A 110,649-nucleotide genomic window follows, 5' to 3' on the forward strand; every position below is an offset into this window, starting at 1 on the left:
GCGGCGACCGTCTATTGCCCAAGAGAATGGCTTGACGAGCGTGGCTACGTCGATGCCGCACTCGCACGCAGACATCCCCGACCCTGGAGCATCTGACCATGAACCACGTTCATTTTACCGTCGGGAACCAGCTGTCATGAGCAGGAAATCCGTTCTGTCGCGGCACGCGAGCAGTTTGGTCGAGGCCGAACTTCCGTTGCGGAGTTATTTTCTCTCGGTCGGGGGAGCGTTGCTGTTGCTGCTGCTGGCAGCGGATTGGGTACTTCCCGCGCCACTGCCCGGCAGGTTCGCAGAATCGGACCCGGTCCTCCCGCCGATCCGCATCCATTCCGATGCGAAGCAACCAGAAGCGGTCATTATCGACACCAACCAGCCCGTCGCGGTGTTCGCGGACAACGCAATCGCCGCGGCTCTCTCGCAGACCCCGGGCGCGGCTGTGGTCGATGCCGCCCAGCCGCCGGGTCTGCCCGGGCACACCGATGTCGCCGACAGTAGTCGCGCCACGGCACCGACTAACTTACGCCTCCGCGAAAGCATGGCGGAGCTGAGACCGCCTGCTACCCATCCGACGGGTCCAGACAGGAGGCGCGGCGAGCTCAGCTCGGCAGCAGAGCACAAGCCCACTCAGTCACGGAAAGGGAAGCCGCGACGATCCGTTCGTGGTCCGAAGTTGGATAGCGCTGTCGGCTGGTGCCATTGGAGCCGCGAGCGCGGTTCTTGCCTCAATGCCTTCTCGTCCCCTCACGTCAATTAACTCGTCACCGTTAGTGGCTGAAACCAAGGACTTACCAATGCCGAAGAAGCTCCTATTCGCCGTCCTGCTAATGTCTGCCACGCTCGCCGCGACCGGCGCGGCCGCCGAGGTTAACCACGCGCCTGTGGACGCCGAAAGTCGAGGCGCAGTCGCTCAGAGCGAGAGCGAGGAGAAGGCGATTCGTCGCGTGCTCGAGCAATTTCGGGCGACGCAGGTGCCACTCAGCCAGGCGATTGCGATCGCCGAGCACCTGCATGAGGGCTCGAAGACCGCGGACGTCAGCTTCGAGACATCCGGTCCATCCGTCTATCGCGTGCGCACAGTGAAGAATGAGCGGGTCTGGGAAAACGTCATAGATGCGAACACCGGAAGCGTGACAAATAAGGAAGTTGCTTCGTCGTTGAAGGAGCTGGATCGAGAAGACCTCTCCAACATCATCGCCTTGAAGTGGATCAAGCATGAGCTGTCGGATGCCGTGAGGGTCGCCGAAAAGGCCGCCGAAGGCAACGCGCTGGCCGGAGGACTGATAAAGCAGGACGGCAAACTGAACTTCGTGATCGTCGTCGCCAGCGGCGATCGCCTGAAGGAGGTCATGCTCGAGCCGCCCAAAGTCGGAAAGCAGGCGTCGCCCCAGCTCGAACGGTGACACGACCGACCAACGCACGACCTTGTGAGTTGCTTTAGCACCCTATCGGACTAATAAATAAACTATACGGTATATTTTCTTTCTGAGGTCAACCTGTGTCCGTCGTTCGAAATCTGGCCGGTCGGTTGAGACCGGAGCCGCGGCTCGCATGCCTGAGCTTCGCCCTGGTCGCCACGCTTGCATGCGCGAGCTTGCTTCCAGATGCGCCACCGGGCCATCCGCTGCCCGATTCGGCAACTGACCACCCGCGCCACGGCAAATCTGCCTGCACTGCTGTCGGCCGGCCACCTCTGCATATCGGCGCGAAGCCCCAAACTGACGGCAAACAGCCACATGAGGTGGAGTCGCCAGCAGCAGTGACGCGCGCGAAACCACTCAGGGAGTGGTCGCTTTAGTTATCTCCTGCTCAGCACCTCAGACGATCTTCTCGTATCCGATCAGCCGACATCATCGGCCTCGCGCCATTGCAAACTCAAGAGCACGCCCGTCATGAACTTCCAACCTCGGCCTCACCTCACACCCGCTCAGCGGCGGTTACCCTTTGATTGCATCGCTCTGCTCTTGCAGGGCGGCGGCGCCCTCGGAGCATATCAGGCCGGCGTCTACGACGCCCTGGCCGAAGCCGATATCCACCCCGATTGGGTTGCCGGCATTTCGATCGGAGCCATCAATGCTGCCATCATTGCCGGCAATCCGCCCGAAGCCCGGGTCGAGCGACTGCGTGAGTTCTGGGCGCAGGTGACGTCGACGGGCCCGTGGAACTGGTCCGGCGGACCCCTCCTCGATTGGACGCGAAGCGACAATACGCGCAATCTCATCAACCAGATGAGCGCGGGCTTTGCCGCGGCATGCGGCGCAACCGGATTTTTCTCCGCGCGCCCCCTTCTACCCTGGCTTCACGCCGATGGAACGAGCGATGCCACCAGCTTTTACGACACTGGTGCGCTCAAGACCACGCTGGAACGACTAATCGATTTCGATCGCATCAACGCAGGAACGACGCGCTTTAGCGCGGGTGCGGTGAACGTGCGAACTGGCAACTTCGTCTATTTCGACAACACGACACATACGATCCGGCCGGAGCACATCGTGGCGAGCGGCGCGCTGCCGCCCGGCTTTCCAGCGGTGGAGATCGAGGGCGAGCATTATTGGGACGGAGGTCTCGTTTCCAATACGCCGTTGCAGTGGGTGATCGATTGGGGCGCCGCGCAGGACATGCTTGCGTTCCAGGTCGATCTCTGGAGCGCGCGCGGTCAAATTCCCCGCAACATGGCCGAAGTCGTCACTCGCCACAAGGAGATCCAGTATTCGAGCCGTACGCGCGCCAGCACCGACCAGTTCAAGCGTGCGCAGCGCCTGCGTCGCGCGCTTACTGATCTTTTAGGCCGCCTTCCCGAAGATCTCAGCGAACACGAGGACGTGAAGCTCCTCAGCACGGCCGTCTCCCAGAATGTCTACAACATCGTTCACCTGATCTATCGCGCGCGGAACCACGAGGGCCACTCCAAGGACTACGAATTTTCCCGCCTCTCGATGCAGGACCACTGGCGCGCTGGCTATCACGACGCGCTGCGCACGCTGCGTCATCCCGAGGTGCTTGCTCGTCCTTCCAGCCCCGACGGCGTCTTCACCTTTGATCTTGAGCATGATGGCCGCGAGTAGCTGGGCGGACCAACCTTTTGGGAGAATGCGAATGCGTGAAACTGATGTCAAACAACGGGCTTTTGCGATGCCGCTCACCAACCCGGCCTATCCGCCGGGGCCTTACCGGTTCACCGATCGCGAGTACCTGATCATCACCTATCGCACCGATGCGACAAAGCTGCGCGCAGTCGTGCCCGAACCGCTCGAAATCGACGGCCGCGAGGCACTCGTCAAATACGAGTTCATTCGTATGCCGGACTCCAATGGCTTCGGCGATTACACGGAAAGCGGCCAGGTCATCCCCGTCTCTTTCCGCGGGCGCAAGGGCGGCTACACGCATTGCATGTTTCTCAACGACGAGGGGCCCATTGCAGGTGGACGCGAGCTCTGGGGTTTTCCGAAGAAGCTCGCGCAGCCGACCTTACGTACCGAAATCGACACGCTGATCGGCACGCTGGATTACGGTCCAGTCCGGATCGCAACGGGCACAATGGGCTACAAGCACCGTGAGGCCGAGCTGGCGAAGGTCAACGCCGCTCTCAACGAGCCGAACTTCCTGCTCAAGATCATTCCTCACGTCGATGGCAGTCCGCGCATCTGCGAACTCGTCGAATACCACCTCGAGGACATCGTGCTGAAAGGAGCCTGGGCTGGGCCGGCAGCTCTCGCCTTGACGCCCCACGCTCTGGCACCCGTTGCCGAGTTGCCGGTCCTGGAGATCGTCTCCGCCGTTCACATCCGAGCAGACCTCACGCTCGGTCTTGGGAAAGTGGTCCACGACTATCTGCAACAACCGGTTCGACGCTCACTTCGGGCCGAGGAAAAAGCTCTGGTCTTCTAAGTAGAACGTCGCGGGAAGCCGGAAGGACGTTCCGGCTGGCAAAATCTTCGATTTTTTTTGCGAGCCACAGATAAGGTAAACGAGATGGGAATTCTGAAGGGTAAAACGGCCGTCGTAACCGGCTCAACCAGCGGCATAGGTCTTGCGTGCGCCCGTGCATTCGCGGGCGCCGGTGCCAATATCGTGCTCAACGGGATGGGTGCGCCGGCCGACGTCGAGAAGGAGCGCGCTGCAGTCGAACACGATTTTGCGGTAAAGGCAATCTATTCGCCCGCGGACATGGCGAAGCCGAAAGAGATCGCCGATCTCGTCTCCGTTGCTGAGAAGACGCTTGTAGCGTCGACGTCCTCGTCAACAATGCCGGTATCCAGCACGTCTCTCCAATCGAGGAGTTTCCGGTCGAGAAGTGGGACGCGGTCATCGCGATCAACCTCTCCGCCGCCTTCCATGCCATCCGCGCTGCCGTGCCCGGCATGAAGAAGCGCGGTTGGGGCCGCATCATCACCACGGCGTCGGCGCATTCGCTGGTCGCCTCGCCGTTCAAGTCGGCCTATGTCGCGGCCAAGCACGGCATCACCGGTCTCACCAAGACGGTCGCATTGGAGCTCGCCAGATCGAAGATCACCTGCAACTGCATCAGCCCTGGCTACGTCTGGACACCGCTCGTGGAAAAGCAAATCCCGAATACGATGGAGGCACGGCGTATGAAGAGGGATGAGGTGATTAACGACGTCCTGCTCGCAGCGCAGCCCACCAAGGAATTCGTCACCGTTGAGCAGGTGGCCTCGCTCGCGTTGTTCCTGTGCAGCGACGACGCTGCCCAGATCACCGGCGCAAATCTGGCCGTCGATGGCGGCTGGACAGCCGCGTAAAGCGGTACAATTCGGCTTCAGAAGCGCGCGACGGCACGTTAATGCCGTCGAGGGCTCGCAACCCGGACGTCAACACTATGTCTCCCACCGTAAGCAGCAACCAGACCGATGAATCCAACGGCAGCGAGGTCTTGCACCGGCGTAACCGTTCGGAGCGCAATGTTGCGAGAGGCACGCTTCTCGCACTCGCCGAAGATGAGAACCTGACCAAGGCCTTGCGCCTGCGCGAGGACGCCTTTAACGAGGACGTGCTGCCCGCCGGGGCAGAGCTGAAGGCTCCGCGGGATTTCTACGCTGCGATCGAGGCGGAGCGCGTGATGCGAAGCCAGCAGCAGCCATCACCCGAGCAAATTGCCCGCCACAAAGGACAATGTCCTTTCCTCATCTGGCAGCTTGAGGGCCAAGTTGATTGGCGCACAGCAGCTTGCAAGCAGAGACATGGTTGACGCAGGTCAACGCGAGCGAAGCCAAGCTCAGGGATCATTTCACTTCAGCAAGTCAACGGAGACGGCAATGTCACAGCAGAGCAGCATGCATTTTTATCTGAACTGGGCCAAGGAGCGGATCGACGAGATGGATGCCGCACTGGCTTCGTTCGAGATCAAAGCCGGCGAGGCCAAGGCCGAGTCCAAGGTCAAAGCCGATCAGATCGTCGCCGATCTGAAGGAGCGCCGCGACGAATTCCAGGCGCAGTTGAAGACGCAAGCGCAAGCCGGCGAAGCTGCCTGGGCGCGCGCCAAGACGGACCTTGAGAAGCAGTGGAACGGGTTCGAGGCGCAGATGAAGACTTACTTCGAAAGCGCCGGCAAACAGATCGAGCAGCAGCAGGCCACGTTCAAGCAGGTCGCCGCCGCGCAGGCAAAGGCCTGGGGCGAAGCAGTGGACAAGTTCCGGGAGACGGCCGGAAAAGTGGCCGCGGCCCACACCGGCGACTTCGACGCAGCTCTCAAGCAGATGAAGGCCGACGCGTCCGAGGCGGAAGCGCGTGTGCAGCAGCTAAGGCAGGCGGGCACTGAGTCCTGGTCGGTGCTGAGCGCGGCGCTCGCGGAATCCCGCAAGGCGTTCGACCAGGCCAACCAGGCCGCATGGAATGCCTTGAAGGGCTCGGCACCCAAAGGCTAACACGATCTCCAGGGGATGTTGATATCACGCAACATTCCCTGGCTTTCCCAAGGAGGGTGATCCGAACTCGGCAATTATTCCTGCGCGATCACCGCATCGAGCCACGCGCAGTTTAACGGCTGCACGCTGGGATCCGGCACGCGCACCCCGCGCGATGCCGCCGCCAGACGCATCTCGCGCAGACGCTTGCGCTGCTCCTCCGGCATGTACAACCGCTCATGCCCCCACAACGAGGGCCCGTCAAAGGTCTCGTGGGGCTGCCAGCTCGTGGGATCAATGACCCGTCCGCCCCAGCCATACTCGATGAAGAAAGCCGCAAGGCGTGTTGACGTAGAGCGAGGTCATGTGGTCGTTGGTGTGGCGCCCCAACGTATAGCCAATGCGCCCTTCTTCTAACTGAGCAACGTCATAGCCTTGGCCGACGTCATCCAGGCTACCGACCTCGACCATGAAATGATGCATCGCCTTCTTGCCCGAGCCGACCATGGCGAAGCTGTGATGGCGGCCGTTGACGTGGAAGAAATAGAGTCCATAGGGCTTCAGGCCGAAGTCCGACACCTTGAATCCAAGCACGTCGCGGTAGAACGGCAGCAGCGCCTCGACATCCTCGACATTGAGCACGGCATGGCCCATCCCCAGCGCGCCGGTGCGAAAGCCCGAAATCGGCCGTCCCGGCCGGAACGGCTGGGAGGCAAGGTCGGGCTTGCAGAATGCTTCGAGCGGATTGCCGGCGGGATCGCTGAACGAGATCAACTCGCCGACGTGGCGCTCATCAGCGAGCGCGCGCAAACCGTGCCTGACCTTGACGCCGGCGTCCTCCAGGCGGGCAGCAAGGCGGTCGAGGTCCGCACTGGTCGGTACTTCCCAGCCCATCACACCGAGGCCGGCGTCGCTGCTGCCGTCCACGATCAGCCGCTGCTTGCGGTCATCCATGCGGAACGCGCGGATCGCGCGGCCGCGGTCGACCTGCTGCATGCCAAGCAGGCGGGTCGCTATCTGGCTCCAGTCGTCGAGCTGCCGCGATTTCCAAGAGCTCACGGCGATGGGCTGGCATCTCAGCTATCGCTTTCACCAGCCCGATCTCGAATACATTCTGATCAACGGCCTGCGGCGCTGGCCCAACGTAGAGCTCCGCAACTGCTGCGACGTGTTCGCGCTCGATCAGGACGACCGCGGCGTGCGCGTGCGTTATGAGAATCTCACAAATCGGCAAATTTCGGAGGTCCGCGCGGCATTCGTGGTCGGTTGCGACGGAGCCCGTTCGCTGGTGCGGCGCTTCATCGGGTCCGGCATGGACGATCTCGGCTTTCACGAGCGCTGGCTGGTGATCGACGCTCTGCTAGAGCGCGAGCGGCCCGATCTCGGCAACCACAGCATCCAGCATTGCGATTCCCGCCGGCCAGCGACTTACATCCGCGGCACAGGAAAGCGCCGGCGCTGGGAGATCACCGTGCATCCGGACGAGGATGCTCAGACGATCACGCAGCCCGCGAAGGTTTGGGAGCTGCTGTCCCGCTGGATCTCGCCGGACGACGCCGAGATCGATCGCGCCGCCGTCTATACCTTCCATTCGGCCATCGCCAAGCGATGGCGCTACAGACGCCTCCTGCTCGCCGGCGACTCCGCACACCAGACGCCGCCGTTCCTGGGCCAAGGCATGTGCGCCGGCATCCGCGACGTCGCGAACCTCGCCTGGAAGCTTGGCGAGGTCATTGCCGAGCGTGCCAATCCGAGACTCCTCGACAGCTATCAGAGCGAGCGTTCGCCCCATGTCCGCGAGTTCATCGAGCTCGCGATCCGCCTCGGCAGCGTGATCAACACCAAGGCCATGGATGCCGGTCTGTCGCCTGGCCAAGCGCGCGAGAATGCGCCGCTCAAGCTGGAGGTGCGCAAGCCCTTGCTCGGGCCTGGCCTCGCGATTGACGCGCTTCCGCTCGCCGGAGAGCTTGCCCCGCAATTTATGCTGACCGATGGCCGCCGCAGCGACGATCGAACCGGCTACGCCCCTGTCCTGCTGATCGAGAGACCCGCCGCGCTCTCCGCGCGCGCCTGTGCGGCGCTCACGCAGGCCGGAATGGACGTGCTGAGCAGTGAGGTCGCAGCAGATATTCCGCACTGGCTCCGAGAGCACAACGTGCACGCCGCGCTGATCCGTCCCGACCGCTATGTGAGCGGTGCGGCGCGAACCGATCCCGAACTCGACCTGCTGGTCGCAACAGCGTGCGCCTCTGCTGATGTGCCGAGTGCGGCCTGACCCACTTCGGAATGTTGAAGGATTAGTTATGATACTGCTTTCTTTTACAGTGGACGACCGATCGAGCTACGGCGGTCTCAAGGACGATGGCGTCGTGGACCTTGGCGCTCGCCTCGCGCGCGAAGGCTGCCCAACCCTGCGCAAGCTGCTCGAAGCGGATCGGCTGGCGGATGCGGCACAGATCGTGGCGTTGAGCCGTCCCGATCATCCCCTGAACAAGATCTCCTTTGCGCCCGTCATTCCCGATCCTGACAAGATCATCTGCGTCGGGCTCAACTATCGCGATCATGTAGCCGAGGTGGGCCGCGCGGTGACCGAAAAGCCGGCGCTCTTCGCTCGCTTTGCATCCAGCCAGGTCGGACATGAGCAGCCGCTGGTGAAGCCGAAGGTCAGTGACAATTTTGACTATGAGGGTGAACTAGCTGTGATCATCGGCAAGACCGGCCGGCACATCCCGGCAAGCCGCGCACTCCAGCATGTCGCAGGCTATGCCTGCTACAACGAGGGCAGCGTCCGAGACTGGCAACGCCACACCAGCCAATTTCTTGCCGGCAAGACCTTTGCCGAGAGCGGCAGCTTTGGGCCCTGGTTTGTGACCACGGACGAGATCCCGGATCCATCCGAGCTGACGCTGCAGACCAGGCTCAACGGTAACGTCGTGCAGAACACGACCACGGATCGCATGATCACCGCGGTCCCTGAGCTGATCGCCTACGTCTCGACAATCTGTCCGCTCATCCCCGGCGACGTGATCGTCGCGGGCACCCCCGGCGGCGTCGGCCTGAAGCGCACGCCGCCGTTGTGGATGCGCGCAGGGGACACGGTGGAAGTCGAAATTTCCGGCATTGGGACACTGCGCAATCCGGTGATCACCGAGCCCGCATAGCGGCCTCTCGGAACAACGTCGCGACCGACGACGGGAAAAATTCTCACAACAACAGATCGAGGAAACGACATGGCCGGCCACCTCACACAATCCACGCTTGCGTTGCTACTCGCTCTCATTCTCACCGGCTCAGTTGCCCACGCCGAGATCAAGGGCGAGGCCATTCGCATCGGCGTACTCACGGACATGAACGGCATCTTTGCAACCGCCATGAGACCAGGTTCAGTTGAAGCGGCGCGGATGGCTGCGGACGAATTCGGCGGCAGGATCAATGGCAAGCCGATCGAGATCTTGCAGGCCGACCATCAGAACAAGCCGGACGTTGCGGGCTTCGCTCGCGCGCAAATGGTTCAACGACCGCGTCCAGGCGATTGCGGATGGCGGCAGCTCCGGTGCGGCACTCGCAGTACAGGAGCTCGTGCGCGCGAACGCCCACGTTTTTCTGATCTCCGGCGCGGGCGCCAACCAGCTCACCGATGAAGCTTGCGCGCCGACCAGCGTGCAATGGACGCACGACGCCTACTCCACCGCGACCGCGCTCGTCTCGGGCATCATGCAGTCAAGCAAGGAGCCGTGGTTCTTCATCACCGGCGACTATGCGTTCGGACATTCCGTCGAGGCGACGGCGCGGGCACGGATTGCGGAACTCGGAGGAATGGTCGCCGGCAGCGTCAAGGCGCAGCTCGGGACGCCCGACTACAGCTCATTCCTGCTGCAGGCGCAGTCATTCGGCGCCAAGATCCTGGCCCTCAATGTCGCCGGCGACAATGCCACGGCCATCAAGCAGGCCGAAGAATTCGGGCTGGCCGCCCAAGGCATGAAGATCGTGCCCATGTCATTTCAGAATGTCGACATTCACGCGGTCGGCTTAAAGGCCACACGCGGCGATCTCATCCTGACCAGCTTCTTCGAGGACGCCTCGCCGGCCGCTCGCCGCTTCTCCGACGCTTTTTATGCTCTGCGGAACGCCATGCCATCGCAGATCCAGGCGGGTGTCTATTCGGCCGTGCGACATTATCTCCAGGCCGTCAAGGACGCCGATTCAGATGACGGTCCGACCGTCATGGCGAAGATGAGGGTTACTCCCGTTGTGGATGCCTATACGCAAAACGGCCGCATCCGACGACGACCAGCGGATGGTACGCGATCTCTATCTGGTTCAGGTGAAGACGCCCGAGGAATCCAAGGGCCCGTGGGATTTGGTCAAGCTCGTCGCGACTGTCCCACCGGACACACCGGTCCCCCTCACCAAACAGGCATGGACTTTGCGGCCTGCGTTTCAACGCTGCAAACCGAATAAGTGTGCTTTTTCAAGGGAGGTCGGACCAACGCGGATATTGGTGCTGGCACATGACTTTTAATCACGGGGTCCTGGGTTCGAGCCCCAGCGCGCTCACCAAAATAACGCAATAGACACTGATATTTACGGCTTATTCCGAACGAGCCGCCCCGCGCAAAACGTCCTACTAAATTCGATTTGGGTCCATTTTTGGGTCCATCACTGTTCATTGAAAAAACGCAGCGGCTTCAGCGTCCGCGAGCCGAACTGCGGCCCGCCCATGCGCTTTCGCCCCCGCCTCCTCCCGCCTCGAAATAAGTACCACGGGCGCGCGCTGCGAATCCGACGGGCCATTGCCATTGGCAGACGGGACCACGTTGCCCGTCCATGGAACGCATGGTTCGGGTACTGCCGATCGCGAATGCCAACCGCTAGGTTCGCTACTCGAGAATTTCCCTGCCGTTTGTGCCGGAGCGCTTCAACGGCACGAAATATTTCCGGGACATGCCGCCGGCTCGCGGCGTCGATCAGCGTCCCTTGTACAGGCCGCGGCTCGGCGATGAGCGCCACCTCCATATCGCGCGCATCGAGTGGAAGCAATTCGCGCCGCGACGTCGATGAACCCGCCTGTAGAACGTCGTCCGTGTCAGTGTCGCCGGCATCAAACAACTATTTCGAAACCGGCTCGAAGGCCCCGTGCTCCGCTAGGCCTGTGGAAGCGCAACACCGGTCAGCTCGCCCAACTTAGAGCCGGTCTTGAAATTCTGGATCAGTTGCCTCATCGGTCGGCCGCTCCTGCTGGAGGTGATGCCAGTAACGACCGCCGACCAAGGCGACCGGTTCAGCACTTACGCCAGCCAGGTCTGAGTCCGTTGTCCGGTATCGAAGTCTGCTGGCGCTCCTAGGCCGCCGATGGCCGTGCCCAATCGATTGTTGATCGCGAGCGACCGCAAGTCGGCGCGCTCCTCGGGCAAAGCGCTATCGTCCGCCAGATCCAGGCAGAGCCGTTCGAACTTTTTGAGCTCGTCGATGACGTGCTGATGCCGCCCCATGGCCGCGGATCAATTCCGGCCGGCGCCACGCCGTCAAGAGTCCAGCGGTGCGTGGTTGGTGCTCGGCCGCGCCGCTAGCGAACCCATAGGGCCACAAGGGCACACGCGAAGCCTACCGCTAGGATGGCCGCAGCCGTTGCCGTGACCAGGTCAATTGACCAGCGGTGTCGTTTTCCACCGATCAAGTCGAAGTGCCTTGAGTGGCGGTCGTCCCTGAATGTCTGAAGGTGCATGACACGCACTCCCTTGTGCGCGCGTTGGACGATCATTTATACAGCAGCGACCCCACTTTGCCGGGAGCTCCGTAGGGCCGCCTGGTCTCCCGGAGCCAAGGCTGGAGGGGCGTTAGCCCGGGAGGCAAAGCAATTCTACGCCTTCTAGCAGGGCCCAAACATTAACACTTGAGAATCCTAATTCGCCAAAACCAGTACCCAAAGATCTGTGGTAGGCGCGGGCCATCCTCCAGGGAACATCTTCCCAAGCCCTAGGGCTGGCTCATGAAGCTCACCGCCGAACGTCAAACCCGCCGCGGTTCGAGCTTCTTTCGTTCGCGACGACACAACCTGAATGTGCGCGCACGGTTGTAAAAGAACAGAACGTGTTCACTTCGCGGTCTTCTGCCCGAATAAGAGCGGCCCCAGACTGCCAGATGCTGAGGCCGCCATTGCTGTTGTCATTGCGCTCCGAGAGGACTTGGGGAGACCTAAATCGGAGCAATTCCAGAACGGCCTAAGCTCCGGCGCGTTCCTCGATTCGCAAAATAATCAGCAAATCCCTATCTCCGGCTTATGCGTATGGCGCACGAGCTCTGCTTGGCGACCGCCGGCAAACAGGTCCCCGACGGGGCGGATTGGATCCATGAAGTGAAGCACGGCCGGATGCTGGTCATGCACGTCTCGCGGCAGGCCGCCCGAATCGTGCGATCATGCAACTGATCAGCGAGCACGGTTAGCGAGCTTCCCCATGTCTCATTTCATGATGGATTGTTATTTTCCCGACGTCAGGAAGCCCGGCGGTCTCGCTTGCGATTCCTTGCCGATTAAGGCCCTCAACGAGGGTGATGCAATTGCGGAAGCTAAACGGATTGCGATCTGGAAGAAGCCCGTCCGGTTCGATGTGCGATCCGTCAGCAATGGCGGAGACAAAATGATATTCGCTTCATAGCTCGGTGATCAACGGAGAGGCCGGCAACTGATGCGGCATTACAATTGAGATATTAAAAGAGTAACGCCCGCGATCAGCGTTGCCGTACTGAGGGCCACAACGACGAGCGCTTGTTCACTACGGGCTTCCAGCTCTTTGTCATCCATGAGGCTCAACGTCCGTTCGCATTCCCGGTTTCATGTCGGCGGTCTTAGACCTCGCGAATTAAGCCACTTGTCGATATGAGCGACCATTTCGTCTAACCTGGCTTTGCGAAGCAGAGCCTCCCGATCGACACCGGGGGGAAGCAACTTGGCCTTCTCGCGAAGCCGTTTTGCCTCGGTGACGAGGCGTTCGTGAGTGAAACGGAGACGCTTCATTTCCGCTTCTCCATTCCGTTCGAGGAGGCGGGAGCGCAGATAGGCGCTTTCATCACCGATAAATGCCAGAGGCCGCGCGGTGATAATTCTTAACGCCCTTCCCGGAGGTTTCGTTCAGAACAGGACAGCGAGCCTCACCCAGTCGAAGGCCCGCCAGCGTGAACCGTCGGTCGAGAGCGTGGGGCCAAGCCCCCGCGCTAGTCGGCATCCGATGGCTCGAGAAAGCTCAATGAACTGGAGGGCATTGCCCCATTCATCCAGGATATAAATCTGAAACCGCATAGGCAAAAAATAGGCCCCAGCGCAGATCGCGCTAGGGCCTTGTGTGTGTGTGTTCACCGCCTCAGTCGGCGTGCGTGCACTGCCAGCCGCTGGCGGTTGCGCTTTCTGTGCGATCGTCAGGAATTTGCGCAGGTAAATGCGCCCGGCCTGCACCCGTGACACTTTATGACGAGTAAGAATGTGGGGGGTGATTTGGCCCTGCACTTTACTCGCGTTGATACCTCACGGGACGAGCTCGAAATATGGATGGCGAGCAGCGACGGATTTTCGTTCGTGATCAGCAATGAAAGCCGTACCGGTCCCGGGCTTCACGGACAGCCCGGCTTCATTGCCTCGTGGCGGCCCATCCACCTGAACAGGCCGGCAATCAAAATTGCTGGGTCTCCCTTCAAGACCTTCGCCGAAGCCAAAAATGCGTGCGAGGCTTTCCTGGTACACCTGACGCAGTAACGAATGGACCTAACTGCGACCGAGCGAGATTTCCTGAGACGGCTGGCTTCCGAATCATGGATCAGCCCGCCACTCTTCGACCATGAACTCGTCACCCGGCTAGTCGATCTCGGGCTTGTCGAGGGTGACCCGCTTGATTCAGGTGAAGTTGAGTACAGTATCACTGCCGCCGGCCGTGCCGCCCTGTCCTGATCCTGCGCCCCTTGCGCTCGCCCTCCGGTTGCAAGAAAAAGGGCAGCTAATGATTCGAAGGCGGGCTGCGCAATGGTCAGAATAGCCGTTTGGTTTTTGGCTGCATGCTGGACGACAGGAGCGCAGGCAGAAAGTTGCAAAACCATCCTAGATGCTGCGCGTCGCCTCGACTGTTACGATGACGCTTTCAAGGTTGACCACCTTCTCGTCGACATACTCAACAACCCGCAAGCGGTCGCCGCAATCCTAGCTGCGATCTTCGCTTTGATCAGCGGTGTCGGCGGCCCGCTGGTTGCGTTGCGCATCGGCAAAAGGCAGGCGGCAGCGAGTCAGACCTCAGCGGATGCCGCAATGTTGACCGCGAAGACCGCAGGGTTTCGAGAAATCGCGAAGCTACGGATATCTTGGATGGACAACCTGCGGAATACGCTCGCCGAGTATCATGCCATCCTGATGAATTTACAGGACGATGAAGCTCTCGCGGCCATTGCCGATGTCGAGGAGAGGAAGGTGCGCCGCAGTGCCAATGAGGAGGAGCTAGAAAAGATCGTTTTGCTGGGCACTCAACTCGATCTTCTGCTCAATAAGGATGACGAAGTTCAGAAGAAGCTCTGGGACATCACTGATGAGATCTATCATCTCGAGAAGAGCGCAGATCGCCAATCCTTGAACGAGCCACTGATGGACGCTGGACGCGCAGTCTTGAAAGGCGAGTGGGAGAAGGTGAAGCGCGAGATGCGCAGCGCCGAATTCCAACCCGGCGAATAGCCGGCGGCCTATCCGGCACAAAATCGATGTGATGGCAGTAACGCCCCCGGTAATGGACGGATGTTGTGGCGGGGCGACATTTGCTGGAAATTAGCAGGCGCGGGTTTAGATTCGCACAAAATACAGGCGGGTGCCTGTTCGTAACTCACCCGGTGCCGACGTAGAGCGTTGCGCCGAGAAGGCACCCGGGTGTCCAATGATCGTCATGTGCTCACGCTGATTCGAGACGGGCGTCAAGGAACGCTGCGGCAACTGCTCTCGTCTCAGTTTGTGTACGTAAAAGCCGAAGGGCGGCCCCGCGCCAACGGGTACCGCCCTTCAAATTTGAAACCCAAGCCACGAAGCTGTGGCAACGGCCTCCCCTTAACAAGGGCTGTTGTACAGCGGCAGGACTGAATGTCCAGCGATTCGTGGCGCATCACACAGGAGATGCGTCGTGCAGCAGCACTTCGATCTGATCCCGCATCCAGTTCAAGGGGGGATCATCTACCAACGCCCGAAAGACGGCTACATCAACGCCACAGCCATGTGCCAGGCGGCCGGTAAACAATGGTTCGATTATCGCCGGCTCTCGGCTACGACCGCCTTCGTTGAGGCATTAGCCGCCGAAACGGGAATTCCCGGTTCGGAGATGATCCAGTCCATGAAAGGCGGTGATATTCGCTATCAGGGCACCTGGGTCCACCCTCAGGTCGCCATTCATCTGGCGCAGTGGCTCTCGGCCAAGTTCGCCGTGCAGGTGTCGCAGTGGGTCTACGACTGGATGTCGGGAACTGCGCCGACTTCCCGGATCGAGGTCCCGTACCACCTCCGCCGGTATGTCGCTAATCACCAGAACGTTCCCGTGGGCCACTTCTCGATCTTGACCGAGATGACGCAGATGCTCATCGCCCCCATGGAGATGATGGGTTACACCCTGCCCGAGGATATGGTCCCCGATATCTCGCATGGGCGAATGTACTGCAAATGGCTGCGGGACGAACACGGTATCGATACCGACGCCTTGCCAACCTATCCCCATGTCTACGAGGACGGCAGGCGCGTGCAAGCCAAGGCATATCCCGAAGCTCTCCTGCCAAGCTTCAGGAAGCACTTCCGCGAAGAATGGCTCCCGAACCGGGCTATCGACTATTTCCGCGGGCGCGACAGCGAGGCGCTGCAATACCTGCCGAAGCTGATCGCCAACAAGCCCAAGAAGATGAATTAGACCGGGGGAAAGAGGGCTCCAGCGAGCACCCGCTGGAGCCCTTCTCCGTGCACGCTCGGTTATCCACACGCGACAGGCAGTAGCTCGCCGCAGCGCCGACCCACGACGAATCGATAATTTGCGACGTGCCTACGTCCGCGCTTTGATCGCGGCATGAAGCCTAGTCGCCGCGAGGACCGCACACCGCCCGGTCACCGCCCTATCAAGATCACCATCGGCCAGATGCGCGAGATGGGCGTGCGCGGCGTCCTGATCTGTTGCGCCGACTACCGTTGCGGCCATTGGACGGCCCTGAGCGCCGATTGCTGGCCGGATGAGGTGCGCCTGTCCGATATTGAGGAGCGCTTCATCTGCAAGGCCTGCGGCAGGCGCGGCGCGTGCGGCCGGACTTCAACTGGACCGGAAGCCGGTCGGCATGGGCTATCGCTGACCGCTCGGCTTCTATCCGCGAGCAGGCCGAACGGCGCGGCGGCCAACTGTTGCAGGAGATGGCAGAACGCGGTGAGCGCGACACCGGCAAGGGCAACCGCAATCCGGTTTTGAAGTCGCAGGCTGCTACGCCCGCCGACCTCGGCATCACCAAAACGCAGTCGTCACGCTGGCGGCCCAACTGTCCGCAAACGAGCATTGTTCGAACAGTTGCTTTGCTGGCGGCGGGGAAAGCTCAATAAAATCGCAACGCAGGCTTGGGTCGGGCGCCGGCCATCGAAAATCGAACTGTTGCATCAAAGCGGGCTCAGCCGCCGGACAAACCGCGCAGCCGAGCCCGGTGAGTTCGCAAATTTCCTCGCAATCAGTTACGCGGACTGCTCGCCCTCGGCCGGCGGCTCGCCCACGGGCTCGGCTGGGGCCTCGACCGGCTCCGCAGAGACGACGGGCTCCTGCTCGGGCTCGGCCACGGCCGGGGCCTCGACCGGCTCCGCAGAGACGGCGGGCTCCTGCTCGGGCGCGACCTCGATGGCCGGGCTAGGCGTCGGCTCGGCGGTTGGCTCCACGCTCGGGGTGGTCTGATCGGGTTCGTCTGGTGCCATAGGTATTCCCTCCCTCAAGGGGTGACTTTGTTAGACATTTGGATTTGGAAGAGTGGTCGCGTTGCCTGCTCGCGCAGGCAAGTCCGCAACGTGTTTATTTAACGCACAACGCGAACCTTCCCGCAATATCGTAGGTTCAGTCGCGCTTTGATTTTTTTGCGCAACACGCCAGTGAATTCGCCAGTGCCAGCAAACAGCCGTCGCTACTTCACTCTGACCGCGATCGGCGGAATGATGGGCGATGTCCGACCGCCCGACCAAAGTTCGCTTCGGCGAAATGCGCGCGAGGAACGAGGCCGGTCGCTCAGACGTTGCTGGTGACCGACACGCTTTCTCCAGTCGGTAATCTGCCGCCCCGGTCTGAATCACCCCGTTCATTCCAGGCGGGGGCTTCTTTTTCGCGGTGTCAGTCGCGGGCGGCTCTGGATGCGAACTTGGCAGAGACGTTGCTGTGATCCGCATCGGTCTCGAGGGGCTCGTTTCCAAGCATCGCGATCGGCCTTACCGGGGTGGTCGGCAGAAGCACTGGATCAAAGTGAAGAACCGCAGCTATCCTGCGATGGAGCGGGAGCTCTGACGCGCGCCCGCTAGTTCAGTTTCCCGCCGCCCTCCTAGGCGCTAGGAACACTGAAAGGTTGCTCGGGTTGGGTCGCGGTGGAGAGGTGCTGTGATCCGCTACTTTTTCGACATCAGGGACGGAGCCGAGCTTTACCCGGACGAAGAAGGTCTAGAACTGGCAAATGAAGGGCCGCTGAGATGGAGGCTGCAAATACTTTGGCTTCCATGTTGAGCGATGCGCCTGGTTTAGGCGATCGGCAGGATATCGCTGTCGAGGTCCGAACGGAGGTTGGCCCGGTTTTTCAAATTGCCCTCATGTTCGAGGCCAACCGGTTGAAGAACCGCCAGTGGGAACCGGCCAGCCCCTTGCGTCACTTCATTAGACAATTGGTCCGGCACTGTAGCACCTCGGTTACAGCATTTGCCGATCGGCGTTGCCAAGCTATTCGCGGTCAGCGGAGGGCCCCAGCATGCCAACCGATCTCGCTCAGAATCCCGAATTGGACGAGGACCGCACAAAGGCCGATCCAGATCATCCCCGATTAACTTATCCGTCTGGCTTGAACGTCGTGGAAGCGGCTAATTCGGCGGTTGAGCCTGTTGATCGTTACTTGCCCGGCAAATGGAGCTGGGGACCGCCGAGGTCTTCGCTTTATTGGTAGAGCACCCGTGAAGTTTTTGCTGTCGCGTCGTTGCGGAGAGTTGCTGAAGCATAATGGGGGCGCCCCTACTTTTGCAGCTAGACGGCGATCGGGAAAAAGTGGAAGGTCCCCGCGCGCTCTTTGTGTTTCAAAGAGGCATACTGTGGAAGGCCTCGGCCGGTCAGCCCCGGGCTGGGGTCTTTTCCATTTCCACCAAATAAATACGCCGCCCGCTTGAAATGTCGCGCAGGCGGCGGTTTCTCCAGCCCCGGGTGGGAATGCAAATCCCCGGCATAAGTTAGTCTGGTTGAACTAGGCTACGGTTCAACCCATTGCCATTTTTTCCCGTTTTCGCATTTGCGAACACTCGAGATCGGAGAAGGCGAAGAGATAGCCCGCTAATGCCGTCGCGAACGCTCAGCATTCGCGTTACCACCTTTTCCCTATTCGTTGATCTGGCTCAACTGCCGCCCGGCAAAACGGAGCGCGTCCTGTTCTGAAGCAGGAGATCCTCGAAGGGGAGCAATATGCGGACCCCGCCGTCATGGATATTTCACCTGTTGGCTTGGTCGTTAGCGGCCATCGGCCTGATAGCAATTGCCTCGATGATCCCTCGGCCTGGAATTGAATGAGAGAGCCGGGCCTTTGAAGCAGCCGTCCTGAAACCATTTTGATCGCCCCAAGAAGAATTTCAGCAACATTTCGGGGGTAAGCCTTTTCCCAGCCGACGTGCCGAGCAGAAGTTGCTGTCAAAACAGCTTTCTGAGGCGGGCAGCTACTTAGCCGCCTTAGCCAAGTCTCCGCAGTTGTCCTCCCAACCGCGCTAAACTTGGGTGTTTATGAAGCACGAAATATTGTGGCTCATTGTACCGGCTATCACCGTCACTATTACGTTGGCAACAATAGTCCTGCTCATTGGGCGGTAAGCGGCAAATCCGACTGCCTAATCGCACACGGGAAGATGCCGATGCGCGGCAGTGTGGATGCTCGGCAGCTAAGTGGATTGAAGAAAGCCCGCGCAAACGCGGGCTGAGTTGGGGGACTGAACGTCAGACCTAGGAGTCATGACGCAATTATTAGTTTTGCGAAGAGTGGCGAGGGTTCAGTCGCCTAGCCGATCAGCGGCCTATTAGTGCTCGCCGACAACGCAAAGGCGGCTGGCCCCTTTGTTGTCGCGTTGTCCGCGGGCTCATCCCCCGGTAGTTTTCCGGATAAGATCCAGCATGGAACTCGGGTCGCTTCGGGGCGTCTATTCGTCGGTCCAGGAAATGCCGAGCTCCTGAGCGACTTCCTTCAAGCTCCGCCTGAAGCTCGCTTCGATCTTCGCGCCGCTCTCGGCTTCGTATCTTGCGAGTTCACGATCATTGAGCGCCTGCGCAATGGCCTCAGCGTCCTCCTGCGAACCGAGAAAGCCGGATAGCCTTTCGACCTTGCCGTCAACAATGGCCGAGACCATCCAGCGGCCGTCCTTGGTCGGCACCGCTATGTGGAAGATCGGATACTCGACGCCGGTCGGTCCCTTGCTCATCATTCTGCTCGTTCAAATAGGTGGACCCCCGGGTGACGCCCGGATGTTTCGACGCGGCGACATTTGCTGGAAATTAGCAAGCGATGGTTTAGATTCGCTAAGCGAGTTAAAATCCACGCAGAGACCCGAGGACGATCTAAGACCATCCGGGTTGCGGCAAAGGGCGCCGAAGCCTTGGAGCCGCTGGCACCGGGCGTCGCACCCCGAGTTTCCCAGCGGTCCTTTGGGTTAAACGTGGAGGTCGCGCGCTTCAGCAACCATCCCTACGGAAGAGCGTCGAATGTTCGCTTCTCGACAGTCATGGACAGTATCCCAACTATGTGCGGCAGCTATGGCGAATGCTCGCCATCAGTTGATCGAGGAGTCCGGTTGCGCAGCGCTTCCAAGGCAAGGCGAGCGTAGTGCGCTGCCTTGAGGTCGCCGGTCTTTTCGATGTCCTCTAGACCCACATCAAGTACTGCATAGCGGAGACGGCGTGAGGATCCGGGCGAATGGTCATTGCGCATTCTATCCGCGAAGTCGGCCTCGCCGATTCGCAACCAATCGGCCGGACGGATGTTGGCCGGCATGTCGTCGACCACTCGTCATGAGACCAGTGCTGGAGCCCTCCTCATCTGCAGCGCGGCGGTGCTGGCGCTGCTTCTGCTGATGCAGAGCTTGCACTGACGCCTTCCGCGGGAGAGGCTGCGCCCGACCTTCTTCCGACTAACACCAACCTTTTTGACCGCCTTCGGCTGGCTCGAGTTGCACGAGAGCGGGACTTACGTCCGATTGTTGAGCCACGGAGCATTGAGTAGACCGGTCGGCCCCGTGCCGCTGGAGGTCCGCACCGAATCCGCAGCACAGGGCCGAAGGGTCCGCTCAGGCCAGCCCCGAGGCAGACGCGCCATGATGCGCGACGAAGCCGGCGTGCGCACTAAGACAAAAGATGAACCAAATAGGAGGCCCCCCGGTCGGCTTGAGAGGGCGTAGGGCCAGGTCGAGGTAAGGGGTCCAGTTCGCGGCCCGCGCACAAGATAGGTCTGGCCAGAGAAGCGGCCCCGGCAGGGGCTTGCAAGCGCCGGAGCAGCTCCATCCTCTTGAAGCACGGCCCGCCGAGCGCAAGCCAAGCATACCGTAGATATCGAAGGGGTAAGCGTTTGTCGGCGCGGCAGCCTGACGCACCGGATAATTGACCTAAGTCAAGTTCGGCTCTGGCGGCGGAAGCCAGCCACCGTCAACCGGCCACTTTGGTCAAGGCTCCTGAGATTTCAGTTGTCCACAGGCAACAGTTAGTCCGGTTCGTTAAGCGACAGGCCGATTTCATTTGCGCCGCCAAAACCTCGGGGCGTAGCTTCATTGGCGCCGGGGCTGGTCCATATTTCACCTATTTTTTTGACCCGGCGGGGCCGCAGCGGCATTTGACGCTGCGGCCTTTTTGCAGACTGCCAACAACCGGCGGGCCATGTTCTTGTGCTGCGGTTATGCACCGTTTATCCACAAGCAAGGATGAACGGATCACGCCTGACCTTCTGCGGGCGGCGTGTGCCGCCAACCGTTCCGGTTGGGCTCTCTTTGCGATCGGCGCCGGGCGCTTCATGCGGCACCGTCCATCATCATCTGATCCATACCTTGTCGATGTATTCGCGGCGCAGAGACACGTGGCCGTTCGCGTCCTTAACCTTCATCACTTACGTAAATTTCGGATTCGCGTTGTCGCGCAACTGCAATTCCAGGAACGTCTCTCGCAGCCGAGCGGGATGGTCTGATGCTCGACCTGCGTACCCGCACGGTTAGGGGCCGACCGTCGAGAGATGGCTGCCCCGCCGGGGCCGGAGGTTTGATCTGTGACCGATCGAGGCTGGGGGCGGCCTTTCGAAGATCCAATCAAGGAGGACGGCCGCAAGCTCGTCACCTTGCGCGATGCCGGCAAATACATTGCCGCATTGCCCAAGAAAGTGCACGCCGCGCCGGAATGGCAAGCGGCTATGGAGGCGCTAATCCTTGTGGCCGAGCAAGGTGGTCCTACGATGTTCGCTCGGATCTGGATCATGCGCGCGCTCAACCACGGGAAGTCCGATCCGGAGGTGCAGCCGCGCCGGAAGCCCCTCAACTAAAGACCCCCCACATGCGGCGAGAGGGCTAGGCCTCCAAGGAACCACCACGGTCAACCGCAGAACGCGTGCCGCTGCAAATATCTTTCTGGTAGGGCAGATTAACTCGCCGCAAGCTGATCTTCCCCCGAAAAAATGGACAGGGTTAAGCTGCTTTTAGCTCCATCTCGATCGGGCTGAGATATCCGATGGCCGAGTGGCGACGTGTTCGATTGTAGAAGCCCTCGATGTAAGCAAAGATATCACGTGTGGCTTCCTCACGTGTTGCATAATGCTGGTGATGGACGAGTTCGGTTTTGAGCGTGTGGAAGAAACTCTCCATCGGAGCGTTGTCATAGCAATCGGCCCTGCGGCTCATCGAGGCTCGGAAGCCGGCGGACTGCATCATCTTGCGATACTCCGCGGAGGCGTATTGAACGCCGCGATCTGAATGGTGGATCAGGCCGGCGCCAGGCCGCTGTGTCGCAATGGCCATCGCTAAGGCCGCCAATGGCAGTTCGGCGCGCAAATGATCCGCCATCGCCCAGCCGACGATCTTGCGGCTGTAGAGGTCCATGACCGTGGCCAGATAAAGCCAGCCCTGATCAGTCTCGACGTACGTGATGTCGGCGAGCCAGATCCGGTTCGGCGCTGCGGCGATGAAGTTGCGCTCGAGCAGATTCGCGGCGATCGGGAAGTCGTGACGGCTGTCGGTGGTGCGCACCCGTCGTGGCCGCGCCATGATGGCCCTGATACCGTGGCGGCGCATCAATCGCTCGATGCGACCGCGGCTCGCCCCGCGGCCCTGAGCCCTCAACTCGGCATGGATGCGCGGGCTGCCATAGCGGCCATTGGTGTCGCGGTGAACCCGCTTGATATCGCCGACGAGCTCACGATTGGCGGCGGCTCGCGCGCTCTCCGGGCGCGCCCGCCAGGCATAATAGCCAGCAGGCGAGACGCCGAGCACGTCGCACATGATCATCACCGGATAGTCGGCACGGCGATCTTCAATGAAGCGGAATCTCATTTCTGAACTCCAGCAAAGATCGCGATCGATTTTTTTAAAATGTCGCGCTCCATGCGCAGCCGCTCGTTCTCTCGCTGCAAACGGGCGATCTCCGCCGCGTGGTCCGCCGACGGCAGCGCCGCCTGCGTCGTGGGGCGCCGCGACGCCGCCGTCGGCTCCCGCCTGGCCCCACGTTGCTCTACCCACCGCCGCAACACGGAATCGCGCAGGCCAAGTTCCTTGGCCACCGATCCGATCGAGCGGCCACTCGATGCGACCAGATCAATCGCTTGCCGCTTGTAGTCGTCCGTAAACGACCGACGTTGACGTCCTTCCATCCGACACCTCCTGGCTCTTCGAGCCTACTACAGGTGTCCATCAGTTCGGAGGAGGTTCAAGCTTCAACCGTTTGGGGTCCGCGCACGCTGCGGCCTTGCCGCCGCCGCTGCGGCCGGGTCGGTCGTCCCTGCTGCGGCAGCAGTCCGGCCTTCCTGCGGCCCTCTCCTGCCCCGCCGGCTTAGCGCCCGGAAGCTTAAATACCGCTCTCGAATTCACATGTGATAGCGCAGCGCCCAATCACGGCTGCCAAGATGTCGGCATGGGCAGGATGGATGGCATAGAACGCGCGTTCGTGTCGTTGGCGGCGCTGGGCTTCCTTGTGCTTGTGGCGAGCGTGGTTGCGTTCGCGATCTTTTAGCCGGTCCTCTTGCGCGTCGTCCCGCCACTGCAAGCGCTCGCGGCACCCGCCGCAGGTCAAGCCGCGATAGGTGCTCCAACCCGCCAGCCGCTCGGCTGCATCGGCGACCTCAGCTGGCGCGCTAACGCCTAAGTTGGTGAGCGAGCACGCTGTTCTGAGATTTGCTTCGCGGTGCCACCAAGTCACTAGGCAATCTGAGCATCCGTTTTCCATGCGCCTCAGGAGTTGCTTCTCGCATGGACTGAGCGGCCGGTTCCTCATCGCCATTTGCTGGATCGAGGCCCGCACAGTATGTCGCGCCAGCGCCCGGCGCAAACTGCACGTCGCGCCATGCCCCAATGGCCCCGCCCTCCCGGCGCGCTGTTTCCTCCGGCCTTGTCCCCTGACGCCATATGCCTCACGCGCCGCCGCTCCCGGCGCGCTGACGATGGATGCGGACATCATGACGTGTTGCGATGCCGCGCGCGCGTCGTGCTCTATTCCGTTGCCGCGTAGTCGATGCCTGCCGGTGCCTGAACGGTGGTGTGGTGACCGAGCTTTATCTCCTTCACAACCAGACCAAGCACAATAGCTGCCATCACTACAGCGAGCGGTCGAAGTTCTTCTCGACAAAGCATGAGGGATCAACGTGCGCTGCTTTGGTTCAGTTCCCCTAGTCCGGCTCGCGCGGCCAACCTTGCCTTAACGAAATTCGGTCTTCCCGTCGAAAACACTGATGCGCTTCGATCGGTACTAGAGATCGTAACTGTGGGCGCCCGTGCCGCACGATACTCCATGTAAAGCTGACCAGTGACCAGCATCACGCCAGCCCAGACCAGAGCAAGCATCGCAAGTACTAACTGATGGGTGTCGTTCATGAGCGCCACAAGTCCCCTGCGTCACTCAAGGTGAGCGCGGTCCCGCTCTTGGGGGCAATGGGACGAAAAGCGCGGGACCGCGCGAGGCCCGAAGGTCCTACTTGGACAATCAATACGTGTATCGACCGTTCCCTTGGTGACGATAGGAAAAATAGGCATAGGGACGGGTTCCGCCTTTTCTCAGGCGTCGCCCATGCGGGACTGACGTCACTGCGTTTCCGCTGTTGTGCTAGCGCGGGTCTGTCCGGTAGGCCCCGCGCTCCCGACCCGGGGCGCGAGAAGGTTGCAGATCACTCGATAGATGAATGAGCGCGCCTTGGTGGTCGGGTCGCCTCACTACGGCCAATCCTTGCAGAGCGTGATGCCGATCATGATCAGCGAGCCGATTGCGACCGCCACCGGGCAGACAAAAGGCAACTCTTCCAGCACGCTGATAAAGACCGCGCGGAAGCGGAGAGTTCTCTTCATATGCGCAAAGCGCCAGCCTGCCACACCCATCGGACATCTTGGCTTGGCCCCCAGCAGCGGCGGTCTCACTCTTCAGCGCGAAGCGATCTCCGGCTATAGCCCATTCGGATGTATCCCTGGATCAAGGTGAAGGAACCCTTGCAAGTTCATAGGGGCGTTGCCAAGGCAGGCTCCGGGTCATTTGGGAGTGCCGCCGCCAGCGATATGTACTACCTCGTGCACAACGCATTGCGCGCGATGTAACCCGATGCGGAGTGCGCCAGCCTTGGCGTGACAGCTTCATGACATCCGGGATGCCCCAGATGATGGCTGGTCCTCCTACTCGACATGGCAAGAGGCGAAAGATCGATGCTAAGCGACCCGCGTGGAGAAGGGCACCTTTTGCTGCGCCAGCAGTTCCGCGCGGCAATTGCATCGATAAGGCGAGGCACTTTACTCTCTTCCTTTACTGACCGCGCGCCATCAAGCCGCGATCCTCCCTCACGTTAGTCCGTTCCTACCAAGAGGACCAAACATTGAGCCAACGCACCGTTGGAATGCCGGAATTTATTGAATTGATCGATATGGCGCGGTTGCTAGTGAACTTATGGGAAGCCGCGCAACGGCTGCCTGAAGGATCAGAGCGGCGGGAAGCATTCAGACAGATCAGAGGCTTTCAGACGCGGGTGGCGGCATTAGTTACACGCGCATACGCTAGGTGCTAGGCGCGCCACGCCTTTGGCTAGCCATGCAACTCGCACGGGACGCGGTCGCAACCGGCTTCGGTCAGCGCGTGACTACTTGCTCTGCTGCTTTAGCGCCTACAGCCGGTAGGCTTCCTCGATGTACGAGGTCCGGCTCTGTCGGCCCCGGTATCAACTTGGCGCCTTGCTTGCGGAAGTGATCGAGGCCATGGCCGAGCTTGCGGCTTGCGATCGTGTGCTGGTCGAGCGACCAACCTAGGATCGCTGGCGCGTACTGCGCGCCAGGGAAGTGACAGCCGGCGCGGAACTTTGGCGACCGGCACATGATGCGGATCGCATTGTCCACCATCGACCGGGCTTCGCCGACGCTCTTGCTGTAGCGCTCCCAAGCGATGCCGCGACTAAGGGGAATACGTGTGGTGCTGCCAACGTGTCGAATTCTTCATGGCAGATGACGTCGAGCCGATTGCAGACCATCGTTTGGAAGGCTTTGGACGACCATCAAGAGACGATCGAACAGGCGGAGGCGATAGCAAAGATGGCCCGGCAGGCGAAAGCGCCTCACGAAAAACAAATCCCCAGGGTGGAAAACCCACCCTACTGCTCCAGCGTATTTTTCCCACCTACCTCTATATCTCGGGGAAGTGCCATAGGGGACGACTTGTGTATCAGTCGACCTTCTGAGCGCTGGCTCCCCTGCCGCGAAGCTTCATCATCAGGTGGGTCGAAAGCGACTTCCGCATCGTGGGCCTGCGCATTTTCAGGTGAAGAGGTTCGGATAGAACCGTCCCGGCGCGCCTGTAGAGCAATCCCGGCAAATACCCACGCGATGATCCAGCAAATCGACCACAGCAGAAAGCCGAAACCCTTCCCGGCCAGTAAGCCGGCTAAAAGCGAAAATGCGTACGAGAGGAATGGCCATTTGCGGGGCCGTCCAGCCGAGAGCACTGCTCCAATCGAGACCAAAAACGGGGCGAAGGAGACGGCTATGACCCCGATCAGTTCGGGCGTGTCCATGCTGTGAGTACTCCCTGATAGGAGTTTTTCCTCAGCGTAGTATTGAGCCGGACGTGAGCGAAGTTGGATCGCGAGTTAACGTTGATACGCGCAATGCGAGTTAATCTTGAACAGCGTGCGTTCCGGCCATGTACCGTCTGTCCGAGACTGGCGACGCGTGAGTTAGCGCGCGGCGTGGCAGCCTGGCTAAGCTATTTGAATTTGGCCGTAAACAGTTGCTCCGGGCTCGCCCTTTCCTTCCGGGACGGGTCGGTGCAGCACATACAACACGCTCATTTCCGCATATGCCGTGCCCCTATGCACCTCTATTCGATCACCCGGCGCGGGCAGTTGTAAGAAGCTCAGCGTACCCCAAGATTGGGTGTCACCCTCATCACGTACTTCTTCCAACTTGGCCGTAATCGGCATCTTCAGCACCTCCAAATCCAATATCGAAATTACTCGAACACCTGAACCTTAGCACCGCTCCGCTGCAAACCGGCCGTAACACACGCGCCGCTGCCAGATAAAAATCCTCTCCTCCGCCCGCGAATGCCTAGCGCTGGCTATGCTCTGGATATCGAACCGCTCGAGTCGCTCGATCGGGCAGCGGCTGAGATCTCGGCGGCTGGCATAAAAATGTTCCCCCTTTGATGTATATTTGATGCGCGATTGAAACGCGCACCGCCGCTCGTTGGTTGGAGGGTAATCGAAACTGCTCTCGGAGATCCCCATGAGCGACGAGGATATGCTCGTCCTGGCCGGATTGGCCGGCTTCGCCTGGTGGACATACGTTTTTCTGCCTCTGGTCTATTTCTATATCTGAGGTCGTTCCAGGCCTTCCCCCTCTGCTCGCGCAACCGCCTCCGCCGCCCGCTTGCGAAAGCTATCGGTGGGCGGTGTGTGCGTGAAAGTATATCGTTGCCGCTCGCCGCCCGCCTGCCGGACGCGCAGAAACCACGTATCGCCGAGCGCGGCGCTGCCTACGTCGGTCCGCCTCATCTGCGTCGGTACCGAGCTTAATCATCCTGCCGATTAACATCCCCAGCGGGAGCTGAAGCGCGAACCAGGTGATGATGATGGTCCACGTCCACGTCATGGACTGACAACGCGGGTCGGCACGGCCGAGGTCCCGTCGGAACCGCTGGTTCAAACCAGACAATCCTGAGCCTCCATAGGGGCGGCATGGGAGAGATAACCTGAGTTAAAGAAAACAAGAACAAGCGTGAAACTCCAGTGTGTATTCATTTTTGATACGGCTGATCAAACAGGGTACAGGCCCGCCCATCGTGAAGATTGAATGTTAGGAACGTCCAGCTGACGGCTCCATTGGTTCAAATTCGGAAAACCATGGAGCCTAGAATGCGGAAGACAATTATTACGGTCCTAACAGCAGTGGTACTCGCAGGGGCCGCTAGCGTTGCATATGCCCAATCTAGCGGATCCGGTAGTGCAGGCGCTGGGGTCGGCACCGGCGGATCGACGGGCATGGGCGGCTCGTCGTCGAGTGCAGGAGGCGCCGGGACTACTAGTTCTGGAGCCGGGGCTGGTAGCACAACTGGCTCGGCTGGCGGATTGCAAAAGGGCGCCATTCACCCCGGCAGCCCAGACGATTCGACTCGTCGCCGGAGGCGATACTGAAAGACCGGCGGGCTCGACCTCGGTTGCGACTGTCCAGCGCTCCCCGATTCTGTCGCCGTCGATAAGTTAGCCGCCAATTCCTGTTAGGAGCCGCCACTAGGGCCTCTTTCGGTTACTGCTTTAGGAACGAAGACTTCGGGAGCAGGTTGCCAACTCGGTGCTTGACCCTGACAAACAGGCACCATCTCTGCGTGATGAAGGCCCCAGCTCGTCCCTCCCTGAGCTGGGGCCTATTCTTTGCCGTCCACCAATTCACGCAGTTGAGAAACGACATTTCTGTAAGAGTGAGGCCTCAGCTAATTCTGCTGCGCTGTTATGATTTCCCCGCACCGGGAATTTAACTTTGATGCTTCATCCGTGCAGTCACATAGCCGTTTTCGCGATGTTCGATCTCACGCACCTTGCGGGCATATGTCAGGTATTTGTTGATTAGATCATAGTCGTTGGGATTAAACCGGATTTGCTTTTCCATTGCGGCGAGATCTTCGCGCAGCGCGGCAGCGTCCAACATCGTAGTCCCTCCTTCGCAATGTACACACGACGCCAATGGGAGCGGAGATCGGTCTGGGGCCGCCCATTTGACGGTACTATTCGCCGGAGTGCCCTAGTCGTTGCGCGGCGATTTCAGCCACCCGGGAAAGTTAGTAGTTTCCTTCTGGCGGTCCTTCCCAAGCAGACTGTCTCGCTTGTGCCCTGGTGGAAAGGATTTGGCCTCATCGCTCAACTGCCGCGCTTCTAGGTCGAGCCGGGCCTTCAGCGAAGCCTTACGTATGAACCGGTGTCGCTTCATGGACACAACTCCATTCGCGAAAATGCTCTGTAGTTAACTCGGCTCAATTGCATTGGTTCTTGTGTTCAACACATCGGACTGCCAGTCGCCGCGAGCGCCGTTGGTGAATGCTCGGTGAACGATCCATTTAATCGCCGTTCAAGAGGAAGGACGTTTTGCCATCGCGTTAAACCGGTGAAGCGTGTGACTGCATCAGCGGTCACGGATTGAAAGCAATCCCATTCGCCGGCTAGCCCGTCAGTTGAGCGGGGCTGGCTCGAGCTGCACGAGAGCGGCACGTACGTGCCGCTCTTGAAGGCTGAAGCCGCCAACTGAAGCAGCCTTACTCTGGCGGTCGTAATCCGGGCGATCGCAGCCACCCGCTCATATGCGAACCGGTCTCGGCTTGCCGAGCTCTCCGCAGCAAGTTCTCCCGCTCGATACCCGGGGGGACATCCTTCGCTTCGTCTCGCAGGCGAATGGCCTCTGCCGCCAGACGATCTTCGAGAGACTTTGCTTGTTTGAAACGGTGCCGCTTTTGCATGGCCCAGCTCCCTGTTTGAGGCGCGAGCGCGGCGTTCTCATCACCGAGCATGCTGAGCACCGCGCAGTGATAACGAAATCTGCGGCCCAAAAGGCGCGAGCGCCGATTCAAAAGATAGCCCTTCCTATGCGGAACGAGTGCGGGACTAACATAGGATCAGGATTAACATAAGATATTGTCGTCGGATGACTTCGTGTCGCGCGGGGCGACCGAATGTCTGCATGGGGTTCGCGACCGGATTGAGCCAGCGGCAAGTCCCGGCATGGTCCGCTATGCCCGGTTGCGACCAACTTCCGCATGGCCACGAAATGACGCGATTGGGCACGAGCAGACCTCGTCATCTTCCAGCACGCGGTTAGGATGGACGATGCTCTCGCCGTCGCGCAGCCAGAAACAGCGGCACCGATGCAAGCTGTGCGGCGACCACGAAGACGATCAGCGCAGTCTGTGAGCGATCATAGAGCAGGCCCATTGCAATGCTGCCGATCAGCCAGCCGATGCCATAGCCGACATAGAACAGGCCGAAAGCGGTGTTGCGTTGTCCTTCCGGCAACACGCCCGCTATCAATGCCTTAAGCAGCGTGTCCTGAGTGGCATAGGCTAGGCCAAGGAGCGGCAGAGCCACCAGTAGAGCTACAAAATTGCCCGCGAAGGCCAGTGGAGTGAACAGTGCCGACAATAGAACGGCGCCAATCACGACGCTGATACCAACGCGATCATAAAGACGGCCAATCACGAGACTTGCGATCACGCCGCAAAAGGTCGCGAACGCCAAAAGCACCGGGATCATCCATGGCTCGGAAAGCACCTTCATCTGCTGTACATGAAAGGATACGAGCTCATAGCTCATCAGCCCTGCGGCGAAAAACGCGCCTGCCAACATATAGAGCCAATAGGCGCTGCCAAATCCAGCTTTCTGCGCTGTCTTGCCCTGCTCTAGGCGCGCTGGCAGGGGAAAATTGATCCGCGCGATAACGAGCGAGCCCAGCGTCAGCAGCGCTGAGACGAGCAGCAACGAATAGGCGAAGCGGTAGCTGCCACCGCCGAAAAGCACCAATGCCACGACCAGCGGCCCCAATGTTGCGCCAGCTTCGTCGAGAGCGGTGTTCAGACCATAGACCCAGCCCTTGCCCAGCGCACCTGTCGTATAAGACAACATCGCTTCGACGGTCGGCTTGCGGATGGCGCGTCCTGTACGCTCCAACAGCACGAACACGACCGCGAGTTGCCAGCTCGTGGCGAGCGCCATCGCAGGCACGGCGAGTGCATTGACGACGTAACCGACGAAGGTGACCAACCAATAGCGCCCCGTCTTGTCGGCGATATATCCCGCGACCGAGCGCAGGGCATAACCCAGAAATTCAGCGCCGCCTGCGGCGATGCTGATGATGGCCGCTGTGGCGCCGAGCGAGCCGAGATATTGGCCATTGATACTGCCGCCGCCTTCATAGGTGAGGTCGCCAAAAAAATTGACGGCGCCCATGATTAAAACAAAGGCAAAGACGGATGATTTGTTCATAAGGTTCCCGCACTAGGCCCGCAGTCCGCAAACAAGCGTGGGCGACAAGCGTTCCTGATCACAAAACCCGGAGCCTGCAGCCATCCGAGCCTTGCCCAGTTGTCGATCCGGTTCCCCGCCGCCCCCGAAAGTGGAAATGAGGTATCCTGCCGCGACGCCACTGGAGCGAACAGGATGATGGAGACACATGATCGCCCGCCCGTCGCCGAGCTAGTCGCTCGACTGCGATCCTGAACCGTGAGCGTGTCGGCGTTGGCCGTGCACCTCGACTGCAGCCGGACGTATATCGGCAAGCTCGAAGCCGAACGCGGGATCCAGCGGCAAGGCGACGGCTTCTCGCTCGACCAATGCCGCGTCGCCTACCTGCGATACTTGCGGCGCGAGCACGCGCTCACCGCGCACGGAAGCCGACGCTGATCACGTCAAGGCCGAGACCAAACTGCTGCAGATCAAGATCGAGGAAAAGAAGCGCACCTTGGTGCGGCGTGACGCGGCCGATGAACTAATCGACCAGATCGCGGGCACCGTCCTGACGCATCTGTCCAGCATGGCGGCGCGATGCTCGCGGGACCTGGCGGTTCGGCCCAACATCGGCGCGGTCGTGGATCAGGTCCGGCGCGAGATGGCCAACATCTTCCTGCAGCTGGCCGACGGGTACGGCGAGCCGCCGCTTAGCGAGCAAGGCTGACGACGAAAGCATCGATGAACAGGGAAAAGGCGGCATGACGGAACGCGAGAACTCACCGGCCTATGCGGCGCTGAACCTTCGCCAACCCGCCGGAGCCGAAGCCGATGAAGCCGCCGAAGCCCATGACGGTCACTCGACCACGCGTGCAGCAGCCGATAGGCTTCGTCCTTGGAAATAGCTGGTGACACTCGCTGGGCTCATCATTGCAATCTTTGGAGTGGCCTTCGTGTTTGGGGGGCATCCCGTTATTGCCGGGATGCTTCTGCTTCTGGCTTGGGTGCTGATGATACTGGACGAAGACATGAAGTCTGGTTGAGCGAGTAGCGCGGTTGAAGGGCTGGTGCCGAGAGGTGCCGCGTCACCTCCATTGTACCCGGCGCGTTATCCACCGCAATCTGTAGGGCTTGCCGACGTTCTACCTCCGGGCGATGCTCGCGGGATGGGCACCAAGTCACGCGAGACGATCTGCGGCGCGTCGGTCCGGCCAGCAGCGGAGCGGGCGCGGAAGCACGCAAGGAAGCGACCGGCTTGCCTGCGAGGCGTGGAATAAGCGCATGCTCGCCTTCAAGGGACGGGCTCAGCCGTCGCCGACGTTGGGTGATGCGCTCAACGCGGATTACCTTTACCTTGAAGTCTGATGTCTCGGTGCGACATCAATCAGGCCGTCGCCCTCGACATCCTGCGGCGACCGAAGTCAACGCCGGTTCATGAGCTGGAACGCTACGTGCGGTGCAAGGATTGCTCGGAGGTACGCAGCTATCTGTACAAAGCGGAGCCATCTCATCGCGCTGCGCTCGAAGACAATTTCCGCAAGCGATCCCTCGTCAACACCGCAAACAAAAAAGTCGCGCCGACAGGAATGGGTACGACCTTTCTCGAATTTGCCAAATTCGACTAGGAATGAGGCCGTCGATTACTTCTCTTTGATAACGGTCGTGCTCCTACTGCTACCAACTGTGCCTTCCTCGCAGACTTTGGTCTGCTTGATGCGGTCTTCAGCTTCCACGCGTGTCTTGAAGGCCAGGGGACCGATCTGCGTCACGACTTCCTTGTCCGCCGGGCGTGTGGTGGTAATCGTGCATTGATGGCTCGGACCTTGTACGACGCAGTACTCATCGGCCAGTGCTGGGGCGGCGCATCCGATGATTAATGCGCCAGCAAGCAGAAGTGGTGCTTTCATTGTCGCCTCTCTATTCAAGTACTGCCGAACAGAGGACGAGCGAGATCAAGAGAGATGCCGCGTGCTATTGCGCACACGACCGCTCATCCTTTAATTCTCTCGGCGGTACTGTAACTTGTCCGCGCGTTCAGAGATCCCCGATTTCTGGTGCATGCAAGCCGGCACCCAACCTGCTGAGTGGTTGGCCGCGATGGCAACACGATCGAAAATGGACTGTCCTCATGTCCAAGCGCTGCGAGGCCGATTTCTAGGCGTGGCAACAAAAGCGCGATTAGACGGCGCGGAGGTATGCCGCATGGGCGCGTGGCGAAAGAGCGATGGCCCGATGACGAGCGCGATTTGTGGAGATGCGCGCGCCCTGGGATGAAGCGAAAGCGCAGCAACGGCCGGTTGCCGGATGATGTGTCGTGATGCGCGGAACGGAGAAGGAAGATCGGGCGGCCGCATAGCTGAGGTCGGGAACTACTCTCCTAAGCCCGAATTGGCCCTCTGGGCCACAAGTAAGATTGATGCGAGGTCCCCACCCCTTTTTGCCTGCTGCCCAAGGCGGGACCTGCGCTCTGGGAGAACTCATCATGGCTCACCCAACAGAAGAGCAGATACGGAAACGCGCGTTCGAACTGTGGGAGCAGGCAGGCAAACCCGAAGGGCGCGAAGACGAGTTTTGGCAACGAGCGCAGAAGGACTTGCAGGACGCAGAAGAGAACGATGATCCAAACAAAGGTGCCGACATTTAACTCCGCGTCCCTCGGTAGCGGCGCAAGAGAATAAGGGGCTAAAAGGCCGGCGATGTGCTGGGCATGTGGTGGCTTGCCGCTTCCGTCTAGCCCGACAAGCAGACTGTTTAGTGGCCCGTCCAGAATTCGCATTCGGGCCAACGGGTGACCTAGCAGGATGAGGAGCACGAGAGAGGCCGCCAATCGAGGCGGCCTTACTCACTCTAAATTTCCGCGACTTTCCGATCTGAATCCATAGCTCGACGTCGTACCCGTCAGCCAAGGATCTGGGGCGCTTTTTGGCTTCGGTCTCGTTCTTGCATCGAGGCCCACGATATATGCGCAATACTCTTGCATCAGCTGACCCCTTGCACAGAAGCCACCAACTGAGGCGGCCTCATTCTTCAGGGGGTTGCAGGCCCGGCGACGTCAGCCACCCGTCTATAGCAGAAGCGGATTCGAGCTGGCGCAGTTTGCTTTCCAGAAGATCACGCTGCGGTCCTGGCTGTGTGTTTTCCAGTTCCGCTATGATGCTGGCTCTCTCCGCGTTCAGATTCTCGTTAAATATGTGGGGTTGTGGGCGTCGTCTCATGGCACTCTCCTTTCCCGACGTGAATTGGGCGGGAGCGCAACCGGCGTTCTCATCACCGACCGAAGCAACGGTGCCGTACGGTGATGGAACCAATATGCATCCGGGATAGGAGCGACGCCAGAAGCGTTTGGCCGCCCTCGATACGTTCCCCTCTGACCCCATTGTCCCCGCGCTTAATCGCAGTCCTGCCCCACCTTCTACTGGGACGGTGCTTGCTCGGCCTCACCGGCCGTCATTTTCTTTGACTGTTCGACGGGCGCGGGACGGGTCTGCTCGACCGTGCCTGCCGTCCGATCCGGTGACTGCGAGGAGGGTGCGGGCTCCATCTTCTTTGATTGCTCGGCAGCGGTAGGCTCGCTCTGCATCTGGCGTTGAGCGTCCTGCGACGATGTTGCGAGGTTCTCTGAGGCTTTGTTCATCGAAGCTGTCGGCGGATGCTGGCTGGAATCAGTTGCTGTGGAACCAGTGGTTTGTCCGGTATAGCCCGGGACGTTCCCTGATCCTGCATCGCGGCTGGCCGTATTGCAGGGACCGGCATGCACAGAGGTGGCGCTAAAGGCGAGCACCGTGCCCAAGACCATAAGTCTGTTAGTCATCATAGCCCTTCTCCTTAGTTGGACTCTGGAGGATTGAACAAAAGTCTGGGGCCTTCTGTTCCGGGCGTGTGAGAGGAGCGACCGAGCACTCACACCGCGAGGGCCGCTGTCGATTGTGTGGTACTCAGATCTCCGATTGGCCAGAGCGAGGAGCTGGCGGTGCATCGTTCGGAATGATCAGCAAGCGCCGCATCGGCCAAGTGCTCCCAATACTCAGCATCGGCGAGCAGTTTCCAACTTCGATCAGGATGATGCGGCGGTTTGACGGCACAGCAATGCCATCGCACGCATGCGGCGCACGGTTTCCATTCCCGGCCTCTCGTGTTTTTCAACGCTACGGAGACTGCGTTTGCATCTTCCGGCGTTTTGGACCCAGCACCATACGCTTAAAAAAGATCTCTGCCGCCGGATGATCGGCACCATCTTGCAATCGCGCGTCGATACGCGCACTAACATGCGGCATACTGCATCGCAGTATTAACGTCCCTCAGGGACTTACCCAGCAGCTGTATTGCGCCCTGGCGCGCGGCGGGAGTTAGCCTAAGCGCTCTTCGAGCATGCTCTTCGCTCAAGGAGGACCGTCGCCAGCTTCGTTTCCTCGCTCAGGAAATTAACACGGTGGGACAGACCAACCGCGAGGCCAGCGAACCTCGACCTGCCGAAAGTGTCATCCGCGTTGCGGCAAATCAATAGCCTGCAAATCCGCCTGCGCTATACTTGTAGCCAAGCGACCTGACCGCTGGCTGTTGGGCGCTATGATGAGGCCCAGCCTCCTAGGCACCCCAGGATATCACCCCCAATGGATTGGGGTTTGTGCAATGGACCAAAACATCGTCCGGCAGCATCTCGTAGAAACAGAGCGGCACATCGCTCGGGGGGTAGTTCACCTCGCGCGGCAAGAGGCGCTGATCGCTGAGCTGGAGCAGGACGGTCACGATGCGGAAGCCGCCCGAGCGATCCTCGCCACGTTCAGGCAAACCCAGGCGCTTCACCAGCAAGACCACGAACGTCTTGTACAAGAAGCTCGGATGGCGTCGGCACTGGAGGATCGCACAACAATCAAGTAGCCCAAGATTTGCCGGCCCGCCAATATCAGAAAAGAGGATGCTAAGCGAGCAGCGCGCTTGAGGGAGATGGAACAGCGAGCAGTTGAGCTGCTAAAGCAGCCGCCTCCCGATACGTTTTTGGGTCGGCGGTTCCACGAATTCGTGCAGCCGTAGGTCACTTGCATGCCCCGGCTGCGTCTATATCGAGCTGATCAACTACCCGATGCTGTTCAAGCTCAAGGCGTCTGTCGCCGAGTACAAGGCCGCTCTCGACCTCGCAATTTAACGCGGGTGGCTCGAACTACACGAGAGCGAGGCCTATGTCCGGCTGTTGAAGACAGAGGCCGCCAACTGAGATGATCTTACTCTGGCGGCAGTAAGCCGGGGGAATTGGCCCATTCTTCCAAATGGCACGCCGTGTCGGCCTGACGGGCCTTACGGAGCATGTTATCCACCGCGCAAGCAAACAATTCCGCGCTGGTTAGTCTCTCGAATGCGTCGGCGGCGGGGACGCGTAGTTTTGCAAACCAGCGGGATGACCATCAGCAGAAATGATTGGCCGGTCAAAGCGCACGGCCCAGTTTAATCGCGTTCGTCACGCCGTAACGACTACCATTGCGCGTCAGTCGAGACCGTAGTTGCTGGAGCGGCAATCGTCTCCCCTCGAGTGTCACTCGCGCCTGTGAATGGCTGAGGCTGTGCTCTCTCATTCGAGCAAGCGGCATTACATTGCTGAAAGTAGGAAGACAGTGCTCAAGGTCAGCTAGGTGCTCCCAGTATTCTGCATCGGCGAGGAGTTTCCATTTGTTCATGCTGTTGTACGCGGCCTGTTGACGGCACAGCGAGCTCATCGCGCGCAAGCGTCGCACCTTCTCCATCGCGAACCTCCCTTCGGCAAGTTTTTCACAAGCATTAGTTTCTGTGATGCTCTCACGATCGGGAATGTCGTCCTACGAACTTCCGATTCCCGAAAGGAACGACAAAGCGCCGTCACGGTTGCCTCCTTGAGGAGGCATGTCATGGACAATCTGACCAAGAAAGACCGACCCGACCGCTCGAAGACCAACATGCACGAGGGCTGTGAGGTCAAATACTGGACTCATGAACTCGATGTATCGCGGGAGCGCCTTCAACAGCTGGTCGAAAAGGTCGGGAATTCGGCCGCGGCCGTGCGCAAGGAGCTTGGGATCATGGGCTCCCGTCATTGATCGCAGCGAAGCCGATAGGAAGCCTCTCCATGGCGCTCCTCACCATCCGGCCAACCAGGGCCGACACGAAAATCGCCAACAGCATCGCGTCTCGCACGACACCGCAACTCGAGATGGCGGCAGAGCTGTTGACGTGGGGTGCCGATGAGAAGGTGCTGCTTGCACTCGCGATCGGCGGCTGGCTGTACGCCGGGCGCCGTCCTGCGCTCCGGCCGGTCGCGGATCATGTGCTGGCCGTCTCCGTGCTGTCATCGATCCTGCCGCATCTGCTCAAGATCGCTGTTGACCAGACCCGTCCCGACCGTCTTACGGTGCGGGGCCATTGGCGCGGCGTTCCCCTCTCCGGCCGCCCTCGCGATGCCTTTCCTTCCGGACATGCGCTGCACATGGGCGCCCTCGCCTCGGCGGCGGAACTCTTCCCCTCGCCCGAGCGGCAAGTGACGCGCGGACTGGCGGCGATCCTTTCTGCCACGCGCATTCTGCTGCTGGCGCATTGGACGAGCGATGTCCTTGCGGGCTTTGCGGCCGGCGCGCTGCTGGAACGACTGATCCGGCCACTCACGCTCGGACAAGGAAAACCACCTCACAGGGGAGACGCGGGATGGAATATCTGGCGCGCTTCCTGATCGGCGGCCTTGCCGTTTCGGCCTTCGCGCTGCTGGGCGACATGCTGCGCCCGAAAACCGTTGCCGGCCTGTTCGGGGCCGCCCCATCCGTTGCGCTGGCGACACTTGGAATTGCAGTGCTGCAGCAAGGGACGGGTTACGCCGCCACTGAAGGCTACGCCATGACATGGGGCGCCGTTGCGCTCTTCGTTTACAGCCTGGTCGTATGTCAGCTCCTGGTTCGCTTTCGCTGGAGCGCGCTTCCCGCAACCATTGCCGCGCTCGTCATCTGGCTCCTCGTCGGCCTGGGCCTGCATGTTCTGATGGGATCAAGCGCATGATTGTGAAGGTCTCATCGTCGTCGCTCAGGAATGGGCGATGGTATGAATACCTCGTTCGCTTCGTGTTGGGCGGCGCCGCAACCGTATTCACCGGACTCATCGGCAGCCGCTTCGGGCCTTCGATCGGAGGTCTGTTTCTCGCGCTGCCGGCCATCTTCTGTGCCAGTGCAACCCTGATTGAAAAGCACGAAATACGGCGCAAGCGTAAAGCCGGTACCAGCGGGCAGACGCGCGGTCGGCAGGCTGCTGCCCTCGACGCCGCCGGAGCGGCCATCGGAAGCATCGGCATGCTGGTCTTCGCGCTGATCTTTTGGCTCCTCGTAGAGCGATATGCGACGACCGCCTTCGTTCTCGCCTTGTCCGCATGGGGCGGGATGTCAGTCCTGATGTGGTGGATTTGGCGGCACTTTCGCGTGTCGACGCACGCATCGCGCGCGTCCAAACCCGCGAATGCCAACTCGCCGGCATGCAACTGTAGAATGTGTCCGCGCTAGCTCGCCTTCACGAGGAAGCTTTCATTGTTTGCCACCGCCCTCGAAGATTTGCCTGTGTAACCGGTACCGGTACCTTGGTCGCCTCAATCCCGGCTGAACGCTCCCGGGTCCCCCACCCCCTCCCGCGATAGCTGTCCACCGCGAGGGCAGCCAGGGCCGTTGGGGCGGATTTGCTTTGTAGCCTGGTTTGAACCACCTCAGTTCAGTTGGCCCCTCCGCATCTTTGTCCCAAACGAACCAGGCATAGGCAGTTGTCCCACCGCCTTTCGGATCGACACCGCTTGGTTAAAAGGTAATGCGCTCGCTGAAAACCCAGACGCGAGCGGGTGGCGTCTTGGAAAAGATCGTGTTCGCTCTGTTCGCGCCCTCTAAGAAGGCCAAACGCAGGAGAAGGCCGAACTTTCGCGTCGCCAGCTTGACGCCGCTAGCGACAAAACCCTCGGCGCAATTATAGGGCGGATTGGTGACGATGTTGTCGGACGTCTGCTCTGCACGGAGAAAGTCAACACCGACTTCTCCATATCCACGATCATACAAGTCCGAACTGCGAACAGGTTGGCCCGTCTGCTCCAGCACGCGGGACATGCTGCCATCACCGCACGCGCACTCCCAGATTTCGCCGTTGAACTTTTCATTATCGATCAATGCGAACGTTGCCCAAGCCGGCGTCTGGAAAAAGTCCGGTCCGCTGAGGTCAGCGAACCTCTTCGCTGTCGGCTTGAAGCCGCCGTTCAGATTGTAAGTGAGATCGGTCATGCGAGATCTCCCTGCTGGAATAGCCAGAGTATCAGACTCGCTGATGTCGCATTTCCGCAAAGAGCTTTGGTGAGTCAAATTGACTCACCCTTCCCTATCAATCACCTGCTGGGCTCTTGGTCGCATTATCCAAATGCTCATCGAAACAGGAAATCTGCTGGGGCGTGTACTCATTACCCGCAGATGTCCGATTTTGAGGGCTAAGCGGAAATATTCCGCTCGGTCAGAGTATTACCGGTTTTGACCCGAATGTATGGTCCGGCCGCGCGTTGCAAGAAGATTTCGACGACTTGGCGGTGAGCGGTCTTGCATCAATGTATCCGGCCTCTGTTTGGAGCGTTGCTCCGGACCATCATGGATATCAGCGCGCATGCGATCTGATTAGCGGTCAGGCCTCGACCGGGCCATTCGGGTCACCAGTGTTCGCATGCGCCGGGAAGACCGATCCTCCATACTCGTCTTATCTTCTCGCAGACCTCGGCGGGTAAGATTACATCGTCGATGGGTCTCTCCTCATTTCATGGCTGTTCCTTTGTTCGTGCCTGGCGGTCGTTCCTTCGTCCCGGCCTGGGCGTGCAGAACGGGCCGCGCGGAAGGGGCCGTCAAGGCTGGCCGTCGCACAGGCTTACCTCTTGCTTCCATGCTGCCAGGCCACGTCTTGACGGCCCCGAGCACGGCGCGAGCATCAGGCTGGGCGGTACGCCATCGCATCGGTCTTGTCGCATGCGAAGGCGCGCCCCTTGTTGAGAACCGCCCATGCGATGCGGGCGAGCTTGTTGGCCAGCGCAATGGCAAGCACGTTGTGGTGTAGTCGCTTCTTCGCCGCTTCAATCCAAGATTTGAGGCCATAGCGTTCCCAATGCTTTGGCCCAACCTTGACCAGCACGACCCAAGCCGCCTGAACGAACAGGCTGCGCAAATAGCGATTGCCGCGCCTTGATATGCTGCCAAGGATTGTCCGGTCTCCCGTCGAGATCTGTTTCGGTACCAGCCCGAGCCAGGCGCCGAAGTCGCGGCCTTTGGAGAACACGTCTCCGGTGCCGATCGCGGCCACCATCGCGCTCGAGATGATGGGGCCAATGCCGGGGACCGTCATCAGCCGCTCGCAGTGCTGATCTTGACGGGCGAGCGTTTCAATCTCGCCGGAGAGACCTTCGATGCGCGCATCCAGGCGGCGCCAATCTGCTGACAGGTCTTCGATGATGCGCACCATGCGGAGCGACAGGACATCGGTTCGCGTCGCCAGAACGCCCGGCAGCTCGGCGCGCAGGAAACGCAACCCTTGCCGGACCGCAACGTCCCGCTCGAGCAGGAAGGCGCGGATCTGATTGATGATGCCGGTACGCTGGCTAACCAGCCGCTCGCGCACGCGGTGCAGGGCCTGCAAGTCAAGTTGGTCGGCAGTCTTGGTTGCAACGAACTTCATGGTCGGGCGTTGCACCGCCTCGGCGATCGCCTCCGCATCGCGGAAGTCGTTCTTCTGTCCCTTGCTATACGGCCGCACGTATTTGGCTGGCATCAGCCGGGCATTGTGGCCGAGTCCCTGTAGCTTGCGGCTGAGATGATGCGCGCCGACGCAAGCCTCCATCCCGATCAGGCACGGCGCCAGGTTGGCAAGTCGCGCCTCGACCTGGCCACGCGACCATTTTTGCCGGAGTACGATCGCACCACGCCGATCGTGCCCTACGACGTGAAACGAGTTCTTGCCGATATCGATACCAACCACGGCAATTGCGCTGCTAGATTTCTGAGACATGGCATGCTCCTTTTCGGTGCCCCGAACCAGCTTCGATCACTGGCGGGGCTGGAGCACGGCCGGACCATGCCATTAGCAATGAATATCCTCGGGATCAGGCCGCTGATCGCCGCGATCGCGGCCTGAGGCCGGCCCAGTTTTGGCTTCAAGACTGACGGCCCTATAAGGCTGTTTTTACACGGCCAAGACCCGAAGCGGTCCTTCAAAGCACCTCACATCCCCACGACAAAGTGCTAGGCTCTCGCTCCCACAGGCGTGGTCCTTGAAGGGAGGGGCACGTGCGACGGCGGGACCTTCTTGCAGGTTTGTTGGCCACCACAACGGCAAGCGCGCTGCGGGCCGCTGAGCCGAACAAGGTCTACCGGCTTGCGATTGTGTCAACGGTTGCCGACCTAAGCGAGAGCGGTCTGTACAAACCGTTGTTTGTCGAGTTGCGGCGACTTGGTTACGTCGAAGGAGAGAACCTCGTTGTGCTGCGCTTCTCGGCAGAGGGAGATACCTCGCGGTACGACACAACGGTTCGCGACGCTGTCAGCTCGTCCCCGGACCTCATTTGGGTTTCAGGGACTAGCCATCTACTTCTTCGAGTAAAAGCGCTTGTACGCTCCATTCCCGTCGTCGGGGGGATGAACGATCCCGTTGCACTCGGGATCGTCAGCAATCTTGCTCGACCGGAAGGAAATATAACCGGGATCAGCGTCGATGCCGGCATCGAAATTCTAGGCAAGCGGCTCGAGATACTTCTAGAGGTTGTTCCGACAGCTAGTCGTATGGGATTTCTTGGTACAGAAGTGTTCTGGAATAGCGCCGGTGGTGACGCGATGCGCGCGGCAGCTCGCAATTTTTCAGTCAAAGTTGTGGGTTCGCCTTTGCAGGGGGCAGCTCAAGAAGCCGAGTATCTACGCGTTCTAGATCTTCTCCAACGTGAACACGCTGATGGCCTGCTTGTCACCGATGGGCCACAACACTTGGCCCACCGAGATGTTATTGTGGAATTTGCAGAAAGGGCTCGGCTCCCAGCGATCTATCCTTACCGGGAGTATGTCGAAATCGGAGGATTGATGGCCTATGCCATCGATAGACAAAAACTATACCGTCAACACGCGCATTACATTGATATGATTTTTAAAGGCGCCAAACCCAGCGAACTACCGATCTATCAGGTGGACAAGTACACGACCATCATCAACCTCAAGGCTGCCACGACACAGGGCACCACGATCCCCGCGTCACTGGTCCTTCGCGCCGACGAGGTGATCGAATGAGGGCGCGCTCTTTTGGTGCGGTGCATGAGTCCGGAACTGGCCCTTCGCGTCTTTCGGGTGCGCGCAACAATTAGGTCGCTTTCAGGTCATTGCGGACATCGAACGGCAGGCAGGACCGGCTGGCTCAGTCGAGAATGACCCCAAGCCGACATAAGCGGGTAGATTTCGCTGCCACGCACAAGCATGGCGTACTTCATCGCCCAACAAAAAGCCCGCTGCCAATTCGCAGCGGGCTCTCGTCGTTCGAGATTTAGAAGTGAATCCTTATCCGACCTTCGGCACGTAGATCGGGGGGTGCTGGTAGATGTCCGCGGCGCTTGGACCGGGGGGGCGCTTCGTTCCGTCCGGGTCTTGGTTAATCATGCCGCCAGCGACCCCGTCGAGTTCGGCTTCGATCAGTTCACGCATTTCAATTTCACGCATTTCAATCATCACTTCCTCCTCGGTTGTTGCACGTGAACAACATCGCCGGATGGTGTTTTTCTGTCTGTGACAAAAATCATGGTAGCGCCGCGCTCATCCGGCTTGATGAAGCCAAGGCCGCGCTGATGATTGAAGAAGCGCCCTCGCTACGGCGCGGGACCTCGCAAAGGCAGTACGCTGCGAAGATCCTGTTGGACGATCCCGAGCAGTCGAAGTTTCCCATCGGGGCGCAAGGCATCGCGGCGATCTACACAAGCGGTGAGACTGGCGTGAGCCGCATCGCGCAAGGTCTCCATTCGCGCCCTGGGGTAACTGGCTCTATCCCATCAATTTCTGATCAGTTCCGAAGGCTCAAGCCGCGCATTCTTTTTGCAGCGATTGCTCAGGTCCGATTCTGGCCCTTTTGAGAAGTCCCGTGATGTCCGCTGTCCGGTCGCTATCGGGGGATGAGCGGACACAGCGCGGACATGGCAAAATCGACGTGAATGACCCGAAGGCGACATCCGCTGCGCCTTGCGATATTCAAAAAGCCAGGGGGTCTGACCATGCAGCTTGCAAAGCCCCTACTCGCGGCATTTGCCTTGGGCAAGCATGGTTGCGCTGCCGGCGCATGCGGAGCTCGACGTCGCGAGCCGGACGCAATCGATCGAGACTTCCTTCGAGAGCGAATATCCAAAACTCGATGCGCTCTACATGGACGTCCACGCCTATCCCAATAAAGCGCGTTAGAAATGAAAGAGGCCGCCAACTGAGGCGGCCTCAAGTGGCTGAGCGCACGCTTGTTTCAGACGAAACCGGGATTATCTGCTGCCACCTTGGCAATTTCGGCTGCCGTCACGATTTTCCCCGGGATTTTGAATCGTCCGCCACTTACTGAGTCCAGCTCATCGATCGTCAATTCCTCGCTTCTCAATTCGCGATTTTCGCTACCCGGTTCGCTATTCAGATCCGTCATGGCATTTCCCACCTGTTTCAGGACGGGACCATTCCCGCCTCGATCGATAAGGCTAGGACGGTTCCTAATTAGTTGCTGTGCTTAATGTCACACAAGCAACCAGCAAATTAGGACACCGCCGGATTCAACCTAGTATTCGTGCTCTGGCGTCCCCGCTAAGTCACGCTTACGCGTGAGAACGAAGGCACTTCCATTTTGGTTAGCGCAAACGAGGTGATCGAATAGCGTTTGCTTTGCTGCGATGCATGAGTCCGGAAATGGCCCTTCTGCGACCTCGGGCAATGTCCGCTCTTCCGCCGCTGTTGGGGGTTGAGCGGACATCAGTCCGGCCAAGCCGCTTAGTGAGTACACGCTAGTGCTCAAGTGTCTCGCGGAAAATGATGTAGAAGACGTGCTACAGTAACCGGTACCGGTACCCTGGTCGCTTCAATCCCGGCTGAACGCCCCCGGGTCTCCCACCCCCTACCGCGATAGCTGTCCACGTGAAGGATTGCGCGCTGTGCCCGCCCGTGGCACGCCGGGATGTGCCAATCTTGATCAAGCGACGGTCGGGCGTCCACTGATCGACGAAGCTGCCGCAGTATGTCCCCGCTGCTGAACAATGATGTCCCGTACCTTGGCACGTCCGTCGCTGATAATTCGGTGCAATGATCGTGCTTGCGCTTGTGTCAAGAACTCCTCTTGTTCTCCTTGGTACCACCAGCCATAAATGCCATGTTGGTCCGGTTGTCGCACAACGCCGATAAGATGCTTATGAAAATCTATACAACGCTCCCGAACGCTCTCTTCCCGCTCATCACAAACGCTAGGGTCGCGCGATGGCTTAAGCCGATAGTTATGGATGAGTGAGGCTCGATTGAGAACCAGAAGCCCCCCGCAATATTCCTCTCCCCTCAACGTGGTGTCGGCCCAATGTGCCGCAATCTCAGGCGACCTTGTGAGGAAGACGGCACGATCCCCAATTCTTGGCAACAGCAATTTCTCCATGCTCAGCACGAGAGGTAAGTGACGGGTACCATGGTAGATTGCGTTGTGACCGCGGCCGATCTTTCGAGCCAAATGCGCCATTACAAATATAGGAACGGTCCACATTATGTTTTCTCTTAGGTGGGCCATTGCGATCATCCTATTGACTGATAGGCAGCACTCACGCCGGAACACTCCTGCGTCTTTCAACGCTCCGCTGCGCTCGACGGGCTTCTTCATTGTTGGCTTGAACGCGCCGTTTAGATCGCATGTTGGATCCGCCATGCGAAACTCTTGTGGAAGAAGTCAGAGCATCAGACGCATTGAATGGCAACTCCACAAGGAGTTTCGGTGAGTCAAAATGACTCACCCTCATCAATCATTACGCTCTTCCGATTGCGACCAGCCGGGCTTCGCCATATCGAGTGTCTCGCGGAAGACGTTGAAGAAGACACGCCACAATAACCGGTACCGGTACCTTGGTCGTTTCAATCCCGGCCGAGCGCCCCGGGGGAGCCGACCCCCTCGGCGGCGGCTGTCCACCGCGAGGGCCGCCAAAGCCGTTGGGCGGAGCGTGTGCTTACGCGATCCACCCGACGTAATGGGTGCGCTGCCCGACCAGTCCGGCTACGACCAGTAACGCACCGCGCTGAGACCACCGATATCGTATTCCTCCATCAGCAGGCCGCCCAGCTCGCTGCCGCGACGGATGCCTTCCATCTGGCGCTCGATCATCTTGTACTCGGCGCTGCCCTCGCGAGCATCCTCAAGCCGATAAGCCAGCTCGCGGATGATGTCTTCCAGCTCGACCTCTTCGGCGGTCTTCGGAATGTCAGGAGAGTAAACGGTGCTAGTCATCGGCCCCCTCGCGAGAGTGTGCGGCAGACGACCGTCCTTCCACAGCAACCCACTTTCGTCGCAGGCATAGGGATCGCTACCGCACCGAATTATTCTACCCTAGCTGAGAGGAAGCAACCACGGCGCAAAGTGCTACGCGCAACACACTCTGATAAGGCAAAAATGAATCGCTTCGATTCCGAGAACGCGGATCGTACAGATTCTAAACGGTGGTATTGTCAAATACAGCGGTTTTCATAGAGGTATCCCGTGAATCCCGAGCGGCCCCTTGTGACCTACCTGCGGGTTTCTACTTCGAAGCAAGGTCGTTCAGGTCTCGGGCTCGACGCGCAACGTGCTGCGTTGATTCACTTTGCCCAGACCGAGCGCTTCCACATCGTGCATGAATTTGTCGAGATTGACTCTGGCAAGGGCCACGATGCCCTAGACCGCCGTCCCCAGCTCAGAGCCGCGCTGGCGCACGCCAAGAAGCACAAGTGTCACCTCGGGGTCGCTAAGCTGGATCGCCTCAGCCGCGACGTACACTTCATCAGCGGCCTCATGGTGCATCGGGTGCCGTTCCTGGTCGCCGAACTGGGGGCCGATGTCAATCCGTTTGTGCTGCACCTCTTCGCCGCCCTCGCGGAAAAGGAACGTACGAGCATTGTTCGAACAGTTGCTTGCGTGTTGTCGTCGCGCGCAAAAAAAATCACAGCGCGGCTGAACCTACGATATTGCGGGAAGGTTCGCGTTGTGCGTTAAATGAACACGTTGCGGACTTGCCTGCTCGCGCAGGCAACGCAACCACTCTTCCAAATCCAAATGTCCTAACAAAGTCACCCCTTGAGGGAGGGAATACCTATGGCACCAGACGAACCCGATCAGACCACCCCGAGCGTGGAGCCAACCGCCGAGCCGACGCCTAGCCCGGCCATCGAGGTCGCGCCCGAGCAGGAGCCCGCCGTCTCTGCGGAGCCGGTCGAGGCCGTGGCCGAGCCCGAGCAGGAGCCCGTCATCTCTGCGGAGCCGGTCGAGGCCCCAGCCGAGCCCGTGGGCGAGCCGCCGGCCGAGGGCGAGCAGTCCGCGTGACTGATTGCGAGGAAATTTGCGAACTCACCGGGCTCGGCTTGCGCGGTTTGTCCGGCGGCTGAGCCCGCTTTGATGCAACAGTTCGATTTTCGATGGCCGGCGCGACCAGCCTGCGTTGCGATTTTATTGAGCTTTCCCCGCCGCCAGCCGCGCTTCACCTGCACCGCCTGCGGGCGGCGCGGCGCCGACGTCCGGCCGGACTTCAACTGGAATAAGCCGGTGGTCCCGGCGATAGGATACCGATGAACCTCGGAGGCTAGATCATCCGAGAAGCCCTCGGACCAGCCGGCCCCGGCGGTGGCTTAATCGGTGTGGGCCGGCGGTCCATAGGCCAGCGCACGGTGCATCGTGAGAGGTCGACACAAGGCAGATTAAATTTCATGGCCAGAAGCGGTACCCCGAAAGAGGTACTTACGGATCGCGGTTTCAGATTCGCTTTTGTCATTTCCTGAAGTGGGCATATGTCGAATGATCTACGCTGCCGGGGCTGGCTAAGCGATTGCAGTTTCGGAGTTCCTATTGCAACCCGGTGAAAGGGCCGCCGCTCCAAAGCGGCGGCCTTTACTCTGAGACTCCGTTGATTTTCAAAGACCAATATCCGAAATAGTAAAAGGGCGAATCTTCTATTTCCGATAAGAAGCTCGCGCGTTCGGCGGAGGGTGGACGGCTCCGGCTCGCCTCGAGCCAGCCCCGCGGCTGGAGCCGTTCTCTTTTATCACTTCGCGCTGTCGCGTCGGTGCCACACTCACGATGTTGCGTTTCCTGCGGCCTTTTATCTTCTGTACAAAACCGAGGGGCCGAGCCTTCCGCCGCAAAATGGCCCCAGCGGTTGGCTGCGGCGGCGGCAAGCAGAAGCATTGGATCAAGATGCTATGGGGCGGGGCGGACGGCGAGGGTTTGTGGCACTCTCGGCGCTCTGTCCAAAGACACCAAAGGAGCGCCACATGTCGCAACCTTTTGAGGCGAGCAGGTCCCTCACCGCCCTCGAGCAGGATAGCACGATCATCGCCGTAATCGAGATGGCTCAATCGAAGTGGTTGGTAGCCGCGGTTGTTCCTGGCATCAAACGCCAGCCGCTCAAAAAGCTCGATGCGGATGCGGAGTCGCTGTTGAAGCTCTTGCATCGTTGGCGCAAGGAGGCTGACCAGGCCGGGCATCCGATAAGGCGCGTCGTTGTCGCCTATGAGGCCGGACGCGATGGATTTTGGCTGGCCCGCTCGCTGCGCATGCGCAGTGTTGAGGCTTACGTGATCCACCCTAATAGCATTGCGGTGCCACGCGAACATCGACGCGCAAAGACAGATCGCCTCGATACGGAACTGCTGCTGCGCGCCTTACTTGGATGGCTGCGTGGAGAGAAGCGTCACTGCAGCATGGTCGCGATCCCAACGATCGAAGAGGAGGATGCCAAACGGCCGAACCGTGAGCGAGACAGCCTCGTCACCGAGCAGACGCGGATCGGAAACCAAATCAAGGCGATCCTCACCCGCTTTGGCATTCGTAGGTTTCGGCTGAAATTGCGCAAAGCCGAGCAACAACTCAAAGAGCTGCACTCGGCGGAAGGATCACTTTTGCCGGAAAACACCCGTGCAGAGCTGTTTCGTCACCTCGCACGTCTCCACATGGTGCGTGAGCAAATCCGAGCGATCGAGAAAGCACGCCTGCAGAAGCTCGAAGCTGACCGCGATAAACAGAAACGCCCACACGCGATGGTCCAGCTTATCGCGCGGGTCGTCGGCATCGGCGTTGAGACCGCAGACATGCTGGTTAACGAGGTCTTCTCGCGTCAGTTCCGCGACCGTAAGGCGGTCGCTCGCTACGCCGGCCTTACCGGCTCCCCGGACGAGAGCGGCAAACGCCGGCGTGAGAAGGGTCTTGCCCGCGCCGGTAACGCTCGCGTCCGCACCGGCATGATCCGATTGGCGTGGCGTTGTCTGAGGTTCCAAGAGGGCAGCGCCCTGGCTCAATGGTTTCAAACCCGAACGGCCGACGGGCGCGGTAACACGCGCAAGACCATGATCGTTGCGTTGGCGCGCAAGCTGCTCATTGCACTCTGGCGTCTCGTTACAACAGGCGAAATGTCGGACGGCATTGTCCTGCGTCCTGCGTCATAACCGATAACTTCGAAGGGGAAAGGAGATCAGATAACAGCACGACAGTTTTGGCGGGCCGTGGAGGTGTGGTCTGCCGATGACGATCCGAGGCGGTGGTGATTCGCTTTTCACAATGGCTTTCAAGCCGCGATCAAGGATGGACCCGCCGCCCCGGAGCTCGCCGCCGATGCGCATGATTGCATCATGGTGCGATCCTCGAAGGATCGACCGAATACAAGGCTGCGGCGCGATCAGCGCCTGATAGCGGGCTCGCCTCGGATTTTGTCGCCGTGCCAATGCCGCTGTACACGTGACGTCATGCTCACGGGTGAGACGACCAACGGCGTGTGAAGATGAAGATCGTAAACTTCGCCGCCAGGCCACTCTTGGAATGGCGCATTATCGCTCGGCACGCGCTTTCGCTGTCAATCCCGCGCGCCAAAAGGCGCGCCCCTTGCGGGCTGCAGGGATTGACCGCTCAGCGCGGCCAAGCAAAGGGGGCCCTTCATGCCGAGAATGGAAGAAAGCGCCTCGCTGACACCGAACCAATCGTCGGACTCGACAAGTGGATAGAGAGCAGCGTGTGGGGAAGTTTACCCTTGACAAGGAAAGCCCCATACAAGGTGAAGAACCGCCGACATCAGGCAACAGTGACGCAAGGGCATTTCCTTGAGCTGAATGGTCAAACGAGCAAATTATTATGCGACACCACATACGCGGTTCTAAACGATCAGCAGCTGCTGAATTGGTTATTCGGTATCGCATCGAGCGCATGTCAAAATGGATCGGTCGAATTAGCGCCGTGGCCTTTCCTCTTATTATAGTTTTCTCAGCCCTGCTTTGGCGGCGTCCATGACACCATGAAAGCGCTGCTCACCACCAAGCAAAAATCATTGGCACCCGCGCTCTAGCCAGCACATCAGGTCATTCGCCCAGTACCCCCAGGCGACGCCAAGCACGACGACAACGGACCAGCGCAACAAGCTGAGGATCTGATCCTTCATGGCGAGATTCCATATTGGACGCGCGATGTGGGCATCGGATCCCGGCGCAAACACGGCAAAAGGGTGCGTCAAAGCGTCCAAAAAGCACTTATTGTGGCGGCCGACAGAAACACTGGATTAAGGTCAAGAACCGCAGTCATCCAGCGATGGAGCGCGAGCTATGACCGTTTTCGTCTACGTCAACGAAGCCAAGCAGGTCGGCGACAAGGACCACATTAAGTTATTTGCGAGCCAGGATGCCGCAGAGAAATGGTTCGAGGATAATGATCCTGAGGGCGTGGCGTTCGAATATGAGGTTCTAGAATGAACCGGATCGGCCGCAGGACCATCTACGCGATGTTGGCGATTGTGGTGCTACTGATCGTCTGGCAGTTTTTTGCATCGTTTTTTGAAATAGGTCCGCCAGTGTAAACGCGGCGTTCAGCCGCAAACCTTTGCCTGCTTCTGGCACAAACTACATAGCTGCCTCGATACCGTCTGTGTGACGGTACGCCCATGGGGAATGACCGGTTATTTCAGTCGATGGTAATTGCTGCCGGCGCGCTATCCGTAGCGGCGTTCTCGGCCCTGGTGCTGATCTTCTATTGATGTAGGTCAACTCGGCTAAGCTGTCCGCCGCGCCTGCTTGGATGATTAGAGATCCGAGCGGTACCACAATGAAGCGCGATCGGCAGTGGAAGCTTCATTGGTTGGCGTGGGCACTGGCTGCGATAGGCCTGCTGACCCTGGTCTCTATGCTCTGATTAATGACTCGCCAACATCAACTAGCGGGTCTGTCACAAACCTATGGCACGCGCCTTGCTAATACAAAACCAACTGGGATTTCAGCGCCCAGTTTGAGACAAGCGCTGCCGGGGGGACAGGGAATTTTGAGCTCGGCAGCGCTTTTCCTGTGCCTTATCGATACTGCTCCGGCATCAGGACGCTGTAGAGCTTAGCGAGCAAGAGGCTTGCCTTGATCGTCCAGCAGGCCAGTCTGACATGCGTTCCGCTTAAGGGGCGCGATGTGCGCTATTCCACGTCAGAGTAAGCTCGATACACAGTGTCGTTCACGTATAGCCACTGGCGCAGGTTATCATTCATACATCGATGAGCCTCCGCGATCATGGCGTTGAAGCCGCCATTTTTTGCTTCGCTAAGCGGCAGATCTATCGGGTAATCCGCGATCTTCTGTTTATTCTCATCGGTAAAGGCAAAGAAGAAGCGCACCATCCCTTCATCGTGCAGGATCTCCATTCGGTACCAACGAACGGACGAATTCGTTAGACCATCTTGCGGGACGAGGTGGTCAGGAACAGTCGCCATTGTGATTCTCCAATGAGGGAATGGGCGACTTCCATAATGAAACCGATTTGAACCGCATGCAAAAAACAATCGATCCGCCTAGGTAGCCGCGCTCGACGTCGTATTATCTTTAAAATCCCTTTAGCTTTCATCCTCTCTCGGCGTGGCATCAGCGCAACAGCTCGCATGTTTCGTTCTGAAACGGATTTTGGAGGCTCAACATGCAAGCCGAACTCTGGAATCATCGCTGTTAACCGGGGCTGGCAGTGATCATTCGCAAACACTCAATTTTCCCGGACCGGCCGCAGGATCTGGGGCAGGGCCTGCGGCCTTTTTCATGCGGTCGATGTCGCTACGCGGCAGCAAGAGGTGAACCGAACATGATGCGCATATTGCTTCTTGGCATCGCGTCGTTTGTGACGGCGATGATCTTCAATTCTCCCGACGCGAACGCGGTATATTGGCGCGGCATCAGTGCCCCGACCGATATCACCGTTAACGGATGGCCAATCATCAAGGAGCCGCCGCCCAGCCCCTGCCAATTGATACGGGTAAATGGATACTGGGTCCGGCAGTGCATAGACCTAAGGGGCCGCTGGTGAGGTTGATGCTTGCTGCCAAAGCGTTGGCGCGCGAGTTTTGATGAGTTGGTAGTTGAAGAGCGGCGGCGACGCGGCCTCGGCCGAGCTTAGCGCCAGCATCATCCAGTTCTACATGCAAGGGTTCCTTCACCTTGATCTAGGGATACATTCGAATGGGCAATAGCCGAAGATCCCTTCGCGTTGAAGAGTGAGACCGCAGCTGCTGGGGGCCAAACGGAGATGTCCGATGGGTGCGGCAGGCTGGCGCTTTGCGCATATGAAGAGGGCTTTCCGCGCCCGCGCAGTTCTTATCGGCGTGCTGGAAGAGCTGCCGTTTATCTGCCCGGCGGCAGTCGCGATCGGCTCGCTGATCATGATCGGTATCATGCTCTACAAGGATTGGCCGCGGTGAGTTGCGGCAATCAGCGCCGCGGCGTCGGTGCGTTTCTCGATCGGGCGGGCTAACTTCGTTGTTGGAGCGTTGAGTGATGCCAGAAACCGCGCCGTTGCCAACCTTCGATCAGACGATGGAGGCGTCTCTTCATAGGGTCCAAGATTACCCGCATCAAAAGACTTCGCATGCGGATCGTGTGTTCGAATTCTTGCTGTTGAGCGCCCTGCTAACGTTGACGGGCGTTTGGATTTACTTTCTCGCACGTGCCTTCTGGGCCGCTGCCGTATGGATCGCAGGCTAAGTTCGAAGGGGCGGGCCGACGATCGGCGCACTCATTGCAGAACCTCAGCCAACTGTTGGACGCAGGCCGCCGCGACCTGTTGAGCCGTTATGGTCTGCACGATGCGGGTGTCCATGAAGCCCTTGAGCCGGTTGCGAAACCGCGCCCTCGAATGCGATAACGTCATCGCCGCTAAGCTCGTGTGCGTATTGGCGCACCAATGCGCGTTGCTCTGGGGTGTCAACATCTCAGTAAACCAGTCTGTTTCGCTGCCATCATTTACCTCGTGACAGCTCTCTCGCAACGGCAGCTCGAAAGTGGTTCTTGGTCACCGCCTTGATCAGGCCAGCGTCCAGATCGGCCTGGAGCCGCGTGGCCACTGCGCTCTGTAGAGTGGTGACTTGCGAGCCATTCAGATTGCCGGCCGCGTGCCTGATCATCGCCTTGTCGGAATCGCTAAGTGTCATGTCGCATTGTCCTCTGTAGCTTCCGTTTGCGCGTACATCCGGCGTCAAACGAAACTGGTTAACCTAAGCGGCGTTGCGCTTGGCAATGAACTCGTCGTGCGTTGCAGCCTCGATGCCCGTGGCCAACTCTTCGGCGGTCGCTTCGCGTTCAAGGCGGCGGTCGAGATCAACGACTCGCATCTCCGCACCGCGGCGTCGTAGCCACGCCACATTCTGTTGCTGCTCGATCGGCTTGGCAGCAGCGTCACACTGGGCCGGAGATAGGCCGGTATCGACGCGTGCGCTATCGCGACCGGCCTCGACCGCAGATGCAGACACGTCGATGGCGCTGGATAGCTCTGCGATTTCATCCATCCGGGGCCCGTGCAACTCGCGGAGAACCTTCTCCTTCATCGCACCAAGGTGGCTTTCGGAAACGCCCGTCATCACTGCTGGCGACTCGAGGATTGCAGTCTGGACCTGTGGATCGATGTTCTCGGCCCTCGTGATTTTGTCGCGCTCGGCTTGTGGCAGGCCGCGAAGCCACGTCCGAATTTCCATCAGCGCAATAGCTCCAGCGGCGTCGGTCGGATCAGCCTTCGGCAGTTGGACACGATTGCGCATGTCCTCGAGGTCCTGCCTAGCTTTGGAAATCACGCGTCGCCCTTGGTGAAACACCGGCACCGCCTGATGCAGAACATGGCTCTTGAATTGATCTTGCCGCCCTTGGTCGGTGTATCGGGAATCCGCGGCAAGCTGCTTGCCGATGCTCTCGGCAAGGTCGACGGCGCCCAACGCGCCAAGATAAGCGCTCTCTAACCGCTCGACCATCGAGCCAGGTTTAGATTCGAGATCCCACATTCGGATCTCGGCGTTGGCTCGCCCGGGAACGTCCTTCGGCAGAATTTTGCGTCTACTTTTAACAACCATTCTCATTTCTCCTATCTGCTTATCTCGATTTGATCGGCGCGAACGGAGCGAACCGAGCCCGCGCCCAGTGAACAATCTGAGAAGATGACGGCTGGTGCGGCCCAGCCCGCGCCCTCCGGAAAAAAGGTTGACGAAGGCTGCTAATAGGCGAACTTGGATTGACTTGCGATAATAAGCACCGCCGACGACGAGGTCGCTCTCAGACCCGAAGCTGATATCGCTTGTCGCGAGTTTCGATCGCCCGCATGACAACACGGAACTGAAGCCGATCCAGCCTGTTTGGTACGATCAGCCAATCGGAGGTCCTAATGCGGATCATTCTGACAACGACGATTTGCTGGGCGTTGTCGTGCGGATTTGCCGCAGCACAGGCCGATTCCAAGAAGGACTGGACGCTCGCCACCCGAAGAAAAAGGTCAATTGCAGCCGCAAGGTTGGACCGGACCGCTTGAAACACAATCGGGTGGTGCGCAGCCGGAAAGCCCGCAAGGTCAAAGCCCGCCGGGGATGCAGGCTGCGCCAGACGGATCAACAAAAACGGTCGTTGAGCCCCGGAAGTAAGCCACACTTCCTTTCGGTGAGAGTTCGGAGTCGACGCGGGTGCCGAGGCCAAATGGTCGGCCGATGGGCGCGCCGGGTTCTGGCCCTGGCTCGCCGGAGCAGCCCATTGGCGGTCGATGAGGCGTGCGCACCACTGAACGACGTGCGCACCACTGAACGAAGCGACTGCGAATCGGTTCCAGATTTAACTTGCAGCTGCGACATCAAGCTTAATTCGAGACATCGATTGCGGCGATGCTCCAGAGCGCTAGTGTTCGAGCACCGGACATTTCCCTGTCCGGGTCCACCCCAAGACGAAGGCCGTCGCGCCAACATACTCGGCGCGGCGCCTTCGTTTGATTGTAGGCCACTCGCGCGAGCTTCATTTGAAAAGGCAGCCAGACCGCGAAACTCTCGATCTCATTGAGGTGCGTCGGCAACTCACTGCGCTGCGCTCGCGACATTCGGACAATCTTCAAATCGTGTCGTTATTGAACCGAGTTCTGGTGAAGGTAGCATTTCTGACGGAGCCAACAGACGTCGCGCACGAGCAGTATCTCCGATCGGAATTCGAAAGAACGTTGACCAAGGTCAAAGAGATCAGTGCACGGACAAAATCCGGCTAAGCCATGCCGATACAGGAAGTTGGCTCAGAGGCCGATGTCTTGTCGTAACCGCCGCCTTCGCGGCAAGGGACCGCAGAAGCAAGCGGCGGCCCCCGCCCATCAGCAAGCCTAGTAGGCCCGGCGCACCACTCGATGCGACCGAGTTGGTTCCTGACGACGACACCGAATGCGATCGTCGCGCTGATCCACCCCAAGGCAATGCCACTGATCCTGACAACTGATGAGGAGCGCGATGTCTGGACGCGCGCGCCATGGGACGAGGCGAAGGCGTTGCAGCGTCCGTTGCCGGATGATGCGCCCAGGATCGTGATGCGGGTGCCGATGTCCGGCCAGACTTCAAAATAAGCCTGTGGTCCCAGCTATGTGATACCGATGAAACTCACCGCCGAACGTCCCGACGCCAACCCTGAAGGCGTAGCGCGCAAGCTGGTCGAGATCGCCAGCGGCATTGAGCCTGTTCGACGGCCGCATCCATATCGAGAAGATCAATGCGCCGTTCCTTCACAGCCTGAAGGCCTGCGGCCAGGAGTTCGGCGCCGGGATCAAGATGGCGGTCGAGCGCGGCTGGCTCGAGCTGCACGAGAGCGGGACCTACGTCCGGCTCTTGAACAGAGAGTCCGCCGACTGAGGCGCTCTTATTTTTTTCTGCGAGCCGCTGCTTCCTGCGAGCGAAGCTGATGCAAATGATGCAAACCATTGTCTAGTTGAGCCGCTTTCGACCTCCTCTCCTCAAGTTCATCAATGAGCCTTTTGCTTTGCTCTATCGCCCGGTCGGCACGCTGCAAAAGTTCATCTTTCATTATGAACCCGCTACAAAGGGCGGCGACACGATAATCCACAAAAGCGGCCCCGGCGCTTGGGGTATTCTGGGGAGACTTGGGACGCCGGGGCCGGTGGAGGTCCATGGCGATAAGATCGCCACGCCTCGCTAGCCTAGGAGGATTCGGCAATCAGTTCTGTTCGCTTTGGTACATTGCGGTATAGTGTTCCTTCCGTGGAACGGAGTAAGCCGCAATGAAAGACATGCGGGCTCAGTTGGAAAAGCTCCGCACCGAAGCTGCGGAGTGCGCCCTGATCCGCGACTTGGCCACCGACAAAAAGAAGCGGGAGCTATTTGCCAAACTAGCTGACCATCTGGCCGTGCTCGCGGAAGAAGTGGAACGCGCCATGACGGAGATGGGTACGCAAGATGTCGCCCCTGATCAGCGGCCTCGGGCATGATAAGGGCCATTCGCAAAATGCGCATTTAACGACTATCTTCGACCCATGCGTATGGAGTATGAGCACTGCTTGGCGACCGCCGGCAAGCAAGTCTCGTCAGGGCCTGAATGGATCCATGAGGTGAAGCATGACGGCTACCGGATGTTGGTCATCCGGGACGACAAGCGTGCGCCTGCTCTCACGCAATGACAGCGACTGGACCGAGCGTTATCCGTGGATTGCCGAGGCCGCGCTGAAGAACCGGCAGAAGCATTTTGTCATTGACGGTGAAGCAGTGATACTTGGGGTCGACGGCATCCCCGACTTCAACGCGCTGCACTCCCTCAAGCACGATCACGAAGTCCAGCTCTACGCGTTCGACATCCTCGCGATGGATGGCGGTGACCTGCGCGAACTGCCGCTGCACCTTCGCAAGTCCAAACTTGAGCGGCTGCTAGCTCGGCGGCCGGATGGCGCCCTTCGAGCGTGGCGAGATCGGCCCAGACTTGTTCCGGGTTGCCGCATGGGCCTCGAGGATCTGGTGTCCAAGCATCGCGACCGGGCCCTATCACGGTGGCCGTCAGAAGCACTGGATCAAGGTCAAGAACCGCAGTCATCCTGCGATGGAGCGCGAGCTATGTCACCAACCGATTTCGGATAGCCAAATTAGGCGCGTCCAGAAACTTTTCTGGCTTGGGTTGGTTTAAATCCCGCTCCCTGGAGAAAGACGCGGCCACCAGGCGGCCCCAGCATCCGGAGTGCTGGAGCCGTTCGCTCGACGCTCGCTTGACGGAATTTCTTACCATGGCAGGAGAACTGAAAACTGCACTACTAATTGCGGCAGGACTTGCGATCGTCTGTTTTTCGGCGGCTTTCGTGGCCGCCAGTGTTATCCGGTGAACCAATCGCGTGAGGGCCCGAGAAGGACCGCACACTTAGGAACGTCGACCTGACACCTCCATTGGTTAGGGGAAACCATGGAGACTAAAATGCGGAAGACAATCATCTCGGTCTTGACCGCTGCGGTACTCGCAGGAGCAGCCAGTGTTGCATATGCCCAAGGTGCTGGCGGAGCCAGTGGTGCTGGCGCTGGTGCAGGTGTCGGCACCGGCGGATCAACGGGCATGGGCGGCTCGTCGAATGCAGGAGGCGCCGGGACTACCGGCGCCGGGGCCAGTGGCACAACTGGCTCGGCTGGCGGGTTGCAGAAGGGCGCGATCCATCCTGGCCACGGAGAGTATCCTACCCAACGACGCAGACGGTGACTGTTCGTCTGCTCTAACGGGTCAAGCGCCCACTAGCGTGAACCGGCGGTCCCCCTGCCGTTGATGATGCGATCTAGGCCGCCAGTTTTTCATCTTAGACATCACCACTCAAGACCAGCGACCACTCCTCATGGTGTCTTGCGTAAGCAAAAAAAAGACCCCGCATCTGCGGGGTCCGTGAGTGAACTGTTTATCACCACTTTTGACGGCCGTACCAGTCATTCACTTCCTTCTGGGCCTGATCCTTTGCGTAGCCGTACCGCTGCTGCAATCGGCCTTCGAGTTGTTCCTGTTTGCCGTTGATCACATCAAGATCGTCGTCGGTAAGCTTACCCCACTGCTCCTTCACCTTGCCCTTCATCTGCTTCCAGTTGCCCTCGACGCGGTTCCAGTCCATCACGATTCTCCTTGAACGAGTGAGTTCGACCAACGGAGAGACCGATCCTTCGTTCCGAGACTGCAAGCGTCACTAAGACGCGGGTGAGCGCAATGTTCAAAAGTAGACCAAGCTTCCCGGATGCGCCGTCTTCAAATTCGTTCGATCACAAGCAAGGGCGGATGTGGCGGCCTGTTAACGGTCTAATTCGCTCTCCAGCGGAACGCACTTGACAATCGCCCGTTGCTTCAAGGCAAGCGGGAAGCTGCCGTGTGTGAGAACTGCGAACAGCTCGATGAAAGGATCGAACACTACCGCCAAATCGCACGGAACGTAAGCGATCATCTCGCGCGCGAAGGAATCGATCGTCTCATCCAGAGCACAGAAGCCGAGAAGCGAGAGCTTCATCCAGATCGTGAGGGTTAGCACGCTAATGAAACTCCGATCTCACTCCGAAAGCCATATCGTCGAGCTGGACGATGGCTCCGTGTGGCAGATATTCCCCGGCGATCTCAATAAGACACTGGCTTGGAAGCCTGAGATCGATCTGCATCTCGAGCGGACCGTGGGCGAGATAGGCGCTTACGTCGTTGTCAGCGCGATCGATCAGAGCCGGGTGCGCGTCATTCCGGCGGGGAAGAGCTGGCCGGTTGAGGAGGTAAGAGATGTTCTTCAGGAAGAGGCAGAGAGGAAGGAACGTTTGTAGCCGTTCAGGAGTAGATTGTGTGCTCCGCTTCGAGCATTGAGGATCGAACTCGACGCGTGAATGTCTGGCGCTCACGGCCATATCTCGCAAAACTGACCACGAACGTCTGTATTGCCTCAGATGCCAATCGCGCGGCAGCGTACAGAACTCGGTCAAGCTTCGCCCCGGCACTAGACGACCGATTCCATGAAACCGGCACGGAACTGGAAGTGTGTTCGTGGATTCCTCGTTTTGGGATTGTCCGAACGAGGGTTGGTATCATGGCAACATGGCGGCAAGCAGTCGAGTTGGCGATGACTGAGAAGGAAGTTGAAACGTTGACGGCTCTTTCGCGGTCTCGAACCGAGTCGGCGAGCCGGGTGTCGCGGGCAGCAATGCTGCTGGCCTATCGCGAGAACCCGTCGTTCTTTGCCGTGGGACGAAGACTTGGTGTGCATCATCAGACGGTTCAGCGCTGCATCGAGCGGGCGGTAGCCAATGGTGCGCTGGCCGCACTCGACGACCGACCGCGACCGGGCAAGGAGCCGGTGATCACGGCGGAGGCCAAGGCCTGGCTGGTGTCTTTGGCGTGCGACAAAGCCAAGGAGCACGGCTACGCGCATGAGCTGTGGACGACGCGGCTGCTGGCACGCCATGCGCGTGAACATGGCCCGTCGGCGGGACACCAATGCCTTGCCAACCTGGTCCAGGGCACGGTGTGCAAGATTCTCGGCCAAGAGGAAATTAAGCCGCACAAGGTACGCTACTATCTGGAACGTCGCGATGCCGAGTTCGAGCAGAAAATGGCGGAGGTCTTGTGTGTCTATCGCGAGGTCCAGGTCCTGAAGAAGGGCGCCGCCAGGTCGAAGAAATCGGGCAAGCGGGTAGCAATCATCTCCTACGATGAGAAGCCTGGAATCCAGGCGATCGCGACGACGGCTCCGGATTTGCCGCCCGTGCCAGGCGTCTATCCGGCCTTTGCGCGCGATTTTGAGTATAGACGTCATGGCACGCTCAGCTTGTTGGCTGGAATTGATCTGCTGACAGGGAAGGTCCACGCTCTCGTCAAAGACCGCCACCGCAGCCGCGAGTTCATCGAATTCCTCAAACTTATCGATGCTGCCTATCCGGCCGGTACCGCGATCAAGTTGATTCTCGACAATCACTCCGCACACATCTCGAAAGAAACCAGAGCCTGGCTCGATACACGAGCGGCAGGCCGCTTCGAGTTTACGTTCACGCCCAAGCACGGCTCCTGGCTCAACCTCATTGAAGGCTTCTTCTCCAAATTCGCTCGTTCCGTCCTGCGCCATATCCGGGTGACCTCAAAACACGAACTCAAGGAGCGCATCATGGCCGGCATCGACGACGTCAATCGGTATCCTGTCGTCCACACCTGGTCCTACAAGCTCGCCGAGGCCACCTGAATATGATTCGAACCACGAAAACGCTGACCTAGCCACCTCACAATGCGATGTGGGAGCTGTGGGCTCGTAAACGACGCACAGGTAGCTCGGCCAACTAACCCGAAGGCTTCGGGACAAACGGCACGGCCCGTTTGTGAAGCGCAGCCGATTGCGCTACTTCATTTCACGCTGACAGTCAGACTGATGCTTCGCTCCAATGGCCTACTCCGCGTGTGGCACGTCGGTCATAAGGCTTCTCTCGTCGTCGAGCATGCCCGAAACGATCAGGAATGGCGCCGACACCGTAGGCCGTCGTGAAGACAAAGGAATTCCTGATGCGCGTGAGGTCGTCCACGATTGGACAGGCTGGGTGTCCGCGTAGGTTAAGGTCGATCACGGCGACATCAAAAGTATCGTGCTGGATGGACGTCGCATCGGAGAGTGTGGTGACCCGCCTCCGCCAAATCATCACCGAGAAAATCCTCCTCCTCAGCAATTCGAATACGGCGGGCAACAGCCGTTAGGGGAAGCATCTCCTCGGGCCGATGGCTTCCTTCGTTAAAGCTCGCCCTCATTGCCGATCCAGCCGAGAACAGCGTAAGGCTATGCTTTTGTGGAACAAACGGGCTCTATCCCGCTTAATCAAATCAGGAGACTGGCTATGCTGCGATTGAGATCACCACGCCCTATCCGCACGACGCTCAACCTTGCGGACGCGAAGCAGGTGAAATCTATCCGAAGGAGACTTAGCATCTCCGATACTGATCTGGCTAGGATCGTCGATAAGATCGGTAACTCGTTAGCGGCCATACAGAAGGAGGTTGAGCTCGAAAGGGCCGCGGCCCTTGAGCACTCCAGCTGCAAAAAAGAACCCGCGACCCTAGCGTAGGCGTGGGTTTGCAACCAGGGAGAAGCGCGATGAACGGTCTGATTTATCTGATAGGGTTGATAGTGGTGATCGCGGCTATTCTTTCATTTTTTGGCTTAAGATAGTGGCCCCCGACGCTCAAAGTGTTCTACGAGCGCGGCTGGCTGGAGATGCAAGAGAGCGGGACCTATGTGCATCTCTTGAAGACCAGAGACCGCCAACTAAAGGCAGGCCTCGATCTTGTTAGGTTCTTAATGTCACAACCTGAATGGCTTTTTGCGATTGTTTGAGAACAGAACGGTGGCCCCGGGCAGATCACGCAGGGCTCCGAGCACCGAACCGCGGCTTCGCCGCTTCCTAACTTTGGTGCTCTGCTATCGACCATGCATACCTCTTTCATGACCGCACCTCGGCACCGGAAATCGATTTCGTGGGGCTTGACTGCCGCTTCGAGCCTATGAGGCTGGCAGCCCATCGGGCCAAGCCCTGACAGTTCGGCCAAACAACTAAGACATTATCGGATTGAGAACGGCCGAACGTTCCCATGTGCAGGAGATCCCCCGGCATTCTCTCCATCCTGGCGTTTCTTGGACCGTTCCCCGTGAGCGTCAGGAAATGACCGACCGGTGGGATTGTGGGCATCGTGGGGGCGGGGGACCGCCGATTTTCGTTATTGCGATCGAGCCGGGCATATTTACCGTCGAGGGCCATACCGCGGTGATGCACTGCCCGATCATCACGACCAAAATGAACGACGTGGATCACCAGGTAACTCGCCGCCGTCGTGGCGCACATCGCTGCTATTCAGTCAAGGGCGCGACGAACTCCTTTCCAGGAATTGGCGCGACCGAAGCAAACCGGCCGATTGGGCAGCTTGAGTAAAGCCGAGAATGAATTGCGCGCTGCCGCGCAATTGCCCGAACGACTTGCAAAAAAAGCTGAGCGCCGAGGTATCCAAGAAGCAGCGCGCCAAAGCCGCTTAAATCTATTTGCCGTCCTTCGCGAAAGATTTCGCGGCGTCCTTGATGGCCTGTACCGCAATCTTCGGCCCCTTCCAACCGATGATCTTGAGCTTCTTGTCCTCCAGTTCGTCAGTTGCCATGAAGAACTTCTCTAGCTCCTCCCGGATCGGCTTTGTCAGATCATCAACGTCGTGCAATGCCTGCTCCGAGTGCGAGTTTCGCGGCACAGCAAACAGGCGGTCGTTACGCTCGGATTTCTTTTTGCTCTTCTGTTCGATCTGAAGGATACCAATAACGCGGCAGGTAACGACTAGTCCCGGAAAAGTCGCGGCGTCATGGATCACCATAATGTCGAGCGGATCTCCGTCGTCTGCTTTGGTAGAGGGCACGAAGCCCCAGTCATGAGGATAGGTAAGCCCCGTCAGCAGTGACTTGCTGAGCCCGAAGCTTTCAAGCTTAAGATCATAGGTGAATTTGGCACGGCTTCCGCGAGGCGTTTCCACAACGACATGAACGTTCCCGTCTTCCGTAAAGGGCGGCAGGTTGAAGTAATTCGGCATGGCGCACCGTTTCTTTTAAGCGAAAGGAAATAGATGACCGGCGAGTTCCAAGCATTTTCACGCAAATAACCCGTGCGCGCCGCCTTGCGGCACACACGGGCGAACCCTCAGATTTCCGGCGTGGTGTTTTAAGCCGCTTGTGCGTGCTGGTTGACCTCACTCTCGGCGAGCTTAGTTAGCGTCTCGTCCGTCTTCTTTTCCTCCGCGAGTGTTGCCTCCAGCAGCTTCACGGATTGTTTGAGGCCAAGCTCCGCTGCCCATGTCTTTAGCGTGCCGTAACGGGCGATCTCGTAATGCTCGACTGCCTGCGCGGCAGCAAGGAGTCCGGCGTCCAGCGCGGGCGCGCCCTTGAACTCCTTCATGACCTCCTGACCTTCCTCGATAATGCCCATGATGGCGTCGCAGGTCTTGCCCCGTGGCGTCTCGTCGATCTCCTCGAAAACTTTCTCAAGCCGGGCGACGTGCTCTTCAGTTTCGGTCTCGTGCTTCTGGAAGGCGGCCTTGAGATCCTCGGACTGGGCCGCTTTCGCCATTTTCGGCAAGGCCGACAGGATCTTCTTTTCTGCAAAGTAGATGTCTTTCAGCGTGTCGTGAAATAGCTCATGCAAACTGTTTTCGCTCGGCATTCGAATCCCTCCTTCTCGAGTAGCTACCCGGGGAAACCGCGAGACAAAATGTTGGTTCCAATCGATAGGCACCCGGCCGAGCATGCTGCGATTTCAGGGCCTGACGCTTCAACGGAGCTCAATTACGGAGGGAGGGCGGTTATGCGCACACGCCTCTCGATCGATCGCAGGCGCGCCGCAGGCTTCCAGCGCCGCCTTTATCGATGGCGCGGCGATCGCGAGATCGTAGAAGGCCTAGCGACGTCTGATAGGTCTTGAGTTTTCTCGGGCACGAGACCGCTAGAGCAACTTCCTGTCACGCTCGCCCGGCGAGGCGCCCGTCAGGAACGACCACGCCTTTGAGCCGTTTGACATGCGTAACAAATGTTATTCCACCAAGAGCTGCCAGTGAGCGTACTTCTCGTCGAGGACGACCCTCTGATCCGCGAATTCGTCGTCGAAGCGCTGCGCGAGGCAGGGTATCACGTAATCCACGCAAGCACCGGCGAGGAGGCCCTGGCCTGGTGCAAGCGCCACGTCGCGGACGTGCTGGTCACCGATATCAGGCTGCCCGGAAAGGTCGACGGATGGCAGGTCGCGGAGCGCTGCCGCGAGCACGATCCGGACCTGCCGGTCATCTACGCCACGGGCTTCTCGCCAACTTCACCAAATCCCGTGCCCGGCAGCCTCACCCTAAAGAAGCCCTTCCATCCGGACGAAATCGTCCGGATGGTGAAGGAGCTCGACGGGAAGAGGCGGCTGTCGCCGAATTAGCGTGCTCTATCGGCAGACAACCCGCGGACCTTCGGCATCACTTGCGATCGGACTCCTTGACCAGCGGACCGTTCTTCCGGCACTCGAGTTCTGCGCGCTCGGAGCGCCGAGACGTCCGGCTTTTCGTGGTCGTGGTCTGGGCAAGTGCGGCCGGAGCGGCATTTGCTACGACTGCCTCGGCTCCGGACCCCGAGCATACTTCAAGGAGGAAGGCAGATGCCGTCCTCCGGAGCGGCAGCGCGCCGGCCCTGATGGCTGTTCGCCGCTGTGCCTTCGTGCGCGTGTTTGCTTTGCCAAGATGAGACCTAACGCGAAGGCGGCGAGCGCAAGGCTATCGACCACTAACGTGAATGTTTCCATTGCATGACAACACGGGTGTTGTTCCCATCGCCCGCCGCTGCTCCTACAGGTCGCGCCCTTGCAGGCTATGTGAGACCCTATCGAGCAGCTGTTCGCCCCTCGCGAGCGATCATCACCTAATTCCTTCGATCAGCGTCCTCCAGCCAAGCACATCGTTCCCCATCAGCAGCAAAACGCCGAGGGCAGCTAAGTGGTGTGGCAATTCGCAATCGGGACGAGCGCTCATATCGCTGACAAACGAGCCGACCGCGTTTTTAAGATCATGTCGGTCGAGATAATCGAAGGCCCGCTGCTTGCACCGCCCAACATATTTGTCGCGCGGCATTTCGGTTACCAGGGAACGATTCATTGTTCCACCTTCCCGTCCAATGACTGTTTCCAATAAGAGCAGTTGAAAATGGAACGATTGACCTGTCTGTTCGCAAACCGACAAACGGTGCCGTTTCAGTCGCTGGTGTGGGAATTGGGATACAGACGGGGCGCAGTGGACGACCCGCGATCAGCGATTATCAGCGCGACGCGCTCGCTACGCACGCCCAATGCGTCATAAAACTTTCATCAAAAGCAACTGGCGGCGTTTTTTGGTGAGACCGTGTCTATCGTCAACGGCTCACCCTGGGCCGGCTCAACGAAAGAGCAGCGCGAGAATGAGCAATGCCATCACATATGGGATCCGATCAGGAAAAGCTGCCAAGTCCAGCTCCTCTATCAGTGACAGAAAGACCACCCGCGCTCCCGCCCAATCGAAGGGAGAGCAACACTATGTTCCGGCAACGCCGCTTCAAACAGTTTCAATCCCTCAAAGAGCGCCTTGGCAGCACAGCGAAACGCCTGCGTGAGGAAGCAGAGTTGCTTCCACATGACGGCGGTTCGCGACGGAAATTTGCGTAACGCGTGACAGGCAGAGACAGCCTATCATAAGGGTCGCTTTTCTTACCGGGATTGTGAGCCCCAAAGAAAACCTCCTGTCGGCAATAAATGGCCCGCTAGCCGGAACCGGTGGTCTTTGTCACGGTCCTGTGGCATGAGCCTTGCTAAACCAAATCCAACTAGGATTTCAGCGCTCAGTTTGAGAATGAAACGCTGCCGGGACCTGCATTTCGAGCCCGGCAGCGTATCGTTTTGAGACTGAGGCGCGCGCGACGAATTCGCTCTCGCAGCCACAGCCACCTTCAAGATGGCGGCCAAGTAGATCCCGATGGCCGCCCCGCGGCCCGCACAGGACTCCGTCGAGCAGATTGTCCGCATAGCGACGGAGTCATCACAACGAAATACTGCCGGCCTTTTTTAATCGCCGTGGGCGATCTGCCCAATGAGACGAACTTCCGCTTTGACCTGTATTCCTGCCTGGTCGCTGTTTGGCTCAAACCTGGCAAGGAGCCACCCGCGAGGTTGTCAACCGCGCTGTGCCAAGAGGTTTTCGGCGAAGCGCAGCGCTGACGGCTTTCTACCGAAAGGTACATTTGCCGCATGGAACCAAGCGATTGGCTGACCGTTGGGCGCTAATGGCCAGCGGAAACTGACGCGCGCTCGCGCCAACAGGCTTGATTTCTCAGCTCGGCCTCCATCGCAGGGGAAACGATATGGCCCATGCCGCTAATCAAATTCCCGACCGCATTACAATCAATCTTGTCGTCAATGGCGTCAGGCGCACGCTCGACCTTGTGCCCTGGACCACACTCCTGGACGCCCTGCGCGACCATCTCGCGCTGACCGGCACCAAGAAAGGCTGTGATCACGGTCAGTGCGGCGCCTGCACTGTGCTGATCGATGGCCGGCGGGTCAATTCCTGCCTGACGCTCGCCATCATGAAGGATGGCGCGGAGATCACGACGGTCGAAGGACTTTTCCGGGATGGCGTGCTGCATCCCTTGCAACAGGCCTTCATCGACCACGACGCTTTCCAATGCGGTTATTGCACGCCGGGGCAGCTTTGTTCGGCGGCTGGATTGCTCGCCGAAGGCCGCGCCGGGGATGCTGACGAGATCCGGGAGCTGATGAGCGGAAATCTCTGCCGCTGCGGCGCCTATCCAAACATCGTCGCTGCCATCCAGCAGGCAATGGGCCAACGGCCATGATCAACTTTCAGTACTCCCGCGCCACGGATGTCGCCGACGCAATCCTCCTGCTCACCGCCCATCCCGGCGCCAAGCTTATCGCCGGCGGCACCAATCTGATCGACCTTATGAAGGAGAATGTCGAAGAGCCCTCCCGGCTGATCGACATTTCCCGCCTGCCGCTCCGCAAGATCGAGGAGACGGGCGACGGAGGACTGCGCATCGGTGCCTTGGTGCCGAACTCGGATCTTGCCTACCATCCGCTGATCGACCAGCGCTATCCGCTGGTCGCCAGCGCCATCCTCGCCGGTGCTTCGGCGCAATTGCGCAACATGGCCTCCGTCGGCGGCAATCTGATGCAGCGAACGCGTTGCGCCTATTTCTATGATACGGCAACGCCCTGCAACAAGCGAACGCCTGGCAGCGGCTGCTCGGCGATCGACGGCCTCAACCGCAACCATGCCATCCTCGGCATGCGCGCCTCCTGCATCGCGACCAATCCGTCCGACATGAGCGTGGCGCTGGCTGCGCTCGGCGCGCTCGTCCACATCGCCGGTCCGACCGGCGAGCGCACGATGGCATTGACCGATTTCCATCGGCTTCCCGGCGACGCTCCTCATATCGACACAAATCTCGGCCCCGGCGAGATCATCACGGCGATCGAACTGCCGCCGCGGGGCTTTGCCCACAATTACAGCTATCTCAAGATTCGCGACCGGCACTCCTATGCGTTCGCTTTGGTCTCCGTAGCCGCCGCACTCGAACTCGAGGGCAACGCGATCAGCGAAGCGCGCGTGGCGCTTGGCGGCGTCGCCCACAAGCCCTGGCGCAGCCTCGGGGCCGAAGCGGCGTTGCGCGGCCAGGCCGCGACAGCAGATCATTTCTCGCACGCTGCGGATCTCTTGCTGCAGGGCGCAAACGCCCATTCGCATAACGGCTTCAAAATCGAGCTCGCGCGCCGCGCCATTGTCCGGACGCTCATGCAGGCCGCAAACGCCACGCCGCAATCGCAGGCTCACAAGAAGATCGCGTGAGGGACTGATGAACGGCTATGTCGGAACACCAACGTCCCGCGTCGACGGCCGGGCCAAGGTCACGGGGGCAGCCAAATACGCCGGCGAATTCACGGCCGACGGACTCGTCCATGGCTTCGTCGTCGAGGCCACCATTCCACGGGGCCGTATCGCCCGCCTCGACACCAGCGAGGCGTTGAAGGTGAAGGGCGTGCTCGACGTGCTTACCCATACGCATCGCCCGCCGCTCGCCGACAAGGACGAGGCCTGGATGGACGAGGTGGCGCCGGACGACGGATCGCCATTCCGTCCGCTCTATGACGACAGCATCAAGTTCAACGGCCAGCCGATCGCGCTCGTCATGGCGGAGGACTGGGAAACCGCGAAATTCGCCGCGACGCTGGTGCAAGTCGAATATCAGAACGAGGCGGCGTTTGCGACCGACCTCGAAGCCGAGCGCAATAAGGCGATCGAGGTCAAGGAGCTGCACAAGCCGCGCGGCAACGCCGCAGGAGCGCTTGCCGGAGCGGCCGTGCGGCACGAGGCGGATTATTTCATTCCGACCGAGCATCACAACCCGATGGAGCTCTTTGCGACCACGGCCGTCTGGGACGGCGACGGCAGGCTCACTATTTACGACAAGACGCAAGGCGTCCAGAACGTCCACAAATATCTCTGCAGCGTGTTCGGCAAAAAGCCCGATGCCATCCGCGTGCTCTCGCCCTATGTCGGCGGCGCCTTCGGCTCCGGCTTGCGGCCGCAATATCAAGTGGTGCTCGCAACGCTCGGCGCGCTCGCGCTGAAGCGCTCCGTTCGAGTCGTACTGACGCGGCAACAGATGTACGGGCTCGGTCACCGGCCGGCGACAATCGAGCGCCTTGGGCTCGGCGCCAAGCCCGACGGCACGCTCGATGCGGTCACGCACGAAGCCACAGCCATCACCTCGCGCTATGAGGATTTTGCACGCAACGACAGCGGCTGGGCGGAACAGCTCTACAAGAGCCCGAACAGCCGCTATTCCCACAAGCTCGTTCGCCTCGACGTTTCCACCCCCTGCGACATGCGTGCGCCGGGTGCGGCTTCGGGCGTTTGCGCGCTTGAATGCGCCATGGACGAGTTAGCCGTCGCGCTCAAGCTCGATCCGCTCGAGCTGCGGCTGAAGTGCTACTCGGATCGCGACCAGAGCGAAGACCTCCCCTACACCAGCAAGCAGCTGCGCGAATGCTACGCCCGCGGCGCGGAGGCCTTCGGCTGGGGCAAGCGCAATCCTGCTCCTCGCTCGATGCGTGATGGCAAGGAACTGGTCGGCTGGGGCATGGCAACAGGCGTGTGGGAGGCGCTGCAGGTGCCGGTCGCGGTCCGCATCGTGCTGACCGCCAATGGCCACGCCGAGGTATCCTGCGCGGCGTCCGACATCGGCACCGGCACCTACACCATCGTGGCGCAGGTGGCGGCCGATGCACTTGGGCTGCCAATCGAGAACATCGACGTGAAGCTTGCCGACTCGACCTTGCCGCAAGCCCCGGTCGAGGGCGGTTCCTGGATGGCTGCTTCGAGCGCGCATGCGGTGCTGGGAGCGGCCGAGGACATTCGCCGGGAGCTCGCGCTTCTCGCCAGTGCGATGCCCTCTTCGCCGCTCGCGGGCGTCGCTGCAGCCGATGTCGTCCTTGTCGACGGCACAATCGCAAAGGACGGCGAGAAGAGCCGCGCGGTCTCGATCACCGATGCCATGCGTCACGGCAAGCTTGAGCGACTGGAGAGGCAGAAGCTCAACCAGTTCGCCGAGGACAAGTCGCACGCCCGCAACACGCATTCGGCCGTATTCGCCGAGGTGAAAGTCGACGAGCAGCTCGGCGTCATCCGCGTCACCCGAGTCGTGAGCGCCGTCGCGGCCGGACGGATCCTCAACACCAAGACCGGCCGCAGCCAGATCATGGGCGGCGTGGTCTGGGGGATCGGGATGGCCCTGCACGAGGAGACGGTGACGGATCACCGCTTCGGCCGGATCATGAACGCGAATATCGCCGAGTACCACATCCCTGTGAATGCCGACATCCACGACATCGATGTCATCTTTGTCGAGGAGCGCGACGACCGCATCAACAGGCTGGGCGTCAAGGGCCTCGGCGAAATAGGCATCGTCGGCGTTCCCGCGGCGATTGCGAACGCCGTCTATCACGCGACCGGCAAGCGCATCCGCCGCTTCCCGATTACTCTGGATAAGCTGCTCGCATGATGCGCCAGACGATTTGCCCTCTCGCCTGTTTACCGGCTTCTGATCGGGACGACGCCGGCCCATCTGATCCACCTGTCGTCGAGCGTTCCGAGAGCTGTGGTCTCGCAAGAAAGGACAGTCAACGCCGACTTGGGGCGCGAGATTTAAGGCTATTAACCGCCCCCTTAGCACGATGACGATCTACCGACAGGACTCGTATGTAAGCCATCTTTGCGCTGTTCGGGTGACACCATGCATCTGCGGGGCTGGTGGTAACATTTCGGAATACAGGATCAGATCGTGGCAAGTCGATCGATTGGCAGTGTTGCCAAGACCGTTTTCCAAGCCTCCAGCGTGTGGTGGGAGAGATGACCCTGGGCCCACGTCAAAGACAAGCGCGCCTCATACTTGGCGGTCCCACGATCAGGCTGGTCGGCGCACTGACGCTTGTCGTTGCACTGGACACAACTCGCGCGTCTACGGCCGACATTGGTCATCGGGCCCCGCCAGGAGTCTCTGCAACGGAGTTTCCCTCCCCTAGGCGTCCCGTGGCACCGATTGCCAGCCTTAGTCGCTCCGCCGAGGAGCACCGCGACTCTTTGAATGAGGCCGGTCAGGTTTCACTTCTTCTTGGGTTGAAACCAGGCATGACGATCAGCGATATCGGTGCGGGCAGCGGCTACTACACGATCCGCCTCTCATACCTCGTCGCCCCCAGCGGCTCCGTCGTCGCCCAGGACGTCACGCCAGAGTACCTCATCGAACTCGGCAGGCGCACGGAGCGACTGGGGCTGGCAAATGTCACGTTCGCGCTGGGCGAACCACACGCCCCTCGCCTGCCCGCTTTCTCGCTGGATGCCGCCATCCTCGGGCACATGTACCACGAGATAACCCAACCCTACGCCTTTCTCTATAATCTCGTGCCCGCCATGAAGCCGGGCGCGCGGATCGGAATTGTCGATTTCGAGCGTCCAACATCAAGGCATGGCACGCCGATTGAGCTGTTGCGTTGCGAACTATCCGCCGTTGGCTATGGCGAGATCGCCACGTATCAGCTCGCGGGCGATGGAGGATACCTGGCGGTGTTTCTTCCACCGCGAGAAGCGAGTCGAAGGACTCCCCGCGACATAGTTGCGTGTACCGATAGTGCTGGCACGCGCTGATTATAATTGTTGGATGCCAGCACGCATCTCAGATGCGCGACTCCGCCGTTCGGGCGGCGCAGCGGATTACCGGTCAAGTGACTAAATCGTCATCGATCCCGAGAGGGATGCTGCGGCTCGTAGGTCGCTCCCGTCATCGGTCGAGCGCAAGGTTAGGTGAAAATGAAAATTAACGCGAGGCCGGAGGTGTTCGGAGCGATCCGGGCGGCGCAGGAAACGCATAATCAATGTTCTGACTGCGCAAAAGCATGTGAGAATGGCGCCTTGGAACCACCGTGGCGCCGACGACTTAAATCCGTAGGCCAGCTTTCCCACCGATAGCTGGCCTATCCGACACTTGCCTCCACACAATCACCCAAGGGGGAGGCCGTGCATTCTCGAGAGGTTCGCATGAGTGCCTACGAGGACGATATTCGCAGACGCGCATACAAGCTCTGGGAAGAGGCTGGCAGGCCCGAAGCGCGTATGGACGAGTTTTGGCATGAGGCTGAGCGCCAGCTCAAAGAGGAGCAGGTGAAGCATGAGCTCAAGACCCCTGATACTCTATGAGTCCGCTCGGCTGCAGCCGTGCAGCTGATTGGGGAGATCTACCGAACATCAACAATCGAGGAGAATAGTATGGCGACCCAAACAGTTATGAACCGCACGGGCGACAGCCGCCATACCTTCGACCCGGAGGACGCAGAAGAGCTGGCACAGGCCGAGCGTCGCTTCTACGAACTGACCAACCATGACTTTACGGCAGCGATCCGCACCGGTCCGGGTCAGGTCTCGCACATCCGGTCGTTCGATCCCAAGGCAGAAGAAACGCTATTCTTCCCCCGCCTTGTCGGGGGATAGCAGGGTTTTGGCATGTCCGCCTTTCGACCCCTTCGGCCGGGCAGCCGCTCGCGCGTCAAGGCAACGAGAGCGCTCTTCATCGCGCACGGCGCAGAACGCACGCCGGAGGGACGGTCTTTACGGCTGCTCCGGGAATGGCTTTCGCCGATGCAGCGCGAGCAGTTCGTAAGGAAGGGCTACTTCGAGGCGATAGGGAGCGCAAGCGGTAAGCCCTACCGAGTTCACCTTGGCAGATCTGCAAACGTGTGCGTGCTGGATGAAAAAGGCCACCCAAAGGAAGGTCTGTGTTTCATGCCGGTTGGTGACTTACCAATCGGCGACGTGATGCTCGCGCAGAAGATCGCGCTTGAAACTGATGAGAATGAAGTGAACGAGGTCGCGAGAAAGTTCACCACCAGCACTTTCCATTTCAGGACCGCCTGATCTCAGCGTAAGAGCGCAATTCGAGAGATTGAAACTCTGAACTCTGCACGTGGTCGTGGCCACTTGTTCGACTAATGGACGCGCAGATGCTTCTGCGGGTCTTCATCGCCGCTTCGACGATCCACGGTTAGCGCCCGGTCCAGTAGCTGGGTTTGCTGGACAGGAGGCGCACACGTTTGTCTTCTCGGATGAGCAGCAGCCGGCACCCCCATCGTGCTTCACGCTATGGATCCGATAATACGTTCTCGATGCTTTGCGAGTTAGGAACAACCGGGAAGAGCCGCGAGTTTTCGACTTGCTCTGGTCACCAATGTCCCCCTGTTGCCTGACCGGAGCCGACCCTAGGCCCCAGCCCTCGCCAAACCGCTCGGGCCGCCCTTGTCAAAATCAAGGAAGGCCATCTTAAAGGGGCTCCCCGAGGGAAACCACCGATGCATGGGCACATCAAAGCGAAGCTTCCTCACATCGACCTTCTTCGCGGCGAGCCGCCTCCTCCTCGGCCCGCCGCGACGGCCTCATTCGACTTCCTGCACCACAGTGCGGGTCTCGGGATCCACCAACATCACGCGTTGGCCCGAATAAACATAGCGATACTTGGTGAGTGACGGGCCCCATTCGGTTGGGACTGCCTCGAGTTCGACGTCGCGCGGCACCGGCGATCCAACCACGATTTTCTCGCGTGTTTCGACAGGCCGAATCTTGTGTTCCGTGACGTAGCTATGAATGCGTGTGCGGTACTCCGGCTCAATTTGCACCGTGCTTGCATGCGCCCTGCCGGTTGTCTCTACGGTGGTGGACTGAGCAAATGCGCTAGTCGACAGCAGCGCCGCGGCCGCAGCAATTAGAAAGGTCTTCTTCATTGATCTCTCCTCGCCGCGACATGCGGCACACCTAGAACTTTCGCTGTAGACGCGAAGTTCCTCGCGCTATTGCTCCATTTTCCCTCTGCCGCGCGCGACGCCTTTTAATGGAACATTCGGCGTAGTTTCCGGGTGCATACTTCGCGTCGCCGACTTCGAGCCAAGCGACCGCATTGCCCATTGGCCTCACGAACGATCCGGAAACAACTATTGCTTGATTTTCCCGTTGATGGCTGCAAATCAGCAGGGAGGAAATCTTGATGAGGAAGACGGTAATGGTCGCTGGCATTCTGGGTCTCAGCGCAGTGACCACGCCTCTTCCCGCTGAAGCTCGTATACGCGGATTCGATTCGCTCTCGCTGGCGGTCTGGGCGCAGTTGTCACGGATTGGCGTTCTCAGCGTACGCGTGCGGCCGCGCCTACGGCTATTGCGGCTATGGCCCCGGTTAATACGGCACCCCCCTCCGCTTACGATTACGGCTACAATGTGCCCTATCGCGGGGGCGGCTACGCCACCACAGACTCTGCATCGGCGCGGCCCTTTCGTTCCTTACGCTATCAGAAAAAGCCGTCCGATACTCACCATCCACCGAAGAAGATCTGCCGATCGAATGCCAGGCGTCGATCAGGCGCCGTCGCGGCGAATCTGTGCGCTCGCGTCCTCGCCGAGCGCTCTATCGAATGCTTGGGAGAAGGATGCTTCTCTTGCGCAATCTTAGGAAGCGCTGGCTCCTGCACCTGCTTAATGTCGTCCGATGGGCCACTCGCGGGCAGCTCCCCGGCTCCGCGAAGGACTCGCGGGCAACCGACTATTGGTACCGAAGACAATCCGGTCGGGTGGTTTCCAAGCCGAATGAATACGGATAAACGTCTTGTTCAGACCCGCATCGCTCGCCGGCTCATTAGGCGCCGGCAGATGGCGATTTGCCGCGAAAAGCAGCGCAAGCAGTAGCGCGCCGGTGAGGAAGAAGTACCGCAGTATTGGCATGTCGCCCCCAGCGCGCCTTGAGCCCGAAGATCACTTCCGGCTAGATGGCGCCTGGGCGTTCGAGTTGTTCGGGTTCTGCTTGTTGGCCTCATGATGGCCGATCGCGCATCCGGCCGCCGCGCCAAGCTTGCCGTGTCCCGCCATATGCCCCGCGACGCCGCCGACGATAGCTCCCTCGAGGCACCCTTTCGCCTCCGCGCCGGAGGTCGAAGCAAATGCCAATACGGCCATACATGCCGCAGCGAGGATCGGTTTCATTTAGAAGTCTTCTTCGGCCGGACGTTGGCAGCCCGACAGAGAGATCTACCGACGCGCGACTAAGACCCCCAGCATGAACGCTACAGCCAAAGATGGCAGCGGCGCCTCGCGAACGAGGTCTCTGAGGATGGCCTTCCATTGGCCGGGCTCCTGCCCCTGACCCAAGGCCTGCCGAGCGCTGCGCGCGACGTCACGGATCGTGGCCGTTGCCTCGGAGAATGCCGACGGATCGCTTGCGGATGTTCCTTCGTCGCTCATGGTTCACCCTCCTAAAGCCGGACAATAGCCAGGAAGCGGGAATGGTTCCTCGAGTCGCCTAGTAGCGACGCGTCCTTGCGGGCGATTTCAGCGACTTCGTCCATTCGGACGCAAGGCGAGACCAGTCTCCTTGCAACAAGCCGTTCGGCTTCCCGAGGTGATCCGAGCGGCCTGCTTTGGGCCGATTCTGTTGAAAAAGGCCTTTGTCGCGAGCATGCCCATTTTCTGAAGACTTCTGATGCGTTTGACGCAGCGGGACGTGGGGGATCGCGTCAACATAGTCAGGATCGCTCGGTGATCTTCCTAGCTTTACTACGAAGGCTTTTCTTGCCGGAGCTCGCTCTAAGTTAATTTCAGCGATGTTTTTGCCGTGGCGTTACTTTCGCCTTTTTCAACAGAATCGGCCATGTCCTGACGAAGCGGCCGCTCATGATTGAGCAACGCGCAAGAAACCAATTTCTTTTGCAGGCAGACCGAGCTTCCACGATTTCGACGTCCTCTTCAGAAAGGACGTCCGACCACCTGGAAAATTACCCTACCCGCCCCGGCCGGACCGATCTTCGTCTTCGATCTGCCTTTCAGCTTCGAACCACAATTCCAGGTCCCGGCCAGAGGGGCAGCCCGCCTTTTCCCAAAGCTCGCGAGCGCGAGTCGTCGTCCGGCGGCGCCGAGCTGACCGAAACATTTTCGTCCTTAGCTCGTCAGCAAATCGGAGCAGCCTCCGTACAGTCGTTTCGTCACGAATATAGGACGCAGCACGGGTGGCCAATTCAATCTGATGCTCTAGCTTTTCATTGTCGTTGTCCATTGCGAAGCTCGAGACGGCAAAGCCGATGCTTGTCACCCTATGTGTTAACCGGCGATGAGGCGGCGGCACTGGCGGGGGCAGGAACTGCGTCGACGCCCGCCTCTGTGAGGTCGACGCCACCGCGAAGCACATGTTGGCGTGCGCGGATCGCACTCACCGTGCGCTTTAGTTTGCTCGCTATCCGCAAGGGGCTGACGCGGGCTTTGGTCATTTCCATCAGCCTTTCGTCGTCTTCGCCCGTCCATCGCCGACTGATCAGCGGGCGGGCTACTTTCTTATCGTGGCGCAATAAGCACTCCCAGCAAGAACGCTGCCGCCAGCGAGGGCAATCGAGCAGCGCGGACCATACGCCTCACGCTGCGCGCGCCCACTGACCGGCCGTGTGATTGCCCTTAAGAGGGACCGTCCCCGCGTCGCCCTGTCTTCGTCCGCTTGGCTCATCTGCATCCCCTCCATGGTCCCTCGTCCGGAGAACACGAGATCGAAAATCTCGTTTCGGAGCTGGAGAGAGCTGGAATTCTCCCAATGCATTGGAACGCACCAGATATGTCAAAGCCCCGATCGGGATCGGGGCTTTGGGCGGATCACTTCTTTTCAGGAACCCAGGTTGTACTCGCTTTGTCGTATTTGAAGCCGGGCGCGCTCTTCAAATTGTCTTTGGTCTCGTCCAAAGTCAGCCACCATTTGTCATTCTTCTTCGCCGTCTTCACAGCGGTGAACGGAATGATGACATCCTTCTCGCCGACGCCCAAGAAGCCACCGACGCCAACAACCAAGCCGGTGACTTTGCCGGCCTTGTCGACAAGGACGTCATCGACGTCGCCGATCTTGTTCTCCTTGGGATCGTACACGGACTGCTTGTAGTAGTTGGTGACGGTCCAGCTCTCACTCGGCGCTGCAGACATCACGGTCGTCGCGGCGTGAGCACTGGCGGCGAGCCCCACGGCCAGCGCGCAACCAACAACAACCTTTTTCATTTCTTTCCTCCAATTTGCCCCGATTCAAGAACGGCGCCGAGTTGCCGTTTGTTCCCGACTGGGAAGCGCTCCGCGCTTCCTTCCTGGAATCAGGCCGCCTACTCACATTTGCCCCGCCTTTGCAGCGTCGGACATTTGCTCGCTGCCGGCTTCAGCGCGAGTAAGGCGCGCTACACGCCGGACGCCGTCCCAGATCTCTATTGCCGGATGAGCTTGAAGAAACGTTTGAGTGCGGCGCTTTGCGTCGTCATCGCAGCCAGCTTCAATCTCGTAGACGGTGAGCGCCACATTGGCCAAATCTGTTGCATGTGCGACATAACGCATGGCGTAAATGGTCCCGGCGAAAGGTGTCGAGCGTCACGTCACATCTCCCATTTTGACGCGGCGAATCGATAATAGTTCCTGCGATTTAGAACCACTGTCAGAGGCCGCGGCGCATGTGCAGCAGGTCCGCGCGAGCTCCCGAGCAGCTCAAGGAAGCGGCGTGAGCGGCATGCAGCCTCCTTCCTGAATGAAGCTTGCTCTTGGCACTAGCCCGGCCATCGAGCCGCGGCAACGAAGTGATCCAGGAACATGCGCCGGAACGGCGACGTTACCGGACATGGAAAGCATGCTGCTTCGCCTGATCGTCGTGACGCCGCGATACCCGGTTTGGTTGCGGTACCTTTTAACGCTCGGCCTGGTCGGGATCACGTTCATCGCAAAGCTCCTGCTGTTTGACACGCTGGACTCCTATCCTTTGCTACTGTTTATCCCGGCGGTATTTCTTGCGTCGGTGATCTTCGACCACGGATCGGGAGTGCTGGCCACCGGGGCAAGCGCGATCATAGCCACAGCCTATTTGGTGCCTCCGCCAGCGACCTCGGCGCTCTTGCCCTTGGTCGTCTTCCTGGTGACGGGACTAGTGATTGCCGCGGTCACCGAGGCTTTGCGTAAAACCCTGGACAAGCTTGCGCAGGCCAAGTCATACAGCGACCTGCTCCTACAGGAGCTCGCGCATCGGACCAGAAATGATCTCGCGACCATCATCTCGCTCCTTCGTCTTCAGGCGCGCTCAGACTCCAATCCCGCCGTGCAGGCCGCGATCGCCTCCGCCGTTGCGAGGGTAGAGGTGGTCGCGAAGGTGCACGACACGTTGCGCGTCGCCGACAGCGACCTTGTCAATCTTACGTCCTATGCGGAGCGGCTGTGCGGCAGTCTGGCCGACTTTCATCGCGGAGTGCGCTCGATCGCGATACAGGTGCATTGCGAATCGTTCTCAGTGAAGAGCTCACAAGCAGGATCCATCGGGCTCATTGTCAACGAGCTGGTGACGAACGCATTCAAGTACGCCTATCCGGAAGGACAGGCGGGTACAGTAGAGGTGGACATCACCAGAACTGGCGGCCAGGTCACGATCACAGTACGCGACGACGGTATCGGCTGCCCCAGCGAGGTCAAGAGCGGCTTGGGGACTCGCCTCATCAACTTGCTGACCGCACAGATGAACGGAAGGATGACCCGGTCTCCCTTGTCCCATGGCTGCGAAGTGCGGGTCGTGCTCTCAGTCGATGGCTAGACCGACTTCTTGCAGTACCTTTTCGACGACTCGGCTTTCGACTCCTCAAGCCGTAAGCGCGGTACTGTCGAGGTAAAGGCTGCTCAAAATTGGAGTGATCGAAAAGCCGAAACAAAGCTGTAGCCCAGATAATCATCCAGGAGATCAGAGCGCATGCTTTCGCGAAGCAGTTCGGTTGGCATTTTCTTGGGCCTTCCAGTCGCGATTAATCTGAACATTCTCGCCGCCCGACCGCTCTTGATCGCGAGATTGGTCCGATTGCTGCGGCGTACGGTCTGGCTGCACTGGAGCCGATTGCTCCTGCTTGTAGGTCTTGGATAATCCGGACTCTTCGGCGCATGCGGGGACCAACGCAAAGGACAACGATATTGCCGTTGCTACTGCAAGAACTCTCATGAATCTCTCCTCCTCCGTTCCATGAACGGCTAACGGCTCCGGCCAATTTTGTTCGGGGAGGAGGACGAGGGCGAGCATCTCGCGCGGCACATGAGGACCCGAGTATCTCGCGCGGCACATGAGGACCAATGCGTCCTCACTGCGACGCAATAGCGGACCTCACCGGATGTCCGAGTTGGGCCACCGTGTCTACAAGCTCTGCTCGATGAGCTTGGCCTCACCTGCGCGCAACGCGAATTCCGGTCCGGCTCTTAGGAACAGAGGACCCTGTACTTTTGTTCGATCTTCCGAGGCCTAACGTTAGGAGAAAGGCTATGATCGCTGCCAATAGACTTACAATCTTGGGCGCGGTGCTCGCCTTCAGCGCCAACTCCGCCATTGCCGGTCCCTGTGACACTGCAAGCCGAGATGCGGGCTCTGGAAACGTCCCCGGCTATACCGGACAGACCACCGGTTCCACCGCGGCAGACTCGAAGGAGCACCCGCCTACAACCGCGATGAACAAAGCAACAGAAGGTGCTGCAACATCATCAGAGGATGCGCAACGCCAGATGCAGGGTCAGCCGACGGCCGCCGAGCAATCACAGCAGACCAAGCCCGCTCCCTCCGGGCAGTCACAGAAGATGGCGACGGGCACGCCCGATCGAACCCGGCCGGCACCCTCCGAACAATCAGAGAAGATGACGGCTGGTGGGGCTGAGCCCGCGCCCTCAGGAAAAAAGGTTGATGAAGGCTGCTAATAGGCGAACTTGGACTGACTTACGATAATAGGCACTGCCGACGAGGTCGCCCTTAGACCCGAAGCGGATATCGTTTGTCGCGAGTTTCGATCGCCCGCATGACAACACGGAACTGAAGCCGATCCAGCCTGTTTGGTACGATCAGCCAATCGGAGGTCCTAATGCGGATCATTCTGACAACGACGATTTGCTGGGCGTTGTCGTGCGGATTTGCCATAGCAGAGGCCGATTCCAAGAAGGACATGAACACGCCAACTGGACGCTCGGCACCCGAGGAAAAAGGTCAATTGCAGCCGCAAGGTTGGACCGGACCGCTTGAAACAAAATCGGGTGGTGCACAGCCGGAAAGCCCGCAAGGTCAAAGCCCGCCGGGGATGCAGGCTGCGCCAGACGGATCAACAAAAACGGTCGTTGAGCCCCGGAAGTAAGTCACACTTCCTTTCGGTGATAGTTCGGCGTCGACGCGGGTGCCGAGGCCCAATGGCCAGCCGATCGGCACGCCGGGCTCTGGCCCTGGCTCGCCGGAGCAGCCCATTGGCGGTCGATGAGGCGTGCGCACCACTGAACGAAGCGACTGCGAATCGGTTCCAGATTTAACTTGCAGCTGCGACATCAAGCTTAATTCGAGACATCGATTGCGGTGATGCTCAAGAGCGCTAGCGTTCGAGCACCGGACATTGCCCCGTCCGGGTCCACCCCAAGGCGAAGGCCGTCGCGCCAACATACTCGGCGCGGCCGCTTCGTTTGATTGTAGGCCACTCGCGCGAGCTTCATTTGAAAAGGCAGTCAGACCGCGAAACTCTCGACCTCATTAAGGTGAGTCGGCAACTCTCGTCTTGCGCCCGATGACGAATGAGCCCCACTTGTATGATCGCGTGCAGAAGTGGGTAAAGCCCAGCGCTGCGCTCGCAACATTCGGACGATCTTCAAATCGTATCGTTATTGAACAGGTAGCATTTCTGACGGAGCCAGCAGACCTCGCGCACGAGCAGTATCTCCGATCGGAATTCGAAAGAACGTTGACCAAGGTCAAAGAGATCAGTGCACGGACAAAATCCGGCTAAGCCATGCCGATACAGGAAGTTGGCTCAGAGGCCGATGTCTTGTCGTAACCGCCGCCTTCGCGGCAAGGGACCGCAGAAGCAAGCGGCGGTCCCCGCCCATCAGCAAGCCTAGTAGGCCCGGCGCACCACTCGATGCGGCCGAGTTGGTTTCGGAGAAAACCTGTTGGCGCGCGCGAGGACTGCCATTTCGTCGGTTTCGAGCGCGATCTTCTGGGCGAGCAGCACGTCACCAGCCGCTAGAGCCTGAGCGAGAACGAAACACCACCCGATCTTAGGCTGCCCCTGTTCATCGACCTCCAAGACATTCCTCATCGTGCCCTGGTGAATTCGATATCGTCGGCCCGTGTGAGAGCCAGTGACATCGATCAGATGAAGGGCTCTCCACCACGGTCGTACCAGACGTGTAGCTTGAAAGGGGATCCGCCAACATGACGTAAGTCGTGGCGAGCTCGGCGGGTTGTCCGGCCCGCTTCATCGGCACCTGCTTCCCGAAGTTCTTGACCGTATCCGGCCGCAGGGTCGAGGGATCAGAGGCCCGAGCGCGTGTTGCACGAACCTGGGTCTCATCCTGCGCCAAAAGGGGATGGGGTCCTGCCCCAAACTTAATCGGATGAATGAGATCCCAAAAGCACCGGCCGGACGTTGAATGGATGGGAGGCCTCCGTGGAGCGACATCTCTCCACGTTCACTGATGCAGGAGACCGGCATGACCTTCATATGGCTTGGTGTCCTCCTCTTTTTTGGGGGCGTGCTCCAGATGGCGTATCAGCCAATCTGGCGAGACCGGTTAAGTGGTCGAAAACGTCTTCGCTCTGGGGGTGAGACGCTGGAACCTGAAAGGCCGGGGAGCGGTTTCGGCATTAAATCGAATTGGCCTGGACTTGTGCTGGTCGCGCTTGGCGGCGCTTTCCTGCTTGCCGGGACTATCAGCTGAGTTGAAACGTACGCGTCAATACTTACGGAGCTGCGCTTTAATTGCCAGCATGTCCGTCGCGCCGCCGCCGTCTTTCGATTGAGTAACAAGATAGCGGCGTTTCTCGATAAGGCCGCGAGTCCAGAGCGCGGGATCAAGCCTCCGCGCTAGTCGGCATCCGGAGGCTCGAACCCGCGATGCGCTTGGAGCCGTTCCACACACCGAGAGCTTCTTTATGAGTCCCGTTCCGTCCATCGTGCCGCAGAGTCCGGAGGACCATGACGTCTATCTGGTGCTGGAGGACTTTGGCGGCGGGCTGGGCCGAGCTTGGTCTGAGACCGATGAAGAGCGACACCCTGATCAACCACCTGCTGGACGGAGAATATATTCGTCCGATGCGCATCGTGGCGTTCAATACGGCAAAGGGTTGGTCGCGCGATGTAACCGCGGAGATCGCTGACGAGTTGCGCGGCCGCTTCGTCGAACTCCACGACGTAGCTCAATCGCTACTGGAATTCCTGGAAAGAGCAGCAAAACGTTGATGCGAACCTGCGTTGCCCGACGGTGAAGGCCCGCCAAGGTGTGGGGCTATGCTCTTCAAAGACCGAGCGGCCCGCGTCAAACGTTCTTTACCTAAACTTGGCAGATGGACAGCACACCCGAAAGTTACGAGTGAGCGGGCTCGCCGATTAGCAGGCTCTTGCTCTCCCTTGCAAGCCCGATTGATGTCATCCCCAGCAGAATGCCGATCAGGATCGAGCCCACGCCGTCCCAGACCGGCTGCGCCAGCAACACCGTCATCGCAGTCGCCGCGGCCGCGATCGCAATACCGACCAGCGCGGCACTATCCTCGAGCAGTACCATGAAGGCGGGAGGATCCTTGCTGCGGACGAAGGCCTCGTACCAGCCAAGCCGCGCATGCTCCGAGCGGAAATGGCGCAGCGCAAACATCCGCGAAACGCCTTCGAACACGAACGACAATTCGAGCACGACGAAGGACATGTTCAGCGAAAATCCCTCTTCGCATCGCCGAGCCCATCCGCACCGGTCGGACGTCGAACGGCTCGGCGGTTTCACTTCGGAACCGGATCGGACAGACCAGCTCCGGGATGCTCGAGCCGCCCGCTCCGGGCCAGCTTCACGGCATGGCCCAACGCTCGGGCTGCATTCAGTACCTCCTGCTGGAACGCGCGGTCTTCATCCAGATCGTGGTGCGAGGTCGCGTATTGCTCCATGTAGCCGACATAACCGTCCATCTCGCCGAAGCGGCCCGCCGAGATCAGGTGCATGTCGGTTCGGACAGGGTTCGGCGCACGCCCTCGGCGCCGACGCTGTGCCTTTGCCATTAGGAACACTCTCTCAAACCGATGCTTGAATGATTGTTATGTTGGTTCTTTCACAAGGGGTACGTAAGGCTCTGCGGCAGGCACGGCTCTACGGCTACCTAGTCGAGCGGAATAATCAGATCTATCACCCGGGCGCCCTTCATCCGGTTTGCACGAAATTGTTTGCATTCCATATGGTCCAGGGCGGCTGGTTGACGAAGAACGGCGATCGATACGAGCTGACTACCCAGGGGCGTGAAGCCTCGGACTAACTATTCCCGCGATCTCCAGTTGCTCGGAGTGTTCGACCCGGTTCGTCTGCGTGCCGTGGAAAGCGAGAATCGGCCATTGATGTTCGATCTCAGCCCGCCCTGGGCTGCGGCGACCTAGGCTGATGCAAGCTTCATCAGCTCTATGAAAGATTCGTTCGTTAGTTGATTGATACTGCGGAGGTAAAAGGCGTTCACTACGATCACCGCCGTCAGAACAAAACCTGTTAGCAATGGGAACGCCCACAGTGGAATAAATTGCAGCAATGTTGCTCCCACGATTAGCAAAATGACGACCATCGCCATGTTGAACAGCAAGACTCGCTCAGGCCGGCGTAGGGCCGCCTCGGCGATCTGCCTCTTTAAGACCTCATTGGCTCTTCCCGATCCGGTGATCTGGATTGCGACGCCGTTGATGCGTGTGAAGTTCGATGCGATCTCATCCTTGATGGACCGCGCCCGTTGTTTGGCTTCTCTGATGCTGGAGCCTGAGACATCCATCTTCAGAGAGTCTACGGCGTTTCGGATATCCCACTTTAGGTCGGCTTCGTGCTTCTGAAGTATCCTCAGGAGATTGAGCAAGGACCATCGCTTTTCTCGATCACCATGCATTTCATCGTCGACGTGCTTCATAATGTCGGGTTCATAAGTGTCACGGATCAACCGGATCACTCCGGGGTCCACGATCCGTTGCTCAAGACGGTCCATGAGGATGTCGTGGTTGACCCGATCGAAAAACTTCTCCAGGTCTACGTCCACCACGATCCGGCGACCCGATTGCACATATGACTGCGCCGCAAGAACGGCGTCATGTGCGTTTCGGCTCGGGCGGAAGCCGTAGCTATGCTTGCTGAAGGTGGGATCAAGGATTGGCTGCAACACTTGCAGCAGCGCCTGCTGGATCAGCCGATCCGTCACCGTTGGGATGCCAAGCTCGCGCTCGCCACCCTCAGGCTTGGGAATCCTCACCCGACGTACCGGACTGGGCCGGTACGTCCCCGCAGCAGTTGTTCCCGGATGATCGGCCACGCCGTACGCAGATGTTCGGCAGTCTGAGACATCCAGACCATCGACACCGGCCGCGCCTTTGTTGGCCCGCACCCGTTGCAACGCCGTTGCAGGTTCTCTCTCGTCAGTGCCGCCAATAGCAGCGCCGACCCCGTGCTTTGCTTTGCATGCCGCGGGCGGCGAGCTTCGTCGCTGCCCGAGGCCCACGCGGCTTCACCGCGTCCTTCCTCGAGCCGCCCTGCTTGCGCAGGCGTCTGACGCGGTGCTCCCCACATCGGCATGGTGCCTAACGCTCCTCCTCGTTCGGTCCTTCGCCGGGATGCCGGCTCCTCGCCGTACCGCCGACTATTACGACCTCTGCTGATTACTCGCTCCGGCTCGACACCGTCGCCCTTTCAGGCGTGAGGCAAGGTCTCCCCAGGTAAGAACGCACTCCTTCACTGCACGACCGCCGGATCTACGCCGCTTCCCTTTGATCACGAGAGCTTCGCGGTTCATTGCCCGCTCGCCCCGGTCGGCAGCGCCTTCTATCCGGTTCTTGTTCATCGGCCCGCAGCTTCGATCCACGCTTCCTCCCCACATTTGGTCGCCCTCATGCAGTTGCGCTTCACTTCGCTCGCCATGATCAGCTTACGATGGGACTTTCACCCATAAGAATGCGCCCATGCTGGGCGCACAAAGAAAAGGGACCGCTCGCGCAGTCCCTTTCAGTTCAACACTTCCGTTTCTCGTGGCACCGGCGCGCCGCCGGTCTTTAAAAGGTCCCCTCCTCCAGACCGTCGCATCCTGCTTATGACTTATCGATCAGGCCGCTGCCCGCAAGCAGCGGCCTGTGTCACCGGTTCCCTCACGAAGGAAAACCGTTCCTTGCTCGCCCGTCAGGAAATAGAAATCACGCGAGCTTAGATTGACGCGCTATCCAGCCGATCGTTCCTAATCGCCGATCGCCCAATTTTCGAGAATGCTTTCGGCGGATGCGACCTCGATCTGAAGGCTGAAGCGCTTGGTGTACAAATCGAGCAGGGCGTCATGGCTCTCGTCCGATGAGCTGCAAAGTGCGTCTTGCGCCAGAATGACCCGATAGCCGTAGTCGACCGCGGCAAGAACCGTGGCCAACACGCAAACATCGGTTTCGCCGCCAGACACGATAAGGGTATCGACGTGATGCTGATCAAGATAGGCTTGGAGTCGGCCATTGCGAAACGCGCAGTAAGTCTGCCGGTCGATGATGGCTGCCGGCGGCACATAGCGCGCCAAGCGCGGAACGAGCTCCAGCAAGGTGGGATCGATTTTCTCCCGCGTGACGCATTCCCATTTTCCGTAATAGGCTTTCCAGACGCCGCGAGCTTCTTCCTTGCTTCTGACTGGAATGAAGCGGGTAAAAATCGAACGTTGCGGGCCATGCGCAGCGAGCGCCGTCACTTGGGGCAAAACACGTTCCAGCCAGGGCGTCGCCCATGGCTTGCCCGGCTCGAACAGACGCTGCATATCAATGCAGAGATGAACGGCCTGTTTGCCGATTGGCGCGAGCAACTGCCCCATGGTTATCGTTCCGTGCTGAGGCGCCCGAAACCTGTCAGAAGGCGCATGAGGCGCTCAAGGACGACGCCCATGACAAGGCCCGCAATCACGTCACTCGCCCAATGCGCAAGCAACACGACGCGTGTCCCGGCCAATAGGCCACCGATGGCCCAGGCAAGGTTTCGTTTGGCCGGCGGCAGCTCGGTCGCGGCGGATGCGAGGGCGCCTACATGCACCGCGTGACCTGAGGGAAACGCATCGAGAGCGCGGCCGGACAGCGGAACGCCGTGCAGGTGGCCCCGCACGGTGCGGCGATCGGGCCGCACCTGATCGAACCGCCGTTTCAAAAGATGGGGAAGCACAACGGCGCCGAGCGTCGTGAGAAGCACATGGTTGCTCGCCGCACGTTGCGCCCGTGGCCTTGCACGGCAGTAGAACCACCAACCGATAGCGAAGGCCGTCAGTAGGTGACCATCGGCGCCCCATGTCAGAAGTGACGAGGCCTCTTCCGGCGCCCGCCTTGTATTGCGTGCGATTGTGCGCGCGATTGCGATGTCGGCTTTCGTGGGGTGAATTTGTACACTCATCGATGGTTTCACAGCTCGTCGATGGGGCGCTACACGCTGCGATGCAGCAACCGGCATAAGGATGCGATCGGAAAAATACAGCGCTCGCCTTTCCTCTAATCAAGCCGATCGCCCCACGTTCCTTCAGGGAACGGCGCCATTGGTCTTGCGTTTAGAAACAAGACAACCGGTCTGAGGAGGAGATCATGGGTTTCGGACGAGGTGCACTTCTGTGGCTTCTTGGCATACCGCTGCCGATTATTCTGCTACTTGCCATCTTCTGGCATCACTAGCGAAGCGGCTCCCGTTGCCAAGCTTAATCCTGTCCCGCGCCTTGCAAGGCGCGGGACTTTTTAGTTGTCGCTTACGAGCGAGCGCGAGATCCTGATTGTTTTCGAATGCCGTGAAGAGAAATCTCTCGCATCGCGGGGACGAGGAGTTTATGGCTAGGGACGGCGAAAAGACGTCTGTGAAAAAGGATAGCTTCCTCAGACGTCTTGGTCCGGGGCTCATTACCGGCGCATCGGATGACGACCCCTCCGGCATTGGCACCTATAGCCAGGCCGGCGCGCAGCTTGGCTTCGGCATCGGCTGGACGATGCTTCTCAGCTATCCTTTGATGGTGGCCATTCAGGAGATATCCGGACGCATTGGGCGCATCACCGGCCATGGCATTGCGGGCAATGTGTGCCGCAACTATCCCGGCTGGGTCATCTGGTTTCTTGTCGGGCTACTGTTTGTCGCCAATACGATCAATGTTGCCGCCGATCTCGGTGCGATGGGCGATGCGGCACGTCTTGTCATCGGTGGTCCGGCGGCGCTCTATGTCGCCGCATTTGCCGCGATCTCGGTGCTGGCCCAGATTTTCATGAACTACCAGCGCTATGTGTCCGTGCTCAAATGGCTGACGCTTGTTCTCTTTGCTTACGTCATTGCGCTGGCCGTCGTCAAAGTCCCCTGGCGAGAGGCAATTGCGGGTCTCGTCATCCCGAAAATCGAATGGAGCGGCACCTTTCTGACGACGCTGGTCGCCATTCTCGGTACGACCATCTCGCCCTACCTCTTTATCTGGCAATCGTCGCAAGAAGCCGAAGAGCAGCGCATCGATCCAAAGAAAAAACCGCTGAAGGAGGACGCGCGCACGAAGGATCGCGAACTCTGGCGTATTCGGATCGACACAATGGTCGGCATGGCGTTCTCGAACATCATAGCAATCGCGATCATCATGACCACCGCAGCCACGCTTCATCAGCGGGGCATCACCGACGTCCAGTCGTCGGCTCAAGCCGCCGCCGCTTTGAAGCCGATCGCCGGCCCCTTTGCCGAGCTCATCTTTGCGCTCGGGATTATTGGTACGGGTTTGTTGGCAGTCCCGGTGCTGGCTGGATCAACCGCCTATGCAATTGGCGAAGGCCGCAAATGGCCGGTTGGACTCGCCCGCAAGCCCAAGCGGGCCGTTGCCTTTTACAGCGTTCTGGCTTTCTCCGTGGGACTTGGCGTCGCGCTCAATTTCACGGCGATAGACCCGATCAAGGCGCTCTATTGGAGCGCCGTGATCAACGGCGTCTTGGCGGCACCCGTCATGGCGATGCTGATGCTGCTGGTGCGAAAGCCTGAAGTCATGGGCGACCTGCTTGTGCGCGGTTGGCTCTATTGGCTCGGATGGGCATCGACTGTCGCCATGGCACTTTGCATCGTGGGTATGGCGGTCAGCATGCTGTTGCCGGGGTCCTAAGGAGGAAAGGTGGACTACACGTTGCGCTTCCTGATCGGCGGCATCGTCGTCTCGCTGTTTGCCATGGTGGGCGACGTGCTGCGGCCTAAGAGTTTCGCCGGCCTGTTTGGCGCGGCACCCTCGGTTGCGCTTGCGACCCTTGCCCTCGCCTTTGCCAAGCATGGCGGCAGCTATGTCGCGATTGAGGGCCGGTCAATGATGCTCGGCGCCATAGCATTGGCGGCGTATAGTGCTGTTGTTTGTCAGCTCTTGATGCGTCTCAACTGGTCCGCACTGCAATCGACCTTGGCTGCGCTGGTGCTTTGGCTATTTATCGCGCTTGGCCTCGAGCAAGTCCTGATAGGCTGACAGAGGTTGAGGATGGTGGTCAAAGTCAAATTCGCCGCGCTCAGGGAAGGCACGCCCTTTGAATACCTGACCCGCTTCGCCCTCGGCGGATTGGCGACAGTGGTGGCGGGGGTTGTTGCCGATCTGGCCGGGCCTGCCGTGGGAGGATTGATGCTCGCATTTCCGGCCATCTTTTGTGCGAGCGCAACCTTAATCGAAAAGCACGAGCGCGAACGCAAACAACGAAAAGGACTGCAAGGCGCCCGACGCGGCAAGCAAGCGGCGGCGCTGGACGCCACAGGCGCCGGGTGGGGCAGCGTTGCCATGGGCGCCTTTGGATTGACCGTGCTGTTTCTGGCTGCGGGCTCGCTCGTTATTTGCCTGCTTGCTGCTTCTCTCGTGTGGCTGGCGGTCGCGGTGGGGATGTTTCGTCTGCGTCGCGAGTGCCGCCGAACGCCGCCACTTTCCAGATAGGTCTTGGACGAACGAAAGGTTGGCTCTTTCAGAGGCGCGCAAGAAGGGCGCGAAGGTGCCCACGAAGACATACTTCACAAGATTGGGGCGCTTATTACAAAGCATCTCGGTCGATTGCGAAATCGTCGAGCAGGGGCGACGTGCCGCCTGAAAGCAGCATGCCGATCAACTCGGCTGCGAGGAAGCTAAAGGTAATGCCATTGCCGCCATAACCGAACGCGGCGAAAATGTTCCTGCATCCAGGCACGGCACCGATCAGCGGCAATCCGTCATCAGTGCTATCGAACGCGCCTGACCAGCCGAACTCCACCTGCGTCGAGGCTCGCGGCCGCAAGGCCGAGAGATGTTGTTTAAGCGCCCTCACCTTTTCGAAGGTCGCCGCGTCCCGCGCATCGGGCTCAATGAGCTCTCGGTCATCCTCGCCGCCAAAGATAATGCGTCCGTCAGCCGTTGTCCGCGCATAGTGATAATTCTGCGTTGCTTCCCAAATCAGAGCTTGCTCGGGCCACAGATTTGTCGGCTGGCTAACAGTTGCGATGGCTCAACTCGAAGCCGCCTGCTGAGCGGAGGGACGTACAATGTCCGGCATAACGTAGCCCGTTGCGGGCACAACGTGGTGGGCTTCGATCTGAGAACCATTTCCAAGACCGACATTGACCGTCGATCCTGCATTGTCAAACGCAACAGCGTCCCCCTTCATGAGGCGCGCGCCGCGGGCAAGCGATATATCGAGAAGACCGCGGGTCAGTTCGACGGGATCCGCCTCGGCTGCGCCTTCCGAAAGAACTGCACCGGCCCTTATCATTGAAAACCGCTTGGCCAGCGCACGATGATCGAGAAAATGCGAGGGCAGATTGATCCGCGACCGAAGGGCAGCTTCCGCCTTAACGAGGCCCGGATCATCCTCAGCTGAAAGATACAGCGATGATCGCGGCCACATCGCACATCTGATCCTTTGGCGTCCGATCAACTCGAGCAGCCCTTGAACCGCGTAACGGCTGGCTCGGTAACCCCTGGCTGCGCGCTCGAAGTCATAAAGCTGCGTGAGTTCGCAAAGCGGGCGATCGATTTCCCAAAGCAGCATTGCGGTGCTGGCAATCGTGCTGCCGAGGCTCGGCTGTTCGCGATCGATGACGACCACCTCGCGTCCCATTCGTGTCAAGCGCTCGGCGACCAGCGCGCCGGTAATGCCGGCGCCGACGACGAGAGCATCGCAGGCGAAACTGGACGTGACTGGCACTATTGGCGGTCGTTCGGGCGCTGCCCAGGGCGTCTTGCGACTGCGCAGATCGTCTTGCTCAATATTGTCGTCCTTGAAAATGAAAGTGCTCCCCCGTAATCGTCAAAGTCGGATGGGCCGCAGAGCTCCGATGGCTGGCGCATTGATCGGCTGACCATTGGGCGCAAAGATCGAGCCGTGACACGGGCAGTCCCAGCAGCTTTCGAAGCTATTCCAATGCAGGTGGCAGCCGAGATGGGTACAGCTTGCCGAATGAAGATGGAGCTCGCCCCCCTTGTCCTTGTATGCGGCGATCTTCTCGAGACCCTTACGGAGGATTGCGCCCTCACCTGGCTCGAGATCGTCGGCGGAAATGATCTCGCCCGGGGCCACATACTCGGCAAAGTTCTCGAGCAGGGTCAGATTTTCGCGGAAGAAGTTCTTGGCGGCGCGAAGAGGCGTCCGACCGGGTTCATAGACAGATGCCCAGGGGTTGTCCTCGCCCGAGATGAGCGCGGTGTTCAACATGGCGCCCATCACACCATGGGTCAGGCCCTGACCGGAGTCGCCCATCGCGACATAGATATGCTGGCTACCCGGCTCGCGGCCGATAAGCCCGGCATAGTCGATCGTATCGAGGACCTGTCCGGACCATCGATGCGTCACTTTTCCAATGGCGGGGATCAACTCACGCGCCCAGCTTTCAAGACGCGCAAAGCGCTGCTCTGCATCGTTGGCTTCGCCGCTCTTATGGTCTTCGCCGCCGACAAGCAAAAACGCGTTTTCTTGGTCACCTGGTTGCAGCCGCACATAGTGATAGGGGTCCTCGGTGTCTCAATACAGAGCATCGGGCAGTTCGCCGCGTTTGACCTCGAAAGTGATAACGTAGGTTCGGTAGGGCGCGACTTTCGCATGTAACTGAAAGCGGTCGGCAATCGATGCGTTTGTCGCGACCACCACATCGCTCGCAATGATCCGGCCTTGTTCGGTTTTGAGGGAGACAACGCCGTTCTGCTCAGTAACTTCGTTGACGGGGCTATGGGCGAAGAATTTGACACCGTTCTTCGCGCACGCTTCTGCGACCCCAGCAAGATATTTGAGCGGATGGAAGGTGGCTTGCTGCGGATAGCGAAGCACCTGGCGATCTTCGCAGCCCTTGAGCGGCACGCCGACCAGGCGATGAACGGGCGCCCCCACTTCGCGCACGGCGTCCAGTTCCTCATCAATGATTTCGGACGGCATGCCCCGGCCTTGAAAGAGATAGCCGTCGAGGCGGCGGAAATCGCAAGCGATGCCTTCGTCTCTTTGGACTTGCTCAATCCGGTCGACCGCGGCCGCCTGGCTTTCATAGAACAGCTTGGCTATGTCCGCGCCGCGCAGCTTCGAGAATTCGCTCGTCAGATCGTCGCATAGCGGAGCAAGATGAGCCGATGTTCGGGCGGTCATTCCGCCGGCAATTCCCTGACGATCGATAACAATGACCGATTTGCCCCGCCTGCAAAGCTCGTAGGCCGTCGAAAGTCCGGCGATACCTGAACCCACGACTGCGACATCACACCGGGCCTCACCTCGGAGGCCTGCCGCCTCGGGCATGATCTCTGTGTCCATCCAAAGTGAGCTGCTGACCATCGAAAACTCCAGCCAAAAAGGCAAAATGCAGGCTCCCGGCGCGGGTTCCGCCAGCTCAGATTTGACCGATCCGATGAGCAGCACACAGCCATCGAAAGCGACGCCGGAAAGCGAGCGGGGGCTGGTGCGGGCCGGAGGTGACTAAAGCGAGTCCGACTCTACGGCCCGCCGCTTTCCGCCTCCACGGGTCCGCTACATCGCTAGGCCTACTATTTCCGAAGCCCTGTTTTCCTACCGAAGGGCAACCTAATTCGCGGCGTGCGCCTTTAGTAATCCGTCAAAAGCCGCCGTTCGTACGCAATCTATCGCCTACTTGGAAATGGTCCCCGAATAGGTTCAAATTCTGGATGCGCAACCACCGATGCCGACATTCAGTACATGTTGCGATCTAACCGAGGATGCCAGATCGGGGGTTGAAATCGTCGCGACTGAAGAACGCTCCGAACGCGGTACGTAGCGTACTGGTCGTGAGGGGAGAAAGTCGGGGCGGTCGCCGAGCCTCCGTATCCGTCCCAAGGTGGTGGGTTCCATCTTACCAACGGTTGCCGAAAGTTCTCGGTGCTTTAAGCACTGGCGCACGCTCCGGATCACGCCAGGTCCTGCGGAATGTGACGCTTCCACCCTGTTATGGCGGCGAGGTGGTGGCCATCATTGGACCGACGAATGTTATCCGAGTTGGCCCGAACATTTTGCCAGGGCTTTGCTCAACGCCAAATTGTGGGGTGCGGACGATCAGCGTCGGATCGAGCGACACGATATTAGCCGAGGCGTTATCAAGAGCCTGATCAGCATGGATCTTGGCATCAGGCTTGGTGCTGGAGTCGGACATGGGTGCGAACTTCTCGCGCCTGATCTGTCGGGAACTGCGGGGGTTGGGACAGCCGCCTCGGCTTTTCGGCGCTTTTCGCAAAGACAACGAAAATGCCGCGCTCGCCAATTTTCTCAAATTGCTAGCTGAGCGCTAACCCTTCCCGCCTGAGACGTGAGATTGCCTGCGCGCTCTTGCGAAGGTACGGTCGGTCGCCATGAAGCGCGCCAACATGGGGGCGATTAACTTGACGGGATCGCCGGCAGGCTGGCCGCTTTCGAGCGCAAGCAGCTCCGCATATGCGACTAGATCGCGATGTACCTTTGCCGGAAGCTCATGCGTGACCTTGACTGGCTTATCGTCGGCGATCGCACCGAGCTTGAGTTTGGCCATGCTCTTAGCTCCTATACGGTTGAAGCACGAGATCGCGATTCACAATGACCCGTACCGGAAACCCTGGACGTATGGTCAGTGTCGGCTGGATGTTGAGGCTACGCCGCACGATTTGCTGACCGGTTTGATTGAGAGAATCTCCCGCTCCCCGCCGCAGCGCCTGTATGATGCCGCTGTTGCTGTTGTTGACGTCGCTCCCAGAATTCACTTCGGTCCCGACGGCGAGCAGAGTTGAGAGCGCGGCCGCGCCCAACAACTCCTTCCAGTGATTGTCGACTTGATCCTCAAGGCCAGAATACCCCGCAGCGTCGGCTCCCGGCTGCCGTTCCAGCACGATGGAGCGGCCGTTGGGCATGATCAGCCTGGTCCAGACTAGGAGCACACGCGATTGCCCGAATGCGACTTGGCTATCGTACGTACCTATCAGCCGTGCTCCCTGGGGAACTAACAGGACGCGGCCCGTAGGAGAATCGTACACCGCCTCGGTCACCTGAGCTGTGATTACGCCAGGGAGATCTGAGCGGACTCCTGTCAGCAGCGCACCAGGAATCACTGCCCCTGCTTGCACTACGAACGGCGATGCAGGTTTGACCAGACGATCGGGGCTCGTGGTGCGTCGATCGATCGCCGCATTCACGAACGCGAGCTTTCGGTCCTGACCGTTCTGCGCGAACGTCTCGTCGGATGATGTCGCCCCGCTCGCAGGAGCGTCATTCGACGCCGTTGTTGCGGAGAGCGGCCGGACATTCGTGGAGGCGAACAGCTTGCTGGTGCGAGCCGCTTCGCTCTCCTGATTCACACGCTGTTGCTCGGCATCAACCGCCAATGGGCCAGTCTGCGTCTGCGCGGCAACGATCAGTCGCCCCAGATCGCCGGGCAAAGGCGGTCCAAGCGGCGGCACGTCTTTCGAGACGCCTGTGTAGTCCTTCGGCAGGCCGGCAAGCTGGTCGGCGACATTGTGGTGATCGGTCGAGTAGAGCTCCTCCGAGGCAGGAGCGCTCTTCTTGCCGGATTGCAGCGCCAAGAACACGGCTCCAGAGATAAGGGCAAGAACCAGGGCGGTGCCTCCGATCAGGACCCTACGCGAGATCCGCGTCACGCCGGGACGTTCAGGACGCAACTGGAAGGTTTTCGAAGCATCGTCCTGCGACTGCGGCGGCGCAATATTCCGATCGGGCGGACCACCGCTTGTATCGGTCATGACGATCTCCCATCGGCTCTGACGATGCGCACCTTCTGCTGGTTCTCACCTCCTAGCCTCAATTCAGCGGCGGCGAACAGCTGATCGACGATCAGCAGGCTTCCGAAAGCGCGATAATTGACAAGCTCGGTCTTCCCGTCCTGCCCGATGACGAAAAGGGGTGGCATCTCACCCTGTCCGATGCCTGGCGAGAACTCGATGTAAACCTTGCGTCCGTCGTCGTAGGCGTTGATCGGACGCCAGGGCGGGTTGTCGCCCTCGATGGTGTAGCGATAGCGGCGCTGGGTTGGATCAGGGATGAATGGCGTCGGCGGCACGGCCCGGCCACGCGAGCGATCTTCGGGATAGAACCAGGTCACCGAAGGCATGTACGGCTTTTCGCGGGAACGTAGTTCGAGCAGGTAGGTGCGCCGATCGGTGTTGACGACGAGATTGGTCGAGACTTCCGGCCTGATCGGCTTGACCATAATGTGGACGCGGCGCGTATCCCCGCTGCCACTTTCGGTGTCGCCGACCACCCATCGCACGGTATCGCCGGCAGCCACAGGTCCCGAACCGATCAATTGCTCACCCGGCTCGAGTGCTATGTCGGTGATTTGTCCGGGTGCGGCATAGATCTGGTAGAGGGCGCCCGGGCTATACGGAAACACCTGCACCGCGTTGAAATACGCGGCCTTGCGGGGCTGGACCCGAGCCGCATCGTTGGCGCTCTCGATCCTTTCGATCGGCTCCTTGGCTTCTTTCTGCTTGCCGCCGCGCGCTGGGGTCCAGGAGGGCGGCACGTGGAGCGGTCGCGGCCGATCGTCGCTCGCCGCCGGCGGATCCGGGAGCGGCGGGACATCGCTGTCGTAGCCGATCTGCGGAGGCTTGAAGGTGGTGCATCCGCCGAGCGCCGTGATCGAGATCAGAAGAACCGACGCCAAGCTCCGCGGCAACATTCCCGAGATGTGACAAATGGAGGGCGTGCTCATCCCAATTCCTTCGACCAGTTGATGGCGTTGACGTAAATGCCAAGCGGATTCTTGCGCAGCCGATCGACGTCGCGAGGAGGCTCCAAGACGATCGTGAGAATTGCGCTCCACCGCTCCGAGGCAGCAAGCTGGCCATTCTCGTAATGTCGTTCGATCCAGGCTAACCGGAAGCTGTCGGGTGAGGCCCTGATGACGCTGGAGACCTCGACGGCCACCTGGCTCTTCCCAACCTTGGCGAAGGGATCGTTGTTGCGCGCGTAGTCATTGAGGGTTGCAGCGCCGCGATCCGTCGTGAAGTCGTAGGCGCGGAGCCAGTCCTCGCGCAGCACGATCGCGTCCATGGGAAGGCCGCGAACATGTTCGATGAACCGAGATAGATGAAAGGCAATCTGGGGATCGCTGGCTTGGTAGGAAGCATCTGCGGGTGCGACGGCTCTCACTTCGCCGAGATTATCCACCTCGACCACCCAGGGGGTGATGGTGCCCCGCGCGGACTCCCAAGCAAGCGCAGCGGCAAAGCCGGCGGAGAGGAACAGAGAGCCGAATGCCATCAGACGCCAGTTTCTGGCCTGGACTCGTGCCGAGCCGATGCGCTCATCCCAGACCTGAGCTGCTCGTTGATAGGGGGTGACCGGTGCAGGCGTGCGGCCATAGTGGACGGCCGATCGTTTGAACATGCGTTGACCTCAGGAGATGAATGGGAACAGCAGATGAGTGATCGCAGGCATTAGCTCTCGCCCTGTGAGAGATCGACGGACGCACCGCCTCCGCCGTGGTCGCCAGCGCGTACGGCCTGCGTAACGCTTGAGGCTCCGTGACTGATTGTTTGCGTCCGTTTCATGCGGCGAACCCACGCGGGCGCTCTTTCGGAGGACGCTGAATTGCCACCAGGGCTGTCGCTCGGTCCACCGGAGTGGACGGCAGCAGAGCGTAGGGGGCTGGCTGAAGCCGCCGTAGTTGCTTCGGTAGCGCCGGGCAGACCACCTGCACGGAAGGCGCTCGAGGCGGCGCCCGCAATGGCGCGGCTTCCCCCAACGGCACTTCCGGCCAGCGCGGCGCCACCCGCTGCGAGCGCGGCTCCGGCCGCAACCACGCCACCGGCAGCCAAGCCGGTGCCGACGGCGCTACCTGCGCCGAGCTGTGGTCCACCAGAAACGATCCCGTTGGCGATGCCGGGTCCGAAGATGCCGAGACCAAGCAGTGAGAGCGCTCCCAACACCAGCGCCATCGCACCCTCAATGGTCGGCTGATTGCCACCGAATCCCGCCGTGAACTGCGCAAAAAGCGTCGAGCCGATGCCGACGATCACGGCCAGCACCAAAACCTTGACGCCGGAAGAAATCACGTTGCCGAGCACCCGCTCCGCGGCGAACGCCGTCTTCCCAAACAGGCCAAAGGGGATCAGCACGAAGCCCACCAGCGTGGCCAGCTTGAACTCGATCAGGGTGACGAAGAGCTGGATCGCCAGGATGAAGAAGGCGAGCAGGACCACAATCCAGGCGAACAGCAGGACGACGATTTGGACAAAGTTCTCGAAGAAGCTGACATAGCCCATCAGGCTGGAAATTGAATCGAGGATCGGGCGTCCGGCGTCGAGGCCCACCTGCGCAATCCGGCCGGGACGCAAAAAATCCGCCGACGAAAGGCTCGTACCGGAGGCTTTGAGGCCCAGGCCTGCAAAGCTTTCGAACACGATTCGGGCGAGGCTGTTCCAATTGCCGATAAGATAAGCAAAGACGCCGACGAACAGGGTCTTCTTGACGAGGCGAGCGACGATGTCCTCATCGCCGCCCCAGGACCAGAACAGCCCAGCCAGTGCGATGTCGATCGCTGCGAGCGTGGTCGCGAGATAGCCGACCTCGCCGCCGAGCAGCCCAAATCCGGAGTCGATGTAACGGGTGAAGATTTCCAGGAACTGGTCGATGACACCGGTGCTGTTCATCGCTCGTTGCCCCCCAGCGTCGGCACGGAGGAGTATCCAGACGGCAGGCGGCTTTGATCCTTTGGTGATGGTGGAATCGGGCTGTTAGCCGGCGTCCCATCAATCGCTGGCCGTGCACCCCCCTCCCTCTGGCCCAGGAATTGGCGCCGTTTCTCGGCCCAGACCTTGCGGCATTCGAGCCATGCATCTTTTTGCTCGTAGTTGACCGTGCGGCACTGCGCGAGTTTGGCTGCAAGAGGATCGGTTTCCTGGATGGCCGAAGCAGGATCCACGGTCTGATCCGCGCCGCTGCGCAATTGGATGGCACAGGCGCCGACGGCCAAGGCGAGGAGCAGCGCGGCTACCCCGATCAAAATGCGGTTGAACCTGTCTGTGATCATCAGTGAAACATCTGCACGATTGTGGGCTGATAGCTTGGGCCCGAGTTAAGGAAGCGGCGGAGCTGCTCCCTGCCCTGGTCCTGCGCTACGGCACGTTGCGCGGACTCCAGGCTTTGAGCTCGCCCCTGTGCAGCAACGACAGCCGTGAGATCGGCAAGCTGCTGCGCCTGCAATCCGAGGAGTTGGTTACCTGCCTGATTTGCCTGGAGTGCACCGGTTGCACCTTGGCTTGCGGTCACGAGCGCCGACATTTGGGTTCGGTTGGTGTCGAGATTGCCGACGACGGTAGCCTGCACCCGCATCGCGTCCTGCAGGCCCGCGACCGCGTTCTGCCAGCGCGCTTGCGCATTGGCCACGAGCGCCTGGTCCGACGAGCTTGACGATGCCGGCGCGTAGGTCGTCGAGAACGCCCGATCGATCTGCTGGATGTCGTAGGCGATGCGCTGAGCCTGCCCGAGCAATTGCTGAGTGCGCAGGATCGATTGCTCGAGCTGTAACAGGGACGAGAACGGCAGGGTCGCCAGGTTCCTTCCCTGGTTGATCAGCATTTGCGCCTGATTTTGCAGTGAGGTGATCTGGTTGTTGATCTGCTGCAGGCTACGCGCGGCAGTCAGCACGTTCTGTGCGTAATTGTTGGGATCGAATACGATCCATTGCGCCGACGAGGGCTTGGGGTTTCCGGCAAGAAAGACAGCGATGGCGCCTGCCGCCACGACACGACGGAGGAGACTCATGAGGAGGCCTCCAGGTTGGTGAGATGTGGGGTGAGATCGCAGGCCCATCCGATGTCTCGGGCTCTAAGCCAGCCAGACACAAAGTTCTCGCCGCCCTCTTCGATCAGTACCTTCTCGATCAGCACCTGGTCGGCTTTCGAGGAGGCGGCCGCAAACGCCAAGGCAACCTCACCAAGACCGAGTTCAAACAGGCGGTTGCCCCGACGCGACTGGCAGTAGTAGTCCCGCTTCGGTGTCGCGCGGGCGAGGATCTCGATCTGGCGGTCGTTCAGCCCAAAGCGGCGATAGATCGCCGTGATCTGTGGCTCGATGGCGCGGTCGTTGGGGAGCAGGATCCGGGTCGGACAGCTCTCGATGATGGCGGGTGCTATTCCCGAGCCGTCGACGTCGGCCAGCGATTGAGTTGCGAAAATGACGGACGCATTCTTCTTTCGCAGTGTCTTCAGCCACTCGCGAAGTTTGCCGGAAAAGTCCGCATCATCAAGCGCGAGCCACCCTTCATCGATGACGAGAAGGGTCGGACGGCCATCGAATCGGTCCTCGATCCGGTGAAACAGATATGACAGGACGGCGGGCGCGACCCCCGTACCGATCAATCCATCGGTTTCGAAGACTTGGACCGCGGACTTGCCCAAACGCTCACTTTCGGCATCGAGCAACCGCTCGTAGGGGCCGCCCAGGCAATAAGGTTGGAGCGCCCGCTTCAACGGATTCGACTGCAAGAGTACGGAAAGTCCGGTGAGGGTTCGTTCTGGGAGGGGCGCTGAGGCGAGCGACGTCAGGGCCGACCAGACGTGGTCCTTGACCTCCGGGGTGACCTCAATCCGTTCGCGGGTCAGGATCGAGGTGATCCATTCGGCCGTCCAGCCGCGCTCAGCGCCATCGTCAATTCTCGCGAGCGGCTGGAGTGAGACGAACTCGGAGACCTCTCCGGCAACGGCGCCGCCAAGATCGTGCCAGTCACCACCCATGGCAATCGCGGCCGCCCGGATCGATCCACCGAAATCGAAAGCGAAGATCTGCGAACCCGGATAACGCTGGAACTGCAGCGCCATCAGCGCCAGCAGCACCGACTTGCCGGCGCCAGTCGGGCCGACGACCAGGGTGTGCCCGACATCGCCGACATGGAGGGAGAACCGAAACGGGGTCGATCCCTCCGTCTTGCCGAAGAACAGAGCCGGCGCCTTGAAGTGATGGTCCCTCGCCTCTCCCGCCCATACCGCTGAGAGCGAAATCATATGCGCCAGGTTCAGGGTCGAGACCGGGGGTTGACGGACGTTGGCATAGACGTGCCCCGGCAAGCTGCCGAGCCATGCCTCGACCACGTTCACCGTCTCAATCATGCAGGTGAAATCACGCCCCTGAATCACCTTCTCGACGAGACGCAGCTTTTCGTCGGCGGCACGCGCATCCCTGTCCCAGACGGTGACGGTCGCGGTGACGAAGGCCTCGCCGATCTGGTCCGTTCCCAGTTCCTGGAGCGCGGCGTCGGCATCGATGGCCTTATTCTGCGCATCCGTGTCGAGAAGTGCGGAAGTCTCGTTGGTCATCACCTCCTTGAGGATCGCACCAAGCGACTTCCGCTTGGCGAACCATTGACGACGAATCTTGGTGAGAAGTTTCGTCGCATCCGTCTTGTCGAGCATGATCGCCCGGGTCGACCAGCGGTACGGGAACGCAAGACGGTTGAGGTCGTCGAGGATCCCCGGTGTGGTCGCCGTTGGGAATCCCACAACCGTCAGGACGCGCACATGGGCTTCGCCCAGCGTCGGCTCAAGGCCGCCGGTCAGGGGCTGATCGGCCAGCAACGCATCAAGATACATGGGGATCTCTGGCACGCGCACCCGATGCCGCTTGGTCGAAACGGTGGAGTGCAGGTAGGTCAGCGTTGCCTCATCATCGAGCCAGGCGCATTCCGGCATAAATCCTTCAATGAGCTGGAGTATGCGGTTGGTCCGGTCGACAAACCCGCTCAGGACCTCTCTCGCGTCGGCGCCGACCGTGCGGCTGCTATTTTCATAGAGAAGACGCTCTGCCATCGCGGCGCCTTCCTCGGGCGGCAGGTAGAGGAACGTCAGGTAGTAGCTTGAGTCATAGTGGGCGCCCGCTTCCTCGAACTGCGCTCTCCGCTCCGCGTCGACCAGGGCCGATGCGACGTCGGGAAACGTGCTCTGTGGATAGGCGCCCGCGGAATGCCGCTGTGCCTCGACAAAGACCGCCCATCCAGATCCAAGGCGGCGAAGCGAGTTGTTCAGACGACCGGCGACTGCGACGAGTTCGGCCGGCACAGCGCTGTCGAGATCCGGTCCTCTAAACTTTGCGGTCCGCTGGAACGACCCGTCCTTGTTCAGAACAATTCCCTCATCGACGAGGGCCGCCCAGGGAAGGAAGTCCGCCAAGCGCGTCGTTGAACGTCGGTATTCGGCAAGATTCATCATGGGAGGACTCACAGGCTGAGATGACCGGGAATGCGAACGTGCCGGCGCACGACCTCGACGAAGGCCGGATCGCGCTTAGCGGCCCAGACCGCGATCATGTGACCGACGAACCAGAGCAGAAGACCCGCCAGCCAAAGTCGCAGCCCAAGGCCAAGCGCCGCCGCCAAGGTGCTGTTGAGGATGGCAACCGATCGCGGCGCGCCACCCATCAGAATCGGCTCGGTCAGGGCCCGATGCACGGGCGCGACAAATCCTGTGACCTGCCCCTCCATCAGATCACCACGCCGCCGCCGAATGAGAAGAACGACAAGAAGAAGCTTGAGGCGGCAAAGGCGGTCGACAGGCCGAACACGATCTGAACTAGCCGGCGGAAACCGCCTGACGTGTCGCCGAATGCCAGCGACAGGCCCGTCACGATGATGATGATGACTGCGATGATCTTGGCAACGGGACCTTCGACCGATTGCAGGATCTGGTTGAGCGGTTGCTCCCATGGCATGTTGGAGCCCGCGGCCCACGCGGGGACGGCAATCAGGCAGTACCCGGTGAATGCCCCGGTCGAAGGGATGATCCTTGCGCGAAACGAACGATAACTCATGGTTGATCTCCCATTGGTGCAAGGCTGTAGTCCCCGGAGGCCCCGAGCCCGGTTACACGGGCCAGTTCTGCAAGCCGGCGATCGGCACCACGGCCGACGAGCACGGCAATGACGTTGATGGTTTCGGCGATGAGGGCGCGCGGGACAGTGACGACGGCTTCCTGGATGAGCTGCTCGAGCCGACGCAAAGCGCCAAGCGCGGTTCCGCCATGAATGGTGCCGATTCCACCGGGGTGGCCGGTGCCCCAGGCTTTCAGCAGGTCGAGGGCCTCCGCTCCGCGGACTTCGCCGATCGGGATACGGTCAGGCCGCAGCCGTAGCGACGAACGGACGAGATCGGAGAGCGAGATCACACCATCCCGTGAACGCAAAGCGACGAGGTTCGGTGCCTTGCACTGAAGCTCTCGCGTGTCTTCGATAAGAACGACGCGATCGGTAGTCTTGGCGACTTCCGCAAGCAGCGCGTTTGTCAGTGTCGTCTTGCCGGTCGAGGTGCCGCCTGCGACCAATATGTTCTTACGAGCGGTGACGGCCACGCGTAGCGCATCGGCCTGGTCCGAGGCCATGATTCCGGCCGCGACGTAGTCATCAAGCGAGAACACGGCCACCGCTGGTTTGCGGATCGCGAATGCCGGGGCGGCGACGACCGGCGGCAGCAAGCCTTCGAAACGTTCACCCGTCTCGGGCAGCTCGGCCGACACGCGCGGCGCGCCGGCGTGGACCTCGTGACCAACATGATGGGCAACCAACCGGACGATGCGCTCCGCGTCGGAAGCTGACAGGCTCTCGCCGGTATCCATGAGGCCGTTTGATAGCCGGTCGATCCACAACCGGCCATCGGGGTTGAGCATCACTTCAACGATCGACGAATCTTCCAGAAAGCGTGCGATGGCGGGGCCAAGTGCCGTACGCAGCATTCGCGCCCCACGCGAGATTGCCTCCGACTGAAGAGAATGGATTGGCACCGCTGTCCCCCAACAACTGAAAGCAAACCAAGCGCCTCAGAGGGGGATTAGAAAAAGCAGGAAACCAATCAGCACAACGAGAGGCTGACTACGCTCGTGGCCTGGCGTAGGAAAAGAAAGATTGGGCCGGAGGAACTCAGAAATTTCACCTAGGCTTGTTTTAGTCCGAGAACGAATGATTTTAGCGACGGAGAACGGCGCGATGGGCCAACCGTGGTCATTCGAACGTCACGGTGCGGAGTGGGCTGCCGCAAGCAACTCATAGCTTTCAGACCCGTCCGCGGTTATTGATAGCGCGGTCGAGAACTATGCTCGTGAGCATACACCCACGTCGATCATGGTCCTGCAGAACGATCTCATCGCAGCAACGTCGGGTGACATCGCACGCAAGGTCAACGTTCGCCCTTTCCGCAAGAGCCTGCTCAGCGCGCTTTCGGCAGCCCGTCGAGTGTGGCCAAACAGATAACATCGTGAGCCTTTGCGGCGCCGGCGCCGTGGGCGCTCACGCCGAGCAGAGCGCCCCGTGCGAGGCTCGAACGGATTGGCAGCGTCGTGAGCACAACGTCCCCCAGCGCAGCGGCAAGAACACAGGTGAGAATAACGAAGACCGCCGTGAGATCAGGCGCGCCGCCAATATCCTCGGAAACGGCCATCGCAAAGGCCAACTATAACTTTCGCCTTCAGCAGAAACCCGCGTCACTGCGTTGCTGCACTTCGCTCAAAGGGCTTATTTTCAGCGATGAACCTTGCGGCCAGCACCAAAGCGCCCATCGAAACTTCCTTTCCATGCGCAGCGATCATACGCTCCGAGAGTTCCGCCAACTCCTGAAAGAATTGATCCTTGCTTTCGGCTTCGTTGTGCGATCGAGTAGCTGTCATAACTTTGTCTCCTGATGATGCTGGCAACGCTCTCTGGCGTGGCACCGGGTCAACTATTTGAAAATGTACGGAGGAAACGTCACGATCGCCGCCTCCCCGTCGCTTGTTCCGAATGCAAGATGCTGGCCGTCGCTAGACCAACGCAGGGTGTGGACGGCGCCTCGACCAGGCGACCTGACGACCAATTCGTCGGATTGTCCGATCCTCGCGACCGCGACCATGCCGTCGGCGTAACCTGCCGCAACCAGACCACGCTCTGGATGAATATCCACCGTCTCGACGAGGACGAACCGGGCGCGCCCCGTAGCGAGGTTCGCCGGCTGATCGCTTTCGTCATCAAGGCTGGAAACGTCCCATGCGATCATCCGATAGGCTCCGCTCGTAACGAGGACGCGGGAGTCCGCGCTCCACGAAAGAGAGGCAACGGTTGCGGGATAGGTCGGAATCCGGACGATCCGCGCATCGGCAAGACGCACCAAAACAATCCCAGTTTTGCCGACTGACACAGCCAACCAGCTCCCATCCGGGCTCCACGACAAGGCTGAGACTGTGCCCAACTCAAATGAGGCGGAGGGCTCGGGTCGTGGCCCAAAGCTACGGACGAGCAGACGGCCGTCGGCTCCAATCGCAAAGCGCCGGCCATGCGGCGATACAGCCATTGCCGACGCATGCCCTCCGACCCGCTCTTGCAGCCAGGCGACCTCACCATTGGAATCGTAAAATATGATTGACCCGCCGGAAGCTGTCAGGATGCCCCCCGCCGATACCGGGGCAATCAGATCGATAGGCGCCCCGTTGCTCGAGACCACCCGTGTGACGCCGGACGCCGACACCCGAAGCAGCCGGCCGTGATCACTGGCGACGAAATCCGAGGCCCCGAGCGGAGCGAGGTGAAGCGGAGCATCGCTGATTATCACTTTCATCAATGGCGGCACTGGTTTCCGTCGCGGTGAAATCGCCGTCCGGCCGTCGTCGAGCGCCGCGCGACAGCGATCTTGCGCCGGCTCAACGTCAGTTAGCGGAGCTACCGCCAACGCTCCATCGGCGAGCGCGAACGCAACTCCCTGTCCCGCAGGATCGAAGGCCGTATTTGTAACGGCCGTACCCACAGTCCAATGCCGCCCAAGCAATTCATAGAGCGTCGCGATCTCTGCTTCCATCGTATCCATCGTCGCCTCTCGTTCGGATCGTCTCACCGGCAATCCACCTGTCTAGCTCTTCAAGACGCTGCTCCAGCGCGGCGCAATGAGCGTCGCATTCTGTCATTGCCGCATTCGCCTTTCGCAAGCGCTCGCGCGCATCCGCGAGGGTCCTGGCGAGCTCATGTGGACTGCCGGAGGCCGCAATCTCTTGCTCGATGCCCTGAATATCGAATTCGGCGCCGCCGCTAAGCTGACGGTTGAGCAGATTGCGCGATTGGGCGGCCGATATCTCCTGAACGACCCGCAGCCGCTGGGTCAGCATCTCGACAACGGTCAGGGGACCGGTGCTCATACATCAGTCTCGATCTGGACCAGGATCCGCTGCAGGCCACCCACGCCCGATGCAAAGTGGCGTTGCGCATCATTGATGTGAGATTCCAGCGAGTCCCATAGATCAACCCTCAGCAACCGCGATGGATCGCCAACCATGGTCTCAAGCGCCTGCAGACCGAACTGATGCCGCAAACCAATGCCCTGCAAAACAAAATCCGTCAGTTCGCGCGCATGCGTTTCGATGAAAGGACGCAATAGCGGATGCGCGCCATAGCTGATGCCGCGCTTCGCGAGTTCGGTCTCGATGAACACCACGAAATGCCTAACCAGCAGATTTTGGCTTTCGCCAACCAAGTGCACCATGAAAGTTACGTCGCGGTCCGCACGCGAAAGGATCTCCGACGCGAGCGCCGCAGCGGCTAGCTCCTCTGCCCCCTTTTGTCCGTCCCAGACCGTCGCCATGCCCAATCCTGTCCTCAGGTCCGTGAACGATATTGATGCAATTTGCGATACAGAGTGGCACGCGAGAGCCCTAGCTTCTCGGCCGCGGCTGCAATGTTGCCGCCTGCATTTGCGACGGCCCTCTCGATGGCACGACGCTCCATATCATCGAAGCGAGCGATCTCTTCGCCCTCGGGTCTCGTGGTGCCATGCCCTGTCTGCAAGGCGCCCGGACTCGGCTGGGCCGGTGTTGCTTCCAGGAAATCCTCGGGCAACTCCCTGGCCGTAACCACGCCGGTGAGCGTCATCAGCACTAGGTTCTCGATCAGATTGCGCAGTTCGCGGACGTTCCCCGGCCAGCTATAACGCCGCAACATTTCCATTGCGGTTGCCTCGAAACGTAGCGGTTCGGTGCTATAGATCTCCGCGAATTGTCGGTTGAAATGATCGATCAGAATCTCGACATCACCCAAGCGCTCGCGGAGCGGCGGGATAGTGATCTTGACAACGCCGATCCGGAAATACAGGTCCTTACGGAAACGTCCTTCCGCCACTTCCTGCTTCAAATTCCGATTGGTCGACGCCACGAGCCGGACGTCCACCAGACGCGGCTTGTTGTCGCCGAGGCGGTACACCGCACGCTCTTCCAGAACGCGGAGCAAGTACGGCTGCAGATCCAGCGGCATCTCGCCGATCTCGTCGAGGCTGAGCACGCCGCCATTGGCAAATTCAAAGCGGCCCGGCTTTCCCTCTCGCGTCGCGCCGGTATAGGCGCCTGGGGCATGTCCGAACAATTCACCGCCAAGAAGCTCTTTCGAGACCGCACCGCAATTGAAGGCGACGAAAGGCTCCTTGCCGGTCTTCTGGCTGGCGGCGTGAACGAGACGAGCAAACAGTTCTTTGCCAACTCCAGTCTCGCCTTCGAGCAGAATAGCCGTCCGGCCGAGTGCCGCCCGCTCAACCTTCTCGACCACATCCTGCAATGCGTCGCTACATCCGACGATCGCTTCCTTGGCCGACATGATGGCTGCACGAGTTGCCGGCGACACCTGAGGCGCAGCGGAATTTATTCGTGGCCTCGATGCAAGCACGAGCATCGCTCCCTTCACAACCCCGTCGACTAACAGCGGCTCGATCCGCTGGTCGCGCAATTCGTCGGGCAACCCGCTAGCCAGCTCTTTGCCAAGAAGGCCTTCGTTGCTCGGAAGAAGCTGAGTTCCGATGGTCAAGTCGCGAGACTGCGCGATCCGCTGCCAGCGAACCGACGCCATGTCGTTGTGATGAACGACCCGACCGAAGCGATCCAGGATCACCACACCGTCCGCGCTGCCCATCCCCGGCATTCGAGAAATGCTGGCCTCGAGCAGCCGTATTCTTTCAAGGCGGATCTTTTCCGAGAGCGCGAGCTCGATGTGATTGGCCGCAATCACCGCCAGTGCGACGTTGTGCCGGTGAAAGATCGCCTGAGGTCCGGAAAAATCAATGATGCCAATGATGCTGCCGTCGATGGGGCTGCGAATGGGGCTACCGACGCAAGTCCAGGCTTTGATGCCTTCCGAAAAATGCTCGGCTGCATGGACATGGACCGGTTTTCCCGTGACCAGCGCAGTGCCGATGCCGTTGGTGCCGGTCACCGTCTCACCCCAGGCGGCGCCGACCTCGAGGCGAATATCGTGCCCTGCGTCAATCGTCCGCTGATCGCCTCCCACATCCAGCACGACGCCGTTCCTGTCGGTGATAACCAGCATCGTCGCGGCGTCGCCGAGCACTTCCGCGACGCGGCGGAACGTCTGAGCGCTCGAACCCAGCAAGTCATCATTCTTCAGACGCAGCTCGTAGAGATCGTCCGGCGAGGCCACGAGATTGCTGCCCTTGCAATGCGCATTGACCCCGGAGTTGACGCTGCGCTGCCATGATTTCTCGATGACACCTCGCACAAGCGCGTTCTCGCGCTTGAGGTCGCCAAACGTCAGAAAGTCTTCCCAGGCCCTATTGGTCTCTCGTTCATCATATGGCTGTCCCTGCTCCGCATCCGTGGCGTCCGGAATTTTGTAGCCTTCCAGGGAGAACGGCGGCTTAGCCATGAGCGTTTCCGTCAGCATTGGAGCACCATACCTAAGTTGGCAAACAACCCGATCGGCAGAAACGACCTGAACCGAACCTGACCGGGATCGTCATTCCCATAGGCCCGGCTCACGGAGATCATTCGGCGATTTTGGCGACGGCATCCAGGCCGAGACGGCCTGCGATGACTTGTTCCAAGCTCTGCTCGGACGTCTCGTCGGGCACGCTCACGCCCTCAAGATCGGCGAGGACTTTCCGGATTCCATCATCCAGCGGATCGAAGATCCCGTTCTCCCGCGTCGCCAGGGCGAAGTATCGCGATTGGCCCTTTCCACGCAGTTCGCCGACAAAATGGAGTTGCCGCCCCGACCCGAGATCCGCGATCACGACACGGCCGTTGAGGCTGATCCGCACGTAGGGTTCCGCCTCTCTTGGACGGCCCGGCGGCGTGTACCACAGCTTGCCTGATGGCTGGGGCTGCGGAGGAGGCGTGGGATTGCGCAACTCCTGCCAGCGCCCACCGGTCAGATGGTTGGCGAGCGCGTCGATCCTCGTGCGGTTCTTCTGAATGAAGTCCTTCGCCGCGGCCTCCTCGCGGCACGGACCGTCGCGCTTTGAAATGATGTGGACCATGGTCTCCTCCTTCCCCGGTCAGTCGGATGGCCGTGGAGGCTTGTTGTGCCGCCTCCTTCGGCGCATGCCGGAGCTTCCAAGATTGTAGCTCGTTCTAGATCATTGTCACCGCCCAATCACGCGATCGCGGAGCTCAAGCTGTCGCCACCATCTCGCGCGTCACGCCGGCCTTGAACACGTAACCGGACAGTGCGGCTCCGACGCACGGTGCCACGAAATAGAGCCACACCTGCGACAGCGCATCGGAGCCAGCGAACAATGCAGGGCCAAACGAGCGCGCCGGATTGACCGATGCGCCCGATACGGTGATGCCTGCGAGATGGATCGCAACCAAGGTGAGGCCGATCACCAAACCCGCGTAGACCGACGCCGCACCCTTTTGGGTTGCACCAAGGATCACGGTCAGGAACAGAAAGGTTGCCGCCGCCTCGAACACGAACGCGGAGAGTACGCCATACTGACCCCAGCCATTCTGGGCGAAACCGTTCGCTGCGACGTCGTAACCTCCGACCTTGCCTTCCGCGATCAGATACAGCACCGCTGCAGCTGCGATCCCGCCGATGAATTGTGCGACGATGTAGCCCGAGAAATCCCGCGGCGACATCCGACCGGCGACGAGCACGCCGAGGCTGACGGCCGGGTTGAGGTGCGCGCCCGAGATATGCCCGATCGAATAGGCCATCGCGACCACCGACAGGCCGAATGCAAACGCCACGCCCAGTAAACCGACTTCGGATCTCATGAAGATCACGGTCGCGCAGCCGAAGAACACGAGTGCGAACGTGCCGATGAATTCTGCAACATACTTACGCATGACTTCCCCTCCATGGTGATATTTCGATGCCGAGGCGCCCGATCCGCCCCTCTCCGCTCGCTCAGGTTTGCGATTGATCCGAGTATCTGGCCACGGTGTCCCGCGCGCCGGATCCGGCGCGGCGGAATACGGACCGCGCACACGTGCCTCATGCACGCCCAAGCTTCTCTGCCCCGCCGCCTAGGGCCGGCCCCTGTGTCGGATCGATGTACTCCGGCACGTCTGCAACCAACGTGTTGGTGGTCAGCACCAGCGTGGCCACGGAAGCCGCGTTTCGAAGGGCGGTGTATGTCACTCGGACCGGGTCGACGATGCCAGCCGAGACCATGTCGAGGAACTTGCCGTTGGCAGCGTCGAAGCCGACACCCGCCGGCGCGCGCTGCAAGTCGGCCACGACCTTTTCCGAATCATGCCCCGCGTTTCGGGCAATGAACGCGGCGGGACGGGATAGCGTCTCGCGCACCAGCTTGATTCCTTCGCCCAGGTCGCCATTGACGTTGCCGAGCGTGCGAGCAACCACCGGCGCGCACTGCGCCAACGCCGTGCCGCCTCCCGGCACGATGCCCTCTTCGGCTGCCGCACGCGCCGCGCTGAGTGCATCGTCGATCAACTGGATCGTCCGCTTCTGTTCCACTGGCGTGACACCCCCGGCGAAAATCACGGCTGTCCCACCTGAGAGCTTTGCGAGCCGCTCCTTGAGCTTGTCTTGCTCGATATTAGGTGGTGCCAGGTCGTATTGTTTGGCCACCTGCTGGCGCCGCGCCGCGATCGCCGCATCGTCGCCACCGCCACGAATGATCACCGTTTCGCGCGCGCTGGCCCGAACCTGCCGCGCAGTACCGAGATCGGCAAGGTTCGCCTCTTCCAGCCTGCCTCCAAGCTCGCGGGCGATCACGCGTCCGCCGGTCATGATGGCAAGATCGTCCATCATCGCCTTGCGCCAGTGGCCATAGTCGGGCGGATTGACCACCAGTACCTTGCCGCGGTTGCTATCGCCAAGCAGTGTGACGACGACTTCGGGCGCAATCTCCTCAGCGACTATCACCAGCGGCCGCCCGGTCGTGGCAACCGACGTACGCACCGCGGACAGCTCGCTTGGCGATTTGATCTTCAGGTCGGTCAGAAGGATGTAGGGCTGATCCAGCACCACTTCCATCTTCTCGACGTCCGTCACCATGTGATGGGAAATGTAGCCGCGGTCGAACGACATGCCTTCAACGACCTCGAGCGTCGTGCTGGTCGTCAACCCGTACTCGGAACTGATGATGCCGTCCTTGCCGACGCGCTCCACTGCCTCGGCGATTAATCCACCAAGATGGGCGTCGGTCGACGCAATCGTCGCCACCGCTTGCAGCGTTTTGCGATCCGATACGGTGATTGCCGAACTCTTCAGGGTCTCGACAACGACCTCGACGGCCCGGTCAATACCTTTACAGAGATCCACGGCCTTGGCGCCGCGTTCCAGGGCCGCAACGCCTCCTTGAATGAGACCGTTCGCGAGCACCATCGCGGTCGTCGTTCCATCGCCCGCGACTTCGTTGGTCTGCTTCGAGACCTCGCGCACCACCTGCGCGCCCATGTTCTCGAAACGATCCGGCAATTCGATTTCCGAGGCGATTGTAACGCCATCTCGTGACACGATAGGCGTACCGATCGGCCTGTCGACCATCGCGTTCATGCCCTTCGGACCGAGCGTCGATTCGATTGCAGCGGCAAGCTTCTGGACTCCGCGCGCAAGAGCGCGGCGGGCTTCTACGTCATGCAGCAGAACTTTTGGCATCGCGTTTCACTCCCCACGTGGTCTGTTGTTTGTCAGGTCGGGCGGACTTGCTGACCGCTCCTTTTTCGGCACTCGCAGACGCGCCTCACGCGGGCGCGACGGTACGTTGTTCGGTAGCCCCATGCAGCCCGATGGTCCGCGCGGAACAACCACTGCCACAAGCCCCGCATGCAGATGTCCGTTCCGTACTGCTCCCGCCGAGCTCGCGATAACGGGCAGCAAGAAGACCCCTGCATAGTGAGCTGTTGAACTCCATATTGATCCGCACCCCCCGCAGCCGCTGCAGATACGGGGGCAGCTCGTGACGTCTGATGGTGTCGCCCTCATAAGTGACGAAAGCGCGATCGTCGGGGAGATGAGCGAGGTGCCGTTGAAGCAGAAGCTCACGATAACGCAGTTTCTGACGCGAAACGTCTCCCGGCCCGAAGTCGACCCCATCGTAGGTGCCCATGGTCATCCGGCAGATCGCCGGATCCTCGTAACCCAGGCCGCGCAACGCCAGGATCATGAACTCCTGTCGCCGCTCGAACGCCTTCCGGCGAAACTTCTCGCGCAAGTCGTCAAGAGAGCCTCCAGGTGCAAACTCCTTGAGCGCGTCGGCGAATGACTTCCCCTCGCTGACGCCCTGGTTGATCTCCTGAGCGACCATGTGATCCCGGAGCTGCGGTCGCGCATGACGTACCCACGGCAGCGCTGACACCGCCTGACGCATGTCGTCGGCCATGAGGAATGCGAAGTTCGCCGAACACCAGTAGGTCGGCAAGCGAAAAACGATGTCGACTCCGCCATCGTCATGCACGGTGATGAGTTCGACGAACCCAAGGTCGGTCACGGACTCGTCTAGCTCGGGATCCGTGACCGTTGCGAGGCGTGCCCACACCTCGCTGGTCTTTCGGTCACGATATTGGAGGACCTCGCCCATCCTCATCACTCCGCTGCGACCGCGTGAGCTTTTTTCGCAAGCTTCGCCTTCTGTGCTTCGACGTCGACGCCATAAAGGCGCGCGGCGTTAAGACCCAGAATCTTCTTCTTGGCCTGCGGGGTGAGATCGACGCCGTGCTCCTGCTTCAGATCCTCGGGCAGCTCGAAGTTCCAGAACTTTTCGACCAGCCAACGGGGCGTCCAGATGGCGTAGTCACTGCCGAAAAGAAGCTTGTCTTCGCCGACCCAGAACAAGAGTTCGGAGATCACTTCGGCGAAATACCGCGGGCGGCCGTGAATGAACGGCAGCGCCACCGCCAGGCCACCATAGACGTTGGTCTCCTGCACCGCGATCCAACAGAAATCGTCAAGCCGCGGCAAGCCGCAATGCTCGATGATGAAATTCAGCCCCTGGAAGTCGGTGGCCGCGTGATCGACGTCGTGGACATCGAACGCATCCTTGTCCAGCGGGATGATCGTCGGCCCTTTGTGGACATGAATGTTCTTGATACCGAGCTTTTCGCAGAGCTCGAAGCAGCGATAGGCGTTGGGATCGGTGAGCTTCCAGCCCCGCGAATCGCCCTTCCACTCCGCCGTATAGAGCTTGACGCCCTTGATGCCGAACGTCTCCTTCATGTAATGGATGTACTCGAGCGCACGCTCTCCGTCCCGCGGATCAAACGCGCCATTGACGATGAAGCGATCCTTGTACTTCTTCGCCATCTCGGCGTTGCGGTCGATGGTGTTGAACCCGTTCTTGTAGAATTCCGTCAGGTAGGTCGACTGTACGATGGCCATATCGTCCGGGCCATCGACGAACAGGTCGCGATACATCTGCTCGGCGCTGTATTTCTCGAACTGCTCCTTCGGCCAGAGCTTGTCCTTCGGACTGAGCGAGGTGTGATAGGCGTAGAAGCAATCAATGAATTGCTTGCCGTGAATGTTGAGCTGGTTCGCCGGGCTGCCGTCCCAGAAATGGGTGTGACCGTCGATGACGAACACGTCCTCGCCAGAAGGGGTTATGAACATGATAGTCTCCAAAGTTTATAGGTGCTTTTTCATCGATGTCGGAAA

Annotated in this window: 118 protein-coding genes and 10 pseudogenes; 57 read left to right on the plus strand and 71 right to left on the minus strand. The window is 59.9% G+C overall.

Going from position 1 to position 110,649, the window contains the following annotated elements; translation table 11 throughout:
- Positions 1 to 136 precede the first annotated feature (136 nt).
- The 7 genes and pseudogenes from NLN62_RS04135 (at position 137) to NLN62_RS04165 (ending at position 5,879) form a co-directional block, all read left to right on the plus strand.
- Complete coding sequence (locus NLN62_RS04135) at positions 137 to 754, plus strand: hypothetical protein (protein WP_254107492.1); 618 nt, start codon at positions 137 to 139, stop codon at positions 752 to 754.
- 37 nt (positions 755 to 791) lie between these two features.
- A complete protein-coding gene (locus NLN62_RS04140) occupies positions 792 to 1,400 on the plus strand; it encodes a PepSY domain-containing protein (RefSeq protein ID WP_254107493.1) in 609 nt (202 codons plus the stop codon).
- Between the two features lie 489 nt (positions 1,401 to 1,889).
- Positions 1,890 to 3,062 carry a DUF3734 domain-containing protein gene (locus NLN62_RS04145; RefSeq protein WP_254107494.1) on the plus strand — a complete coding sequence of 391 codons (1,173 nt, stop codon included), beginning with the start codon at positions 1,890 to 1,892 and terminating at the stop codon, positions 3,060 to 3,062.
- Between the two features lie 31 nt (positions 3,063 to 3,093).
- Positions 3,094 to 3,885 carry an acetoacetate decarboxylase gene (locus tag NLN62_RS04150; RefSeq protein WP_254107496.1) on the plus strand — a complete coding sequence of 264 codons (792 nt, stop codon included), beginning with the start codon at positions 3,094 to 3,096 and terminating at the stop codon, positions 3,883 to 3,885.
- A gap of 84 nt (positions 3,886 to 3,969) precedes the next feature.
- Positions 3,970 to 4,757: pseudogene (locus tag NLN62_RS04155) on the plus strand (3-hydroxybutyrate dehydrogenase).
- Positions 4,758 to 4,834: 77 nt separating this feature from the next.
- Positions 4,835 to 5,203 (plus strand): hypothetical protein, encoded by a 369-nt coding sequence (locus NLN62_RS04160; protein WP_254107498.1) that lies wholly within the window; start codon positions 4,835 to 4,837, stop codon positions 5,201 to 5,203.
- Positions 5,204 to 5,270: 67 nt separating this feature from the next.
- A complete protein-coding gene (locus NLN62_RS04165) occupies positions 5,271 to 5,879 on the plus strand; it encodes a hypothetical protein (protein ID WP_254107500.1) in 609 nt (202 codons plus the stop codon).
- A gap of 74 nt (positions 5,880 to 5,953) precedes the next feature.
- On the opposite strand, the pseudogene NLN62_RS04170 reads toward NLN62_RS04165, so the two are convergent.
- Positions 5,954 to 6,854: pseudogene (locus tag NLN62_RS04170) on the minus strand (VOC family protein).
- 52 nt (positions 6,855 to 6,906) lie between these two features.
- On the opposite strand from NLN62_RS04170, the pseudogene NLN62_RS04175 reads away from it, so the two are divergent.
- The 3 genes and pseudogenes from NLN62_RS04175 to NLN62_RS04190 form a co-directional block, all read left to right on the plus strand.
- Positions 6,907 to 8,133 (plus strand): annotated as a pseudogene (locus NLN62_RS04175) (bifunctional 3-(3-hydroxy-phenyl)propionate/3-hydroxycinnamic acid hydroxylase); the annotation flags it as partial.
- Positions 8,134 to 8,161: 28 nt separating this feature from the next.
- Complete coding sequence (locus NLN62_RS04180; RefSeq protein WP_254107502.1) at positions 8,162 to 9,019, plus strand: fumarylacetoacetate hydrolase family protein; 858 nt, start codon at positions 8,162 to 8,164, stop codon at positions 9,017 to 9,019.
- A gap of 69 nt (positions 9,020 to 9,088) precedes the next feature.
- Positions 9,089 to 10,251: pseudogene (locus tag NLN62_RS04190) on the plus strand (ABC transporter substrate-binding protein); the annotation flags it as partial.
- A gap of 895 nt (positions 10,252 to 11,146) precedes the next feature.
- On the opposite strand, the gene NLN62_RS04195 reads toward NLN62_RS04190, so the two are convergent.
- The gene (locus tag NLN62_RS04195) at positions 11,147 to 11,350 is read right to left on the minus strand and encodes a hypothetical protein (RefSeq protein ID WP_254107506.1); all 204 of its coding nucleotides are present in this window, start codon (positions 11,348 to 11,350) and stop codon (positions 11,147 to 11,149) included.
- A 2,051-nt stretch (positions 11,351 to 13,401) separates the two neighbouring features.
- Here NLN62_RS04195 and NLN62_RS04205 point away from each other — a divergent pair.
- The 4 genes from NLN62_RS04205 to NLN62_RS04220 all read left to right on the plus strand — a co-directional run bounded on the left by NLN62_RS04205 (position 13,402) and on the right by NLN62_RS04220 (position 16,443).
- Positions 13,402 to 13,605, plus strand: a complete 204-nt coding sequence (locus NLN62_RS04205; RefSeq protein ID WP_371932911.1) for a hypothetical protein — start codon at positions 13,402 to 13,404, stop codon at positions 13,603 to 13,605.
- 264 nt (positions 13,606 to 13,869) lie between these two features.
- On the plus strand, positions 13,870 to 14,565 hold the full coding sequence (locus NLN62_RS04210; RefSeq protein WP_254107510.1) for a hypothetical protein: 696 nt from the start codon (positions 13,870 to 13,872) through the stop codon (positions 14,563 to 14,565).
- A gap of 436 nt (positions 14,566 to 15,001) precedes the next feature.
- Positions 15,002 to 15,772: a KilA-N domain-containing protein gene (locus tag NLN62_RS04215; protein WP_254107512.1), complete on the plus strand. Its 771-nt coding sequence runs from the start codon at positions 15,002 to 15,004 to the stop codon at positions 15,770 to 15,772.
- Positions 15,773 to 16,149: 377 nt separating this feature from the next.
- On the plus strand, positions 16,150 to 16,443 hold the full coding sequence (locus NLN62_RS04220; RefSeq protein WP_254107514.1) for a hypothetical protein: 294 nt from the start codon (positions 16,150 to 16,152) through the stop codon (positions 16,441 to 16,443).
- 126 nt (positions 16,444 to 16,569) lie between these two features.
- Here the strand turns inward: NLN62_RS04220 and NLN62_RS04225 are convergent, their stop codons facing one another.
- Positions 16,570 to 16,803: a hypothetical protein gene (locus NLN62_RS04225; protein ID WP_254107516.1), complete on the minus strand. Its 234-nt coding sequence runs from the start codon at positions 16,801 to 16,803 to the stop codon at positions 16,570 to 16,572.
- A gap of 667 nt (positions 16,804 to 17,470) precedes the next feature.
- On the opposite strand from NLN62_RS04225, the gene NLN62_RS53260 reads away from it, so the two are divergent.
- On the plus strand, positions 17,471 to 17,593 hold the full coding sequence (locus NLN62_RS53260; protein WP_371932912.1) for a hypothetical protein: 123 nt from the start codon (positions 17,471 to 17,473) through the stop codon (positions 17,591 to 17,593).
- The gene (locus tag NLN62_RS53265) at positions 17,587 to 17,907 is read left to right on the plus strand and encodes a hypothetical protein (RefSeq protein WP_371933097.1); all 321 of its coding nucleotides are present in this window, start codon (positions 17,587 to 17,589) and stop codon (positions 17,905 to 17,907) included. The genes NLN62_RS53260 and NLN62_RS53265 overlap by 7 nt, the downstream gene beginning before the upstream one ends.
- Before the next feature lie 1,344 nt (positions 17,908 to 19,251).
- On the opposite strand, the gene NLN62_RS04235 is transcribed toward NLN62_RS53265, so the two are convergent.
- Both NLN62_RS04235 and NLN62_RS04240 read right to left on the minus strand, forming a co-directional pair.
- Complete coding sequence (locus NLN62_RS04235; RefSeq protein WP_254107518.1) at positions 19,252 to 19,530, minus strand: hypothetical protein; 279 nt, start codon at positions 19,528 to 19,530, stop codon at positions 19,252 to 19,254.
- A gap of 329 nt (positions 19,531 to 19,859) precedes the next feature.
- On the minus strand, positions 19,860 to 20,099 hold the full coding sequence (locus NLN62_RS04240) for a hypothetical protein (RefSeq protein WP_254107519.1): 240 nt from the start codon (positions 20,097 to 20,099) through the stop codon (positions 19,860 to 19,862).
- 1,257 nt (positions 20,100 to 21,356) lie between these two features.
- Here NLN62_RS04240 and NLN62_RS04245 point away from each other — a divergent pair.
- Positions 21,357 to 21,626: a hypothetical protein gene (locus NLN62_RS04245; protein ID WP_254107521.1), complete on the plus strand. Its 270-nt coding sequence runs from the start codon at positions 21,357 to 21,359 to the stop codon at positions 21,624 to 21,626.
- A 142-nt stretch (positions 21,627 to 21,768) separates the two neighbouring features.
- On the opposite strand, the gene NLN62_RS04250 is transcribed toward NLN62_RS04245, so the two are convergent.
- The 6 genes from NLN62_RS04250 to NLN62_RS04275 form a co-directional block, all read right to left on the minus strand.
- Positions 21,769 to 22,946 (minus strand): IS3 family transposase gene (locus tag NLN62_RS04250; RefSeq protein WP_254107522.1). Its coding sequence is split into 2 segments (ribosomal slippage): positions 21,769 to 22,649 and positions 22,649 to 22,946, totalling 1,179 coding nucleotides; the frame shifts between segments, so codons are not numbered across the junction.
- A 1,552-nt stretch (positions 22,947 to 24,498) separates the two neighbouring features.
- Entirely contained in the window at positions 24,499 to 24,630 is a 132-nt protein-coding gene (locus tag NLN62_RS52890; RefSeq protein ID WP_256575878.1) for a hypothetical protein, read from the minus strand.
- Between the two features lie 1,280 nt (positions 24,631 to 25,910).
- Positions 25,911 to 26,330, minus strand: coding sequence for a hypothetical protein (locus NLN62_RS04255; protein WP_254107523.1), 420 nt, complete (start codon positions 26,328 to 26,330; stop codon positions 25,911 to 25,913).
- Between the two features lie 186 nt (positions 26,331 to 26,516).
- Positions 26,517 to 26,747, minus strand: coding sequence for a hypothetical protein (locus NLN62_RS04260; protein WP_254107524.1), 231 nt, complete (start codon positions 26,745 to 26,747; stop codon positions 26,517 to 26,519).
- A gap of 1,540 nt (positions 26,748 to 28,287) precedes the next feature.
- On the minus strand, positions 28,288 to 28,461 hold the full coding sequence (locus NLN62_RS04265) for a hypothetical protein (protein WP_254107525.1): 174 nt from the start codon (positions 28,459 to 28,461) through the stop codon (positions 28,288 to 28,290).
- 1,157 nt (positions 28,462 to 29,618) lie between these two features.
- Complete coding sequence (locus NLN62_RS04275; RefSeq protein ID WP_254107526.1) at positions 29,619 to 30,782, minus strand: MFS transporter; 1,164 nt, start codon at positions 30,780 to 30,782, stop codon at positions 29,619 to 29,621.
- 243 nt (positions 30,783 to 31,025) lie between these two features.
- Here NLN62_RS04275 and NLN62_RS04280 point away from each other — a divergent pair, with 243 nt between their 5' ends.
- From NLN62_RS04280 to NLN62_RS04295, 4 genes and pseudogenes are all read left to right on the plus strand, one after another.
- Positions 31,026 to 31,199, plus strand: coding sequence for a hypothetical protein (locus NLN62_RS04280; RefSeq protein WP_254107528.1), 174 nt, complete (start codon positions 31,026 to 31,028; stop codon positions 31,197 to 31,199).
- A gap of 58 nt (positions 31,200 to 31,257) precedes the next feature.
- Complete coding sequence (locus NLN62_RS04285; protein ID WP_254107530.1) at positions 31,258 to 31,470, plus strand: hypothetical protein; 213 nt, start codon at positions 31,258 to 31,260, stop codon at positions 31,468 to 31,470.
- Positions 31,471 to 31,504: 34 nt separating this feature from the next.
- Complete coding sequence (locus NLN62_RS04290; RefSeq protein WP_254107531.1) at positions 31,505 to 31,648, plus strand: hypothetical protein; 144 nt, start codon at positions 31,505 to 31,507, stop codon at positions 31,646 to 31,648.
- Between the two features lie 261 nt (positions 31,649 to 31,909).
- Positions 31,910 to 32,300: pseudogene (locus NLN62_RS04295) on the plus strand (hypothetical protein); the annotation flags it as partial.
- Positions 32,301 to 32,383: 83 nt separating this feature from the next.
- Here NLN62_RS04295 and NLN62_RS04300 read toward each other — a convergent pair.
- On the minus strand, positions 32,384 to 32,650 hold the full coding sequence (locus tag NLN62_RS04300; protein ID WP_254107532.1) for a hypothetical protein: 267 nt from the start codon (positions 32,648 to 32,650) through the stop codon (positions 32,384 to 32,386).
- Positions 32,651 to 33,225: 575 nt separating this feature from the next.
- On the opposite strand from NLN62_RS04300, the gene NLN62_RS04305 reads away from it, so the two are divergent.
- On the plus strand, positions 33,226 to 33,387 hold the full coding sequence (locus NLN62_RS04305; RefSeq protein WP_254107533.1) for a DUF2934 domain-containing protein: 162 nt from the start codon (positions 33,226 to 33,228) through the stop codon (positions 33,385 to 33,387).
- Positions 33,388 to 33,763: 376 nt separating this feature from the next.
- Here NLN62_RS04305 and NLN62_RS04310 read toward each other — a convergent pair whose 3' ends face one another.
- The 4 genes from NLN62_RS04310 to NLN62_RS04325 form a co-directional block, all read right to left on the minus strand.
- A complete protein-coding gene (locus NLN62_RS04310; RefSeq protein WP_254107534.1) occupies positions 33,764 to 33,958 on the minus strand; it encodes a hypothetical protein in 195 nt (64 codons plus the stop codon).
- A gap of 197 nt (positions 33,959 to 34,155) precedes the next feature.
- Positions 34,156 to 34,557: a hypothetical protein gene (locus NLN62_RS04315; RefSeq protein ID WP_254107535.1), complete on the minus strand. Its 402-nt coding sequence runs from the start codon at positions 34,555 to 34,557 to the stop codon at positions 34,156 to 34,158.
- 770 nt (positions 34,558 to 35,327) lie between these two features.
- The gene (locus NLN62_RS04320; protein WP_254107536.1) at positions 35,328 to 35,573 is read right to left on the minus strand and encodes a hypothetical protein; all 246 of its coding nucleotides are present in this window, start codon (positions 35,571 to 35,573) and stop codon (positions 35,328 to 35,330) included.
- Between the two features lie 590 nt (positions 35,574 to 36,163).
- The gene (locus tag NLN62_RS04325) at positions 36,164 to 36,478 is read right to left on the minus strand and encodes a hypothetical protein (protein ID WP_254107538.1); all 315 of its coding nucleotides are present in this window, start codon (positions 36,476 to 36,478) and stop codon (positions 36,164 to 36,166) included.
- Between the two features lie 141 nt (positions 36,479 to 36,619).
- Here NLN62_RS04325 and NLN62_RS04330 point away from each other — a divergent pair, with 141 nt between their 5' ends.
- From NLN62_RS04330 to NLN62_RS04345, 4 genes are read left to right on the plus strand one after another with little or no spacing between them, the layout of a single operon-like run.
- Positions 36,620 to 36,808, plus strand: a complete 189-nt coding sequence (locus tag NLN62_RS04330; protein ID WP_254107539.1) for a DUF3606 domain-containing protein — start codon at positions 36,620 to 36,622, stop codon at positions 36,806 to 36,808.
- 29 nt (positions 36,809 to 36,837) lie between these two features.
- Positions 36,838 to 37,434, plus strand: a complete 597-nt coding sequence (locus NLN62_RS04335; protein ID WP_254107540.1) for a phosphatase PAP2 family protein — start codon at positions 36,838 to 36,840, stop codon at positions 37,432 to 37,434.
- Positions 37,410 to 37,754, plus strand: a complete 345-nt coding sequence (locus NLN62_RS04340; protein WP_254107542.1) for a DUF3147 family protein — start codon at positions 37,410 to 37,412, stop codon at positions 37,752 to 37,754. The genes NLN62_RS04335 and NLN62_RS04340 overlap by 25 nt, the downstream gene beginning before the upstream one ends.
- Positions 37,751 to 38,248, plus strand: a complete 498-nt coding sequence (locus NLN62_RS04345; protein ID WP_254107544.1) for a DUF3147 family protein — start codon at positions 37,751 to 37,753, stop codon at positions 38,246 to 38,248. Before NLN62_RS04340 ends, NLN62_RS04345 begins: the two co-directional genes overlap by 4 nt.
- A gap of 285 nt (positions 38,249 to 38,533) precedes the next feature.
- Here NLN62_RS04345 and NLN62_RS04350 read toward each other — a convergent pair whose 3' ends face one another.
- Both NLN62_RS04350 and NLN62_RS04355 read right to left on the minus strand, forming a co-directional pair.
- The gene (locus NLN62_RS04350; protein WP_254107546.1) at positions 38,534 to 39,004 is read right to left on the minus strand and encodes a hypothetical protein; all 471 of its coding nucleotides are present in this window, start codon (positions 39,002 to 39,004) and stop codon (positions 38,534 to 38,536) included.
- Between the two features lie 685 nt (positions 39,005 to 39,689).
- Positions 39,690 to 40,760, minus strand: coding sequence for an IS110 family transposase (locus NLN62_RS04355; protein ID WP_254107548.1), 1,071 nt, complete (start codon positions 40,758 to 40,760; stop codon positions 39,690 to 39,692).
- 278 nt (positions 40,761 to 41,038) lie between these two features.
- Here NLN62_RS04355 and NLN62_RS04360 point away from each other — a divergent pair, with 278 nt between their 5' ends.
- Positions 41,039 to 42,025: an ABC transporter substrate-binding protein gene (locus NLN62_RS04360; RefSeq protein WP_254107549.1), complete on the plus strand. Its 987-nt coding sequence runs from the start codon at positions 41,039 to 41,041 to the stop codon at positions 42,023 to 42,025.
- 264 nt (positions 42,026 to 42,289) lie between these two features.
- Here the strand turns inward: NLN62_RS04360 and NLN62_RS04365 are convergent, their stop codons facing one another.
- Complete coding sequence (locus tag NLN62_RS04365; RefSeq protein WP_254107550.1) at positions 42,290 to 42,457, minus strand: hypothetical protein; 168 nt, start codon at positions 42,455 to 42,457, stop codon at positions 42,290 to 42,292.
- Positions 42,458 to 42,480: 23 nt separating this feature from the next.
- Between NLN62_RS04365 and NLN62_RS04370 the strand changes: the two genes are divergently transcribed.
- Complete coding sequence (locus NLN62_RS04370) at positions 42,481 to 42,855, plus strand: hypothetical protein (protein WP_254107551.1); 375 nt, start codon at positions 42,481 to 42,483, stop codon at positions 42,853 to 42,855.
- Positions 42,856 to 43,039: 184 nt separating this feature from the next.
- The gene (locus NLN62_RS04375; protein WP_254107552.1) at positions 43,040 to 43,177 is read left to right on the plus strand and encodes a hypothetical protein; all 138 of its coding nucleotides are present in this window, start codon (positions 43,040 to 43,042) and stop codon (positions 43,175 to 43,177) included.
- A gap of 55 nt (positions 43,178 to 43,232) precedes the next feature.
- Here the strand turns inward: NLN62_RS04375 and NLN62_RS04380 are convergent, their stop codons facing one another.
- Entirely contained in the window at positions 43,233 to 43,403 is a 171-nt protein-coding gene (locus NLN62_RS04380; protein ID WP_254107553.1) for a bacteriocin, read from the minus strand.
- A 1,593-nt stretch (positions 43,404 to 44,996) separates the two neighbouring features.
- The gene (locus tag NLN62_RS04385; protein ID WP_254107554.1) at positions 44,997 to 45,227 is read right to left on the minus strand and encodes a hypothetical protein; all 231 of its coding nucleotides are present in this window, start codon (positions 45,225 to 45,227) and stop codon (positions 44,997 to 44,999) included.
- A gap of 249 nt (positions 45,228 to 45,476) precedes the next feature.
- Between NLN62_RS04385 and NLN62_RS04390 the strand changes: the two genes are divergently transcribed.
- Positions 45,477 to 45,968, plus strand: a complete 492-nt coding sequence (locus tag NLN62_RS04390; RefSeq protein WP_371932913.1) for a recombinase family protein — start codon at positions 45,477 to 45,479, stop codon at positions 45,966 to 45,968.
- A gap of 119 nt (positions 45,969 to 46,087) precedes the next feature.
- Here NLN62_RS04390 and NLN62_RS04395 read toward each other — a convergent pair whose 3' ends face one another.
- Positions 46,088 to 46,501: a hypothetical protein gene (locus tag NLN62_RS04395; RefSeq protein ID WP_254107556.1), complete on the minus strand. Its 414-nt coding sequence runs from the start codon at positions 46,499 to 46,501 to the stop codon at positions 46,088 to 46,090.
- A gap of 693 nt (positions 46,502 to 47,194) precedes the next feature.
- On the opposite strand from NLN62_RS04395, the gene NLN62_RS04400 reads away from it, so the two are divergent.
- From NLN62_RS04400 to NLN62_RS04410, 3 genes are all read left to right on the plus strand, one after another.
- The gene (locus NLN62_RS04400) at positions 47,195 to 48,409 is read left to right on the plus strand and encodes an IS110 family transposase (RefSeq protein ID WP_254107559.1); all 1,215 of its coding nucleotides are present in this window, start codon (positions 47,195 to 47,197) and stop codon (positions 48,407 to 48,409) included.
- Positions 48,410 to 48,741: 332 nt separating this feature from the next.
- On the plus strand, positions 48,742 to 49,212 hold the full coding sequence (locus NLN62_RS04405) for a hypothetical protein (RefSeq protein WP_254107561.1): 471 nt from the start codon (positions 48,742 to 48,744) through the stop codon (positions 49,210 to 49,212).
- A gap of 340 nt (positions 49,213 to 49,552) precedes the next feature.
- Positions 49,553 to 49,699: a hypothetical protein gene (locus tag NLN62_RS04410; RefSeq protein WP_254107563.1), complete on the plus strand. Its 147-nt coding sequence runs from the start codon at positions 49,553 to 49,555 to the stop codon at positions 49,697 to 49,699.
- A gap of 704 nt (positions 49,700 to 50,403) precedes the next feature.
- On the opposite strand, the gene NLN62_RS04415 is transcribed toward NLN62_RS04410, so the two are convergent.
- Positions 50,404 to 50,697, minus strand: a complete 294-nt coding sequence (locus NLN62_RS04415) for a hypothetical protein (protein WP_254107565.1) — start codon at positions 50,695 to 50,697, stop codon at positions 50,404 to 50,406.
- An 807-nt stretch (positions 50,698 to 51,504) separates the two neighbouring features.
- Between NLN62_RS04415 and NLN62_RS04420 the strand changes: the two genes are divergently transcribed.
- The gene (locus tag NLN62_RS04420; RefSeq protein ID WP_254107567.1) at positions 51,505 to 51,669 is read left to right on the plus strand and encodes a hypothetical protein; all 165 of its coding nucleotides are present in this window, start codon (positions 51,505 to 51,507) and stop codon (positions 51,667 to 51,669) included.
- A 537-nt stretch (positions 51,670 to 52,206) separates the two neighbouring features.
- Here NLN62_RS04420 and NLN62_RS04425 read toward each other — a convergent pair.
- The 3 genes from NLN62_RS04425 to NLN62_RS04435 form a co-directional block, all read right to left on the minus strand.
- Positions 52,207 to 52,398 (minus strand): hypothetical protein, encoded by a 192-nt coding sequence (locus tag NLN62_RS04425; RefSeq protein ID WP_254107569.1) that lies wholly within the window; start codon positions 52,396 to 52,398, stop codon positions 52,207 to 52,209.
- Between the two features lie 63 nt (positions 52,399 to 52,461).
- A complete protein-coding gene (locus tag NLN62_RS04430; protein WP_254107570.1) occupies positions 52,462 to 53,307 on the minus strand; it encodes a hypothetical protein in 846 nt (281 codons plus the stop codon).
- Positions 53,308 to 53,506: 199 nt separating this feature from the next.
- Positions 53,507 to 53,839 (minus strand): hypothetical protein, encoded by a 333-nt coding sequence (locus NLN62_RS04435; protein ID WP_254107571.1) that lies wholly within the window; start codon positions 53,837 to 53,839, stop codon positions 53,507 to 53,509.
- Between the two features lie 781 nt (positions 53,840 to 54,620).
- Between NLN62_RS04435 and NLN62_RS04440 the strand changes: the two are divergent.
- Positions 54,621 to 54,818: pseudogene (locus tag NLN62_RS04440) on the plus strand (hypothetical protein); the annotation flags it as partial.
- A 103-nt stretch (positions 54,819 to 54,921) separates the two neighbouring features.
- A complete protein-coding gene (locus tag NLN62_RS04445; RefSeq protein ID WP_371932914.1) occupies positions 54,922 to 55,101 on the plus strand; it encodes a hypothetical protein in 180 nt (59 codons plus the stop codon).
- 7 nt (positions 55,102 to 55,108) lie between these two features.
- Here NLN62_RS04445 and NLN62_RS04450 read toward each other — a convergent pair whose 3' ends face one another.
- On the minus strand, positions 55,109 to 55,273 hold the full coding sequence (locus tag NLN62_RS04450; RefSeq protein ID WP_254107572.1) for a hypothetical protein: 165 nt from the start codon (positions 55,271 to 55,273) through the stop codon (positions 55,109 to 55,111).
- Between the two features lie 214 nt (positions 55,274 to 55,487).
- Here NLN62_RS04450 and NLN62_RS04455 point away from each other — a divergent pair, with 214 nt between their 5' ends.
- Together NLN62_RS04455 and NLN62_RS04460 are read left to right on the plus strand one after the other, a co-directional pair.
- A complete protein-coding gene (locus NLN62_RS04455) occupies positions 55,488 to 55,694 on the plus strand; it encodes a hypothetical protein (protein ID WP_254107573.1) in 207 nt (68 codons plus the stop codon).
- Positions 55,695 to 55,860: 166 nt separating this feature from the next.
- The gene (locus tag NLN62_RS04460) at positions 55,861 to 56,334 is read left to right on the plus strand and encodes a DNA ligase (protein WP_371932915.1); all 474 of its coding nucleotides are present in this window, start codon (positions 55,861 to 55,863) and stop codon (positions 56,332 to 56,334) included.
- 797 nt (positions 56,335 to 57,131) lie between these two features.
- Here the strand turns inward: NLN62_RS04460 and NLN62_RS04465 are convergent.
- Positions 57,132 to 57,335: a CsbD family protein gene (locus NLN62_RS04465; protein ID WP_254107574.1), complete on the minus strand. Its 204-nt coding sequence runs from the start codon at positions 57,333 to 57,335 to the stop codon at positions 57,132 to 57,134.
- A gap of 174 nt (positions 57,336 to 57,509) precedes the next feature.
- A complete protein-coding gene (locus tag NLN62_RS04470) occupies positions 57,510 to 57,722 on the minus strand; it encodes a hypothetical protein (RefSeq protein WP_254107576.1) in 213 nt (70 codons plus the stop codon).
- Positions 57,723 to 57,801: 79 nt separating this feature from the next.
- Here NLN62_RS04470 and NLN62_RS04475 point away from each other — a divergent pair, with 79 nt between their 5' ends.
- From NLN62_RS04475 to NLN62_RS04485, 3 genes are all read left to right on the plus strand, one after another.
- A complete protein-coding gene (locus NLN62_RS04475; RefSeq protein ID WP_254107578.1) occupies positions 57,802 to 58,020 on the plus strand; it encodes a hypothetical protein in 219 nt (72 codons plus the stop codon).
- Between the two features lie 293 nt (positions 58,021 to 58,313).
- Complete coding sequence (locus tag NLN62_RS04480; RefSeq protein WP_254107580.1) at positions 58,314 to 59,426, plus strand: IS630 family transposase; 1,113 nt, start codon at positions 58,314 to 58,316, stop codon at positions 59,424 to 59,426.
- A 1,462-nt stretch (positions 59,427 to 60,888) separates the two neighbouring features.
- Positions 60,889 to 61,155, plus strand: coding sequence for a hypothetical protein (locus tag NLN62_RS04485; RefSeq protein WP_254107582.1), 267 nt, complete (start codon positions 60,889 to 60,891; stop codon positions 61,153 to 61,155).
- A 103-nt stretch (positions 61,156 to 61,258) separates the two neighbouring features.
- Here the strand turns inward: NLN62_RS04485 and NLN62_RS04490 are convergent, their stop codons facing one another.
- The gene (locus tag NLN62_RS04490) at positions 61,259 to 61,795 is read right to left on the minus strand and encodes an inorganic diphosphatase (RefSeq protein WP_254107583.1); all 537 of its coding nucleotides are present in this window, start codon (positions 61,793 to 61,795) and stop codon (positions 61,259 to 61,261) included.
- Between the two features lie 128 nt (positions 61,796 to 61,923).
- Positions 61,924 to 62,421: a ferritin-like domain-containing protein gene (locus NLN62_RS04495; RefSeq protein WP_254107584.1), complete on the minus strand. Its 498-nt coding sequence runs from the start codon at positions 62,419 to 62,421 to the stop codon at positions 61,924 to 61,926.
- Between the two features lie 387 nt (positions 62,422 to 62,808).
- Here NLN62_RS04495 and NLN62_RS04500 point away from each other — a divergent pair, with 387 nt between their 5' ends.
- Positions 62,809 to 63,174 (plus strand): response regulator, encoded by a 366-nt coding sequence (locus NLN62_RS04500; protein WP_254107585.1) that lies wholly within the window; start codon positions 62,809 to 62,811, stop codon positions 63,172 to 63,174.
- A 472-nt stretch (positions 63,175 to 63,646) separates the two neighbouring features.
- Here the strand turns inward: NLN62_RS04500 and NLN62_RS04505 are convergent, their stop codons facing one another.
- A complete protein-coding gene (locus NLN62_RS04505; RefSeq protein WP_254107586.1) occupies positions 63,647 to 63,883 on the minus strand; it encodes a hypothetical protein in 237 nt (78 codons plus the stop codon).
- Between the two features lie 1,234 nt (positions 63,884 to 65,117).
- On the opposite strand from NLN62_RS04505, the gene NLN62_RS04510 reads away from it, so the two are divergent.
- The 7 genes from NLN62_RS04510 (at position 65,118) to NLN62_RS04540 (ending at position 71,245) form a co-directional block, all read left to right on the plus strand.
- Positions 65,118 to 65,612 carry a (2Fe-2S)-binding protein gene (locus NLN62_RS04510; RefSeq protein ID WP_254107587.1) on the plus strand — a complete coding sequence of 165 codons (495 nt, stop codon included), beginning with the start codon at positions 65,118 to 65,120 and terminating at the stop codon, positions 65,610 to 65,612.
- On the plus strand, positions 65,609 to 66,625 hold the full coding sequence (locus tag NLN62_RS04515; RefSeq protein ID WP_254107588.1) for a xanthine dehydrogenase family protein subunit M: 1,017 nt from the start codon (positions 65,609 to 65,611) through the stop codon (positions 66,623 to 66,625). Before NLN62_RS04510 ends, NLN62_RS04515 begins: the two co-directional genes overlap by 4 nt.
- A gap of 7 nt (positions 66,626 to 66,632) precedes the next feature.
- The gene (locus NLN62_RS04520; protein WP_254107590.1) at positions 66,633 to 68,840 is read left to right on the plus strand and encodes a xanthine dehydrogenase family protein molybdopterin-binding subunit; all 2,208 of its coding nucleotides are present in this window, start codon (positions 66,633 to 66,635) and stop codon (positions 68,838 to 68,840) included.
- Between the two features lie 347 nt (positions 68,841 to 69,187).
- Entirely contained in the window at positions 69,188 to 69,982 is a 795-nt protein-coding gene (locus tag NLN62_RS52895) for a class I SAM-dependent methyltransferase (RefSeq protein ID WP_256575879.1), read from the plus strand.
- 390 nt (positions 69,983 to 70,372) lie between these two features.
- Entirely contained in the window at positions 70,373 to 70,531 is a 159-nt protein-coding gene (locus NLN62_RS04530; RefSeq protein WP_254107593.1) for a DUF2934 domain-containing protein, read from the plus strand.
- A 69-nt stretch (positions 70,532 to 70,600) separates the two neighbouring features.
- A complete protein-coding gene (locus tag NLN62_RS04535) occupies positions 70,601 to 70,822 on the plus strand; it encodes a hypothetical protein (protein ID WP_254107594.1) in 222 nt (73 codons plus the stop codon).
- A gap of 12 nt (positions 70,823 to 70,834) precedes the next feature.
- Complete coding sequence (locus tag NLN62_RS04540) at positions 70,835 to 71,245, plus strand: hypothetical protein (protein WP_254107596.1); 411 nt, start codon at positions 70,835 to 70,837, stop codon at positions 71,243 to 71,245.
- Positions 71,246 to 71,760: 515 nt separating this feature from the next.
- On the opposite strand, the gene NLN62_RS04545 is transcribed toward NLN62_RS04540, so the two are convergent.
- The 6 genes from NLN62_RS04545 to NLN62_RS04565 form a co-directional block, all read right to left on the minus strand.
- A complete protein-coding gene (locus NLN62_RS04545) occupies positions 71,761 to 72,105 on the minus strand; it encodes a DUF1236 domain-containing protein (protein ID WP_254107598.1) in 345 nt (114 codons plus the stop codon).
- 1,018 nt (positions 72,106 to 73,123) lie between these two features.
- Entirely contained in the window at positions 73,124 to 73,351 is a 228-nt protein-coding gene (locus NLN62_RS04550; protein WP_254107600.1) for a hypothetical protein, read from the minus strand.
- 45 nt (positions 73,352 to 73,396) lie between these two features.
- Positions 73,397 to 73,609: a hypothetical protein gene (locus NLN62_RS04555; RefSeq protein WP_254107602.1), complete on the minus strand. Its 213-nt coding sequence runs from the start codon at positions 73,607 to 73,609 to the stop codon at positions 73,397 to 73,399.
- A gap of 535 nt (positions 73,610 to 74,144) precedes the next feature.
- Complete coding sequence (locus NLN62_RS53270; protein ID WP_371932916.1) at positions 74,145 to 74,549, minus strand: DUF2934 domain-containing protein; 405 nt, start codon at positions 74,547 to 74,549, stop codon at positions 74,145 to 74,147.
- Positions 74,550 to 75,001: 452 nt separating this feature from the next.
- Entirely contained in the window at positions 75,002 to 75,394 is a 393-nt protein-coding gene (locus NLN62_RS04560) for a PRC-barrel domain-containing protein (RefSeq protein ID WP_254107604.1), read from the minus strand.
- A 102-nt stretch (positions 75,395 to 75,496) separates the two neighbouring features.
- Positions 75,497 to 75,718: a hypothetical protein gene (locus NLN62_RS04565; protein ID WP_254107605.1), complete on the minus strand. Its 222-nt coding sequence runs from the start codon at positions 75,716 to 75,718 to the stop codon at positions 75,497 to 75,499.
- A gap of 286 nt (positions 75,719 to 76,004) precedes the next feature.
- Here NLN62_RS04565 and NLN62_RS04570 point away from each other — a divergent pair, with 286 nt between their 5' ends.
- Positions 76,005 to 76,952, plus strand: coding sequence for a sensor histidine kinase (locus NLN62_RS04570; protein WP_254107606.1), 948 nt, complete (start codon positions 76,005 to 76,007; stop codon positions 76,950 to 76,952).
- Between the two features lie 144 nt (positions 76,953 to 77,096).
- Here NLN62_RS04570 and NLN62_RS04575 read toward each other — a convergent pair whose 3' ends face one another.
- A complete protein-coding gene (locus NLN62_RS04575; RefSeq protein ID WP_254107607.1) occupies positions 77,097 to 77,348 on the minus strand; it encodes a hypothetical protein in 252 nt (83 codons plus the stop codon).
- Between the two features lie 314 nt (positions 77,349 to 77,662).
- Here NLN62_RS04575 and NLN62_RS04580 point away from each other — a divergent pair, with 314 nt between their 5' ends.
- Entirely contained in the window at positions 77,663 to 78,088 is a 426-nt protein-coding gene (locus NLN62_RS04580; protein ID WP_254107608.1) for a hypothetical protein, read from the plus strand.
- 161 nt (positions 78,089 to 78,249) lie between these two features.
- Entirely contained in the window at positions 78,250 to 78,516 is a 267-nt protein-coding gene (locus tag NLN62_RS04585; RefSeq protein ID WP_254107609.1) for a hypothetical protein, read from the plus strand.
- A gap of 744 nt (positions 78,517 to 79,260) precedes the next feature.
- Here NLN62_RS04585 and NLN62_RS04590 read toward each other — a convergent pair.
- Together NLN62_RS04590 and NLN62_RS53140 are read right to left on the minus strand one after the other, a co-directional pair.
- Positions 79,261 to 79,452: a hypothetical protein gene (locus NLN62_RS04590; RefSeq protein ID WP_254107610.1), complete on the minus strand. Its 192-nt coding sequence runs from the start codon at positions 79,450 to 79,452 to the stop codon at positions 79,261 to 79,263.
- A gap of 85 nt (positions 79,453 to 79,537) precedes the next feature.
- Positions 79,538 to 79,678 (minus strand): annotated as a pseudogene (locus tag NLN62_RS53140) (SDR family oxidoreductase); the annotation flags it as partial.
- Between the two features lie 728 nt (positions 79,679 to 80,406).
- Between NLN62_RS53140 and NLN62_RS04600 the strand changes: the two are divergent.
- Positions 80,407 to 80,607, plus strand: coding sequence for a hypothetical protein (locus tag NLN62_RS04600; RefSeq protein ID WP_254107612.1), 201 nt, complete (start codon positions 80,407 to 80,409; stop codon positions 80,605 to 80,607).
- A gap of 124 nt (positions 80,608 to 80,731) precedes the next feature.
- Here the strand turns inward: NLN62_RS04600 and NLN62_RS04605 are convergent, their stop codons facing one another.
- From NLN62_RS04605 to NLN62_RS04625, 5 genes are all read right to left on the minus strand, one after another.
- Complete coding sequence (locus NLN62_RS04605) at positions 80,732 to 81,067, minus strand: cation transporter (RefSeq protein WP_254107613.1); 336 nt, start codon at positions 81,065 to 81,067, stop codon at positions 80,732 to 80,734.
- Between the two features lie 71 nt (positions 81,068 to 81,138).
- Entirely contained in the window at positions 81,139 to 81,354 is a 216-nt protein-coding gene (locus NLN62_RS04610) for a hypothetical protein (RefSeq protein WP_254107614.1), read from the minus strand.
- Positions 81,355 to 81,776: 422 nt separating this feature from the next.
- Entirely contained in the window at positions 81,777 to 82,874 is a 1,098-nt protein-coding gene (locus NLN62_RS04615; RefSeq protein ID WP_254107615.1) for a reverse transcriptase domain-containing protein, read from the minus strand.
- A gap of 726 nt (positions 82,875 to 83,600) precedes the next feature.
- Positions 83,601 to 84,209, minus strand: a complete 609-nt coding sequence (locus NLN62_RS04620; protein WP_254107616.1) for a cysteine hydrolase family protein — start codon at positions 84,207 to 84,209, stop codon at positions 83,601 to 83,603.
- Positions 84,210 to 84,211: 2 nt separating this feature from the next.
- On the minus strand, positions 84,212 to 84,775 hold the full coding sequence (locus NLN62_RS04625) for a phosphatase PAP2 family protein (RefSeq protein WP_254107617.1): 564 nt from the start codon (positions 84,773 to 84,775) through the stop codon (positions 84,212 to 84,214).
- 421 nt (positions 84,776 to 85,196) lie between these two features.
- Between NLN62_RS04625 and NLN62_RS04630 the strand changes: the two genes are divergently transcribed.
- From NLN62_RS04630 to NLN62_RS04640, 3 genes are read left to right on the plus strand one after another with little or no spacing between them, the layout of a single operon-like run.
- Positions 85,197 to 86,489: an Nramp family divalent metal transporter gene (locus tag NLN62_RS04630; RefSeq protein WP_254107618.1), complete on the plus strand. Its 1,293-nt coding sequence runs from the start codon at positions 85,197 to 85,199 to the stop codon at positions 86,487 to 86,489.
- Between the two features lie 9 nt (positions 86,490 to 86,498).
- Positions 86,499 to 86,837, plus strand: coding sequence for a DUF3147 family protein (locus NLN62_RS04635; RefSeq protein WP_256575880.1), 339 nt, complete (start codon positions 86,499 to 86,501; stop codon positions 86,835 to 86,837).
- 12 nt (positions 86,838 to 86,849) lie between these two features.
- Positions 86,850 to 87,290 carry a hypothetical protein gene (locus tag NLN62_RS04640; RefSeq protein ID WP_254107620.1) on the plus strand — a complete coding sequence of 147 codons (441 nt, stop codon included), beginning with the start codon at positions 86,850 to 86,852 and terminating at the stop codon, positions 87,288 to 87,290.
- A gap of 94 nt (positions 87,291 to 87,384) precedes the next feature.
- On the opposite strand, the pseudogene NLN62_RS04645 reads toward NLN62_RS04640, so the two are convergent.
- The 3 genes and pseudogenes from NLN62_RS04645 to NLN62_RS04655 all read right to left on the minus strand — a co-directional run bounded on the left by NLN62_RS04645 (position 87,385) and on the right by NLN62_RS04655 (position 90,967).
- A pseudogene (locus NLN62_RS04645) lies at positions 87,385 to 88,443 on the minus strand (NAD(P)/FAD-dependent oxidoreductase).
- Between the two features lie 189 nt (positions 88,444 to 88,632).
- Positions 88,633 to 90,138: pseudogene (locus tag NLN62_RS04650) on the minus strand (FAD-dependent oxidoreductase).
- A 625-nt stretch (positions 90,139 to 90,763) separates the two neighbouring features.
- A complete protein-coding gene (locus NLN62_RS04655; protein WP_254107621.1) occupies positions 90,764 to 90,967 on the minus strand; it encodes a hypothetical protein in 204 nt (67 codons plus the stop codon).
- On the opposite strand from NLN62_RS04655, the gene NLN62_RS04660 reads away from it, so the two are divergent.
- Positions 90,966 to 91,103 carry a hypothetical protein gene (locus tag NLN62_RS04660; RefSeq protein WP_254107622.1) on the plus strand — a complete coding sequence of 46 codons (138 nt, stop codon included), beginning with the start codon at positions 90,966 to 90,968 and terminating at the stop codon, positions 91,101 to 91,103. The two genes, NLN62_RS04655 and NLN62_RS04660, sit on opposite strands and share 2 nt — an antisense overlap.
- On the opposite strand, the gene NLN62_RS04665 is transcribed toward NLN62_RS04660, so the two are convergent.
- The 22 genes and pseudogenes from NLN62_RS04665 to NLN62_RS04770 all read right to left on the minus strand — a co-directional run bounded on the left by NLN62_RS04665 (position 91,100) and on the right by NLN62_RS04770 (position 110,604).
- Positions 91,100 to 91,339 carry a DUF2274 domain-containing protein gene (locus NLN62_RS04665; protein ID WP_254107623.1) on the minus strand — a complete coding sequence of 80 codons (240 nt, stop codon included), beginning with the start codon at positions 91,337 to 91,339 and terminating at the stop codon, positions 91,100 to 91,102. The genes NLN62_RS04660 and NLN62_RS04665 overlap by 4 nt on opposite strands.
- A gap of 4 nt (positions 91,340 to 91,343) precedes the next feature.
- Entirely contained in the window at positions 91,344 to 92,540 is a 1,197-nt protein-coding gene (locus NLN62_RS04670) for a TrbI/VirB10 family protein (protein WP_254107625.1), read from the minus strand.
- Positions 92,537 to 93,511, minus strand: a complete 975-nt coding sequence (trbG, locus tag NLN62_RS04675) for a P-type conjugative transfer protein TrbG (protein WP_254107627.1) — start codon at positions 93,509 to 93,511, stop codon at positions 92,537 to 92,539. The genes NLN62_RS04670 and trbG overlap by 4 nt, the downstream gene beginning before the upstream one ends.
- A complete protein-coding gene (trbF, locus tag NLN62_RS04680; protein WP_254107629.1) occupies positions 93,508 to 94,188 on the minus strand; it encodes a conjugal transfer protein TrbF in 681 nt (226 codons plus the stop codon). The genes trbG and trbF overlap by 4 nt, the downstream gene beginning before the upstream one ends.
- Positions 94,189 to 94,238: 50 nt before the next feature.
- A complete protein-coding gene (trbL, locus tag NLN62_RS04685; RefSeq protein ID WP_254107631.1) occupies positions 94,239 to 95,453 on the minus strand; it encodes a P-type conjugative transfer protein TrbL in 1,215 nt (404 codons plus the stop codon).
- A complete protein-coding gene (gene trbK-alt, locus NLN62_RS04690) occupies positions 95,450 to 95,833 on the minus strand; it encodes a putative entry exclusion protein TrbK-alt (RefSeq protein WP_254107633.1) in 384 nt (127 codons plus the stop codon). Before trbK-alt ends, trbL begins: the two co-directional genes overlap by 4 nt.
- On the minus strand, positions 95,833 to 96,567 hold the full coding sequence (trbJ, locus tag NLN62_RS04695) for a P-type conjugative transfer protein TrbJ (RefSeq protein ID WP_254107634.1): 735 nt from the start codon (positions 96,565 to 96,567) through the stop codon (positions 95,833 to 95,835). The genes trbK-alt and trbJ overlap by 1 nt, the downstream gene beginning before the upstream one ends.
- Positions 96,564 to 99,005 carry a conjugal transfer protein TrbE gene (trbE, locus tag NLN62_RS04700; RefSeq protein WP_254107636.1) on the minus strand — a complete coding sequence of 814 codons (2,442 nt, stop codon included), beginning with the start codon at positions 99,003 to 99,005 and terminating at the stop codon, positions 96,564 to 96,566. The genes trbJ and trbE overlap by 4 nt, the downstream gene beginning before the upstream one ends.
- An 8-nt stretch (positions 99,006 to 99,013) precedes the next feature.
- Positions 99,014 to 99,277, minus strand: a complete 264-nt coding sequence (locus NLN62_RS04705) for a VirB3 family type IV secretion system protein (RefSeq protein WP_254107638.1) — start codon at positions 99,275 to 99,277, stop codon at positions 99,014 to 99,016.
- The gene (locus tag NLN62_RS04710; protein ID WP_254107640.1) at positions 99,277 to 99,603 is read right to left on the minus strand and encodes a TrbC/VirB2 family protein; all 327 of its coding nucleotides are present in this window, start codon (positions 99,601 to 99,603) and stop codon (positions 99,277 to 99,279) included. The genes NLN62_RS04705 and NLN62_RS04710 overlap by 1 nt, the downstream gene beginning before the upstream one ends.
- On the minus strand, positions 99,600 to 100,520 hold the full coding sequence (gene trbB / locus NLN62_RS04715) for a P-type conjugative transfer ATPase TrbB (RefSeq protein ID WP_254107641.1): 921 nt from the start codon (positions 100,518 to 100,520) through the stop codon (positions 99,600 to 99,602). Before trbB ends, NLN62_RS04710 begins: the two co-directional genes overlap by 4 nt.
- Before the next feature lie 512 nt (positions 100,521 to 101,032).
- A pseudogene (locus NLN62_RS04720) lies at positions 101,033 to 101,227 on the minus strand (LrgB family protein); the annotation flags it as partial.
- 37 nt (positions 101,228 to 101,264) lie between these two features.
- Entirely contained in the window at positions 101,265 to 101,447 is a 183-nt protein-coding gene (locus tag NLN62_RS04725) for a hypothetical protein (RefSeq protein WP_254107642.1), read from the minus strand.
- A 53-nt stretch (positions 101,448 to 101,500) separates the two neighbouring features.
- A complete protein-coding gene (locus NLN62_RS04730) occupies positions 101,501 to 102,616 on the minus strand; it encodes a WD40 repeat domain-containing protein (protein WP_254107643.1) in 1,116 nt (371 codons plus the stop codon).
- On the minus strand, positions 102,579 to 102,941 hold the full coding sequence (locus NLN62_RS04735) for a hypothetical protein (protein WP_254107644.1): 363 nt from the start codon (positions 102,939 to 102,941) through the stop codon (positions 102,579 to 102,581). The genes NLN62_RS04730 and NLN62_RS04735 overlap by 38 nt, the downstream gene beginning before the upstream one ends.
- Positions 102,938 to 103,384, minus strand: coding sequence for a hypothetical protein (locus NLN62_RS04740; RefSeq protein WP_254107645.1), 447 nt, complete (start codon positions 103,382 to 103,384; stop codon positions 102,938 to 102,940). The genes NLN62_RS04735 and NLN62_RS04740 overlap by 4 nt, the downstream gene beginning before the upstream one ends.
- A 14-nt stretch (positions 103,385 to 103,398) precedes the next feature.
- Complete coding sequence (locus NLN62_RS04745; RefSeq protein WP_254107646.1) at positions 103,399 to 105,222, minus strand: sigma-54-dependent Fis family transcriptional regulator; 1,824 nt, start codon at positions 105,220 to 105,222, stop codon at positions 103,399 to 103,401.
- A 343-nt stretch (positions 105,223 to 105,565) separates the two neighbouring features.
- Entirely contained in the window at positions 105,566 to 106,060 is a 495-nt protein-coding gene (locus NLN62_RS04750; RefSeq protein WP_254107647.1) for a hypothetical protein, read from the minus strand.
- A gap of 133 nt (positions 106,061 to 106,193) precedes the next feature.
- Positions 106,194 to 106,874 (minus strand): MIP family channel protein, encoded by a 681-nt coding sequence (locus NLN62_RS04755; protein WP_254107649.1) that lies wholly within the window; start codon positions 106,872 to 106,874, stop codon positions 106,194 to 106,196.
- A gap of 148 nt (positions 106,875 to 107,022) precedes the next feature.
- Positions 107,023 to 108,654, minus strand: coding sequence for a molecular chaperone GroEL (locus NLN62_RS04760; RefSeq protein WP_254096847.1), 1,632 nt, complete (start codon positions 108,652 to 108,654; stop codon positions 107,023 to 107,025).
- A gap of 85 nt (positions 108,655 to 108,739) precedes the next feature.
- A complete protein-coding gene (locus NLN62_RS04765) occupies positions 108,740 to 109,582 on the minus strand; it encodes a metal-sulfur cluster assembly factor (protein ID WP_371932917.1) in 843 nt (280 codons plus the stop codon).
- Positions 109,582 to 110,604: an amidohydrolase family protein gene (locus NLN62_RS04770; protein ID WP_254107651.1), complete on the minus strand. Its 1,023-nt coding sequence runs from the start codon at positions 110,602 to 110,604 to the stop codon at positions 109,582 to 109,584. The genes NLN62_RS04765 and NLN62_RS04770 overlap by 1 nt, the downstream gene beginning before the upstream one ends.
- Between the last annotated feature and the right edge of the window lie 45 nt (positions 110,605 to 110,649).

It is taken from the genome of Bradyrhizobium sp. CCGUVB23 (assembly GCF_024199885.1).
In the GTDB taxonomy this organism is placed as follows: domain Bacteria; phylum Pseudomonadota; class Alphaproteobacteria; order Rhizobiales; family Xanthobacteraceae; genus Bradyrhizobium.

Bases quoted from the DNA above. Each gene is read 5' to 3' on its own strand.
- NLN62_RS04135 (WP_254107492.1), top strand. From the start codon at position 137: ATGAGCAGGAAATCCGTTCTGTCGCGGCACGCGAGCAGTTTGGTCGAG.
- NLN62_RS04140 (WP_254107493.1), top strand. From the start codon at position 792: ATGCCGAAGAAGCTCCTATTCGCCGTCCTGCTAATGTCTGCCACGCTC.
- NLN62_RS04145 (WP_254107494.1), top strand. From the start codon at position 1,890: ATGAACTTCCAACCTCGGCCTCACCTCACACCCGCTCAGCGGCGGTTA.
- NLN62_RS04150 (WP_254107496.1), top strand. From the start codon at position 3,094: ATGCGTGAAACTGATGTCAAACAACGGGCTTTTGCGATGCCGCTCACC.
- NLN62_RS04160 (WP_254107498.1), top strand. From the start codon at position 4,835: ATGTCTCCCACCGTAAGCAGCAACCAGACCGATGAATCCAACGGCAGC.
- NLN62_RS04165 (WP_254107500.1), top strand. From the start codon at position 5,271: ATGTCACAGCAGAGCAGCATGCATTTTTATCTGAACTGGGCCAAGGAG.
- NLN62_RS04180 (WP_254107502.1), top strand. From the start codon at position 8,162: ATGATACTGCTTTCTTTTACAGTGGACGACCGATCGAGCTACGGCGGT.
- NLN62_RS04195 (WP_254107506.1), bottom strand. From the start codon at position 11,350: ATGGGGCGGCATCAGCACGTCATCGACGAGCTCAAAAAGTTCGAACGG.
- NLN62_RS04205 (WP_371932911.1), top strand. From the start codon at position 13,402: ATGGCGAGCAGCGACGGATTTTCGTTCGTGATCAGCAATGAAAGCCGT.
- NLN62_RS04210 (WP_254107510.1), top strand. From the start codon at position 13,870: ATGGTCAGAATAGCCGTTTGGTTTTTGGCTGCATGCTGGACGACAGGA.
- NLN62_RS04225 (WP_254107516.1), bottom strand. From the start codon at position 16,803: ATGGCACCAGACGAACCCGATCAGACCACCCCGAGCGTGGAGCCAACC.
- NLN62_RS53265 (WP_371933097.1), top strand. From the start codon at position 17,587: ATGTTGAGCGATGCGCCTGGTTTAGGCGATCGGCAGGATATCGCTGTC.
- NLN62_RS04235 (WP_254107518.1), bottom strand. From the start codon at position 19,530: ATGAGCAAGGGACCGACCGGCGTCGAGTATCCGATCTTCCACATAGCG.
- NLN62_RS04240 (WP_254107519.1), bottom strand. From the start codon at position 20,099: ATGCCGGCCAACATCCGTCCGGCCGATTGGTTGCGAATCGGCGAGGCC.
- NLN62_RS52890 (WP_256575878.1), bottom strand. From the start codon at position 24,630: ATGAAGAGAACTCTCCGCTTCCGCGCGGTCTTTATCAGCGTGCTGGAA.
- NLN62_RS04255 (WP_254107523.1), bottom strand. From the start codon at position 26,330: ATGGACACGCCCGAACTGATCGGGGTCATAGCCGTCTCCTTCGCCCCG.
- NLN62_RS04265 (WP_254107525.1), bottom strand. From the start codon at position 28,461: ATGTTGGACGCTGCCGCGCTGCGCGAAGATCTCGCCGCAATGGAAAAG.
- NLN62_RS04275 (WP_254107526.1), bottom strand. From the start codon at position 30,782: ATGAACAAATCATCCGTCTTTGCCTTTGTTTTAATCATGGGCGCCGTC.
- NLN62_RS04290 (WP_254107531.1), top strand. From the start codon at position 31,505: ATGACGGAACGCGAGAACTCACCGGCCTATGCGGCGCTGAACCTTCGC.
- NLN62_RS04300 (WP_254107532.1), bottom strand. From the start codon at position 32,650: ATGAAAGCACCACTTCTGCTTGCTGGCGCATTAATCATCGGATGCGCC.
- NLN62_RS04305 (WP_254107533.1), top strand. From the start codon at position 33,226: ATGGCTCACCCAACAGAAGAGCAGATACGGAAACGCGCGTTCGAACTG.
- NLN62_RS04310 (WP_254107534.1), bottom strand. From the start codon at position 33,958: ATGAGACGACGCCCACAACCCCACATATTTAACGAGAATCTGAACGCG.
- NLN62_RS04315 (WP_254107535.1), bottom strand. From the start codon at position 34,557: ATGATGACTAACAGACTTATGGTCTTGGGCACGGTGCTCGCCTTTAGC.
- NLN62_RS04325 (WP_254107538.1), bottom strand. From the start codon at position 36,478: ATGGAGAAGGTGCGACGCTTGCGCGCGATGAGCTCGCTGTGCCGTCAA.
- NLN62_RS04330 (WP_254107539.1), top strand. From the start codon at position 36,620: ATGGACAATCTGACCAAGAAAGACCGACCCGACCGCTCGAAGACCAAC.
- NLN62_RS04335 (WP_254107540.1), top strand. From the start codon at position 36,838: ATGGCGCTCCTCACCATCCGGCCAACCAGGGCCGACACGAAAATCGCC.
- NLN62_RS04340 (WP_254107542.1), top strand. From the start codon at position 37,410: ATGGAATATCTGGCGCGCTTCCTGATCGGCGGCCTTGCCGTTTCGGCC.
- NLN62_RS04345 (WP_254107544.1), top strand. From the start codon at position 37,751: ATGATTGTGAAGGTCTCATCGTCGTCGCTCAGGAATGGGCGATGGTAT.
- NLN62_RS04350 (WP_254107546.1), bottom strand. From the start codon at position 39,004: ATGACCGATCTCACTTACAATCTGAACGGCGGCTTCAAGCCGACAGCG.
- NLN62_RS04355 (WP_254107548.1), bottom strand. From the start codon at position 40,760: ATGTCTCAGAAATCTAGCAGCGCAATTGCCGTGGTTGGTATCGATATC.
- NLN62_RS04365 (WP_254107550.1), bottom strand. From the start codon at position 42,457: ATGATTGAAATGCGTGAAATTGAAATGCGTGAACTGATCGAAGCCGAA.
- NLN62_RS04375 (WP_254107552.1), top strand. From the start codon at position 43,040: ATGGTTGCGCTGCCGGCGCATGCGGAGCTCGACGTCGCGAGCCGGACG.
- NLN62_RS04380 (WP_254107553.1), bottom strand. From the start codon at position 43,403: ATGACGGATCTGAATAGCGAACCGGGTAGCGAAAATCGCGAATTGAGA.
- NLN62_RS04385 (WP_254107554.1), bottom strand. From the start codon at position 45,227: ATGACTAGCACCGTTTACTCTCCTGACATTCCGAAGACCGCCGAAGAG.
- NLN62_RS04405 (WP_254107561.1), top strand. From the start codon at position 48,742: ATGAAGATCGTAAACTTCGCCGCCAGGCCACTCTTGGAATGGCGCATT.
- NLN62_RS04410 (WP_254107563.1), top strand. From the start codon at position 49,553: ATGACCGTTTTCGTCTACGTCAACGAAGCCAAGCAGGTCGGCGACAAG.
- NLN62_RS04415 (WP_254107565.1), bottom strand. From the start codon at position 50,697: ATGGCGACTGTTCCTGACCACCTCGTCCCGCAAGATGGTCTAACGAAT.
- NLN62_RS04420 (WP_254107567.1), top strand. From the start codon at position 51,505: ATGGGTGCGGCAGGCTGGCGCTTTGCGCATATGAAGAGGGCTTTCCGC.
- NLN62_RS04425 (WP_254107569.1), bottom strand. From the start codon at position 52,398: ATGACACTTAGCGATTCCGACAAGGCGATGATCAGGCACGCGGCCGGC.
- NLN62_RS04430 (WP_254107570.1), bottom strand. From the start codon at position 53,307: ATGGTTGTTAAAAGTAGACGCAAAATTCTGCCGAAGGACGTTCCCGGG.
- NLN62_RS04450 (WP_254107572.1), bottom strand. From the start codon at position 55,273: ATGAAAGATGAACTTTTGCAGCGTGCCGACCGGGCGATAGAGCAAAGC.
- NLN62_RS04455 (WP_254107573.1), top strand. From the start codon at position 55,488: ATGAAAGACATGCGGGCTCAGTTGGAAAAGCTCCGCACCGAAGCTGCG.
- NLN62_RS04465 (WP_254107574.1), bottom strand. From the start codon at position 57,335: ATGGACTGGAACCGCGTCGAGGGCAACTGGAAGCAGATGAAGGGCAAG.
- NLN62_RS04470 (WP_254107576.1), bottom strand. From the start codon at position 57,722: ATGAAGCTCTCGCTTCTCGGCTTCTGTGCTCTGGATGAGACGATCGAT.
- NLN62_RS04480 (WP_254107580.1), top strand. From the start codon at position 58,314: ATGACTGAGAAGGAAGTTGAAACGTTGACGGCTCTTTCGCGGTCTCGA.
- NLN62_RS04485 (WP_254107582.1), top strand. From the start codon at position 60,889: ATGACCGACCGGTGGGATTGTGGGCATCGTGGGGGCGGGGGACCGCCG.
- NLN62_RS04490 (WP_254107583.1), bottom strand. From the start codon at position 61,795: ATGCCGAATTACTTCAACCTGCCGCCCTTTACGGAAGACGGGAACGTT.
- NLN62_RS04495 (WP_254107584.1), bottom strand. From the start codon at position 62,421: ATGCCGAGCGAAAACAGTTTGCATGAGCTATTTCACGACACGCTGAAA.
- NLN62_RS04505 (WP_254107586.1), bottom strand. From the start codon at position 63,883: ATGAATCGTTCCCTGGTAACCGAAATGCCGCGCGACAAATATGTTGGG.
- NLN62_RS04510 (WP_254107587.1), top strand. From the start codon at position 65,118: ATGGCCCATGCCGCTAATCAAATTCCCGACCGCATTACAATCAATCTT.
- NLN62_RS04515 (WP_254107588.1), top strand. From the start codon at position 65,609: ATGATCAACTTTCAGTACTCCCGCGCCACGGATGTCGCCGACGCAATC.
- NLN62_RS04520 (WP_254107590.1), top strand. From the start codon at position 66,633: ATGAACGGCTATGTCGGAACACCAACGTCCCGCGTCGACGGCCGGGCC.
- NLN62_RS52895 (WP_256575879.1), top strand. From the start codon at position 69,188: ATGACCCTGGGCCCACGTCAAAGACAAGCGCGCCTCATACTTGGCGGT.
- NLN62_RS04530 (WP_254107593.1), top strand. From the start codon at position 70,373: ATGAGTGCCTACGAGGACGATATTCGCAGACGCGCATACAAGCTCTGG.
- NLN62_RS04535 (WP_254107594.1), top strand. From the start codon at position 70,601: ATGGCGACCCAAACAGTTATGAACCGCACGGGCGACAGCCGCCATACC.
- NLN62_RS04540 (WP_254107596.1), top strand. From the start codon at position 70,835: ATGTCCGCCTTTCGACCCCTTCGGCCGGGCAGCCGCTCGCGCGTCAAG.
- NLN62_RS04545 (WP_254107598.1), bottom strand. From the start codon at position 72,105: ATGAAGAAGACCTTTCTAATTGCTGCGGCCGCGGCGCTGCTGTCGACT.
- NLN62_RS04550 (WP_254107600.1), bottom strand. From the start codon at position 73,351: ATGAAACCGATCCTCGCTGCGGCATGTATGGCCGTATTGGCATTTGCT.
- NLN62_RS04555 (WP_254107602.1), bottom strand. From the start codon at position 73,609: ATGAGCGACGAAGGAACATCCGCAAGCGATCCGTCGGCATTCTCCGAG.
- NLN62_RS53270 (WP_371932916.1), bottom strand. From the start codon at position 74,549: ATGTGCTTCGCGGTGGCGTCGACCTCACAGAGGCGGGCGTCGACGCAG.
- NLN62_RS04560 (WP_254107604.1), bottom strand. From the start codon at position 75,394: ATGAAAAAGGTTGTTGTTGGTTGCGCGCTGGCCGTGGGGCTCGCCGCC.
- NLN62_RS04565 (WP_254107605.1), bottom strand. From the start codon at position 75,718: ATGCGTTATGTCGCACATGCAACAGATTTGGCCAATGTGGCGCTCACC.
- NLN62_RS04570 (WP_254107606.1), top strand. From the start codon at position 76,005: ATGCTGCTTCGCCTGATCGTCGTGACGCCGCGATACCCGGTTTGGTTG.
- NLN62_RS04575 (WP_254107607.1), bottom strand. From the start codon at position 77,348: ATGAGAGTTCTTGCAGTAGCAACGGCAATATCGTTGTCCTTTGCGTTG.
- NLN62_RS04580 (WP_254107608.1), top strand. From the start codon at position 77,663: ATGATCGCTGCCAATAGACTTACAATCTTGGGCGCGGTGCTCGCCTTC.
- NLN62_RS04585 (WP_254107609.1), top strand. From the start codon at position 78,250: ATGCGGATCATTCTGACAACGACGATTTGCTGGGCGTTGTCGTGCGGA.
- NLN62_RS04600 (WP_254107612.1), top strand. From the start codon at position 80,407: ATGAAGAGCGACACCCTGATCAACCACCTGCTGGACGGAGAATATATT.
- NLN62_RS04605 (WP_254107613.1), bottom strand. From the start codon at position 81,067: ATGTCCTTCGTCGTGCTCGAATTGTCGTTCGTGTTCGAAGGCGTTTCG.
- NLN62_RS04610 (WP_254107614.1), bottom strand. From the start codon at position 81,354: ATGCACCTGATCTCGGCGGGCCGCTTCGGCGAGATGGACGGTTATGTC.
- NLN62_RS04620 (WP_254107616.1), bottom strand. From the start codon at position 84,209: ATGGGGCAGTTGCTCGCGCCAATCGGCAAACAGGCCGTTCATCTCTGC.
- NLN62_RS04625 (WP_254107617.1), bottom strand. From the start codon at position 84,775: ATGAGTGTACAAATTCACCCCACGAAAGCCGACATCGCAATCGCGCGC.
- NLN62_RS04630 (WP_254107618.1), top strand. From the start codon at position 85,197: ATGGCTAGGGACGGCGAAAAGACGTCTGTGAAAAAGGATAGCTTCCTC.
- NLN62_RS04640 (WP_254107620.1), top strand. From the start codon at position 86,850: ATGGTGGTCAAAGTCAAATTCGCCGCGCTCAGGGAAGGCACGCCCTTT.
- NLN62_RS04660 (WP_254107622.1), top strand. From the start codon at position 90,966: ATGGGTGCGAACTTCTCGCGCCTGATCTGTCGGGAACTGCGGGGGTTG.
- NLN62_RS04655 (WP_254107621.1), bottom strand. From the start codon at position 90,967: ATGTCCGACTCCAGCACCAAGCCTGATGCCAAGATCCATGCTGATCAG.
- NLN62_RS04665 (WP_254107623.1), bottom strand. From the start codon at position 91,339: ATGGCCAAACTCAAGCTCGGTGCGATCGCCGACGATAAGCCAGTCAAG.
- NLN62_RS04670 (WP_254107625.1), bottom strand. From the start codon at position 92,540: ATGACCGATACAAGCGGTGGTCCGCCCGATCGGAATATTGCGCCGCCG.
- trbG (WP_254107627.1), bottom strand. From the start codon at position 93,511: ATGAGCACGCCCTCCATTTGTCACATCTCGGGAATGTTGCCGCGGAGC.
- trbF (WP_254107629.1), bottom strand. From the start codon at position 94,188: ATGTTCAAACGATCGGCCGTCCACTATGGCCGCACGCCTGCACCGGTC.
- trbL (WP_254107631.1), bottom strand. From the start codon at position 95,453: ATGAACAGCACCGGTGTCATCGACCAGTTCCTGGAAATCTTCACCCGT.
- trbK-alt (WP_254107633.1), bottom strand. From the start codon at position 95,833: ATGATCACAGACAGGTTCAACCGCATTTTGATCGGGGTAGCCGCGCTG.
- trbJ (WP_254107634.1), bottom strand. From the start codon at position 96,567: ATGAGTCTCCTCCGTCGTGTCGTGGCGGCAGGCGCCATCGCTGTCTTT.
- trbE (WP_254107636.1), bottom strand. From the start codon at position 99,005: ATGATGAATCTTGCCGAATACCGACGTTCAACGACGCGCTTGGCGGAC.
- NLN62_RS04705 (WP_254107638.1), bottom strand. From the start codon at position 99,277: ATGGAGGGGCAGGTCACAGGATTTGTCGCGCCCGTGCATCGGGCCCTG.
- NLN62_RS04710 (WP_254107640.1), bottom strand. From the start codon at position 99,603: ATGAGTTATCGTTCGTTTCGCGCAAGGATCATCCCTTCGACCGGGGCA.
- trbB (WP_254107641.1), bottom strand. From the start codon at position 100,520: ATGCTGCGTACGGCACTTGGCCCCGCCATCGCACGCTTTCTGGAAGAT.
- NLN62_RS04725 (WP_254107642.1), bottom strand. From the start codon at position 101,447: ATGACAGCTACTCGATCGCACAACGAAGCCGAAAGCAAGGATCAATTC.
- NLN62_RS04730 (WP_254107643.1), bottom strand. From the start codon at position 102,616: ATGGATACGATGGAAGCAGAGATCGCGACGCTCTATGAATTGCTTGGG.
- NLN62_RS04735 (WP_254107644.1), bottom strand. From the start codon at position 102,941: ATGAGCACCGGTCCCCTGACCGTTGTCGAGATGCTGACCCAGCGGCTG.
- NLN62_RS04740 (WP_254107645.1), bottom strand. From the start codon at position 103,384: ATGGCGACGGTCTGGGACGGACAAAAGGGGGCAGAGGAGCTAGCCGCT.
- NLN62_RS04750 (WP_254107647.1), bottom strand. From the start codon at position 106,060: ATGGTCCACATCATTTCAAAGCGCGACGGTCCGTGCCGCGAGGAGGCC.
- NLN62_RS04755 (WP_254107649.1), bottom strand. From the start codon at position 106,874: ATGCGTAAGTATGTTGCAGAATTCATCGGCACGTTCGCACTCGTGTTC.
- NLN62_RS04760 (WP_254096847.1), bottom strand. From the start codon at position 108,654: ATGCCAAAAGTTCTGCTGCATGACGTAGAAGCCCGCCGCGCTCTTGCG.
- NLN62_RS04765 (WP_371932917.1), bottom strand. From the start codon at position 109,582: ATGAGGATGGGCGAGGTCCTCCAATATCGTGACCGAAAGACCAGCGAG.
- NLN62_RS04770 (WP_254107651.1), bottom strand. From the start codon at position 110,604: ATGTTCATAACCCCTTCTGGCGAGGACGTGTTCGTCATCGACGGTCAC.